This window comes from Cellulophaga algicola DSM 14237, from assembly GCF_000186265.1.
Lineage (GTDB): Bacteria > Bacteroidota > Bacteroidia > Flavobacteriales > Flavobacteriaceae > Cellulophaga > Cellulophaga algicola.
On record NC_014934.1, the window covers coordinates 1,903,157 to 2,018,499 of the forward strand.

General features: G+C 33.3%; 107 protein-coding genes and 1 pseudogene (2 of these 108 running past the window's edge). 73 read left to right on the forward strand and 35 right to left on the reverse strand.

Annotation, left to right across the window (positions count from 1 at the left end):
* The 4 genes in view from CELAL_RS08200 to CELAL_RS08215 are tightly spaced (at most 57 nt apart) and all read right to left on the reverse strand, a layout consistent with a single transcriptional unit that may run on beyond the window.
* Nucleotides 1-35: the 5' end (the start) of a hypothetical protein gene (locus CELAL_RS08200; protein WP_013550442.1), read on the reverse strand. Its footprint begins 466 nt before the window's first position; only the first 35 of its 501 coding nucleotides appear in the window; it begins with the start codon at nucleotides 33-35; its stop codon lies beyond the left edge, outside the window.
* Nucleotides 36-43: 8 nt separating this feature from the next.
* Nucleotides 44-1,528 (reverse strand): AAA family ATPase, encoded by a 1,485-nt coding sequence (locus tag CELAL_RS08205; RefSeq protein ID WP_207176037.1) that lies wholly within the window; start codon nucleotides 1,526-1,528, stop codon nucleotides 44-46.
* 52 nt (nucleotides 1,529-1,580) lie between these two features.
* Nucleotides 1,581-5,090, reverse strand: a complete 3,510-nt coding sequence (locus CELAL_RS08210) for a TraB/GumN family protein (RefSeq protein ID WP_013550444.1) — start codon at nucleotides 5,088-5,090, stop codon at nucleotides 1,581-1,583.
* A 57-nt stretch (nucleotides 5,091-5,147) separates the two neighbouring features.
* Nucleotides 5,148-6,218 carry a mechanosensitive ion channel family protein gene (locus CELAL_RS08215; protein ID WP_013550445.1) on the reverse strand — a complete coding sequence of 357 codons (1,071 nt, stop codon included), beginning with the start codon at nucleotides 6,216-6,218 and terminating at the stop codon, nucleotides 5,148-5,150.
* 178 nt (nucleotides 6,219-6,396) lie between these two features.
* On the opposite strand from CELAL_RS08215, the gene hemH reads away from it, so the two are divergent.
* Both hemH and CELAL_RS08225 read left to right on the forward strand, forming a co-directional pair.
* A complete protein-coding gene (gene hemH, locus CELAL_RS08220) occupies nucleotides 6,397-7,428 on the forward strand; it encodes a ferrochelatase (protein ID WP_013550446.1) in 1,032 nt (343 codons plus the stop codon).
* Nucleotides 7,428-8,804, forward strand: a complete 1,377-nt coding sequence (locus tag CELAL_RS08225; protein ID WP_013550447.1) for an MATE family efflux transporter — start codon at nucleotides 7,428-7,430, stop codon at nucleotides 8,802-8,804. Before hemH ends, CELAL_RS08225 begins: the two co-directional genes overlap by 1 nt.
* 3 nt (nucleotides 8,805-8,807) lie before the next feature.
* Here CELAL_RS08225 and CELAL_RS08230 read toward each other — a convergent pair whose 3' ends face one another.
* Nucleotides 8,808-9,626: an EcsC family protein gene (locus CELAL_RS08230; RefSeq protein ID WP_013550448.1), complete on the reverse strand. Its 819-nt coding sequence runs from the start codon at nucleotides 9,624-9,626 to the stop codon at nucleotides 8,808-8,810.
* A gap of 152 nt (nucleotides 9,627-9,778) precedes the next feature.
* On the opposite strand from CELAL_RS08230, the gene CELAL_RS08235 reads away from it, so the two are divergent.
* From CELAL_RS08235 to CELAL_RS08355, 24 genes are all read left to right on the forward strand, one after another.
* A complete protein-coding gene (locus CELAL_RS08235) occupies nucleotides 9,779-12,916 on the forward strand; it encodes a WD40/YVTN/BNR-like repeat-containing protein (protein ID WP_041557634.1) in 3,138 nt (1,045 codons plus the stop codon).
* Complete coding sequence (locus CELAL_RS08240; RefSeq protein WP_013550450.1) at nucleotides 12,916-13,467, forward strand: CopD family protein; 552 nt, start codon at nucleotides 12,916-12,918, stop codon at nucleotides 13,465-13,467. Before CELAL_RS08235 ends, CELAL_RS08240 begins: the two co-directional genes overlap by 1 nt.
* Before the next feature lie 106 nt (nucleotides 13,468-13,573).
* The gene (locus CELAL_RS08245) at nucleotides 13,574-14,989 is read left to right on the forward strand and encodes a sensor histidine kinase (protein ID WP_013550451.1); all 1,416 of its coding nucleotides are present in this window, start codon (nucleotides 13,574-13,576) and stop codon (nucleotides 14,987-14,989) included.
* A 361-nt stretch (nucleotides 14,990-15,350) separates the two neighbouring features.
* Nucleotides 15,351-16,067, forward strand: coding sequence for a hypothetical protein (locus CELAL_RS21435; protein ID WP_013550452.1), 717 nt, complete (start codon nucleotides 15,351-15,353; stop codon nucleotides 16,065-16,067).
* A 15-nt stretch (nucleotides 16,068-16,082) separates the two neighbouring features.
* A complete protein-coding gene (locus tag CELAL_RS21440; protein WP_013550453.1) occupies nucleotides 16,083-16,361 on the forward strand; it encodes a hypothetical protein in 279 nt (92 codons plus the stop codon).
* A gap of 55 nt (nucleotides 16,362-16,416) precedes the next feature.
* Nucleotides 16,417-16,797: a hypothetical protein gene (locus CELAL_RS08255; RefSeq protein WP_052303986.1), complete on the forward strand. Its 381-nt coding sequence runs from the start codon at nucleotides 16,417-16,419 to the stop codon at nucleotides 16,795-16,797.
* 83 nt (nucleotides 16,798-16,880) lie between these two features.
* Nucleotides 16,881-17,570, forward strand: a complete 690-nt coding sequence (locus CELAL_RS21445; RefSeq protein ID WP_013550454.1) for a PAAR domain-containing protein — start codon at nucleotides 16,881-16,883, stop codon at nucleotides 17,568-17,570.
* 16 nt (nucleotides 17,571-17,586) lie between these two features.
* On the forward strand, nucleotides 17,587-19,446 hold the full coding sequence (locus CELAL_RS08265) for a toxin VasX (protein WP_148229664.1): 1,860 nt from the start codon (nucleotides 17,587-17,589) through the stop codon (nucleotides 19,444-19,446).
* A gap of 18 nt (nucleotides 19,447-19,464) precedes the next feature.
* Nucleotides 19,465-21,012, forward strand: a complete 1,548-nt coding sequence (locus CELAL_RS08270) for a hypothetical protein (protein WP_013550456.1) — start codon at nucleotides 19,465-19,467, stop codon at nucleotides 21,010-21,012.
* Nucleotides 21,006-21,821: a hypothetical protein gene (locus tag CELAL_RS22500; RefSeq protein ID WP_013550457.1), complete on the forward strand. Its 816-nt coding sequence runs from the start codon at nucleotides 21,006-21,008 to the stop codon at nucleotides 21,819-21,821. Before CELAL_RS08270 ends, CELAL_RS22500 begins: the two co-directional genes overlap by 7 nt.
* A gap of 1,106 nt (nucleotides 21,822-22,927) precedes the next feature.
* Nucleotides 22,928-23,116, forward strand: coding sequence for a hypothetical protein (locus CELAL_RS08285; RefSeq protein WP_013550459.1), 189 nt, complete (start codon nucleotides 22,928-22,930; stop codon nucleotides 23,114-23,116).
* A gap of 14 nt (nucleotides 23,117-23,130) precedes the next feature.
* The gene (locus tag CELAL_RS08290) at nucleotides 23,131-23,625 is read left to right on the forward strand and encodes a hypothetical protein (protein WP_013550460.1); all 495 of its coding nucleotides are present in this window, start codon (nucleotides 23,131-23,133) and stop codon (nucleotides 23,623-23,625) included.
* Nucleotides 23,626-23,943: 318 nt separating this feature from the next.
* On the forward strand, nucleotides 23,944-24,135 hold the full coding sequence (locus CELAL_RS08295) for a hypothetical protein (protein WP_013550461.1): 192 nt from the start codon (nucleotides 23,944-23,946) through the stop codon (nucleotides 24,133-24,135).
* Nucleotides 24,136-24,413: 278 nt separating this feature from the next.
* The gene (locus tag CELAL_RS08300) at nucleotides 24,414-25,361 is read left to right on the forward strand and encodes a hypothetical protein (protein ID WP_013550462.1); all 948 of its coding nucleotides are present in this window, start codon (nucleotides 24,414-24,416) and stop codon (nucleotides 25,359-25,361) included.
* A 329-nt stretch (nucleotides 25,362-25,690) separates the two neighbouring features.
* Nucleotides 25,691-26,215 carry a hypothetical protein gene (locus tag CELAL_RS08305; RefSeq protein WP_013550464.1) on the forward strand — a complete coding sequence of 175 codons (525 nt, stop codon included), beginning with the start codon at nucleotides 25,691-25,693 and terminating at the stop codon, nucleotides 26,213-26,215.
* A complete protein-coding gene (locus CELAL_RS21455) occupies nucleotides 26,212-26,961 on the forward strand; it encodes a hypothetical protein (RefSeq protein WP_013550465.1) in 750 nt (249 codons plus the stop codon). The genes CELAL_RS08305 and CELAL_RS21455 overlap by 4 nt, the downstream gene beginning before the upstream one ends.
* Nucleotides 26,962-27,506: 545 nt before the next feature.
* Entirely contained in the window at nucleotides 27,507-29,480 is a 1,974-nt protein-coding gene (locus tag CELAL_RS08320; protein ID WP_013550466.1) for a CHAP domain-containing protein, read from the forward strand.
* Complete coding sequence (locus CELAL_RS08325) at nucleotides 29,480-30,262, forward strand: YARHG domain-containing protein (RefSeq protein WP_041557639.1); 783 nt, start codon at nucleotides 29,480-29,482, stop codon at nucleotides 30,260-30,262. Before CELAL_RS08320 ends, CELAL_RS08325 begins: the two co-directional genes overlap by 1 nt.
* A 196-nt stretch (nucleotides 30,263-30,458) precedes the next feature.
* Nucleotides 30,459-31,217: a YARHG domain-containing protein gene (locus CELAL_RS08330; protein WP_083807786.1), complete on the forward strand. Its 759-nt coding sequence runs from the start codon at nucleotides 30,459-30,461 to the stop codon at nucleotides 31,215-31,217.
* Between the two features lie 392 nt (nucleotides 31,218-31,609).
* Nucleotides 31,610-32,470 carry a hypothetical protein gene (locus tag CELAL_RS08335; RefSeq protein ID WP_013550467.1) on the forward strand — a complete coding sequence of 287 codons (861 nt, stop codon included), beginning with the start codon at nucleotides 31,610-31,612 and terminating at the stop codon, nucleotides 32,468-32,470.
* A gap of 225 nt (nucleotides 32,471-32,695) precedes the next feature.
* The gene (locus CELAL_RS08340) at nucleotides 32,696-32,965 is read left to right on the forward strand and encodes a hypothetical protein (RefSeq protein ID WP_052303987.1); all 270 of its coding nucleotides are present in this window, start codon (nucleotides 32,696-32,698) and stop codon (nucleotides 32,963-32,965) included.
* Nucleotides 32,956-34,188 carry a hypothetical protein gene (locus tag CELAL_RS08345; protein WP_013550469.1) on the forward strand — a complete coding sequence of 411 codons (1,233 nt, stop codon included), beginning with the start codon at nucleotides 32,956-32,958 and terminating at the stop codon, nucleotides 34,186-34,188. The genes CELAL_RS08340 and CELAL_RS08345 overlap by 10 nt, the downstream gene beginning before the upstream one ends.
* 234 nt (nucleotides 34,189-34,422) lie before the next feature.
* Nucleotides 34,423-34,734, forward strand: a complete 312-nt coding sequence (locus CELAL_RS22350; protein WP_041557643.1) for a hypothetical protein — start codon at nucleotides 34,423-34,425, stop codon at nucleotides 34,732-34,734.
* 91 nt (nucleotides 34,735-34,825) lie between these two features.
* Entirely contained in the window at nucleotides 34,826-35,686 is an 861-nt protein-coding gene (locus CELAL_RS08355; protein WP_013550471.1) for a hypothetical protein, read from the forward strand.
* 68 nt (nucleotides 35,687-35,754) lie between these two features.
* On the opposite strand, the gene CELAL_RS22715 is transcribed toward CELAL_RS08355, so the two are convergent.
* Complete coding sequence (locus tag CELAL_RS22715; protein WP_255535145.1) at nucleotides 35,755-35,880, reverse strand: hypothetical protein; 126 nt, start codon at nucleotides 35,878-35,880, stop codon at nucleotides 35,755-35,757.
* Nucleotides 35,881-36,152: 272 nt separating this feature from the next.
* Here CELAL_RS22715 and tnpA point away from each other — a divergent pair, with 272 nt between their 5' ends.
* The 6 genes from tnpA (at nucleotide 36,153) to CELAL_RS08385 (ending at nucleotide 40,650) form a co-directional block, all read left to right on the forward strand.
* A complete protein-coding gene (gene tnpA / locus CELAL_RS08360) occupies nucleotides 36,153-36,590 on the forward strand; it encodes an IS200/IS605 family transposase (protein ID WP_013549065.1) in 438 nt (145 codons plus the stop codon).
* Between the two features lie 470 nt (nucleotides 36,591-37,060).
* On the forward strand, nucleotides 37,061-37,954 hold the full coding sequence (locus CELAL_RS08365; protein WP_013550472.1) for an SH3 domain-containing protein: 894 nt from the start codon (nucleotides 37,061-37,063) through the stop codon (nucleotides 37,952-37,954).
* 177 nt (nucleotides 37,955-38,131) lie between these two features.
* Entirely contained in the window at nucleotides 38,132-38,500 is a 369-nt protein-coding gene (locus CELAL_RS08370) for a hypothetical protein (RefSeq protein ID WP_041557646.1), read from the forward strand.
* Complete coding sequence (locus CELAL_RS08375; protein ID WP_013550474.1) at nucleotides 38,493-38,921, forward strand: hypothetical protein; 429 nt, start codon at nucleotides 38,493-38,495, stop codon at nucleotides 38,919-38,921. The genes CELAL_RS08370 and CELAL_RS08375 overlap by 8 nt, the downstream gene beginning before the upstream one ends.
* An 87-nt stretch (nucleotides 38,922-39,008) precedes the next feature.
* Entirely contained in the window at nucleotides 39,009-39,704 is a 696-nt protein-coding gene (locus tag CELAL_RS21460) for a TIGR02594 family protein (protein WP_013550475.1), read from the forward strand.
* Complete coding sequence (locus tag CELAL_RS08385; RefSeq protein WP_041557648.1) at nucleotides 39,649-40,650, forward strand: hypothetical protein; 1,002 nt, start codon at nucleotides 39,649-39,651, stop codon at nucleotides 40,648-40,650. Before CELAL_RS21460 ends, CELAL_RS08385 begins: the two co-directional genes overlap by 56 nt.
* Nucleotides 40,651-41,051: 401 nt before the next feature.
* On the opposite strand, the gene CELAL_RS08390 is transcribed toward CELAL_RS08385, so the two are convergent.
* A protein-coding gene (locus CELAL_RS08390) for an IS3 family transposase (RefSeq protein ID WP_085951517.1) occupies nucleotides 41,052-42,181 on the reverse strand; the annotation gives its coding sequence in 2 pieces (ribosomal slippage) (nucleotides 41,052-41,920 and nucleotides 41,920-42,181; 1,131 coding nt in all).
* Between the two features lie 355 nt (nucleotides 42,182-42,536).
* Here CELAL_RS08390 and CELAL_RS08400 point away from each other — a divergent pair.
* From CELAL_RS08400 to CELAL_RS08430, 6 genes are all read left to right on the forward strand, one after another.
* On the forward strand, nucleotides 42,537-43,205 hold the full coding sequence (locus tag CELAL_RS08400) for a hypothetical protein (protein ID WP_013550479.1): 669 nt from the start codon (nucleotides 42,537-42,539) through the stop codon (nucleotides 43,203-43,205).
* Between the two features lie 273 nt (nucleotides 43,206-43,478).
* Entirely contained in the window at nucleotides 43,479-44,174 is a 696-nt protein-coding gene (locus tag CELAL_RS22505; protein WP_013550480.1) for a hypothetical protein, read from the forward strand.
* Between the two features lie 461 nt (nucleotides 44,175-44,635).
* Nucleotides 44,636-46,177, forward strand: a complete 1,542-nt coding sequence (locus CELAL_RS08410) for an SH3 domain-containing protein (RefSeq protein ID WP_013550481.1) — start codon at nucleotides 44,636-44,638, stop codon at nucleotides 46,175-46,177.
* 173 nt (nucleotides 46,178-46,350) lie between these two features.
* On the forward strand, nucleotides 46,351-47,280 hold the full coding sequence (locus tag CELAL_RS08415) for a leucine-rich repeat protein (protein WP_013550482.1): 930 nt from the start codon (nucleotides 46,351-46,353) through the stop codon (nucleotides 47,278-47,280).
* A gap of 225 nt (nucleotides 47,281-47,505) precedes the next feature.
* Nucleotides 47,506-48,060: a hypothetical protein gene (locus CELAL_RS08425; protein WP_013550483.1), complete on the forward strand. Its 555-nt coding sequence runs from the start codon at nucleotides 47,506-47,508 to the stop codon at nucleotides 48,058-48,060.
* Nucleotides 48,061-48,287: 227 nt separating this feature from the next.
* Entirely contained in the window at nucleotides 48,288-48,884 is a 597-nt protein-coding gene (locus CELAL_RS08430; protein ID WP_013550484.1) for a hypothetical protein, read from the forward strand.
* 171 nt (nucleotides 48,885-49,055) lie between these two features.
* Here CELAL_RS08430 and CELAL_RS08435 read toward each other — a convergent pair.
* Nucleotides 49,056-50,026: pseudogene (locus CELAL_RS08435) on the reverse strand (IS110 family RNA-guided transposase).
* 521 nt (nucleotides 50,027-50,547) lie between these two features.
* Here CELAL_RS08435 and CELAL_RS08440 point away from each other — a divergent pair.
* The 8 genes from CELAL_RS08440 (at nucleotide 50,548) to CELAL_RS08485 (ending at nucleotide 57,617) form a co-directional block, all read left to right on the forward strand.
* The gene (locus tag CELAL_RS08440) at nucleotides 50,548-51,213 is read left to right on the forward strand and encodes a hypothetical protein (protein WP_013550485.1); all 666 of its coding nucleotides are present in this window, start codon (nucleotides 50,548-50,550) and stop codon (nucleotides 51,211-51,213) included.
* 428 nt (nucleotides 51,214-51,641) lie between these two features.
* Nucleotides 51,642-52,771, forward strand: a protein-coding gene (locus CELAL_RS08450) for an IS3 family transposase (protein WP_085951517.1) whose coding sequence is annotated in 2 segments (ribosomal slippage) — nucleotides 51,642-51,903 and nucleotides 51,903-52,771 — 1,131 coding nt in all. Because the reading frame shifts where the segments join, the coding sequence is not laid out codon by codon here.
* 59 nt (nucleotides 52,772-52,830) lie between these two features.
* Complete coding sequence (locus tag CELAL_RS08455; RefSeq protein WP_013550486.1) at nucleotides 52,831-53,496, forward strand: hypothetical protein; 666 nt, start codon at nucleotides 52,831-52,833, stop codon at nucleotides 53,494-53,496.
* 158 nt (nucleotides 53,497-53,654) lie between these two features.
* Nucleotides 53,655-54,260 (forward strand): hypothetical protein, encoded by a 606-nt coding sequence (locus CELAL_RS08460; RefSeq protein WP_013550487.1) that lies wholly within the window; start codon nucleotides 53,655-53,657, stop codon nucleotides 54,258-54,260.
* Nucleotides 54,261-54,473: 213 nt separating this feature from the next.
* Nucleotides 54,474-54,923: a hypothetical protein gene (locus CELAL_RS08465; protein ID WP_041557658.1), complete on the forward strand. Its 450-nt coding sequence runs from the start codon at nucleotides 54,474-54,476 to the stop codon at nucleotides 54,921-54,923.
* A gap of 217 nt (nucleotides 54,924-55,140) precedes the next feature.
* Nucleotides 55,141-56,133 carry a hypothetical protein gene (locus tag CELAL_RS08470; RefSeq protein ID WP_013550489.1) on the forward strand — a complete coding sequence of 331 codons (993 nt, stop codon included), beginning with the start codon at nucleotides 55,141-55,143 and terminating at the stop codon, nucleotides 56,131-56,133.
* A 289-nt stretch (nucleotides 56,134-56,422) separates the two neighbouring features.
* Nucleotides 56,423-56,788, forward strand: a complete 366-nt coding sequence (locus tag CELAL_RS08480; protein ID WP_013550490.1) for a hypothetical protein — start codon at nucleotides 56,423-56,425, stop codon at nucleotides 56,786-56,788.
* A gap of 142 nt (nucleotides 56,789-56,930) precedes the next feature.
* Nucleotides 56,931-57,617 carry a GNAT family N-acetyltransferase gene (locus CELAL_RS08485; protein ID WP_013550491.1) on the forward strand — a complete coding sequence of 229 codons (687 nt, stop codon included), beginning with the start codon at nucleotides 56,931-56,933 and terminating at the stop codon, nucleotides 57,615-57,617.
* A 43-nt stretch (nucleotides 57,618-57,660) separates the two neighbouring features.
* Here the strand turns inward: CELAL_RS08485 and ablB are convergent, their stop codons facing one another.
* The 5 genes from ablB to CELAL_RS08510 are packed head-to-tail and all read right to left on the reverse strand — an operon-like array spanning nucleotide 57,661 to nucleotide 61,562.
* A complete protein-coding gene (gene ablB / locus CELAL_RS08490; RefSeq protein ID WP_013550492.1) occupies nucleotides 57,661-58,503 on the reverse strand; it encodes a putative beta-lysine N-acetyltransferase in 843 nt (280 codons plus the stop codon).
* A gap of 29 nt (nucleotides 58,504-58,532) precedes the next feature.
* The gene (locus CELAL_RS08495) at nucleotides 58,533-59,732 is read right to left on the reverse strand and encodes a glutamate-5-semialdehyde dehydrogenase (RefSeq protein WP_013550493.1); all 1,200 of its coding nucleotides are present in this window, start codon (nucleotides 59,730-59,732) and stop codon (nucleotides 58,533-58,535) included.
* Nucleotide 59,733: 1 nt separating this feature from the next.
* Nucleotides 59,734-60,522: a glutamate 5-kinase gene (gene proB, locus CELAL_RS08500; RefSeq protein ID WP_013550494.1), complete on the reverse strand. Its 789-nt coding sequence runs from the start codon at nucleotides 60,520-60,522 to the stop codon at nucleotides 59,734-59,736.
* Nucleotides 60,515-61,330, reverse strand: a complete 816-nt coding sequence (proC, locus tag CELAL_RS08505) for a pyrroline-5-carboxylate reductase (protein WP_013550495.1) — start codon at nucleotides 61,328-61,330, stop codon at nucleotides 60,515-60,517. The genes proB and proC overlap by 8 nt, the downstream gene beginning before the upstream one ends.
* Before the next feature lie 40 nt (nucleotides 61,331-61,370).
* Nucleotides 61,371-61,562, reverse strand: coding sequence for a hypothetical protein (locus tag CELAL_RS08510; protein WP_013550496.1), 192 nt, complete (start codon nucleotides 61,560-61,562; stop codon nucleotides 61,371-61,373).
* A gap of 265 nt (nucleotides 61,563-61,827) precedes the next feature.
* On the opposite strand from CELAL_RS08510, the gene CELAL_RS08515 reads away from it, so the two are divergent.
* From CELAL_RS08515 to CELAL_RS08530, 4 genes are all read left to right on the forward strand, one after another.
* Complete coding sequence (locus CELAL_RS08515) at nucleotides 61,828-62,604, forward strand: enoyl-CoA hydratase/isomerase family protein (RefSeq protein WP_013550497.1); 777 nt, start codon at nucleotides 61,828-61,830, stop codon at nucleotides 62,602-62,604.
* A gap of 35 nt (nucleotides 62,605-62,639) precedes the next feature.
* Nucleotides 62,640-64,190 (forward strand): hypothetical protein, encoded by a 1,551-nt coding sequence (locus CELAL_RS08520; RefSeq protein WP_013550498.1) that lies wholly within the window; start codon nucleotides 62,640-62,642, stop codon nucleotides 64,188-64,190.
* Nucleotides 64,191-64,234: 44 nt separating this feature from the next.
* A complete protein-coding gene (locus CELAL_RS08525) occupies nucleotides 64,235-64,801 on the forward strand; it encodes a radical SAM family protein (protein ID WP_013550499.1) in 567 nt (188 codons plus the stop codon).
* 77 nt (nucleotides 64,802-64,878) lie between these two features.
* Nucleotides 64,879-65,586, forward strand: coding sequence for a DsbA family oxidoreductase (locus CELAL_RS08530; RefSeq protein WP_013550500.1), 708 nt, complete (start codon nucleotides 64,879-64,881; stop codon nucleotides 65,584-65,586).
* A gap of 61 nt (nucleotides 65,587-65,647) precedes the next feature.
* On the opposite strand, the gene CELAL_RS08535 is transcribed toward CELAL_RS08530, so the two are convergent.
* The 4 genes from CELAL_RS08535 to CELAL_RS08550 all read right to left on the reverse strand — a co-directional run bounded on the left by CELAL_RS08535 (nucleotide 65,648) and on the right by CELAL_RS08550 (nucleotide 69,101).
* The gene (locus CELAL_RS08535; RefSeq protein WP_041558047.1) at nucleotides 65,648-67,072 is read right to left on the reverse strand and encodes a Gfo/Idh/MocA family protein; all 1,425 of its coding nucleotides are present in this window, start codon (nucleotides 67,070-67,072) and stop codon (nucleotides 65,648-65,650) included.
* 125 nt (nucleotides 67,073-67,197) lie between these two features.
* Nucleotides 67,198-67,863 (reverse strand): HD domain-containing protein, encoded by a 666-nt coding sequence (locus CELAL_RS08540; protein WP_013550502.1) that lies wholly within the window; start codon nucleotides 67,861-67,863, stop codon nucleotides 67,198-67,200.
* Entirely contained in the window at nucleotides 67,864-68,595 is a 732-nt protein-coding gene (locus tag CELAL_RS08545; protein WP_013550503.1) for a lysophospholipid acyltransferase family protein, read from the reverse strand.
* A 95-nt stretch (nucleotides 68,596-68,690) separates the two neighbouring features.
* Nucleotides 68,691-69,101 carry a BrxA/BrxB family bacilliredoxin gene (locus CELAL_RS08550; RefSeq protein WP_013550504.1) on the reverse strand — a complete coding sequence of 137 codons (411 nt, stop codon included), beginning with the start codon at nucleotides 69,099-69,101 and terminating at the stop codon, nucleotides 68,691-68,693.
* 135 nt (nucleotides 69,102-69,236) lie between these two features.
* Between CELAL_RS08550 and CELAL_RS08555 the strand changes: the two genes are divergently transcribed.
* The 4 genes from CELAL_RS08555 to CELAL_RS08570 all read left to right on the forward strand — a co-directional run bounded on the left by CELAL_RS08555 (nucleotide 69,237) and on the right by CELAL_RS08570 (nucleotide 72,692).
* Nucleotides 69,237-69,917 carry a tellurite resistance TerB family protein gene (locus tag CELAL_RS08555; RefSeq protein WP_013550505.1) on the forward strand — a complete coding sequence of 227 codons (681 nt, stop codon included), beginning with the start codon at nucleotides 69,237-69,239 and terminating at the stop codon, nucleotides 69,915-69,917.
* 12 nt (nucleotides 69,918-69,929) lie between these two features.
* Complete coding sequence (locus CELAL_RS08560) at nucleotides 69,930-70,514, forward strand: HupE/UreJ family protein (RefSeq protein ID WP_013550506.1); 585 nt, start codon at nucleotides 69,930-69,932, stop codon at nucleotides 70,512-70,514.
* Between the two features lie 88 nt (nucleotides 70,515-70,602).
* Nucleotides 70,603-71,043, forward strand: a complete 441-nt coding sequence (locus CELAL_RS08565) for a deoxycytidylate deaminase (RefSeq protein WP_013550507.1) — start codon at nucleotides 70,603-70,605, stop codon at nucleotides 71,041-71,043.
* Between the two features lie 14 nt (nucleotides 71,044-71,057).
* Nucleotides 71,058-72,692, forward strand: a complete 1,635-nt coding sequence (locus CELAL_RS08570; protein ID WP_013550508.1) for a S41 family peptidase — start codon at nucleotides 71,058-71,060, stop codon at nucleotides 72,690-72,692.
* Here the strand turns inward: CELAL_RS08570 and CELAL_RS08575 are convergent.
* Together CELAL_RS08575 and CELAL_RS08580 are read right to left on the reverse strand one after the other, a co-directional pair.
* On the reverse strand, nucleotides 72,689-72,892 hold the full coding sequence (locus CELAL_RS08575; RefSeq protein WP_013550509.1) for a hypothetical protein: 204 nt from the start codon (nucleotides 72,890-72,892) through the stop codon (nucleotides 72,689-72,691). The genes CELAL_RS08570 and CELAL_RS08575 overlap by 4 nt on opposite strands.
* A 22-nt stretch (nucleotides 72,893-72,914) precedes the next feature.
* Nucleotides 72,915-73,493, reverse strand: coding sequence for a MarC family protein (locus tag CELAL_RS08580; RefSeq protein WP_013550510.1), 579 nt, complete (start codon nucleotides 73,491-73,493; stop codon nucleotides 72,915-72,917).
* Nucleotides 73,494-73,594: 101 nt separating this feature from the next.
* On the opposite strand from CELAL_RS08580, the gene CELAL_RS08585 reads away from it, so the two are divergent.
* Nucleotides 73,595-74,164: a DUF3109 family protein gene (locus CELAL_RS08585; RefSeq protein ID WP_013550511.1), complete on the forward strand. Its 570-nt coding sequence runs from the start codon at nucleotides 73,595-73,597 to the stop codon at nucleotides 74,162-74,164.
* On the opposite strand, the gene CELAL_RS08590 is transcribed toward CELAL_RS08585, so the two are convergent.
* On the reverse strand, nucleotides 74,157-76,130 hold the full coding sequence (locus CELAL_RS08590) for a tetratricopeptide repeat protein (RefSeq protein ID WP_013550512.1): 1,974 nt from the start codon (nucleotides 76,128-76,130) through the stop codon (nucleotides 74,157-74,159). The genes CELAL_RS08585 and CELAL_RS08590 overlap by 8 nt on opposite strands.
* 9 nt (nucleotides 76,131-76,139) lie before the next feature.
* Nucleotides 76,140-76,880: a LytR/AlgR family response regulator transcription factor gene (locus CELAL_RS08595; protein ID WP_013550513.1), complete on the reverse strand. Its 741-nt coding sequence runs from the start codon at nucleotides 76,878-76,880 to the stop codon at nucleotides 76,140-76,142.
* Nucleotides 76,881-77,235: 355 nt separating this feature from the next.
* Between CELAL_RS08595 and CELAL_RS22720 the strand changes: the two genes are divergently transcribed.
* The 4 genes from CELAL_RS22720 (at nucleotide 77,236) to CELAL_RS08610 (ending at nucleotide 82,052) form a co-directional block, all read left to right on the forward strand.
* Entirely contained in the window at nucleotides 77,236-77,370 is a 135-nt protein-coding gene (locus tag CELAL_RS22720) for a hypothetical protein (RefSeq protein WP_013550514.1), read from the forward strand.
* A 12-nt stretch (nucleotides 77,371-77,382) separates the two neighbouring features.
* Complete coding sequence (locus tag CELAL_RS08600; RefSeq protein WP_013550515.1) at nucleotides 77,383-77,937, forward strand: hypothetical protein; 555 nt, start codon at nucleotides 77,383-77,385, stop codon at nucleotides 77,935-77,937.
* Nucleotides 77,938-78,464: 527 nt separating this feature from the next.
* Nucleotides 78,465-79,445, forward strand: a complete 981-nt coding sequence (locus CELAL_RS08605; RefSeq protein ID WP_013550516.1) for a ribonucleotide-diphosphate reductase subunit beta — start codon at nucleotides 78,465-78,467, stop codon at nucleotides 79,443-79,445.
* A gap of 129 nt (nucleotides 79,446-79,574) precedes the next feature.
* Nucleotides 79,575-82,052 carry a ribonucleoside-diphosphate reductase subunit alpha gene (locus CELAL_RS08610; RefSeq protein ID WP_013550517.1) on the forward strand — a complete coding sequence of 826 codons (2,478 nt, stop codon included), beginning with the start codon at nucleotides 79,575-79,577 and terminating at the stop codon, nucleotides 82,050-82,052.
* A 307-nt stretch (nucleotides 82,053-82,359) separates the two neighbouring features.
* Here CELAL_RS08610 and CELAL_RS08615 read toward each other — a convergent pair whose 3' ends face one another.
* Complete coding sequence (locus CELAL_RS08615) at nucleotides 82,360-83,007, reverse strand: gluconate 2-dehydrogenase subunit 3 family protein (RefSeq protein WP_013550518.1); 648 nt, start codon at nucleotides 83,005-83,007, stop codon at nucleotides 82,360-82,362.
* Nucleotides 83,007-84,719 (reverse strand): GMC oxidoreductase, encoded by a 1,713-nt coding sequence (locus CELAL_RS08620; RefSeq protein WP_013550519.1) that lies wholly within the window; start codon nucleotides 84,717-84,719, stop codon nucleotides 83,007-83,009. The genes CELAL_RS08615 and CELAL_RS08620 overlap by 1 nt, the downstream gene beginning before the upstream one ends.
* 135 nt (nucleotides 84,720-84,854) lie before the next feature.
* Between CELAL_RS08620 and CELAL_RS08625 the strand changes: the two genes are divergently transcribed.
* The 4 genes from CELAL_RS08625 (at nucleotide 84,855) to CELAL_RS08640 (ending at nucleotide 89,572) form a co-directional block, all read left to right on the forward strand.
* Nucleotides 84,855-85,853 (forward strand): sugar phosphate isomerase/epimerase family protein, encoded by a 999-nt coding sequence (locus CELAL_RS08625; protein WP_041558052.1) that lies wholly within the window; start codon nucleotides 84,855-84,857, stop codon nucleotides 85,851-85,853.
* 102 nt (nucleotides 85,854-85,955) lie between these two features.
* Nucleotides 85,956-87,185 (forward strand): MFS transporter, encoded by a 1,230-nt coding sequence (locus CELAL_RS08630; protein WP_013550521.1) that lies wholly within the window; start codon nucleotides 85,956-85,958, stop codon nucleotides 87,183-87,185.
* A gap of 11 nt (nucleotides 87,186-87,196) precedes the next feature.
* Entirely contained in the window at nucleotides 87,197-88,426 is a 1,230-nt protein-coding gene (locus CELAL_RS08635) for a nucleoside permease (RefSeq protein ID WP_013550522.1), read from the forward strand.
* 9 nt (nucleotides 88,427-88,435) lie between these two features.
* A complete protein-coding gene (locus tag CELAL_RS08640; RefSeq protein WP_013550523.1) occupies nucleotides 88,436-89,572 on the forward strand; it encodes a Gfo/Idh/MocA family protein in 1,137 nt (378 codons plus the stop codon).
* Nucleotides 89,573-89,618: 46 nt separating this feature from the next.
* Here CELAL_RS08640 and CELAL_RS08645 read toward each other — a convergent pair whose 3' ends face one another.
* Together CELAL_RS08645 and CELAL_RS08650 are read right to left on the reverse strand one after the other, a co-directional pair.
* Nucleotides 89,619-90,080, reverse strand: coding sequence for an ASCH domain-containing protein (locus tag CELAL_RS08645; RefSeq protein ID WP_013550524.1), 462 nt, complete (start codon nucleotides 90,078-90,080; stop codon nucleotides 89,619-89,621).
* 18 nt (nucleotides 90,081-90,098) lie between these two features.
* Nucleotides 90,099-91,802 (reverse strand): GMC oxidoreductase, encoded by a 1,704-nt coding sequence (locus CELAL_RS08650; protein ID WP_013550525.1) that lies wholly within the window; start codon nucleotides 91,800-91,802, stop codon nucleotides 90,099-90,101.
* A gap of 162 nt (nucleotides 91,803-91,964) precedes the next feature.
* On the opposite strand from CELAL_RS08650, the gene CELAL_RS08655 reads away from it, so the two are divergent.
* From CELAL_RS08655 to nadD, 6 genes are all read left to right on the forward strand, one after another.
* On the forward strand, nucleotides 91,965-93,017 hold the full coding sequence (locus CELAL_RS08655) for a sugar phosphate isomerase/epimerase family protein (RefSeq protein WP_013550526.1): 1,053 nt from the start codon (nucleotides 91,965-91,967) through the stop codon (nucleotides 93,015-93,017).
* A gap of 10 nt (nucleotides 93,018-93,027) precedes the next feature.
* Entirely contained in the window at nucleotides 93,028-93,783 is a 756-nt protein-coding gene (locus tag CELAL_RS08660) for a 3-keto-disaccharide hydrolase (protein ID WP_013550527.1), read from the forward strand.
* 26 nt (nucleotides 93,784-93,809) lie between these two features.
* Nucleotides 93,810-94,616 carry a 3-keto-disaccharide hydrolase gene (locus CELAL_RS08665; RefSeq protein WP_013550528.1) on the forward strand — a complete coding sequence of 269 codons (807 nt, stop codon included), beginning with the start codon at nucleotides 93,810-93,812 and terminating at the stop codon, nucleotides 94,614-94,616.
* Between the two features lie 91 nt (nucleotides 94,617-94,707).
* Complete coding sequence (locus CELAL_RS08670) at nucleotides 94,708-95,565, forward strand: YicC/YloC family endoribonuclease (protein ID WP_013550529.1); 858 nt, start codon at nucleotides 94,708-94,710, stop codon at nucleotides 95,563-95,565.
* Complete coding sequence (gene gmk, locus CELAL_RS08675; RefSeq protein ID WP_013550530.1) at nucleotides 95,565-96,149, forward strand: guanylate kinase; 585 nt, start codon at nucleotides 95,565-95,567, stop codon at nucleotides 96,147-96,149. The genes CELAL_RS08670 and gmk overlap by 1 nt, the downstream gene beginning before the upstream one ends.
* A 1-nt stretch (nucleotide 96,150) precedes the next feature.
* Entirely contained in the window at nucleotides 96,151-96,741 is a 591-nt protein-coding gene (gene nadD / locus CELAL_RS08680) for a nicotinate (nicotinamide) nucleotide adenylyltransferase (RefSeq protein WP_013550531.1), read from the forward strand.
* Nucleotide 96,742: 1 nt separating this feature from the next.
* Here nadD and CELAL_RS08685 read toward each other — a convergent pair whose 3' ends face one another.
* Nucleotides 96,743-97,144: a hypothetical protein gene (locus CELAL_RS08685; RefSeq protein ID WP_013550532.1), complete on the reverse strand. Its 402-nt coding sequence runs from the start codon at nucleotides 97,142-97,144 to the stop codon at nucleotides 96,743-96,745.
* A 222-nt stretch (nucleotides 97,145-97,366) separates the two neighbouring features.
* Between CELAL_RS08685 and CELAL_RS08690 the strand changes: the two genes are divergently transcribed.
* On the forward strand, nucleotides 97,367-99,862 hold the full coding sequence (locus CELAL_RS08690; protein WP_041557663.1) for a zinc-dependent metalloprotease: 2,496 nt from the start codon (nucleotides 97,367-97,369) through the stop codon (nucleotides 99,860-99,862).
* A gap of 66 nt (nucleotides 99,863-99,928) precedes the next feature.
* Here CELAL_RS08690 and CELAL_RS08695 read toward each other — a convergent pair whose 3' ends face one another.
* Entirely contained in the window at nucleotides 99,929-102,217 is a 2,289-nt protein-coding gene (locus CELAL_RS08695; protein ID WP_013550534.1) for an inorganic phosphate transporter, read from the reverse strand.
* A gap of 160 nt (nucleotides 102,218-102,377) precedes the next feature.
* On the reverse strand, nucleotides 102,378-102,779 hold the full coding sequence (locus CELAL_RS08700; RefSeq protein WP_013550535.1) for a carboxypeptidase-like regulatory domain-containing protein: 402 nt from the start codon (nucleotides 102,777-102,779) through the stop codon (nucleotides 102,378-102,380).
* A gap of 174 nt (nucleotides 102,780-102,953) precedes the next feature.
* On the opposite strand from CELAL_RS08700, the gene dgt reads away from it, so the two are divergent.
* Complete coding sequence (dgt, locus tag CELAL_RS08705) at nucleotides 102,954-104,297, forward strand: dGTP triphosphohydrolase (RefSeq protein WP_013550536.1); 1,344 nt, start codon at nucleotides 102,954-102,956, stop codon at nucleotides 104,295-104,297.
* A gap of 6 nt (nucleotides 104,298-104,303) precedes the next feature.
* Here dgt and CELAL_RS08710 read toward each other — a convergent pair whose 3' ends face one another.
* Both CELAL_RS08710 and CELAL_RS08715 read right to left on the reverse strand, forming a co-directional pair.
* Nucleotides 104,304-105,410, reverse strand: coding sequence for a DUF3078 domain-containing protein (locus tag CELAL_RS08710; protein WP_013550537.1), 1,107 nt, complete (start codon nucleotides 105,408-105,410; stop codon nucleotides 104,304-104,306).
* A complete protein-coding gene (locus tag CELAL_RS08715) occupies nucleotides 105,397-107,178 on the reverse strand; it encodes a 1-deoxy-D-xylulose-5-phosphate synthase (RefSeq protein WP_041557665.1) in 1,782 nt (593 codons plus the stop codon). Before CELAL_RS08715 ends, CELAL_RS08710 begins: the two co-directional genes overlap by 14 nt.
* 162 nt (nucleotides 107,179-107,340) lie before the next feature.
* Between CELAL_RS08715 and CELAL_RS08720 the strand changes: the two genes are divergently transcribed.
* Nucleotides 107,341-107,790 carry a nucleoside deaminase gene (locus CELAL_RS08720; protein WP_013550539.1) on the forward strand — a complete coding sequence of 150 codons (450 nt, stop codon included), beginning with the start codon at nucleotides 107,341-107,343 and terminating at the stop codon, nucleotides 107,788-107,790.
* Nucleotides 107,791-107,850: 60 nt separating this feature from the next.
* Here the strand turns inward: CELAL_RS08720 and CELAL_RS08725 are convergent, their stop codons facing one another.
* The 4 genes from CELAL_RS08725 to aspS all read right to left on the reverse strand — a co-directional run bounded on the left by CELAL_RS08725 (nucleotide 107,851) and on the right by aspS (nucleotide 111,983).
* Complete coding sequence (locus tag CELAL_RS08725; protein WP_013550540.1) at nucleotides 107,851-108,045, reverse strand: cold-shock protein; 195 nt, start codon at nucleotides 108,043-108,045, stop codon at nucleotides 107,851-107,853.
* 87 nt (nucleotides 108,046-108,132) lie between these two features.
* Nucleotides 108,133-108,390, reverse strand: a complete 258-nt coding sequence (locus tag CELAL_RS08730) for a hypothetical protein (protein ID WP_013550541.1) — start codon at nucleotides 108,388-108,390, stop codon at nucleotides 108,133-108,135.
* 8 nt (nucleotides 108,391-108,398) lie between these two features.
* Nucleotides 108,399-110,192 carry a chloride channel protein gene (locus CELAL_RS08735; protein ID WP_013550542.1) on the reverse strand — a complete coding sequence of 598 codons (1,794 nt, stop codon included), beginning with the start codon at nucleotides 110,190-110,192 and terminating at the stop codon, nucleotides 108,399-108,401.
* A gap of 36 nt (nucleotides 110,193-110,228) precedes the next feature.
* The gene (aspS, locus tag CELAL_RS08740; protein WP_013550543.1) at nucleotides 110,229-111,983 is read right to left on the reverse strand and encodes an aspartate--tRNA ligase; all 1,755 of its coding nucleotides are present in this window, start codon (nucleotides 111,981-111,983) and stop codon (nucleotides 110,229-110,231) included.
* A gap of 241 nt (nucleotides 111,984-112,224) precedes the next feature.
* Between aspS and CELAL_RS08745 the strand changes: the two genes are divergently transcribed.
* Nucleotides 112,225-112,575, forward strand: coding sequence for a toxin-antitoxin system YwqK family antitoxin (locus CELAL_RS08745; RefSeq protein WP_013550544.1), 351 nt, complete (start codon nucleotides 112,225-112,227; stop codon nucleotides 112,573-112,575).
* Nucleotides 112,576-112,848: 273 nt separating this feature from the next.
* Here CELAL_RS08745 and CELAL_RS08750 read toward each other — a convergent pair whose 3' ends face one another.
* Nucleotides 112,849-115,343 carry the 3' portion of an efflux RND transporter permease subunit gene (locus CELAL_RS08750; RefSeq protein ID WP_013550545.1) on the reverse strand. 1,015 nt of this gene lie beyond the right edge of the window, so the window shows 2,495 of its 3,510 coding nt (coding positions 1,016-3,510); its start codon lies off the right edge, out of view — the gene reads right to left on this strand; its stop codon occupies nucleotides 112,849-112,851.

A 115,343-nucleotide genomic window follows, 5' to 3' on the forward strand; every position in this document is an offset into this window, starting at 1 on the left:
CTGTTAAACCATGAAATAATATCTTGTATGCTCATAGGTTTTTTTAAGAATTTTCAGCGGTATCAAAAACGCTAATCTCTTTTACTGCGACAGCTATTTCAGGAATATCTTCTTCAGTAATGGTAATTAATATTTCTTCGCTAATAGGGGTTATATTGACAATTCTATTCGCTTGTCTTTGTATTATTTTTTCAAAAAGGTTTCTCATCGTTCTAGCGTTACCAAAACTTTTGTGCCTTTTATCATAAAGACTTAGGATGATTTCAGAAAGTTTATCTTCTGCATCTACCGTAAGATTAAAATCAGATTTTTTTGTAATCAGTTTAAAAATTTCTAATAGCGCATCGGGTTTGTAATGATCAAAATTTAAATAGCGATTAAAACGAGATTGTAATCCAGGGTTAGATTGGATAAAAATTTCCATTTCATCAGGATAACCTGCTACCACTACGACAAGACTATCTCGTAAATCTTCCATTCGTTTTAAAAGCACTTCAATAGCTTCAGATCCAAAATCATTAAAACCACCGGAAGTAAGCGAGTATGCTTCGTCAATAAAAAGTACACCATCACTGGCGGCACTAATAATTTCATCGGCTTTAAGTGCTGTCTGCCCTACATAGCCCGCGACCATTCCAGATCTATCTGTTTCTACTAAATGACCTCTTTTTAAATACCCTAAATGTTTAAAAATTCTACCAAGCATTCTAGCTACGGTAGTTTTACCCGTTCCAGGAGGTCCCATAAAAACAAAATGAAGAGATGTTTTATTAGCTTTTAAACCGTTCTCTTCTCGTATTTTCTGGACCTTTAAAAAATTAATAAGATCATTTACATTTTTTTTTATTTCCTCTAGTCCTACAAGTTCATTTAGCTCCTCTAATACCTTTTCTATAGTATCATCTTCCGGAACTTCAATGTAGTTAGAGTTTTCTGTACTCCTTTTTGGGTTGTTTATTTTTTTAGAGATAGATTTCAATAGTTCTTCTTCTGTTTCTGCAACCAAACCATCTGCTTGTGCCATTAATAACGCAATCCTATTTAAAAAGGAAGCAATAGCATCTAACTCGTTACTCTTTATTTTATCTAGAATTAGGGTAGCGCAGTATTCAGATTTTAATTCTTCTTTAGGTTGATAAAAAGAAGTGTCCTGGATAAGCTGAACATTGGCATCAAAATGTTTAGCTAAAGGTAATTTAGCTAATTTTTGAACATCAAAAGATTGTGCAAGATCTTTACCTTGGAGCTTTTCATAAAGGAAAATTAGGATAAATTTTATCTTGTTTGGTATTCTTGATTTTGCATTGTACGTTAAAGCAAAAGTATTATATAAGCTAACTACGTCTCGCAATAATAGATGTTCGGCTTTGTACTGTGTTCCTGAAAAACTCTCATCGGTAATTGTCTTTAAAGCGTTTTTATATTTGTGATCTGAATTTAAAGAAAGACAGATACTCCAGGCTTTATTCCCTTCTTTTCTTAAAACATCAATAAATTCAGGCGTTATAGTGTCGTGTTCTTGGTTCATTTTGTTGGTTATAAGCAATATATTGCTTTTAGAATTTTAAAGATAAGTATTTTTAATAATCATAGTACCCAAAGTTATTTCCTTGGTCTGGTCTGTACGCTTCAGCTCTTGGTCGTTCTCTTAATAAAAATTCCTCAATGACTAGAGCTGCCATTTCTTCATCAGTATCGGTGTCTTCAATACGGTACCCGCTATTATTATAAAAGGGCTTACCTTTTAATGTGTCAGTATCTTCGTATACCGATAAGTACATTTTAAAATTTTTATCATAGTCTTCACCGTCTCTGTGTTTAAAAACGTATCCAATGTATTTCTTGTTGCGGTAGATTATTTCTTTTTGTGAAATAAACACTATGGAATCTTTTTCTTCTAAAGTGTTTTTTCGTTCAAATAATTGTGATTCAGCTAGTTGTTTTTGTGTCTTGTATGTTTTTGGGAATAGGGATAATTTTCCTGCTTCTTTTAGTTTTAAAAATAAGAGATTTCTACTATTAATAGCTGCTGCCAATTTATTTAATTCTTCTGTTTTTATAGCATTGGGTGTAGACGCTAATAGTGCAGCTTTCGTAGTTTGTATGTCTGGATCTTCTAATAAATTTAATTTTTCAAAGAACAATTGCACTTCTTTTTCTTTTGCAAAAGGCTGTAGAAGCTGCACATAATCTTCTAGCACAGAATTTTGTTTGCCTAAATAGAAGTTATCGTAATGCTGACTGGTATTTTTGTTTTTACTTTTCCCTAAGGCTCGCTTTAATTGAATTTTGGCATCATTCAGCATTTGCTTGCGGTATTTTTTATAACTACTTGGTTTAACTAAGCCCTCTGCTTTTAGTTTTGCAAGAAGCGAAAATATAGATGATTTGTATTCTTCAATAGCGCTATAGTCTAGAATTTCAGGATATAATTTCTTGGCAAGCGGTAGGCTATCCATATAAGGTTTAAATATTTGAAAAATCTCATAGGAACTAGACGCTAGGGGAAGGTCTACTGACATTAAATTTAAAAGTTGCTTAGCAGATTCTGAAGTGCTTTTTTTAGCAATTGCCTGTAATACTTTCGTTTGTGAAGACGAATTGTTATAAGATTTTTGGTAGAAGTCATTGTAAAAATCTATAGCATCAGAATCATCAATAGCGGCCAATCGCTCAATTAAATAACTTTGTATATTTTTCTGACTTTCCTTAAAGTCAAATTCAGTGATGATATTCTTTAGTGAATCAATATGCTTTTTCTCAAATTGAATAAACTGGTATCCGTTTAATATGATGCTATCATTACTTCTTAGAGCTTTAAAAAACTGATTGGTTTTATCTGCTAAAATATCTTTACTAATAATCGTGTCTAAGGGTTGAAAATTATCAAAAAACTCTTGAACAAATTTGCTGGGTTTACTAACGGTATCAATCACCGCCTGTAATTCATACAAAGCGCCACCTTTGAGAATATTCTTAATTAAGATTCCTCGTGTGCTGGCTGTATCTGTTAGCGTTAATTGTAGTTCGCTATATCCTTTTGGGTTTTGTGAAATCTTTTCATGAGTTATGTTAAACCGCTTATAGGAATATAATTTCTTCCGTAAGGACCAAACCGAATCAATTGAGGTAAACATTAAGAAATCATGAGATTTATTTAATTGTACTGTTATGGCTTCATTATTCTTGTTTTGATAAACGGTTCTCTTACTATAAGCGTCATATGGTTTAATATCTTTTTTAGTATATCCATTACTATTCACTACAAATTTTGGCGGTTTCACGGGTGCTATTGTGGTAAAAAATAAAGCGGTGTCCTTTACCATGGAATACGTCTCATGATATTTTGGAGCTTTTAATGTAAATGAATTGAAATACGCCTTAGCTTCTTCAGTATCTGTAGTTGAAATGCCTAATAAATAATAATCTTCGCCCTTAATCTTCGTCATTAAATGGAGTTTTTTTCCACTTAAACTATCAGTTACTGCTGAGGACTTTAAACTATTGTGATTAAATTCCTTATAGACTCCCTTAAGTTCTAAATCTTGATAAAATCGATGTTGGATTTGCTTTAACTCAAACGTATCTTCTTCAATATAATTAAAATCATGAAGTGTAGCTTTCTTTAAAAACCGATAGGTATTATTTTTGCTATCAACACCTTGAATAAACCTATTTCCAGATCTGCTGGTATTGGTAAATGCATAATTAGAAGGCATTTCTACTTCAAAATCATCATAAATAGAATGTACCATTTTCAAAGTATTGTTCATCTCTTTAAATCGGATGCTATTAAAAATAGTATCAGAGTACTGAGTTACAAAAGTACCGTGCCCGCCCATTTTAAAGATGATAATTTCTAAAGGGGTTACAAAAATTTGATACCGTTGGTGCTCCCCATTTTTTAAAAGGTTTTTGACATCAATTCCCTCAAATCCATTTCTTACAATCTTATTTTTCGCTACAATTTTACCAGGTATGTTCTCAAATAATAATTTATCTATGTCTTCTATAGTGTATACTGCATCTTTTTTAAGAAAAGAATAGGTCGGAATTCTATTTACAGTAAAGAAACTACCATTTGCTAAATCAGGAGAAATATAAAATGTATTAGAGAACTCGGCTATTGGGTATAATTTATTGGGTAATGAGATAGAGAATAGGGAGTCATCTACCGTTTGGTAGCTATATTTATTTTCTTTAATTTTCTCTTCAAATACTTCTTTGAGCGTAGTGCCTTTTTCAGTAGTTTTAGAAGTAAGTGCTTTTACCGTGTATCCTTTTTTTCGAAGTAAGGCTATAACGCCACGTTCCCCTGGTAAATGTGCAGCACCTATTCCGGCAAATACTTTAGAACGTTTTATAGTAGAGTCTAATTTTATGGCCATGTTGTTATTCCTTGTATAGAGCATATTTTGTAAATAATATGGCGTATACATGCCCTTGTCAATAGAATCTAGAAGATTAATGTTTCGTTCTCGATACGCATCTTGTAACAACTGTAAAGGCTCTTGTTGTTGCATCTTTTTTTGCAGCCATTCTGCAGGCTTTTCTTTTAAGCTGTTAAAACTTGCACGGCCCACTAGGGCTGTAGATTCTTCAGTGTCCTCTAGCGCAATGACAGGTTTGCTAAATTTTTTTCCAGCTTGATAAATAAACATATCTAGATACGTATCTTCTTCAAAGTTTTGTGAACTTTCATCCGATCGGTATAAAATGCTATTAATCATTTGATCTTCAAAGCCTAAATAAGCAGAGAGTTCTTCTTTTTTTGGATTTTCAATTTTAAACGTATTGGTATAAAACCCCTTAGTCATAAAACTTTCTCCAAAAGTAAATCCCATACTGTCTTCATTATCTAGCCAAGTATTAGGATCAGACTCTAGCGCGATTACTTCGCTATTATTTAAAGCTTCATAAAAGACATCATCTAAGCGAAAAGCAATTTTTTTGCTCACGTGCATGGTGCCATAGAGGTAAGAGCTTTGTTTTAATCCATTTCCAGATATTTCCCAAAGAAGACTATTTTTTTCTTGAGCGTTACTCACAAAATAGGATAAAACAAAAAAGAAGCTTAATAATAATCGCATTGGCAATCTTGGTTTAATAATGGTTTGCGGGTGTTATAGTTACTATGTATAACGATACTATTTTGATTGTATTTTTAAATTGTCTAAATTTTTCACCAATACTCTAGTATGTGGTAAACTCTCTGGATAGTTTTTCTGTAAAAAGGAGATTAATTTTTCACGTACTAAAACACGTAAATCCCAAGCGGTAGGAGAATCTTTTGCACTCATAAGCGCTCTAATTTCTACACTGTTTTCTTTGGAGTCTGTTACTTGTAAGACATTCACTTCGCCATCCCACAATTCTGTACTGTTTAGTACTCTAGTTAATTCTGTTCTAATTTCATCAAAGGGTACGGTATAATCGGTATATAAAAATACAGTTCCTAAAATGTCTGATGAAGTTTTGGTCCAGTTTTCAAAAGGTTTTTCAATGAAGTAGGTCGTGGGAACAATCAGACGTCTTTTGTCCCAAATATTCACGACCACATAGGTGAGTGTAATTTCTTCTATTCGCCCCCATTCTCCTTCAACAATAACCACATCATCAATTTTAATGGGTTGGGCAATGGCAATTTGAATTCCAGCTAAAATACTACCCAGCATTTTTTGGGCAGAAAAACCAAGTATAATTCCTGCGACCCCGGCAGATGCAAAAATACTTACACCAATTTCACGAATACTATCAAAACTCATCAAGGCAATACCAATAGCAAAAATGATGAGTATAAAGATTACAATACGCTCTAAAATATTAAACTGGGTATATATTTTTCGAGCTCTTAAATTGTTGGAGGCATTAACGTCGTAATTTTCTATCACCTTTTGCTTAATAATTCTAATAATTGCAATTAGTAACCAGGTAATAGCGCAAATGATTAAAAGTGTACTAATTTTTTGAAGCGCATAGGTAACTTCACTAATTCCTAAATTATCATGGATGACTCTAATTCTAATTAGAATAGCGATAAAAAGGATAAATATGGGCTTTGTTAGTCTAGAAATGCTTTTTTTATCTATTAAATATTTAGGATTTTTTCCAAAATGCCGTAAAATTTTTACAGTAATGTATTGTAAAATAGCTAGGGCTAAAAGTGCGGCAACAATATAGACCAAGACATTTGGTTTTTGTAATAGATTTTTAAACATATTTTTTTAGGTTTAAATTACTGTAGTTGCAACATAAGAAAACAATACTTTTTCTATGTTAAATCGCTGTGAAAATTGAATTTAACTATAATATCATAAATAAACTAATTGGTGGTTTTAAAGGATTTAAAATTAGCATGTAGTATTTTTGTAGTCTGAAAAAGAAAATTTAAAGATTATGAAAGGAGTATTAATGGTTAATTTGGGTTCGCCAGAAAGTCCTACGGCTAAAGATGTTAAGCCGTATTTAGACGAATTTTTGATGGATGAAAGAGTAATTGACGTTCCAAATATTCTTAGAAATATCATTGTAAGAGGTATTATTCTTCAAACAAGACCTAAGAAATCTGCTGAAGCCTATGCTAAAATATGGTGGGATGAAGGTTCCCCATTGGTCGTTATTTCTGAAAGATTTGCTAAAAAAGTGAGCACCCAAATTCAGATGCCCGTGGCCTTAGGAATGCGTTATGGTAAAATGAGCATTAAAAAGGCAATGCAAGAGTTGAAAGACAAGGGTGTCGATGATGTTATTTTAGTGCCTCTTTATCCGCATTATGCCATGTCTTCCTTTGAAACTGTTGTGGTAAAAACCATGGAAGTAAAAGATGAGTTTTTTCCAGAGATGAAAATTACCACCTTGCCTGCTTTTTATAAAAATGAAGACTATATAAAAGTCCTTTCCGAAAGCATTGCAAAACATTTAGAAGGCTTTGAGTATGATCATATCTTGTTTTCATATCATGGAATTCCTGAACGCCACATCCGTAAATCAGACCCAACAAAATTTCATTGTAAAATAGACGGAAGCTGTTGTCAGACAAATTCTGTAGCACATAACACGTGTTACCGTCATCAATGTTATGACACTACGGAGCGTGTAAAGAAATATTTAGGTTTACCAGAAGATAAAGTAAGTGTGTCTTTTCAGTCAAGACTACCAAATGATCCCTGGTTGAAACCGTATACTGATTTTGAATTTGAGCGTTTCCCGAAAGAAGGAAAGAAACGTTTGGCTGTGATTACACCTGCGTTTGTTTCAGATTGCTTAGAAACGCTTGAGGAAATCGCTATGGAAGGTAAAGAGCAATTCCAAGAAGCAGGAGGCGACACCTATAAGCATATTCCTTGTTTAAATGATGATGATTCATGGGTTTCTGTGATGGCAGAATGGTTAAATAACTGGGAAAAAACTGAAAAACTGCCTGTATAATGGCAAAAGTCTCCGCTGATCAACTCGGATCTGAATCTATAGGTAAATTACTTGTAAAACAGGCTGTACCTGCATCCATTGGTATCTTAGTGATGTCTCTTAATGTGTTGGTAGATTCCATCTTTGTTGGAAATTGGATTGGTTCTATTGCTATTGCGGCAATAAATGTAGTATTACCTGTTTCTTTTTTTATTGCAGCATTGGGGATGTCCGTCGGGATTGGCGGGTCTAGTATTATCTCCCGTGCCCTAGGGGCAAATAACAGAGAAAAAGCATTAAAAACATTCGGGAATCAAATAGCGCTGACCCTTTTAATAACCATCATTATGGTTATTTTAGGGTTAACGTATGTTGATTCTATTATCCCTGCATTTGGGGGAAAGGGTAGAATATTTGATCCCGCAAAAGTCTACTATACTATTGTTTTATACGGAGTGCCTTTTCTAGCCCTTTGTATGATGGGCAATACGGTGATTAGAGCAGAAGGGAAACCTAAATTTGCGATGATTGCGATGATTATTCCTTCCATTGGAAATCTGGTGATGGATTATATCTTCATCTATATTTTTGATTGGGGAATGGCTGGAGCCGCATGGGCAACTACTATTGGGTATGTGTTATGTTTTTCCTATGTGCTCTATTTCTTCATCTCGAAAAACTCAGAACTTAAAATTGGGTGGCATCACTTAAAATTTCATCTTCCTATTTTAAAGGAAATAGGTTCCTTAGGGTTTGTAACCTTGGCAAGGCAGGCAACGACGAGTATTGTTTATTTATTGATGAACAATATACTGTTTGGTTTAGGAGGTGAAGCAATGGTCGCCGTTTACGCTATTGTAGGCAGGATGTTGATGTTTGCACTTTTTCCTGTATTTGGAGTAACACAAGGTTTTTTGCCTATTGCCGGTTTTAATTATGGAGCAGGAAAATACCAAAGGGTACGAGAAAGTATTTCTACAGCAATAAAATATGCAGCAATCATGGCAAGCGTTGTTTTTGTTGGATTAATGATTTTTCCTGCCGAAATAGCATCTTTGTTTTTAAGTTCTAAAGAAGGAATTTCTGCAAGTGAATTAGCTGTAAATGCTTATGTTTTAGAACATACACCCACAGCTATGCGCTTGGTATTTGCTGCAACGCCAATTATCGCCTTACAATTAATTGGTGCTGCGTATTTCCAAGCGATAGGGAAAGCTATTCCTGCACTTCTATTAACCCTCACAAGACAAGGATTCTTTTTTATACCGTTAATTATAATTTTACCAAATTATTTGGGAGAGCTAGGGGTGTGGTTAGCATTTCCTATTGCAGATGTACTCGCAACGATGATCACTGGGTATTATTTAAGAAAAGAGATGAAAAAAGAATTAAGCTAAACATTAGTTTAAAATAATACCTTCATAAGATTGCTTTATAAACGCTTCGCCATACGTGCGTTCTAACCTCCTGATTGCAAAATGTGCGTGCGCCATGCGTTGAAAATGGTGAATAAATGCCAAGTTTATAGCACCTCCACCGGCGGCACCCAAAATAGGAATGGCTTGCGCTACAAATTTTTCAGAAACTTGTATGCTGAATCTAGAGGCAATAGCGCCTAAAATTTGCAATAATGGATTAGAACTTCCCTTTAACATTCCGCCTACTAATTTACTCGCACCACTTGTTGCTCCTTTAACAGTAGTGTTTAGTGTAATTCGAGTCGCATAGTACAAAGTTTCTAGATGGTCATCGTGTTTGCTTTTTCCTCCTAGGGCAAAAACCTGTAAGCAGGCTAATTGTGTATCTAATTCCGTTAGGTCTTCCCCTTCACTACGGGCAATATCCATAATAGAACGCATCATAAATTTCGTGGCAACGGCCAAATCTGCAGAAAAAGCAATTACTCCAAAAGTACCCCCTAAAATACCCGAAGAAGTAACGAGTGCTTTATACGCATTGTTTAAAGGTGCTGTTACTGGCTTATTTGTTTTCATCGATAGCAAATTTGTTTTTACTACTTTTTGTAACGCATTGTAACTAGCTTCTTGCAACCATTTTTGTTGCTTTTGAGGAAGCAATTCCACTTTATTCTGAATAATATTTCCAACACTATTTAAACCTTTCATGGCCCAGCCAATTTCTTCCATCTGCTGTTTTGCATGGGTTAGAATTTTTAAATCGCTTTCCGTGAGTTTAGTATTTGAGATGAGTCTTGACATATGTTCAGAAATTTAATACTGTAGGCTATAAGTAGTGAAAAGTACACAATTGTTACTTCTTTTTAGAAACTTCATACCGATAAAGGAAATTATATTTTCAGTTACGTCCAAAACTCCTTAATTTAGAAACGACTAATTTCAATGAACATACAATGAAAACCAACTACCTCAAAAGTGGCATGATCATGCTATTACTTTGTGTTTTGCCGCTAACGGCTTTGGCACAAAAAAAGAAAAAATCAAAACAAATCACTACTCAAATTCCAGAGACGCTATATTCTAGTTTGGAATATAGGTTGTTAGGACCGTTTCGTGGGGGTCGTTCTGCTGCCGTAACCGGGGTTCCAGGGCAGCCAAATTTATTTTATTTTGGAGCAACCGGCGGTGGTGTATGGAAAACTACAACAGGTGGTAGGGAATGGGAGAATATTTCTGATGGTTTTTTTGGAGGTAGCATTGGGGCTATTGAGGTTTCTAAAAGCGACCCGAATGTGATTTATGTAGGGGGTGGTGAAAAAACACTTCGTGGTAATGTGTCTTCTGGATACGGCGTTTGGAAAACCGAAAATGCAGGAAAAACATGGACATCTGTGGGACTCGAGAAAAGTAGGCATGTGCCTAGACTCCGAGTGCATCCAACCAATTCTGATATTGTTTACGCAGCGGTTTTAGGTAATATTTATAAACCAACACAAGAACGTGGTATTTACAAAAGTATAGACGGTGGTAAAAATTGGAAAAAAACACTTTTTGTAAATGACCAAGCAGGAGCTGTAGATTTGGTGTTTGACCCTAATAATCCTAGGATTTTGTATGCTTCTACGTGGCGTGCAGAACGTACACCTTATAGTTTAAGTAGTGGTGGTGATGGCTCTGCTCTGTGGAAAAGTACAGATAGTGGGGAAACTTGGGCAGAGATTTCTAAAAATGAAGGCTTCCCAAAAGATACTTTAGGGATTATTGGGGTAACTGTTTCTCCGAAAAATTCTGATCGCGTATGGGCTATTGTAGAGAATAAAGAAAAAGGAGGCTTGTACCGCAGTGATGATGGAGGTAAAAAATGGACGCAAGTTAATGATGAGCGCAAATTACGCCAACGTGCTTGGTATTATACACGTCTGTATGCAGATACAGAAGATGAAGATGTAGTGTATGTGTTAAATGTAAATTACCATAAGTCTAGTGATGGTGGAAAATCGTTTTCTACGTTTAATGCGCCACATGGAGATCATCATGATCTTTGGATAGCTCCAGAAAATTCTAAACGAATGATTATTGGTGATGATGGTGGTGCGCAAATTTCTTATGATGGTGGCGAAACGTGGAGTACCTATTACAACCAGCCTACCGCACAATTTTATAGAGTGACTACAGACAACGCTTTTCCCTATCGGATTTATGCAGCGCAGCAAGATAATTCTACGCTTCGGATTAACCACAGGAGTGACGGGCGTAGTATAGATGATAATGATTGGGAAGAAACGGCAGGGGGAGAGTCTGCTTGGATTGCCGTGGACCCTAAAAATGATGATATTGTTTATGGTGGTAGTTATGATGGTTTTTTAACGCGCGTAAATCATAAAACAAAAACAGTAAGAGGTATAAATGTATGGCCAGACAACCCTATGGGTGCTGGTGCGGAGGCTATGAAGTATCGTTTTCAATGGAATTTCCCGATCATCTTCAGCAAGCATAATCCTAAAAAATTATATACTTTTTCTAACCATGTACATGTTTCAGAAAATGAGGGACAAAGCTGGACCCTTTTGAGTGATGATTTAACTAGAAATGATCCTACTAAACTAGGCTCTAGCGGTGGGCCCATAACACAAGATAATACGAGTGTAGAATATTACTGTACCATTTTTGCGGCTAATGAAAGTCCGCTTAAAGAAGGTTTGCTTTGGGTAGGTAGTGATGATGGTTTGGTGCATGTCACTAAAGATGGTGGTACTTCTTGGACTAATGTTACTCCTACAAATATGCCAGAATGGGCGATGATCAATAGTATTGAGCCTTCGGCCTTTGATGCTGGTACCTGTTATGTTGCCGCAACGCGGTATAAATTGGGCGACTTTGAACCTTACCTATATAAAACTACAGATTACGGAAAAACTTGGAGTACAATTACAAACGGAATTGCTAAAGAGCATTTCACCAGAGTAGTGCGCGAAGATCCTAAAAGAAAAGGACTGCTTTATGCGGGTACGGAAACAGGAATGTATATTTCTTTTGATGATGGTGCCAACTGGAATCCGTTTCAAATGAACCTTCCTATTGTGCCTATTACAGATCTAGCGATTAAGGATGATAATTTAATAGTAGCTACACAAGGAAGAAGCTTATGGATTATTGATGACTTAACGGTACTGCATCAACTTAATACTTCTGATAAAGATAAAGCGACTATTTTATTTCAACCTAAAGACGCTTATAGGACAAAAGGGGGTGCAAGTAAAAAGGCATCTAAAACAGCTGGTCAGAATCACCCTAATGGGGTAATTACACATTTCTATTTAAATAGTTTAAATGAAAAAGACAGTATCGCCCTAACGTATTTAAGCATGAAAGGAGATACCCTAGCATCTTTTTCAAATTCAACAAAAGATAAAGACAAGAAATTAGACCTTAAAAAAGGAGGGAATACCCACGTGTGGGATACACGCGGAAAAGGAGCTAAAGAATTAGATGGGATGATTTTATGGTGGGCTAATTTAGACGGAGCAAAAGCAGTTCCTGGAGCGTACCAAGTAAGCTTGTCTGTTAATGGAAAAAGTAGCACAGAAGCATTTAAAATTTTACCGGATCCTAGAGCAGAAGCTTCTGTAGCAGCTATGCAAAAGCAGTTTGATTTTATCACGGATATTAATACCACCATTGAGCGTGCGCATACCTCTATTGAAAAAATTAGAACAATTACCAAGCAGCTAGATGCTTTTTCAAAGCAATATGAAGGCAAGGAGCAAACAAAGGCTTTATTGGAGAAAGCCAAAGCAATGAAAGAGAAATTTGGCGAAGTAGAAAAGGCCTTGTATCAAACGCAAAACAGAAGCGGACAAGACCCGTTGAACTTTCCTATTAAGCTCACCAATAAATTAGGGCATTTAAATAGCTTGGTGGCTATTGATGATTTTCCGCCTACGGCACAAGATATTGTAGTTAAAAATGAATTGACTGCCGAAATAAAAGCACAATTAAGTACTTTTGATGCGCTGATAGGTAAGGAGATGAAACAGTTTAATGAAGAATTCAATCAGCTAAAACTTAACTATTTATTTGTAGAGGAATAATGACAGAACTATACGGTTATATAAAAGCATTGCATTTAATTTTTGTAATCACATGGTTTGCGGGGCTTTTTTATGTTCCTAGGCTATTTATAAACCATATAGAAGCTTCCTTAAGACCTTCTCCAGAAAAAGAAATATTAACAAAAGAGTTTAAATTAATGACCAAAAGGCTATGGTATATCATTACCTGGCCTTCGGCCATTTTAGCCGTGCTATTTGCAATTTGGTTGTTAGTACTCTTTCCGGGTTGGTTGCAACAACCGTGGATGCATGTAAAATTGACGTTTGTAGTACTGCTTATTTTATATCACCTTAAAAACCATCAAATATTTAAGCAATTACAGCGAGACGAAATTAAGTACACAGCTAACTTTATGCGTATTTGGAATGAGGGTGCTACCATTATTTTATTTGCTATTGTTTTTTTAGTGGTGTTAAAAAGTACCATTAGTTGGGTTTACGGCGTTGTAGGGATACTTACTTTAGGTATTTTACTAATGTTAGGCATAAAATTATACAAACGCATCCGTGATAAAAACCCCGATGCATAGCAGTAAGTGTGTTTCAGCATCTTTTGGTGTGATTCTTGTTACCTTTAAAATCAAATAACAAAGAGTGTTCAATAAAGTTTCCCTCAGGTCCCGTATATTTATTTCAATGATTGTTCTGGTGCTTTTAGCATCGGTATTAATTGCTGGGGTTACTATTTATCAATATGGAGAGCAGTCTAAAGATTACCATGAGGATCGTTTAGACCGTAAAGAGGAGCAGATAAAGGAAAACATACGCTACACATTACAACGAACCACGTACGTAGCGACAACTGAGAATTTAGATCTTATTTTTAAAGATGAAATTTATCAAATAGCCGATGTGCTAAATGTAAATTTTAATATATATGATTTAGAAGGTGGACTCATAAAAAGTTCTAGGCCAAAATCTAAATTTCAGAATGATTCTATTTCGATGTGTTTGACGCCAGAGGTTTTAAACAATCTAAAAAATAGTGCCGATTCTAGATATTTAGAAGAGAAATCTGCAGCAGGAGATAAATATCAAGCCTCTTATACTTACATTACGGATGGTAAATTTAAACCTATCGGAATTCTAAATTTGCCCTATTTTGAAGATAATTCTTTTAATGATCATGAGTTAAAAGAGTTTTTACTGCGCTTAGGGGGTGTATATCTTTTTATGCTACTTATTGCTATCCTCTTATCTTATATTATTTCCAAATATATTACCAGATCACTGCAGACCGTTTCTGATAAAATGAATACCACTTTTTTAACCAAACGGAATGAGAAAATTATCGTGGGCAATCCTTCTGAAGAAGTAGGGAAGTTAATTAATGCCTATAATGCGATGATAGATGAATTGGAAATTAGTGCTGTAAAATTGGCAAAAAGTGAGCGGGAGCAAGCATGGCGAGAAATGGCAAAGCAGGTAGCCCATGAAATTAAGAATCCGCTTACGCCAATGCGATTGACCGTACAGAGTTTTGAGCGAAAGTTTGATCCCGCAGATCCTGAGGTTAGAAATAAATTAAATGAATATTCAAAAACCTTAATTCAGCAAATAGATACCATGAGTAATATTGCGGGTGCATTTTCTAATTTTGCCGAAATGCCTGCGCAGCAGAATGAAACCCTTAATGTGGTAAAAATTGTGAAGTTAGGCTTAGATATATTTAATGAAAGCTACATTCATTTTATTGCAGATGAAGAAGAGATTATCGCTAAACTAGATCGTACACAATTAATTAGAGTGCTTACTAATTTGGTTAAAAATGCGATCCAAGCTATTCCAGATGTAGCAGCTCCAAGAATATTAGTTACTGTGTCTTCAGAAGGTAATTTTGTAAAAATTTCGGTTGCAGATAATGGTATTGGGATAGCAGATGAGTTTAAAGAAAAAATCTTTGAACCAAAATTTACGACTAAATCTAGCGGAATGGGGCTTGGTTTAGGCATGGTGAAAACAATTGTAGAAACCTATAACGGTACTATAGATTTAACCTCGCAACCGGGAAAAGGAACCGTGTTTACAGTAAGGTTCCCTAGGATAGTGTAATATATTCCTAGTTTATATGAAACTTCTTAACTTTTTTATCCATGACAACATACATTTTCAATTATTACAATTCCCCCTTTGAAGGGGGTGCCCAAAGGGTGGGGGACGTTAAAGTGGAACATCACTAATAAGTCCAAAACTTATAGTTGAGGTTAACAGCGGTAAAACACTCTAGCCTATAAGCTGTCTCCTGAAGGGGACAAGTATCTGTAGAAAGACTAAAATAGAGGGAAAGGAATTGTATTTTGTAGGCGATTATTGATGCAGAAAACAGCATGAGAACTTTTTTAGTATGAAAATGTACCTATAGTTAATTTTGATAATTTAGTACTATGGAGTAAAATATGTCAATAGATACAGTATGAAAATAAAAAAAAGATATGGTAAATATGGTGGCTATTTACCTCATTGTGTGGACAGGGATATTATTAGACGTATTAAAAAAGAAGAGGCAAATAATCCTGAATATTATATTCGAGTAGATGATAAGTTTTTCATATTAAATGAGGCACTCATAACTGATAGCTATAAACATATAGGATTTTTCATATATGGAATCTCATTACTTTATATAATAGGAAGATTCAGCATTAATAAAGAGATAAGTTTTGGATTTTCATTCTTACTTATTTTAGCCGGTAGTTTATCAATTCTTTATTATTACAAGCACCCAAAAAAAGAATTAATTTTAGATAGAATGAATGGAATGATCACGTTCCCAAATTATTTTTATTTCAAACCTTTCACTATGCCTTTTGAAGATTGCTTAGTGGCATGGTCAGTTAAAAATTCGGGTGCATCGCCTACGGCTCCAAGATTATCTTTATTGCATCCTAATGGCTTTACAAGTACAGATGTTATGGGTGCAGATATACTAGAAGATTGGTGTTTTATGAATTGGTATATGGATAAAAATAGGCCCTTACCACCTGGCACTGCTTTTGATGAATACAGGTTGCAAGATTTTGAACGTAGAAAGGCAGAAGGTTTTCCTAAACCACTATTTCCAGGTTCTTTTCACACCCCAGAGCGCACACCATCGCAACATAGACAACGTAAAGAAATTGGTGGGTGGTAGATTTTAACTCTAAAAATGTCAAAAATTAAAAAAAGATACGGTAAATACGGTGGCTATTTACCTCATTGTGTGGACAGGGATATTACTCGACGCATAAAAAAAGAAGAGGCCAATAATCCTGAATATTACATTCGAGTAGATGATCAGTTTTTCATATTAAATGAGGCACTCATAACTGATAGCTATAAACATATAGGATTTTTCATATATGGATTATTGTTATTTATTACTATTTTAAGGCTAGCTGCTGGTAAAGAAATAAATTTTTTTATATCTTTTATTTTTAATAGGTAGTTTATCAATTTTTTATTATCATAATCACCCAAAAAAAGAATTAATTTTAGATAGAATGAACGGGATGATTACGTTCCCAAATTATTTTTATTTTAAACCTTTCACCATGCCTTTTGAAGATTGCTTAGTAGCATGGTCAGTTAAAAATTCAGGGGCATCCCCTACGGCTCCAAGATTATCTTTATTACATCCTAATGGCTTTACAAGTACAGATGTTATGGGAGCAGATATTTTAGAAGATTGGTGTTTTATGAATTGGTATATGGATAAAAACAGACCCTTACCCCCAGGCACTGCTTTTGATGAATACCGCGAGCAAGATTTTGAACGTAGAAAGGCAGAAGGTTTTCCTAAACCACTATTTCCAGGTACTTTTCACACCCCAGAACGCACACCTTCTCAACATAGACAACGTAAAGAAATTGGTGGGTGGTAATTAGTTAGTTTAAAAATAGAAAATAGTAGTATCTTCAATTACTATAGTACTAAAATAGACAAACAAACAATTATCTATATACATTGGCAAAAGATTTAACAAGAGCGATAACACATGAAAATTATGGAAAGGCAGAAAGTGGCTTACAAAAATATTATCATAAGGTAGAAAAGATAATTTACCATACCCCCAGAGAATTCACCAAAGAATCTATTGAAAAAGGTGGAGTTTTTAATTTCGCTTCTGATGATTTTATGACTCAACCTGATACCTCTAATGGTGTGCCAGTGGCTTGCATAGGAGATATGACTGCACATGGCGGAGCCATTACTGTGGGAGAGCCTAATGTAATTATTGGTAGCGCAACTCCTACTCCATCTATTACTATGGCCGTTAATAAAATACCTTTCCCAGAGATAGCATCAAACGCGAGTAATAAAGAGGCTAGGGCAAATCAGCAATTATTGCGAGAAGCAGCGGAAGATATAGAGGGGGAACCACGTATTTATAATTTACAGTGGATAAAAGGAGATAAATTTATACGCGAGTCTAGGTTATTAAAAGAAGTAACTTTAAGAGCCTATGTGGAAAATATATCCGAAGGTGAAATTATAACCCTTAAAGTAAATAAAATTGTTGATTCAACCGATGAAAATCAAGAATTGAATGACGATTCTGAAGAGCTCATTGAAATAAAGGGCACTGTAAAAGATAAAATGGTGGAAGTTACTTGGACTGTTGAATTGCCAGATAGTAAATCAGAAAAGTCATAAAATTATAATGTTAAAGATGGCAAACGATACTCAAGATAAGAAGCAAGGAGAAAGTGATATATTGGCTAAACTTTTTTTTACTGCAGAAGGTGGTGGTGCTAAAAAAGCTAAAAGCGGGGAAAAATCAGTAATAGCACCAGAGGTGAGACTTTATTTTTTTCGATATGGATTATTTCCATATGAAACTGGATCTTTTGATACAGTACGAGTGACCGGTTCAATATATAATGAGGTTACTGAACTTCCTAAGTTAAAAGATTCCAAAAAAGAAACTGATAAAAATAAGAAAAAAGAAGAAGCTCCAACAATTCTGAATGACGTAGAAATATTAAAACTAAAAGAAGTACCAAAATTAGAAAACTTCTACATAGCACGTACCGCTCTCAACCCGGGGTATATATACATCATGAATGATGATGATGCTGATAATTATTTTGAACTTCAGATAAACGAAATTGGTCAAATACAACATATTAATTGGCAATATTCAAAAAATAAAAATTCTAATGGAGAAGTTTTAGACATAAGAATACCAGACGGAGATAAAAATGACTTTAAAATTATATATCCTAATAAAGATGGTAGCGCTAAAAAAATAAGAATAGCATACTCCCCAGTGCAATGGAGCAGAGCGTACCATAATGAGTTAAATACTAACAAAGATAAGCGTGAAAAACGTATGAAGCTTATTGATTGTAGTGGAATCAAAAAAGGGCAAGAATCTAGTGATCCAAAAGTGTGCTATTACAAAGATGTGAATGCTGTTTATCCAATAAGTCATTCATGCGCAACTGCTTTAAAAAAAGCTTTAGATCAAATACATATAGATGAGGAAGAACAAGATGAAAAGGAAATAGAAAATCCTGATGAAAAAAATCTATTTTATGAAGACATGTTTGTTACACTTCATGATCCAATGGGTGCTGCTCACGATATCAATAATCAAGTTTCGGAAAAGATATTATTACATAAAGCATTAATTGAAGCTATACATTCCGGAGAAAGTCATCAAGGGGCGTTCCAGAGATTGGCTAGAGGAGATTTTAACGCCCCTGCACCTAAACCAGAATACCAAGCAATGTTTTCTTTAGCGTTGACTTCTTACCATTACGTGTATAATTCTAACGAAAGTACTAGAAGTTATAACGGAAATGAAGAAGGCTCTATAAATGATCTTCGTTCTGTACATTATGAAGATGACGAGATGATTACCAAAACACTAACTTCTGGAGGTTATGATGGCCTTATGGCTGTATCTTACACAGACCCTACATATCAGGTGCCAAATTCACAATTTTGGGGAACTGGGCGTGGAACAAATCCTGATAAAATCATTGGTATACTAGGAAAAAAAGTTAGAGAAACTTCCAGAGAAATAGCAATGTCTTACAGAAACGATCTAGGAAATTTACTTTCTAGTGATTACATGAAAGAGAAAGGTTATCTAGATGATTTTCTGGGAAATATAGATGATAGAGTTTTAGATGGCAGGTGTGATCATTTAGATCTAATGAGTAATCTAATTTTAAATCCTATTGAGTTTGAAAAAACCCTAATATTAAAAAGACATCATAAAGGTCCTGATAAATGGACAAAATGGGCTTATAGAGTTAGTGATCCTGATAATATTGAAGAATACAAAAATGGCAGTATTACCTCACAGGTTAGTGGATATGAAAACCTAGATCCTTTTTTTGCAGTTATTGCTGTTACCATAAATGTGAGTAAAGTAGTGGATAAATCATCATCTACAGGGCTCAAGTTATTTAAAGCTTTTAGAAGTATACTAAAACAACTAGCAGGCCAAAATATCATAGTAAAAGAGGCTCACGCTAAAACCATTCAAGTATCAGAAAAACAGCGTTTTATATATTAACGTCTAAACAAATCAGCCATGTATGGCGGAAAACCTATTTTTGACCTTGTTGATAATGATATTATACTTAAAATTGATGGTGCTACTGCTGTAGAATTAGATATAAAAGAAAGTGATCTACATGCTACTTGGAGCAAACAACATCCAAATAACCCAAAATATAAACACTTAAGTTCAAGTGAAAAATTTAATCGTATCCTACAATCAGAGGTAGTTATTATTGAGAGTAGAAGAGGGCACCATGAATTAGAGATAGGTGTAAGAGGTGTAAAGGAAGAAAAGGTTGCTGAAGTAACAAGAGCTAAACATGAAAAAGCAGCTAAACTTTTTAATAGTAGAGGTTTTAAAGGTTTTTTTGTTTTTTTAGAATTTGTTAATTTTAATAATGCAGTTGCTACAGCAATAGATAAAGGAGATGTTAAAAGTATAACAAATGCAGCTGGATCAGCTTTTAAGATAAGCGAAGCCTTAATGGAGCTGCAAATTGCTGTAATCAAACACAGTAATGAAGGTAAACATATAGATATAATGACAAGAAACACCAAAATAGTAGGGGCTATCGGTGCTGTTTTTACAGCAGGTATGTGTATTTGGGAAGCAAATGAATTGTTCGGAAAACGAGACCCTGACTCCGCTTGGGCAATGGTAGGGGCTAGTGTCGCATTTACAGTTTCGGCAGGAGTTTCTATTACAGGAGCTGTAGCTGCGGCTTCCGGTTTATTAGCGGCAAGTACTGTCAGTTCAGCAGTTGCTTTGTTAGCATGGTTTGGACCATTAGGTTGGATTTCAGCTTTAGTTGGAGTTGGTTTTTTGGTGCTGTCGCAAATCTTAACAGATTCTCGACTCCAAACGTATTTTAAGTTCTATTTGTTCAGCGATTATAGAGTAGAAGGCTATATGATTGGTACTACTGAAAGCCCTATGGATTATAACCGTCGATTATATCAAAGTAAATCAAAGCTTGTAGATTCTGATGATGAAAACTCGGAATACTATAGTAATCCTCAAATTGCAATGGCATTGTTTTTAGACCTCATTGTTTGTAATCGGATGCATTTGAAAATAGATGGTTATGATCCTAGAGTGCTCTATACATCTAAAAAAGAAGGATTTTCTCAATTAGAATATAGAGCAAAAAAAATAATAGCAACTTTTAGTTATATCAAATTTTTCAACAAAAAAGAGCAGGTAAAATGTAAAATATTCTTTTTTCCTAATGGTTTAAATAGTAATGGTAGTAATGGAGAAGAGCTCGATGAAATTACTCCACATATAAAGGTTATAATAGACCCTGAAAAACATGATGCTATACAAGTTACTATAAATCTCTCAACTATTACGAATAGAATCGGTCGAGCATCTAAAATACTATTTACAACCCGATTAAATATTAATGAAAAAACAGGCAATAGCTTTCCGCAAAGCATTGAAGAGGGTAAAGAACGTTGGTTAGGTGCATTGTTGACTGTTTATGAGCAAAGCACCTACAAAGTACCCTTTGAGGATGATGTAATAGAATTTAAAGCAGGTACTCTCAACGAATTAAAAAAGGAAAATACATGGTAAAAGATTTTACAAGAGCTATTACACATGAAAATTATGGAAAGGCAGAAAGTGGCTTGCAAAAATATTATCATAAGGTAGAAAAGATAATTTACCATACACCAATGAAACTAACCAAAGAAGAAGTGGAAAAAGGTGGAATCTTTACTTTTTCATCGGATGAGTTTATGACTAAACCTGATACCTCTAATGGATTGCCTTTTATTTTAGGGGGAGGGTCTCTTTCCTATTTATTAGCATTGTTTTTTTTACTAAAAGAAGAGTTGGGTACTCCTGGAACTGTATGCGTTTGTATTGCTGTTACAGCATTGATTTTTTCTATTATTTACTATTTTACAAAGCCTCCAAAAGAGAATATTTTAAACCGCAGAGATGGTTTAATTACCATAGAAGGGGCATTGTACCAACCCAATATTACCATGCGGTTTAAGGATGTTATTTGTTGTTATAGTACTGGTGGTGAAAATGGTTTAGGAGCTTTTCGATTAGAAGTCATACGCCCCAATAATTATACTTTTGCAATGCTTAATGCGGGAGATAAAGATTGTTATCGAGATATTGCTTTTTTTACTTGGTATATGGACAAAAATAGACCCTTACCACCTGGCAGTGCTTTTGATCCTTTTAGACAAAAAGACTTTGAACGTAGAAAAGAAGAAGGTTTTCCAAGACCACTCTATATGAGCAATGTACCAACACCCGAAGCCATTCCAGAACAACAAAAAGAAAGAGAAAGATTCTGGAAAGAAGAATTTGTAGTGAAAGATGGCGTATTGATGAGGCATTTTACCTCTAGCGGTACTGACAAATAAAATAACGCAAGAAAATGTATATGCAATAATCCTACAAAAAAGGTAATTAACATCTCTGACATAAAGAATTTTATCCCCGCTAGTTCAACCGTCTCTCTTGTGCCTTTAGAGCTTTCATTATCATATGTTTAATCACTCATTTCTTTTACACTTTTGTATCTTACTCTCGCGGTTACAAGCGTCACGATCGCTCTAGCATAATGCTTTTTAATCAAGGAGTTTGGATAGGATATTTTAGATCCAGAAATTAGACAAAACAATTATTTGCAATTAATTAATAGAAAATATAACGCGTTACTATTATCTTAGGTACATAATACGGATATTCAATAGGTTTATACATTTATTACCATTAATTTTTAAAAAACCTTCTAATCAATAACTTAACGCAAGAAATTTAACAGATAATATGTCAAAAAAAACAAAAAATAATATTACAGATATTCTAATTTCTATACTTATAATAATGATATCTTCATTAATTATAATGAAATCAGTTGAAGCCTTTAACAAAAGGGATCCTGGGCCTGGCTTTTTATTAATGCTTGCAAGTATATTTTTAAATATCGCTTTTTCTTTCTGCTTTATAAATAAGAAAAGTATAAAATATTTTATCGTAGCAACTTTTTGTTTTTATAATTTTTATTTCTTTTGGGCTATTAGAAAAGAAATTTCATTTAACACCGGTTCCATATTATTAATACTAATATTCGAATTTTCTCTAATTTTAATCTATGGAATATACTATCTGATTCGTAAAAAAAAGCTAATGGCTAATTCGTCAAATGAATAGAAAAAATTATCTGTTATAAACAAAAAAATCGCCCGCTGGTGCGAGCGTCTTAGTAGGAGTATATTTTGTGTCTTTTACTAAAGTATGTTGGATAGCTGTATTTACAAGTAATAGCTAGGACGGCAATCGTTGCAAACGCTAGCTATCAGGGCGATATTGCAGTTTTTGAGGCTTTTCAGGGAATCAAAAAATTGCATGAATATGGTCACATACAAATGTTTAACGGTAGTAAATGGTTGTCAGATTTTGTGCAAAATGGTTTTTGGGCAGGAAGTGACTATGAAAAAGCGAAAACAAATCATAAATTTTATAGATGGGAATAATAAAAATATTAAGATCTACAATAATTTTTATTTTTACATTTTCAATTATTTCATGTAAGCAAAATGTTGAAAAAGACAAAGTTATTCAAACTTTAAATGTTATAAAGCAAGTTGAAAAGAAACAAGAGATAGTTAAAGTAGAAAATCAAGTTTCTCAAAAAAAGCTATTGATTTCTTAAAGAAGTTCTATGTCTTGTACTTAACAGATATAAATGAAGATACAAATAGATGTAAACTAGGGTATTACCTTACTGAAGATTTAATTGAATCTATAGATAAATCAGATGGTTATCCAATAATTGATTCTCAAGATTATGAAAAGATTGACTTAAATACTTTAAAGGTTTCGAAAACCAATATTGAAAATGTTTTTAAAGTTAGTTTTATTAATTATAAAGAAAGGGTTCTAAATGTGAAATTAGTACCTGTAGGTAATTCTTTTAAGATTGTAAGTATTACAATTTTTCGTAAAAATATAAATTTTACTTATCCATCAACAGTCACAAAACCGGGAACTATAGATGCGTATGATTTTGATTTGTTAAGTTATGTTACGGATTCTGCAGGTGATAGAACGCAAGTAAGCTTTTTTTTGGAAGATTTTTCTAACGGGTTTGTATTTACAAAAGGTTCTTATGACGAGAATTTTGAATACCGATGTATTAAGAAAAAACAGGAAAAGACTTAAAGTTATATTATCAAGAGGACTCTGATTATGATAAATATACTGGAGATACAAGTATACCATTAATTACTATTTACAAAAAAGGAGAAGATTTTTATGCTGTTAGTTCTCTTATAGAAAACGGAAAAGAAGTTAAGCTAAAAGAAGTTGAAAGTAGATATTAACCCCCCTCGCGCGACATATCCGCAACCCTGGCGCACTTCTGTGAAGTGTGTCTAATTTTCTTTAGTATTTGCCATGCAATTTATAATCTTTAAACAATGTCTCAGAGGTATAAAGTCATAGATAGTACCGTTCCAACATTTGCGACAATAATACTAATTGATTTGGGTAGATTTATTTATTAGACCAACCTATTTTAAAATATTAGATGATTCTCTAAATTATATACATTATAATCCTATGGCTTCAGAATTAGTTTATTATGAAAGAGATTGGAAAAACAGTAGCTATGCAATTTATGAAGAAGACAATCCAGAAACACCTTCGGTTAAAGTACATCCTCTATGCTAATTTGAAATAGAAAAACAATTAGTCACGCTTTACAAAAGCGCGCCAGCTTCTGCGATTATAGGTGTGGCACGAGTAGTGCAAGAGGCGGAAACAACAATCGTTATATGGCCTTAAAATAAAGCCTAATTCATATGAGCATATTTTTATTAATACTAAAGAAGAGGAAAATGTACGTAATTTACCTCTTAAAGAATTACTTAAATCAAAAACATGGGAAAATTAGATTTCAAATTCAAGAAAGAATAAAAATTATACATTAACACAAATAAGAAGAAATAATGTTTAATTCGAAGAGCAATTATGTAATAGCTATTTTTATAGTATTTGTTTATAGCTGCAAGAAGAGTATCGATAACACTCAAACAGCTAAAAACGAGAATATTGAAATTTCTGACGATACAAATATAAATCAGTCTGAACCTGATTTTAATTATGAAAATTTAGTCGGTAAAACTTTTTTACCTGTATATCAAAAAGAGGATGGAACTTATGAGTACGGTGGTGATATAACAAAAGAAGATGACATGGGGGAAGACAGAATACGTTTTAGAAAAAATACGATAAAACATCTAATTCCTATAGAATGGCAAAGTTACCCTATTATAGGTGTAGCCAGTAAAGAAGACTGGTTAGAGTTAAAATTAGGTGATATTGAAGATAAAAAAACTCATTTTTCTAATTATTTTAAGTACAGTAAAAATGATAATCTTCTAAAATATTGCGTTGTTCCGAATGAAGATATTGAGGTTTTTATGGATAGTGCTTTTATAGCAAAAAAAGAAAAACCTATTATAAAAAAAGAGAATTCCCTAGAGAAGTACATCGTTTATAAAAAACATCAGATTATTTTCAATAATAAAAAAATAGAAATTTCCATTCCTTTTATTGAGCCACATTTGAACGAAAATGGGGTTAAAATATTTAAAAAAGGGGATATTGCGAAACAGCTTGAAGTGAAGCTTCTAAAAAAGAATGAAAAGTCTTTATTATTTGTATTTGGAGAAGGTATGTGTGGTGCATGTCCTAATTTTTCTTCATTATATGATGAAAATGGTAATAATTTATCATATAGATATTCAATAAGAAAAGGACAAGAATCAATAAAATTAATATCTCATGGTAATGATGATGAGATATTTACTGACTATGGTTTTACAGATAGAGATGTAAATATTCAAATTAATCATAAGGATACACCTACTTATATAATAAAAGATTGGTATTAGATCACTACTCGCAACTAATGACTATGTGGTTAGTGAATTAAAATCCGCTTAAAGTTATTTGGAAGCACAAGATAAAAATATAAAAAACAGCTCCTCGCGTGACATATCCTCAACTCTGGCGCACTTCTGTGAAGTGTGTCTAATTTTCTTTAGTACTTGTAATGCAATTTATAATCTTTAAACAATGTCTCAGAGATATGAAGTCATAGATAGTACCGTTCCAACATTTGTGACAATAACACTAATTGATTGGGTAGATTTATTTATTCGACCAACCTATTTTAAAATATTAGATGATTCTCTAAATTATTGTACCCTATAAAAATGGCATGTACCACCCTTGGCGTTCTATTGCTGTTACGGTTCATTTTGGTGCTTTTTTAAGATCTACAGAAGACTTAGAATTTGAATTTTATTTTGTTATGCCAGAAGCATTCAATTCGAGGCGGTATTCAATACCTATTCCAAACAATCTGATTAGAGTTAGTGCTTATTTCGATCAAAAAACACATGTGTACACTGCTCATTTATGGTTGCAAATACCAAAGAAATTAACAGTTGAAGAAGAAGACCCATCACAACCAATTGTAGCCATGAATCGTAGTTTCCTCAAACAAAATATGCATTTAGATCTAGACCAAGGAGAAATTGCTGTTCTTTGCAAGTTAAATAATGTACAAGAACAAGGGTTACCTTTAACTAACAATAATGAACAGGGGTATTTATACAGTCAAATACCTATATTATACCGTGATAAGGCAACAGGTATTGTTATAACACGCTCTGGTTTTACTCAGGTACTTAGCAAAGAGCAATTTTTAAAATATTACAGACCTAAAACAATATTAGAATGACAAAAAAGAGTTGGTGGAAAGAAGCTCCTTTACCCTTTAAAATACTTACCTATCCAACAGATGAAAAGGTAACGAAATGGTTTGCAACACAAAGTGACCGTAAAGATGAGGCTTTGAATGATAAACAATTTAAAACTGCTTTAGCAACAAAAGGAGTAAGTATTGGTGCACTTTGCTTTTTTGTTTTAGGTGTTTTTGTTACTATAATTTTCACTCTTTTAGAACTAACTAATGAAGTTCTCAACTTTGATGAAAGTTACTTTTGGAGCTGTGCTACTTTTTTTATTTTTAGCGCTTTATTTTGGTTGTATAGCTTTGCAATACCTAATAAGATACTTACGTTAAACCGTTTTACGGGTATAATGACGTACCCTAGTTATGGTTTTTCTCCGCATTTTACAACGACTTTTACTAGAGCTACGGTTTACAGGGTAATTATGAGTGGTGCGGATGCCACATTAGCAGGTGCAAAACTAACAGCCCGTAACCCATATGATTCGGGAGTTGGCAGAGGTAATTATGATTTAGCAGATAGTGACCCAGAAGAATGGTGGAGTTTTTATGTGTGGTATATGGATAAAAATAGACCCTTACCACCCGCAAAAGCCTTTGATGAATACCGCGAGCAAGATTTTGAACGTAGAAAAGCAGAAGGTTTTCCCAAACCCTTATATCCAAGCAATATATCTACTCCTGAAGCTACAAAAGAACAACGAGCAGAACGCAAGAAAATTGGTGGGTGGTAAAAAGCAAATCTGATAGCGCTCGTTTGTAAAGATTAACGTATCGAGTAAGAAAACATCAATTAAAATTTTAAATGTTTTAGTCAGCTTTTGTACTTTCAAGCAATAAGTAGAAAGAATAACTTTCATAATCAAGTAGGCATATTTTATGTCTTTTGCTACAGTATATTGGATAGACGTATTTACAAGACAAATATATTATAATATATTTTTAGAAAGCATAGACTATGAAATAGATTGGGAATATAGCCTTGTTAAAATTTTAATCTACGGCACTAAAAACTGGTGCTATTGGTTTCCTAGAATAATAAATAATTGCGTGGGCACTCGTTATAAACGAGCGCTAGCAGATGAATAGTTAATCTATGTAATAATATTATATCTAGTTAAATCTCTCTCCTTTGTATTCACTTTTATTTACATAAATATGTTATCTTCAAACTAAAAAATAAAGATACGAGCTGAACCGTTGGTAGCAATTTAAAATAAAAGTCGAGAATAATGAATTTTATGACTAAATCAGAAATAAAGAACGAAGTTGGCAAAAAATGGTTTTTAGCGCCTATAACTGGGATCAATTTGGTTTTAAAACTTTTGATGCGGGTAGTGAATACATCTATGATATTCAGGGTCTGCATTATAGCGTTAGAACAGACAGTGTGTTTACCAAAACCCTTTGGGATAAACTAGATGTAAAAAAGAATAAAAACGAAGGTCTAATTGATATAGGTGAATTAAAATTGGCATACGCTACATTAGAGACGCAAGAAGCAATTTCAAAAATGGTATGCAAGCATACCCTAGAATGGGCATATACACCAAAACAAATAAGTGATGAGGTTAGTAAAATTTACGATTATTATATCAGTTTAGAAGACCCAAGTGTTGAAGGTGAATTAAAAGATTTAAAGAAACAAAAATTACAGGGCTTAGAAGAGCAGATAGAAAAAATGATGTTTTGGGAAGAATTAAAAACAAAAGTATACACACCGCCAGAACCAGAACCCGAAATTAAAGAGAGACCTGAACAAGTAGCTTTAGAATTGAAAGCCTTAGGTATAATAGATTATCCATACAAACTTACTACTGCCAATGATCCTATCTTGAAAGTAGTTGCTGTTGATCCTGTTGAAAATGACATTCATGCACCAACACCTGACCCAGTTGAAACACCAACAGAAACACCAATAGAAACAGCAGTAGAGGAGCAAGTAAAAGCACCAGAACGATTAATGCCAGATACCAATCATGTGTATCATTTCCACCCTATTGCTTTTATTAACCATATGAAATTGATGTTCGCTAAAGGTCCTACTGGCGAATGTTTTTGTAATAAAGATTTTACTGTAGAGGATTTGAAGAAAATTGTTTACCATGTTCGTTACAATACGTTTGATAAGACTTCTAAAAAATCAATGCATCATCATCACGGAGATAGGATCTTTTATGATGGGGAAGTTCCAAAATCAGACCAAACTTATACTAATTTTGCGGAAGTATTAAATACATCATTTAACAAGTATGGAATAAAAACGTGCATTCAAAAAATACATTTTCTTGCTAATATGTATATAGAAACTCAATATTTTACAAAATTAGAAGAAGGCGAAAATAAATGGATGGATAAATATAAACCATATATCGGACGGGGATTTATGCACCTTACACATGATTATCATTATAAAGAGTATTCAGAAATAACAGGTAATACTGATATATTTAGTGGTACTAATTACAAAAAAGTAGCTAGTGATATGAATATCGCGGCGGATACTGCAGCTTGGTATTGGAAGAAGAATAACCTAAATAAACATGCTGATAAGGATGACATAAGAGCTACCTGTAAAGTTATCAATCCCGCTTTATTAGAATATACTAAAGGTCGCCGTGTTGCATGGATAAAGCTAAAGGAAGCATTTGGTGGCTATCCCTATAATTGTTTAACAGATGCCAGTAAGCATGAAGCCCCGGTATATGAAGAAGGCGTATTAGAGGAAATGCGTAAATGGGCAGATCAGCACGTACAGTATACGATGGAAACTTCAACTCCTTTGAGAACTAAATTTGATGAGTCTGCATTAGGAAAACTTGACTGTTCTGAATTTGTGTGTAGATATTTGCACAAATTAGGGATAACAGATACTGTTAAGCATATTGCGACAGATGGTATGATTACTCAAGAGAAGTTTAGGACCTCTGTAGGTAATAATAACATAGATTTTTTAACAGGAAGTGACAGTGAAGATTACACACCACAAGCAGGAGATATATTCGTTTGGTCAAGAGCTCCTGGTGATGGTCATACAGGCGTTGTACACAGTGTAGATGGTGACAAAATAACTATTTTAGAAGCTATTGGTAAAAATGGTTCCTCAGATGAACCATATCATATAAATGAAGGAGGGTATGAAGGTATGCATTGTTCGCGCACATCATATTATAGAAAAGATAAGAAAGCTTTAGCGAAACATGGTGGTTGGAAAGGTTACTTTAGACCTAAAAATTATACAAAACAGTTATAATGAAGAAAATATTATTAGTAGTTCTATTAGGTTTATTTATTTCTTGTAAAGGGCAAATAGAACAAAAAAAAGAATCTTTTAAATTTTTAACGTATACCGAGTTAGAATCAAAATCTACGAAGGAACTAAGGTTAGTAAGAAATGAGGTTTTTGCAAGAAAAGGATATGTTTTTAACAATGCAACTCTTCAAAAATACTTTTCAGATAAGGATTGGTATACCCCAAATCCAAATTTAAAAATTACGTTTACAGATGAAGAGACTGCCTTTATCAATAAGATTAAAAAGCTTGAAAATCTTAGGCTAACCTTACAAAATTCTAAATCTAATCAATCGGTTAATTGTATTGACAAAATAGATGATGAAAATAACATATATCCTATAACTTTTGAAATGACAGAAGATTATAGGTTTTATGACAAAATAGAAAAAGCTGAGCTTGATATGTTTGACAATGATAAAATCAAAGATATAAGTTGTGAGGGAATAACTTATAAGATAAAGTGCTTTGATCAAATCGAATATTTGCTAATACCAACAGCTCTATGTGGTAATGATGAAACATTTTTGGTTTTAATAAAGGAAGGAAAAACAGAAATAAAGAATATATATGGCGCCCAATCTAGATATGAAAGGCTTGACTATGTTTTAACAAAAGACTTTTTAGAAATAATAAAAACGGATTATTATGAGTACGAAGCTGATCAAAAAAGAGATGAAGGAAAAATCAAAAAAACATCTATGAAATATAAGTTAACTGAGACAGGCTTGGTTAAGTTTTAATTGTTCCCCGCTAGCGCAAGCGTCTCGCTTGTGCCGTTACAGCTTTGAATAAAATAATTTTCATCACTTATTTCTTTTACTCTTTTGTATCTTACTCATTCGGTTAAGAGCGCGACAATCGCAGTAGCGTAATGCTTTTTAATCAGTGAGGTTGGCTAGGGTATTTTGGACCAAGAAATTCCTTAAAATAATTAGAATGAAGAGAATTATATTATTTACATTACTATGCAGCATTTTGTCTTGTAAAGGGCAAACAGAATCAAAAGAAGTAGTTTCGTCATTTGAGTATTTAACGGAAGAAGTATTAAAAACAAAATCTAAAAAAGAATTAGGTTTACTCCGCAACGAAGTTTATGCTAGAAAAGGTTATGTTTTTAAAAATGATGATTTAAATACTTATTTCGAAACTAAATCATGGTATAAACCTAATCCAAATATTTCTTTATCATTTACTGAAAAAGAAAGTAGTTATATTTCTAAAATAAAGACCTTAGAAGAGGTAGAAAATGATTCCTCAATAGTTAATTGTATTAATTATTATGATCATAATAAATCAAAGATATACCCCTTGTCGGGTTCTAAAATAGAAAATGAGGAACTTCCAAACGGACTAATTGATATTGAATTAAGTCATGACAGCCTTAAACCGGAAATAAAAGAAATTTTGTTTGATGGATCTATTTTTAATCTTGATTGTCTAAATCCTAACAAATATAGATTTATAATTACAGCATATCCAAATCAAAATCTACACTCATATTTAGTTATTGGTGACTTGATCGAAATCAAAAAACTTTATGGTAGTTTTGGTCCTTATGACAGTCATAAAGAATATGATTTTGTATTGGATCACGAGGATTTAGAAATCACTATTGAAGATTGGGAGCGAGATAAAAAAGTATCAACTATGGTTGAAAAGTACAAGCTTACAGATACAGGTTTAGTTAAGTTGTAAATTTTTACTCTCGAGCGCTTGTTTGTATCGGATGCCTTATAGAGTAGGAAAACATCAATTATAATTATTAATGTTTTAATTAACTTTCGCACTTTTAAGTAATGAGTAGAAAGCATACGTTTCATACTCCCGAAGGAGTATATTTTGTGTCTTTTGCTATTGTATGTTTGAGGGGCATATTTACAAGTAATAGCTAGGACGGCAATCGTTGCAAACGCTCGATATCAGGGCGATATTGCAGTGATTGAATCTTTTCAGGGAATCAAAAAGTTGCATGAATATGGTCACTTACAAGTGTTTAACGGTAGTAAATGGTTGTCAGATTTTGTACAAAATGGTTTTTGGGCAGGAAGTGACTATGAAAAAGCGAAAACAAATCATAAATTTTATAGATGGGAATAAATAGAATATCAAAAAAATTAATAATTTTTCTTTTTACATTTTCAATTATTTCATGTAAGCAAAATGTTGAAAAAGACAAAGTTATTCAAACAGCAACTGTTGTACATCAAATTGAAAAGAAACAAGAGATAGTTAAAGTAGAAAATCAAGTTTCTCAAAAAAAAGCTATTGATTTCTTAAGGAAGTTCTATGTCTTGTACTTAACAGATATAAATGAAGATACAAATAGATGTAAACTAGGGGATTACCTTACTGAAGATTTAATTGAATCCATAGATGCATCAGATGGGGATTTAATAATTGATTCTCAAGATTATGAAAAGATTGACTTAAATACTTTAAAGGTTTCGAAAACCAATATTGAAAATGTTTTTAAAGTTAGTTTTATTAATTATGATGAAAGGAAAATAAATATAAAATTATTACCTATAAAAGAATCTTTTAAAATTTCAGGTATTACAATTTTTCGTAAAAGTATAAATTTTACTTATCCATCAACAGTCACAAAACCGGGAACTATAGATGCGTATGATTTTAATTTGTTAAGTTATGTTACAGATTCTGCAGGTGATAGAACGCAAGTAAGCTTTTTTTTGGAAGATTTTTCTAACGGGTTTGTATTTACAAAAGATTCTTATGATGAGAATTTTGAATACCGATGTATTAAGAAAAAAACAGGAAAAGACTTAAAGTTATATTATCAAGAGGACTCTGATTATGATAAATATACTGGAGATACAAGTATACCATTAATTACTATTTATAAAAAAGGAGAAGATTTTTATGCCGTTAGTTCTCTTATAGAAAACGGAAAAGAAGTTAAGCTAAAAGAAGTTGAAAGTAGATATTAACCCCCTCGCGCGAAATATCCGCTACTCTGGCGCACTTCTGTGAAGTGTGTCTAATTTTCTTTAGTATTTGCAGTGCAATTTATAATCTTTAAACAATGTCTCAGAGATATAAAGTCATAGATAGTACCGTTCCAACATTTGCGACAATAACACTAATTGATTGGGTAGATTTATTTATTCAACCAACGTATTTTAAAATATTAGATGATTCTCTAAATTATTGTATTGCAAACCTATGCTGGGCTTAATGCTCATCAATACAATCCTTATCTTGTCAAACAAGGTTTTAAAGAAGTCGCTGTTGGGAATTATCAAATAGGAGATATAGCTGTTGTTGAGAAGTTTGAATGGAACGGTACCGAGCATAAATGGGGTCATGTACAGATGTATGCTGTTGACAATCAATGGTTTTCAGATTTTTTTCAAACAGGTTTTTGGACAGGTGGAGATTATAGAAAAGCAGAACCAAATTATAAAATTTACAGATGGGAATAAATACAATATCAAGGCTTTTAATAATTTTCACATTTCTTCTTCTTTCTTGTAAGCAGGAAGTAAAAAAAGAAAATAAGATCACAATAGAAAAAAACATACCAAAAATAGAAGTCTCCCAAGAAAAACAGGAAAAAAAAGATAAATCTGATTTAGAAATAATCTTAAAACAACAACTGGATATTGGCTATACACAATTGTATGATGATTCTTATGATATATCTGATTACAAATATTCAGAAAAGGATTTAGAGGTTATCCTTCCCCTTTTACAAAAAAACACACAAAATTTAAATAGTTTATCTAGTGAAGTATTTAATTCCAAAATTAAAAAAATATTTGGAAGAACTATCCTTCCAAAATCTAACAAAAAATACTTAACCATATTTTTTGAAAATCCTTGTAACCGGAATACTTCTTATTATAGAAACGATAATACTATAGAAGTACAACCACTCTCAATTCATATAATTAAGGGACTTAACTTTATAACAGAACTTTATGCTATCCCTGAAATAATCGGTTATCAGAAACAATTTTTAGATTTATCTAATAACGAGAAAACATCTAATAATGAAAGAACATCTAGCGATGGAACTCTTGTCGCGATTCATAAATGGAAAGATGTAAACGATTTAAATAATAAGAGACTCTTTAATTTAAAAAAGTTTGTTGCTAGAAATGAATATCTATTTAATGATAATAAGGATCATTTTGATTGGTTAATCAATAATGATGAATATTTTATGAAAAGTCTTATCTCTGAATTTGGATATTTAGAAGATAGTAAGCTTTTAATATGGTTTATCAAAAAATATAGATTTGAAACTATAAATGGAAAAACAAATGGTTTTGAATATGGAAAACTATTATGGCATAAAAACTGTAACAACAAATTTGTTTTCCACAATCTTGTTTTAGAAAAAATGAAAGATGATGAATCCTTTAGTGATGATTTAAATAGTTATATTAATTTTTTAATACAAAACAATCAAAATTTTGATAATCTTTCCTTTAAAAATCAAGCATATTTAATTGCTCAGATATACCATTCCATACAAAATGAAACCTATGAAATGTTTGCATATATGGGAGGTTTTGCAGAGTTCCAAGACAAAAACAACGTATATTCAGAAGAGTTTGAGAAAAACAATTACTATGATTTAGAAGGGTTTAAAGAAGAATGGCTACAAGCAAAAGTAGATGGAAATGGTGTTTCTCGCTAATAGCCCCGCTCGTGCTAGTTTGTAACTAGTACCGTTTTCGAGCAAGTTTAAATAATACGATAAAAGAATAATCCACAGCCCCCTCGCGCGACATATCCGCAACTCTGGCACACTTCTGTGAAGTGTGTCTAATTTTCTTTAGTATTTGCAATGCAATTTATAATGTTTAAACAAGGTCTCAGAGATATAAAGTTATAGATAGTACCGTTCCAACATTTGTGACAATAACAATAATTGATTTGGGTAGATTTATTTATTCGACCAACCTATTTTAAAATATTAGATGATTCTCTAAATTATATACATTATAATCCTATGGCTTCAGAATTAGTTTATTATGAAAGAGATTGGAAAAACAGTAGCTATGCAATTTATGAAGAAGACAATCCGGAGATCCCTTCGGTTAAAGTACATCCTCTATGGTATTTTAAAATAGAAAAACAATTAGTCACACCTTACAAAAGCGCGCCAGCTTCTGCAATTATAGATGTGGCACGAGTAGTGCAAGAGGCGGAAACAACAATCGTTATATGGGCGTTAAAATAAAGCCTAATTCATATGAGCATATTTTTATTAAAACTAATGAAGAGGGAAATGTACGTAATTTACCTCTTAAAGAATTACTTAAATCAAAAACATGGGAAAATTAGATATTAATTTTGAAAAAAAAAACACGCATTCTTCTTACCCAAAAAAACGTAAAAAGAACGAATTTTGGGCGGGTTATTTAGCTTTAAGCATCCAAGAATATCCACTACCTTCAAATGACATAAATAAAAATAAAAATTTTATAGCTACTGATGAGTTCATTCGTCGAAAAAATTCAAAATTAGCGGGACCGTTAATTTTTGGAATATCCTCTTTAATTTTTGTAATACGTTCTGTACTGATTTTTTTTTCTGATTTTGAATGGACTATTTATGAAAGTATAACATTTATTTTAAGTTTAAGCGTAATGATTTTATCAGCAGCTTATTATTTGACTGTTCCTGAAAAACAAATTATTTTAGATCGCAAAAATGGGTTAGTATCTTTCCCTGCATTCAGTTACGGGAAACCATACACTATGAAGATAATAAATATTAGAGTAGGATATGGTGGAGGAGCTAGTGGCTCTCCAAATCGAGATAAATTTATTATAATCAAACCTAACAAATTAGAAAATGGATATACACCTTCTTTAGGTGGAAATTACAATCAAGAACTTTCATTTATATTGTGGTATACAGATAAAAACAGACCCTTACCGCTAGGCGATGCATTTGATGATTACCGCAAAAAAGATTATAAACGCAGGAAAGAAGATGGTTTTCCTCCTCCGCTATTCCGGACCTATGTTCCTACAGATGAATTTAAAGACAAATGGCAAGAGGAACGTGAAAAACATTGGAAAGATATTATTTCAACGAACCAAAATGGAGATATTACACATCAATTATGGCAATCAGGCGAAAATATTGCTTTACATGGGGAGTGGAAAGAAGTTGTTCCTCAATAAACATCAATTTTGATATAGTTTTATTCTACCAATAAAACTATATCAAAATTTTGGACTATTATTATTTCTTAACGTAAAGTTAGAGGTAATGAATACATAAAGAGTATAGGCTTGTCTTCTTCATTTATTCCAGGACTTATAACCTCAAGATTATTAAATAATATTTTAAGATCGTGAGTCAATGACTTATTCATAGATTTTATTTCAATATTCTTAACCCCTCGCGCGACATATCCGCAACTCTGGCGCACTTCTTTGAAGTGTGGTCTAATTTTCTTTAGTACTTGTAATGCAATTTATAATCTTTAAATAAGGTCTCAGAGATATAAAGTCATAGATAGTACCGTTCCAACATTTGTGACAATAACACTAATTGATTGGGTAGATTTATTGGTCTCAAAAATAGTTAAAACTATGCACTTTAGTGCATTTCGCTTTAGCTTCTAAAAAGACCTACCTTTGATTTATGGCTGAACAAAGGACTAATGGACATAGCGTTTCGAGGTTGACTGCTCACTTAGTTTGGAGTACAAAATATCGTTATTCTGTTTTGGAAGGCGATATTCAGATTCGTTGTCGAACAATCTTATTACAAATATGTGATTCTGAAGATGTTCAGATATTGAAGGGAGTTGTTTCAAAAGACCACGTTCACATGCATATTGAATATCGACCATCAATGAGTCTAAGCTATTTGATGAAGAAGTTAAAGGGTAGAAGTTCTCGAAAGCTTCAACAAGAATTTCCTGCATTAAAGTCAAAATATTGGGGTCGTCACTTTTGGGGAATAGGTTATGGTTGTTGGAGTACAGGTAATATAACTGATCAAATGGTTAATGAGTATTTGGAGCATCATAGAAAGCCAGATGATGGAGAAAACACAAATTTCATATTGGAACGATGACTTTTGGGTGACTTTAAGTCACCAGCCAGAAACTATGGACTTTAAGTCCATAGTGGTTCATTTATTCGACCAACCTATTTTAAAATATTAGATGATTCTCTAAATTATATACATTATAATCCTGTGGCTTCAGAATTAGTTTATCATGAAAGAGATTGGAAAAACAGTAGCTATGTAATCTATGAAGAAGACAATCCAGAAATCCCTTCGGTTAAAGTACTTCCTCTATGCTAATTTGAAATAGAAAAACAATTAGTCACGCTTTACAAAAGCGCGCCAGGTTCTGCGATTATAGGTGTGGCACGAGTAGGGTACATATAGATTTGAATTACATTATGATGAACAAAGTATAAGTGAAAGAAAACTTCAAGAAGATGAATCTGCTAGAGGAACTATTAATGAAAAAAATGGAAAGATAAGGTTAACTCATTACAGTAATTCTTCCTTCCAAACAAAGTAAAACCTTATCTATGAAAATATTAAAAATTATAGTATTAATTCTCTGTATTTCGTTATTCTCCTGCAAAAAAAAAGCACAAGCGCAAAATAAAAATATTGAGACTGAAATAAACTCTAGTACTAAAAACCTTGTTGTAACAGAACAATTTTCTGAGATTAAATATACTCCTAAAGTTATTGGTCAAAAAGATAATTTAATCATTTTCAACCTAGCTGTAATTGACAATATACCAATAGTTTTATACACTTATACTTATGATTACTTGGCATATCTCGAAATTAATGAAAAGATAGTTCCTTTTTTTGATGGATATTTTATGGAATATGATAAAAGTAGCGGCACAAATGTATTCAAGCTACTTGATGGTATTAAACTTTTAAAAAAAAATAATGAATATATAATCATGTTTCCAATTTTCTCTAATGAATTTACAGTTTTTCAACTAATTGGTTTCGATGAAAATGCTTCTTATAAAGATTATGGAGAGCATACTTACGACGGAGAAACATTCGAAAAAATTATTGGATCTCCATATGAAGAAAGGATATTTCATCTTAAAATGTATGAAAATGAACCAAGGGTTTATGTCAATGTAGGAAACAAAGATTTAATTTTTAATGAGATATATTACAAGTCCCCAGATAATTATATAAATCTTTCAATAAAACAGGTTGATTCTTTAAAAAAACTAAAACAAAGTAAAAATTCATTTACAATAGGCTCAACGGTCTACGCACAAGTGGACACTTATTTAAATGTTAGGTCAACACCTAATTCTACTGGAGCTATTATAGAAAAAGCTTACCCAAAGGATGGCTTAAAAGTTTTAGAAATTTTGGAAGCGTGGGTTAAAATAGAATTGAACGGTAAGCAAGGATATGTTAGTAAAGACTTTGTGAGGTAAATAACTTTCCCCGCTAGCGCAAGTGTCTCTCTTATGCCGTTACTGCTTTGATTATAATATTTTTTATAACTCATTCCTTTTACTCTTTTGTATCTTATTCACTGGGCTACGAGTGAGACGCTCGCACTAGCGTAATGCTTTTTAATTAGTAAGGTTGTATAGGATATTTTAGAACCTATGCAAATAAACACCGCTGGTAGCGTACTGGAAGAATTTAAAAATATAGCCATGACCATACCGGGCGCCATGTTAGGGAATGACAAAGCTCCTAAGGTGGTAGAGAGCTACTGGATGGATGAGCATGGACAGGAGAAAATCCAAGAAATAATGTACGGAGAAAAGGCTAGTATTTTTGTTCTGACAGAACATATGGATCCAGGAGAAAGTCTGTCGATCTCTGTTAAAGAAAAAGATGATTTAACAATTGATGGAGAACAAAGTGTATTAAAATTTAGTGGTACTGTTAAAGCAGATGGTACTGCAGAGTTAAAACCTTTGGAAACAATTGAAGAATGGAATAAAGATAACACGGATACCCATGAGTAATACGGAAGGAAAAAAAGAAAGTAGAAAACGTATACTCACCTTAGAAATAGAAGGTGGTGGTAGAACATTCGATTTTAGTTCTCAAAAATTAGAATTAATCCCTGAAAATGAACCAATAATAAAGTTACATTTTTTAAAATTTGGTGTTTTTTCAAATGACGATAAATTAGTAAAAGCAAAAGCACAACCTCAAAATACAGAACCAATATTTGTAGGTGAAGATGGAGAACTTTACACAACTGAAAAAGGAGCTACTCTAGAAATTGATGAGTTTTTTATCTTAGAACCTCGTTTAGATAATTTCAAAGGAGTTCGTACAGGTTTAATAAAAGGTTATTTATATATATTAGATGAAGATAATCCAGAAACGCCAATAGAATACGAAATTAACGATTCAGGCAGGTTAAATTCTATTTCGTGAGAAGAGAGAGAAGATTTTCGTGAAGTTGATGGTAAATCTTTAAATGACACATCTCTGCTTATTAAAGAAGATTCTAAGTATTTTTGGTTGCAATCCAAGGTGATAAATGGATATGGAAGAGGTCAATATTTGAAGCCAGACCCAAATGGTTGGTCGAAAAGACTTAAAATATTTAATAAATTGAATCCTATTTTCAAATTTAATACAGCTTGTTTAAATAACCCTAACATTTATGAATTAAAGGAACGAGCATCTTGGATGCAGATAGCATATGGAGAATTATGGACAGAGGAAATTGCAGGTTCAAGACATAATCCTAGAGTTATTGAATATCATGAATCAGCAGGTCATAAAAATAAAACAGATGATAAAGATTGGCCTTGGTGTGCATCATTTGTTTGTTGGGTATACTCAAAATCTAAAGAGCATACAGGTAAAATAACAGCTAAAGCGACTGACTGGAAAAACTGGGGAAAAGAAGATTCAAAAGAAAACCCAATGTATGGGGCATTAGCAGTTATAGATTGGGATGAAAATGATAATGGAGCAGGACATGTTGGTTTTGTTGTTAATGTAGATGGAGACAATGTTTATTTATTAGGTGGTAATCAAACAGGTGGAGATAAAAGTACTAATGGTAAAGTATGTGTATCTCGTTATGATAAATCTGTAATTGATTATTTCAGAATACCCGATAACTATACTCCAGAACAAAAAGATTATGAATATGATGAATTTAAAAATACAAACCTTAGCTTTGAAACACTATCTAGTACTCGTTAAAATACTTATACTTACTTTTTCTATAATTTCATGTAAACAGGAGAAAAAAGAAAATCTAATTTCTTCTCAGAATAGTGTAAATGAAACAATTTATAAAGGGAAAAAAGTAGTCAAAGAAGTTGTTTTTAAAAATAATAAACAAAACTTTAAATCTATTTTTTTATTAGAAGATGAAGGTCAACTAGGCTCTAAAGGTTTTACTAAAGAGTTAGAAGTTTTAATTTTTAATAAAGATATTTTAGTAGATAGTTTTTCTTTTAAAAATAAAAGTATTCTTTGTGATCTAAAGATTATGACTGATGAAATTCAGGTTTTGGGTAAAGATGATAATCAAACTTTATTCTTTCCTATTATTCATAGCTGTGATGGAGAAGAGCCTAAATCGTTAATAATAAATATTTGGGATGGTAAGGAATCAAATTATGAAATAGATATTCCAGTCTATTTTGAAAATTCTGAAAGTAAAACTGAATTTAGAGAAAGTGTAGCTATTATTAATTTCACATCAAATCAAATTAGGCAAAATGTATATACCTTAATAAATAAAGAAACTAAAATTGATTTATCTGAGATTGAAAGTGAAAAATCAAATAAGGTAGATAAGGAAAATCCAAAATGTTTTACAAAATCTGATATATCAAAAATCAAAACTTTTTTAACAATAGCATCAGAAGAAAAATTTTCGACTTCTTTTGAAAAAAAAGAAAATATAAATTTAGAAATTTTAATTGATTTCTTGAATAACAAAAGTTGCTTAGGCAAAAATATTTCTTTTAATAAAAGTAATGATTGCAGTGATGAGTTAAAATTTGAAGTATCTTGTTCTTATGATGTAACTCAAGAAGATATAGATGATGGAGCCTTCAGTGAAGAAACTATGTATATTTATTTTAATAAAATTAATGGTAGAATTTATTTAAATAAGTTAGAAAGTGGAGGTAGGTAAAACCGGCGCTAGCGCTCGTTTAATGTCATTAAGTTAAGGAATTTTCAAATTGTATCTTTCTTATTTTTAGTTATTCTAGTTTTTATTCTTGATTGATGTTTTCCCCGCTAGTTTAACCGTCTCGCTTGTGCCGTTACGGCTTTGAATAAAATAATTTTCATCACTTATTTATTTTACACTTTTGTATCTTATTCATTCGGTTAAGAGCGTGACAATCGCAGTAGCGTAATGCTTTTTAATCAGGGAGTTTGGAAAGGATATTTTAGATCCAGAAATATAAAAGATTATAAACAAGTAGAGTGTATTCACTTATTAGGTAAAATACCATTTACTCAAAAAGGATGGATTAGGAAACCTTTAGATTTAGAAGAAAATTGTAGGCTTCCCCTAATTAGAACTGCCTAATTTTCTAATACTTCCGTAAAGTTATTGTTTTTAATTCTTCTGGGGCTAGCCCCAGAAGAATTAAGTTTCGCATATTTTATTGGCGGAATTTTACCTAGTGCATCATGTGGCCTGTGATGATTGTAATCGTTCATCCAGATTTGTGTTTGCTCTCTTACTTGGTCTATATCCTCAAATATATACTTATTGAGCACTCCTCTGCGATAACTCCCGTTGAATCTTTCCACAAATGCATTCTGAGTTGGTTTTCCGGGTTGGATATACTTGAACTCTATGTCATGCATCTGACTCCAATCGTTGGTTAAATGAGCTATAAATTCTGGACCGTTGTCCATTCGAATCTTCTTTGGTTTTCCTTTTTTATTGATCAGATGGTTGAGTACCCAAACAATGCGATTGCTAGGCAATGAAAAATCAACTTCTATATGAAGTACTTCTCGATTAAAATCATCGATGACATTAAATGATCTGAAGCGTCTTTTGTTTTCCAAGACATCAGTTACAAAATCCATGCTCCAAGTATGATTAATTTCGTTTGGAACCTCTAAGGGTTCTTTTACTCTTGATGGTAAGCGTTTCTTTCTTTTTCTTCTTAATGATAACCCAAGAGCTTTGTATACTCGGTAAACCCGTTTGTGGTTCCATAATCTTCCTTCATAACGTAAACGGTCATAAGCCTTCCAAAAACCTTCTTCTGAATGTTCTTTGGCTTTTTGCTGCAATGCCGCTTCTATCTCTGTATCGTCTTTTGGTAAAGGTGTATAATAATAAACACTCTTACTCATAGTTAATACACGGCACGCCCTGTTGATGCCGTAATGAATAAGTTCTCGCGATATACCACGTTTTAAGCAAGGCTTTAGAGCTTTTTTTCAATAATCTCCTTTGCCATCTGGTAGTCAAGTGCCAAAGTAGCATACATTTGTTTGAGTTTACGGTTCTCATCTTCAAGTTCTTTAAGACGTTTGAGTTCCTTGGAATTCATGCCCGCATACTTAGAACGCCATTTATAAAAACTAGCTGAACTAACGCCGTGTTCACGGCTAATATGCTCGACACTTTTACCATTGTCAAATTCTTTTAAAATCTTTGCAATCTGTGTGGGTGAAAATTTACTCTTTCTCATACTGTTTAAATTTAAGATATTTATTCTACTTTTAAACAGTTCGGTTTTAAGGGAAGCTTACAAGCGCAAGCGTCTCCCCATTAACGCAAGCATCTCGCTTGTGCCGTTACAGCTTTGAATAAAATAATTTTCATCACTTATTTCTTTTACTCTTTTGTATCTTACTCATTCGGTTAAGAGCGTGATGCTTGCGCAAGCGTAATGCTTTTTAATCAGCGAGTTTGAACAGAATATTCTGGACCAAGAAATTACACAGAACAGTTATTTAAAAGTAATTAATAGAAAATATAACGCATTAATGTTATCTTAGTAACTTAATACGTATATCCATTTGTTAGCTTTAATTTAAGACAAAATGAAAAAATACACTATCATTTTATTTCTACTAATCCTATTTTTAAGTTGCAAAAACCAAGTGAAACCTATTGGTGAGGGTATTTTGGATTTAGAAAATTTTGATTTTGATACAAAGGTTTCAGAATTGTATCCTGAAAGACTTAAAAGTAAAGAATATACTGATTCGTATATAGTAAAAGGTTATACAGAGGAATCCTTAGTTAGAGTAAGTGGTTCTGAGTACTTGCAAGGAAGCAAATTTTCACTTGATTCAATAGCTAAATTTGACAGGCATATATTTCAAGCTGTAAACTTGGTAGCTACATCTGACAATAAAATTAAACTAATAAATGGGGTTGCTCACTGGGTTAGTAGTTCTGAAATTAACGATTTATTTAAATTATTAAATGATAACTATGGACAACCTAAAAATTTAATATGTAGTTGGAAAAACGAATTAGTCTTATATGAATGGACTTTAGATGATAGGATTATAAGATTTGTATCAACAGTGGATAACGATTCTAATGCACTAAATTTAGACTTAATAATAAATAAAAGTTATACTGTCAGAGAGGAAGAGCCTGTTTTTTCATATTATTTTTATGTACTTAATTTAGAATACAAAAAGGATATTTTAGAAGACATATACCTTTCAGGTGATTTAGTTTATTTTAGAGAAGATTAATCTCAATAAAACTGCCGCTAACAAAAATCTGAGGTAAAAAATAAATTTTCCTTAATATGAGACAATACCATTCTAGGCTCAGAGATTCTAAAACAAGAATCTTTGAGTTTTTTTATTTAGTTTATTCCCCCACTAATACAATCGTCTCCCTTATGCCGTTACTCTTTTGTATCTTACCCCTTGGTTACAAGTGCTGCTTTTATTAACAATTACTAGGCACTAATACCTCCATTGGTACTATAGAAGAAATTAAAGCTTGGAAATAACACATTAATGGATCAATTAGCAAAACGTATAACAGCCATTCCTGAAAGAAATAGAATTGACCTCGTAGGCATCGATACAGGCGAATTTGCAATAAGAGCAGACGATATTGAATTTATAGAAGATAGAACTTATAAAGGAAAAGTAAAAGGATATAATGGACAATGGGTTTGGTTAGGCTTTATTTTGTTTTATTTTATCTTGTTTAGACCCTATCAAAGCTGGATAGGTTTTTTTGTTTTCTTAATATTTGGAGGAATATTTGGTTTTATTTTCATATACCACTATATAGCTCCCACCAAACATTTTATTGCCAATAGGCAAACAGGTAAACTACATATGCCCATTTCTAAAAAAAAACCACAGAAAATTGTAAATTTCAATGATGGTGATGGCATTATAAAAAGCTATTATATAGATAGTTTTTATACTTCTTTATTTTTTCAAACCAAAAAGGGAATAGAACCTAAAGCTGCTATGGGCTTAGTAGACTGGAATAGGGAAGATTATTGGAATTTTTTAGTTTGGTACATGGATAAAAACCGCCCTTTGCCACCAGGCGCTGCTTTTGATGAATATAGGTTACAAGATTTTGAACGAAGAAAAGCAGAGGGCTTTCCTAAACCTTTATACCCAAGTGATATTCCTACACCTGAAGCAACGCCAGAGCAACAAGCAGAACGCAGGAAAATTGGAGGTTGGTAGTCTTCTTTTAGGACATATCGTATAAGAAGCAAACCCCTTATAACTAAAAAAGAATACATTTTCAACGCCAACAATTCCCCCTTTGAAGGGGGTGCCCGGAGGGCGGGGGATGTAAAGTAGTAATAAAATTTACTATCTAATTCTAAGCAACAGCCGTAAAACTCCCCAGCCTATCTGCCTGCCCCCCATTAGCCCAAGCATCTCTCTTATGGCCTTACTGCTATACTTAGAATATGTTTCATCACTTATTTACTAGGCTACGAGCGTAGCGCTTGCGCAAGCGTAATGCTTTTTAATCAAGGAGTTTGTATAGGATATCTTAGATTCAGAAATTACACAGAACAGTTATTTACAAGTAATTAATAGAAAATATAACGCGTTAGTAGTATCTTAGGTACTTGATACGGATATACGCAATACGTATATCCAATTGTTGTACGTCATTAACAAAAATTAAAACAATGAAAATTTATATGTTTTTTTGTATGCTATTAGTTTTTTCTTGTAAAATCGATAATAAAACAAATCAAGAACAAAAAATTAAAAATATTGAAAGTGTAAAAAAACAAAGAGTTTGGGAAGGAATTTACACATATGCATCTTATTATGAACCTCAAGAAGAAACTAAATTAAGTTTATCTGCTGATTATATTTTAATTATTAATTCTGAATCTATAATGTATATTACAGGATTAAATGAAGAATATTATGGTGAAATCACGAAAAAAACAGAAGAAAAAATAATTTTAGAAATTGATTTTAAAGGGACAAAAGAAAAAATAGAAATACAATACAATGGAGGAAACTTTAAAATAATTGGAAATTTAGTAAAACAAGATATAGAAGAACATTATAACAGAACTGGAGAAGAACAATCTAACAACAAAGAACTTTTACTTCCATTAAATAAAATTTATAGTTTTTATGCAGAAGATGGAAGAGTAAATTCTGAAAATGGTTTAGTTATTAGAAAAAAACCTTCTTTAAATTCTCAAAAAATTGCCACGATACCTCATAATAAAAAAATAAAAATTTTTGCATCAACAAAAATATATGATTACATCACCCTTTCAAATAATAATAAAATAGTAGGTGAATGGAAACATATCTTTTATAAAAATTCAAAAGGAAAACAAGAAAATGGATATGTTTTTGATAGTTTTATTATATATGATTTTGAAAATTATGATTATTCATCATCTTATGAAAATAAGAAGGAAAATATTGATGTTTACAATGAAGAACAATTTTTTCAGAACATCAAAAATAATGTTACTCTGAATATAAAGTCTAAAAGATTGAATTTAGCTAAATACTTAGATGAAAATACAGAGATAGCAGATATTCCTACAGGTAAATTAAATAGTGATTTATACAATGGACTTCATATTCACTCTGAAGAAAATAAGCGTAAAACATTTCTTATAAAAGGGTATACAAACGTTGAGATTAAAAGTGATTATAAGACTGAAATTATTACGTATCCCATTCAATTATCAGGCTTAAAAAGTGTAACTTTTAATAATTTAGCATTCAAAAAAGTTACACTTAACGACGATGAAGCAATTCTTTATATCGACCAAAAATTTTTATTTGAAGAATTATCAGAATATTTATTTTTTATAAATATAAAATTTTTTAGCAAAATACAATTTAGCGATAAGAGTATAGCCTTTTATCCTTCATCTGAAAACAGCTATTTTTTCCAATATTGTGATTTTATAAAAAATGCATCGATTTCTTTATTATGGAACCACACAAATGTGAGTATTGACAAATGCAAATTTTATGAGCTTGAAGATTGGAAAGCAATTTATATGTATTATCCGTCAGATTCAGATAAAAATAGGTCTCGTTTTAAATTGACTAATTCATACATAGGCAACAACAAATATTTAGAAAATATAATTAAAACTGGAGAACAAGAACCATTAGATTTTATAATAGAAAATAATATATATAAAAATAATCCGAATTTTAAAAAAGTTTATACTGGAGAATAAAGTAGACTTTAGAAGTCAAAATAACGAACGTACAACATAGTATATAAGCTATAGCTTGGTCTGTCCTCACTTGGAAAATCCTGCGGATTTTCCAAAGCCAGTTTTTATTTGGAGAGGTTCTTGCTAAATCACGCCACAGCTCATATACAACAACGTTATATAGCATTACTAAAATGAAAATATTATTTATAATACTAGTTATAATTTTATCTACGAATTGTCAATTGGGAAATGAAAAAAAAACCATCGAACCTGAGCTAGAACAAGTGCAAAAAATTAGTCTCATCCCAACAAAGGATAACATTGTGTATTCTGGGGATTTATCCTTTACTACTCAAAAGCAAATTGATTCTTTTACTAAAAACAAAAAATATGATTTTATTGATGGTTCTCTAAAAATCATTAACACTGAAGATATCTTTAATTTAGATGGACTTAGCAGTATAGAGGTAATAAATGGAGAATTAATGATTTCTGTAGTAAAAAATTTAACGAGTGTTAAAGGACTAAGAAATATTGAAAAAGTAAATGGTGATTTTACTATTTCTGGTACTAGAAATTTAGAAAAGATTGATTCCTTTAATAATTTGGAATCAATAAATGGAATGATGATTTTTGGTAATGATTATGGGCTAACCGAGATAAGTTCTTTCAATGAATTACTCACTATAGAGGATTTATATTTTAGTGGTTGTAGTGATTTAGTTTCTTTACATGGATTTAATAAAATAGAAACTATTGACAAGATTTCAATATCAGGAGCTAGTGTACTTGATGAAATAACTAATTTTAAAAATTTAAAAAAAATAAAAAAAACAATTTCAATTGAACATAATTCATCTTTGAAGAAAATTTCTTTACAAAAAATAGATTCCATAAATGAATATATGGTTATTCATGAAAATCGTATTTTCAATGGAAACTTAAATATTGAAAATGTAAAATACATTAACAAATTATATATTTGGAGTAATAGCTCATTTTCGAATTACTGCGAAATCTCCAAATTAATAATTGAAAAAAAAATTGATTCAATTGATTTTCTAGATAACCGATACAACCCTACAAGAAATGATTTGACAGATAGTAATTGTAATAAATAACGCTATTTACAATGGCTATAATTAATACGGGTTTTGGTGCGTAAGCCAAAGTTTAGTCTCTCTTTACGAAGTCCGCCAAATCTTTTTAATTTGGCTTTGTAATAAAAAAGGAAAAAACAAAACCAAAAGATTTCGCTATGTGTGTGGAGGAAAGCAAACGCTAGTTTGCTCCCGTACTGTTCATAGCCAAAACGTTGTGCGTCAGCTGAAAAAAAAATTGTAGAAATGAAATTAAACAAATATTTTGGAGAAGTAAAAAAAGATTATAGTGGGTTTTCTGCCGAAAATAAATTTAAAATCCCCTATTTAAAAACATATAAAAATACTGAATCGGTTAAAATTTATCTAGGAGAGCAATTTGATTCTGATAATGATTGGAAAGAATTTGAAAATCCACCTTCAATATCTAAACTAGATGAATATGAAAGTACGCTAAAAAAATTTATAACAGAAATTGACAAGGTATTTATAAATGTTCAATTTGAAATTTTTGAACATTATAAAAGTTTTTATGCAACATATTATGAACAACCTTTCTTTCCTATGTTTGAAAATGTAAAAATTCAGAAAAATGAAAATGATAAATCAAACTCACCACTTTGTATTGATAATAAAGAAATACATTTTGACTATGTTGAGGGGATATTAGAATCTATCAGAATTCTAGATAATAACACAATAAAAATTCCTTTTTCTTACTACATAGATGAAGAACACGGACTTGAAATAAAAATTGTAAATAATATTGTTGAAAAAGTTGGAGGAATAGCAGAAACGTAAAAAGCCGAACGCACAACAAAGAACTGAGGTGAAAAACATAGCTAATTAGTGCTTTATCAAAAGTATGCGCTTGTTTACGAAGTCCGCCAAGTCTGCGATTTGGCTAAGTGCTAAACTTGAAATTTATTATATATTTAAACGCTACGTTTCATATACTAAACGTTAGCAATAATGAAAAAAAACACTGCTATACTCAGATAATTATTTGTTGAAAAATAGAATTTATTATGAAAAAATCTCTATATATTATAATTCTAACAATTTTCATTTTTTCGCTATATTCTTGTAAAAAAGAGAGTTCAAAAGAGCCTGAAAAAACACCAGAAAAGTCAATAAAAAAGGTAAGTTACAAAGTCTGTTTAGACGAAAAATTTTGTGACGGTATAAGATTAGGTAATTACTCCTATATATTAAAAATAACTCCTAATTTATCGAAACCTAAAAATAATATGGAATATAGATTACTATTAATTAGGAACAAAAAGATGTATAATAGCGGGAATTTAAAACTAAATGATTCAATAATTAATATTTTAATTAATAAAAACACGATCAAAGATTTATACAAAAGAAATAAAAAAGATAGTATAAATATCCAAAATTTTCATCTATTAGGAGCTAATTATAATTACAGTAGAGCGTCTGAAATTCATTTCGATGTTCCAATGTATTCGATAAAAGACTCTTTATTTTGTGAAATGTCTTATCACTTTAATTATTCAAATGGAAAATATAGATTTGGTATTAATGTAATAAAAGAAAAGAAAATAGAGGCTTTCGAAAAATATAAAAATTTCAGTTGTCGTACTTTTCAATGTGACTAGTTTTCTTTAATCCCTACCAATGAAAATGAACTACCCCGAGGCAGAGTTGTTAGGGAATTCTATTCATTAAAAAATTTAGGAATTTAATAAAATGACAAAGTGTAAAATTAGATTTATAAAAAAATCACTATTGCTAACAAAGAACTGTGGTAAAAAACAAGTGATATTCACTTAATCTATAACCAATACACTTCTATAAGAGTCGTCATATATTAATCCTGATTTTGCTATGGCAAATGCTTGCTTTAAGAGCTTATTACAAACCGCAATTAATGCTAGTTTTTACTCTTTCCCTTAGCTACGATTCGATCATAAATTGCTTTACATGCCTTGTTATATTTACAAGCATTGAAACTACACATAAATAATAAATTTCGAAGCTTCGCATTGCCTATTTTACTTATGCGTGCTCGCCCTCTTACACTACTACCACTTTGCCGAATCATTGGAGTTAAACCCGAATAACTACACAGTTCACTACCGCTGGTAAAACGTTTAAATCCATCCGTTAAAACAACCAACATCAAAGACGTTTTCTTGCCGATTCCAGGAATGGTTTCTAAACGAGTTAATAAATCTTGATGTTCTTTTTTGACCAAGATTAACAGCTTTCGTTCTATTGTTTCTATCTCTTTTTGAACGCTCTTTAAACTTCGCTTTATGGATCGTAAAACTGACATGCTCGGAATTCCTAAAACTTCTTCTCCATGAATTTTGTTCTTTAACATAGTCCTTTGCTTTGTATAAACACTAAGTAATCTAGTGATTTGAAGACTTTCTTGTTGCTCCTTTGAATCTCCATACCATAACTTTAATTCAACATGCTTGGCATATTCACATATCATTTTTGAATCACTCTTATCTGTCTTTATTTTTGATAATTTCATTTGAATGAAACGTTTTACTGACAAAGGATTTTCTACAGAGACTTGCACTGCATTTTCAACTAAATAATACGCTAACTGATAATGATAATAACCCGTAGCTTCCATTACACAATGACTTGTAGAATCCAGTGATTTTAAAAACTTTTTAAAGCCTGAAACCTTATTATCAAATTGGTAATAATTACCCTGAGAATCTGTAACATCAAAAACTGATTTACTGATATCAATACCAAAATATGTTATATCTTTATTCATAAGAACTGTTTTTTGAAAGGACAATCTACGCGAGTTTCTACTACTTAAAAACGAGGTCTTAAAAGCCTCTTAGAACTGTACGAAATCTGTGTAGAAAAGAACGGGGATTTTCAATGTTGACGAAGTCGTTGCTTCTCGGTATAAAATAACCTTAACCCGTTCTTTTGTGCTTTCTTGTTTATGTCTAATTTAAAACTATTACAAACTTAAGAGGTATAAAAAACATAGGGCATTTGTGGCTTAACCGAAAGGTCTGTGAATATTAACAAAGTCCGCCAAGTATAAAATTTGGCATTTATAGAAGAAAAGATAAAAGCAAAATATTTATATTTAGCTAAGTAATAAACCGAAACGAAAGTGCTTATCCTCTGCCCTACGTGTTTTATACTAAACATTGGGTGCAATTATAAAAATAAAAAACTCTCTTGATTCTTAGAAAAATATAAAAGATATATTGAACATATGTTCATTATACAATTGTTGGCTGTCATTAAAAAATCAGATACTAATTAAAATATTGAATGATAACAAAAGAAGAATTAGCTGATAACTATAAAAGATTTTCTGACTCGGAAATAATCAAACTACATAAAGAACAAAATAGTTTAACCCATATCGCGTTAGAGGTTTTATCTAATGAGATTGAACTTAGAAAATTAAATTTAACATCGATAAGTAAAAATAGCATTGTAAAAAATGAAAAGCTAAAACTCACTAATACAACTTCGAACAAAAGATATTATATAAGCTACAAAAAGATGAAAAATACTTCATATATATATTTCTTCTCTTGTTCATTAATGATTATTGGTAATCTTATTTCTTTCATTCCGACATTATTTATTTTTTCAATTATCACTTTTTTTTTAGGTATTTATTTCTACAATATGAACGAAGAATTTATCCAATTTGAAATTCGAGAAAAAGATGTTCTCTATTATAGAAAAAGAAATTATTATGGTAAATTCAAATTCAGAGATTTTTATACTCTATATCTGAACAAAAGTTTTGAAATTATAAAGTTAGCAGAAATAAAAAAAGTAGAAAAAAATGAATCTTTTATTGATGGGAATAATTTGTATTTAATAAATAATAATGATGAAAAAATTGATGTTTTGTTAAACATTAATAAAACACAATTAAATGAAATTTATCTCGACTTAAAAAAAGCTTTAAAACAAAAATAACGAACAGCCAACAAAGAACTGAGGTAAAAAACAAGCAAATTCTTCCTTAATCTGAAACAATACGATTCTAAGCTCAGAGATTTTAAAACAAGATTCTTTATGCTTTTTTTATTTAATTTATTCCTCTACTAACTAAAGCATCTCTCTTATGGCCTTACTGCTATAATTAGAATATGTCTCATCACTTATTCACTAGGCTACGAGCGCAACGCTCGCACAAACAAAATGTTTTTAATCATCGAGTTTGGCTAGGATATTCTAGACCAAGAAATTACACAGAACAGTTATTTGCAAATAATTAATAGAAAATATAACGCATTAGTAGTATCTTAGGTACTTGATACGGATATACGCAATACGTATAACTGTAAGCTTCCCTTAAAACCGAACTGTTTAAAAGTAGAATAAATATCTTAAATTTAAACAGTATGAGAAAGAGTAAATTTTCACCCACACAGATTGCAAAGATTTTAAAAGAATTTGACAATGGTAAAAGTGTCGAGCATATTAGCCGTGAACACGGCGTTAGTTCAGCTAGTTTTTATAAATGGCGTTCTAAGTATGCGGGCATGAATTCCAAGGAACTCAAACGTCTTAAAGAACTTGAAGATGAGAACCGTAAACTCAAACAAATGTATGCTACTTTGGCACTTGACTACCAGATGGCAAAGGAGATTATTGAAAAAAAGCTCTAAAGCCTTGCTTAAAACGTGGTATATCGCGAGAACTTATTCATTACGGCATCAACAGGGCGTGCCGTGTATTAACTATGAGTAAGAGTGTTTATTATTATACACCTTTACCAAAAGACGATACAGAGATAGAAGCGGCATTGCAGCAAAAAGCCAAAGAACATTCAGAAGAAGGTTTTTGGAAGGCTTATGACCGTTTACGTTATGAAGGAAGATTATGGAACCACAAACGGGTTTACCGAGTATACAAAGCTCTTGGGTTATCATTAAGAAGAAAAAGAAAGAAACGCTTACCATCAAGAGTAAAAGAACCCTTAGAGGTTCCAAACGAAATTAATCATACTTGGAGCATGGATTTTGTAACTGATGTCTTGGAAAACAAAAGACGCTTCAGATCATTTAATGTCATCGATGATTTTAATCGAGAAGTACTTCATATAGAAGTTGATTTTTCATTGCCTAGCAATCGCATTGTTTGGGTACTCAACCATCTGATCAATAAAAAAGGAAAACCAAAGAAGATTCGAATGGACAACGGTCCAGAATTTATAGCTCATTTAACCAACGATTGGAGTCAGATGCATGACATAGAGTTCAAGTATATCCAACCCGGAAAACCAACTCAGAATGCATTTGTGGAAAGATTCAACGGGAGTTATCGCAGAGGAGTGCTCAATAAGTATATATTTGAGGATATAGACCAAGTAAGAGAGCAAACACAAATCTGGATGAACGATTACAATCATCACAGGCCACATGATGCACTAGGTAAAATTCCGCCAATAAAATATGCGAAACTTAATTCTTCTGGGGCTAGCCCCAGAAGAATTAAAAACAATAACTTTACGGAAGTATTAGAAAATTAGGCAGTTCTAATTAGGGGAAGCCTACATAACCAATTGTTACCACACATTTGAGAAAACCAATGATTGAGGAATTAATTAAACGAACAAACACCACAGAATTCTATCAAAGTGGAAGATTACATTTGACTGACTTAAAAGGTCAAGTTGGACATTTTAATACTATGGAATTTAATTTCATTCTTGACGAACAAGACCTTTATGGGAAAATAATTAATGTTGAGCATTGGAAACTGATTTCTCATCAGACAATTGACTTTAACGGAATTTACGCTGATTTATATCTTCCTTATATAAAATTAAAAATTCTGACTGACCATCCACTACTTTGGACTTTTACAAAACCTAAATTGGAATGCGAACTGAAAAACTTTCCTAAAAACCCGAGTGAATTTATTGGAGATTTATTTTTTGAGTACGAAAAACTGACTGGAAATTGGATTCCTGTTCACAAAAATTTCTGGAGTCTTAACGAAAGCTATTACAAAACAAAAGGAAAAACAAATATTGGAATTCAAGAACCTTTAAAAGAACCAATTGAACGAATTTGTAAAAAACACGGAATTGAATTTAAAGTCGAAAACGTACAAGATGGACGCGATAAAGGTTACGCAAATAGACCAAATGCAAAGCTTCTGATTTTTGGAAACGAAGATGTTAGTCCAAACGATTTTAGTTTAGGTCAACCATATATAATTGCGGATGAATTTATTGCAAACCGAAAATAAAAACGTGTGGTAACACCGTGTATATTTAATTGCTAGGTTCCTGTCTTTTCGGAAAATCTTTGCAGATTTTCTATTCCGTTTTTATTTACTAAATTAGTTGTTTACACACGCAACTAAGCATACACAAACACGTTACAGGGCATTTTAAAAAGACGACAATGAAACAGATATTTTACATATTGATGTTGACGCTTCTGACCATAACAAACAGTTTCGGACAGACCGTATCTGACAGCATTTATAAAAGTTGGTGGACAAATAAGGACAATTCCATTTTTCAGTCAGTTAACAGCGGACGGTTTTCTGGGACAACGAACGGGTATTTGCAGCTAAAAAACGGCAAGAACACTCTTGTTCTTGACTTTCAAACGAGCAAGACTACATTGAATGTCCTTCACGACCCTGAAGAAATGTATGATAAAAGCACAAAAAAATATTCTACTCAGACAACAAGCGGTAAGACAACTTTAACGTATGAAATTTATGCACTTGCAAATATTTTAACTATTAATTTAAACGGCTTGACATATCGCATTGGGACTATTGATGGTGCTTCTGACACACCAGTTTTCGGACTTACATTTAATTACTGCTCAGACAAAACAACGGAGTTCTTAACTCTATTTGTGACAAAACCTTTAGAACTAACAACAACGAGAGAATTAATGAAACAGAAAAATATTAATTATACAGAAGCACAAAAATTGGCGAAGACAATAACACTACTTCCTGGTTCGACAATTATTTTAACATTAAATAAATGACGACAGAAGAAAGAAAAACGCCCTATAACAGCACCTACCCAAAAGACGGGGTCTCGTGTTCCAAAAAGAGTTTTGCGGTTAATGGAAGTGTAGTTTTTTAAATCAAGTTTTGTGATAGAAGTCCCGCCCTTCGGATAGTTGCAAACCGTTATAGCCAATAAATGAAATATGAAGCCAAGGTTAAGATTTATATTCGATTATGGATGTAATCCATTGTGGTCAGCAGACGATATTACCAATGAAAAGTTTGGATATCATATTGATGACTTGTCCAAACTTGGTTTGTCTAATAAAACTATAAAATTAGCCGAACACTGTTCTGACATGTTTTATAATTATTTGAATCCAGTATATCAAGGCTTTCCTTCATTTTGGTCAGGCAGAATGTATGCGTTTTTCCAATTCAGTATAAAACGACTTTTTGACCAAATAGGAAATGAAATTGGTATGGAATATGAAATTCAAAATGAAGAATTAGACCGATTCAATGAGATTATCGATAGTAATAAAATTGATTCTGATTTATCTTCATTTGTTAGTAACCCTGTAGATTTTGCTTTAAAGAACGGAGTTAATTTTCGTTCGGAAGAAGAACTAAAAAGGGAGATTAGGAATACATATAAAGAATGGGAAGAAAAAGAATATAAATATTACTCAACTTAAAAAGGCTATAATACGGTTTGTTGCAACTTGGGCATTCTGTTATTTAAGAAAGTTTAGTGCTATTTACCAAGACAGCCAAATCGTTGATTTGGTATTAAAAGAGAAAAATTAAAACAAAATAGGCGACTTGGCTCGGAGCTAACTTGAAAGTTTATTGCTTTCTATAGCTCTACTTGCCATGGACTAGCCTTTGCGTGTCATTAAAACTAATCTAAATTTGAAAAAAGCACTCATAGTAATATTATTAGCGATTTTAAGTTGTAAGACTGATAAAAATAATGTTGCTCAAAAAGAAATTGAGACTGAAATTGTTTCTAAAAAATCTATTGAAGAAATTAAATATGTTATTGCAAAATCAGGATTAATTTATCGTGACAAAGCAAAAGGAAAACCGCTAGGGAAATTTGAATTAAACAGCAAACTGAATGTAATAGAACATACTGCTATTTTTCAGGAAATCAAAGACAAAGACAAAATAGTAAAAGGCGAATGGGTTGGTGTAAAATTAGATAAGAACAGAGTAGTTTATGTTTTTGACGGATTTCTTTCTACAACTAAACAAGAATATTCTAATCAAATAAAAAAATATTTAGAAAACGGTATTTGGGTTTTGAAAGAATTTAAGAATAGTCTTTATAAAGACAATGATTGGAGTGATGTTACATTATCAAATTATGATTTTGTAAATATAATTTTCAAAGATGAAAGAATCGTAATATGGTCACCTTACGACACGGAGGAATATAGTTGTAGTTTAAACGATAAACTAATTGCATATTACTATGAACCTTTTGACAAAAGAACAGATACTATATTTGAAATTTCAAAAATAACCGCTTCATCATTAACTATTAAAATTAAAAATAAAAAATATGACTATTTTAAAGTCTCAAGAGAGATTACAGAAAATGATTTATATAATGTTGTTCAAGAAGGCTCTGATAATGTTCTAAATGAATGGTTTTCTGGAATTTATATTTTTAAAGATAATGACGGAAAATCTGAAATAAAATTTAACTCTGACAGTAAAAGCATATATATGCTATATCCATTCTCAGGTAGATTTTTAGCAATTGATTTAGGTGGTTATACGTATAAGATACATAGAAAAGAAGTAAATACTTATCATTTAGAAAGAGTATATTATAGTCCAGACGCTGATGGTTATGTTTTTACTGAAGAAAAATCAACCTTAACAAAGGTTAAATAATGCCACACAACACTGGTAACCATAGCACAACTCCATAACTTCTAAAATTGTAACCTGCATAACTGCTTTTAAGGCGGTTTCTCTTTTTAAATGGGTGAGTACTTTAGTTTTTTTTGTTACGCTTAAATACCATCCTTTAAAAGGGTTATAGCCTCTTTTCCTGAAGAACAAGTAATACAGATTAAAGTTATTTGGGCTACAGGCTTTTAAGTTAGTTTAAAACCCGATAGAGCAAGCACTGATTTCATCGTTTCGTAATTTTAAGCATTAAGAATTAAAATAGAATCAGATGATTACAGAAAATAAAAATCAGCATAAAGATAGACCTTACGGTGGCCTAGACAATACAGTGCAGCAAAACCATAGTTTAGCTCAAGAATTAGAGGACAAGGAACCTATCAATAATTTAGAGGAAGATGTGGCGCATCCTGTTAATAATGGAGGAGTAGAAGCTTCAATCCTAGATTTGGATTTAGAAGAACAATGGCTAGCAGTACGCGATGAGTATTTGGCGCATTATCCAGAGGTATTGGAAGCCGAAACCCAATATGAAAAAGGGAGTTTCAATACCATAATAGAAAACTTAGCAAAGCGAAGACAACGTACGCCAAAAGAAATCCATACAGAAATTAGGGATTGGAATGCGAAGAAATAATGCGCTCTCTTGTGGGAGTCCGCCAGCGTAATTACCGCAGTAAAATTTTGATAAGGTATTCATGCTTTTAAGAGAAGTATAGGTATAGACAGACCAAAGTATTTTCTGCTATACCTATATTTGTTTCTTATTTATTCTTATCATGAGTCACTTTAAAGAAACACTGAAGAATCCTGTATGGTTTGCGCTTAACGAAGCGCATGAGAAATTTTCAGTTACGTATAACGGAGCCAAGTTTTATGATCCAGAAATTTGTCCGTTTGGAGCTTTCGTAGATCCATCTACTATTCAGTTGGCCTTAGAAGCCTATGCGAAAACTTGTGAAAGCTTCTTTCTAGTGACCAATAAGGATCTCCCTCCCTATACCAGTAAACACTTTGTTTTAGATCGTAAAATTGAAGGCTGCCAAATGGTACTCAGTTCCTTAATTGAAACGCCAATTACTGAGAATATAGTGCGACTTACCCATCATGATATAGCCGATATCTATAATTTAGTATGGCTTGTGATGCCTGGGTATTATCGCCGGAGAACTTTTGAAATGGGAGAGTATTACGGAATATTCAAAGAGGGTAAATTAGTATCTGTTACAGGGCAACGCATGCAGACTAATGATTTTATTGAGATTAGTGCAGTAGTTACACACCCAGATTACGGGCGTAAAGGGCTGGCCAAGCAATTAGTCTACCATGTCACCCAACAAATCTTAAAGGCTAACAAGAAGCCCATTTTACATACTACAAAAGGGAATGCGGCGATACCCTTATATGAAAGACTAGGATATCAGTTAACTCGTGATATGAATTGGTGGCATTTTCATTGTAAATAAATCTAGCCTAGTAGACTTAAAATGAGTGGTTCATTAACCTAAATTAATTAGAGTACCATACATTCATACTTTCTAAACTATTTCTTATTACCGTGTTGTTGTATAGCGTTCCTCCAAAATGAAAGCCGTGTTTGCTAAAAGTAATGTTTAGGCCATAGGAGGTTGCTCTTACCAAAGAATAAATTGTCTTATAGCTTGCTTTATCACTCTTTTTTTTAATTTCTTGGAGAAGGTAATATGATAAGTTTTGTCCATTGTAATCAGGATGTGTAGCAAAATCTACAATCTCAATATTCAATTCTTTTTTATGAATATGAAGGATAGAGGAAACAATAAGTTCCTCTTTCTTAAAAAGACCGTAGAATTCATGATTTTGTTCTGCTAGCTCTAAAAGATAAGCTTCCTCATGGATAGGAAGTGAGTGTGACATAAATGCTTTTTTATGTAAAGTGGCCAATGTAGAAAAATCGGTTGTCGTGAGCTTCCGGACTTCAAAATTAGTAGGTAAACTCATGTAACCCTCTTCAGAAGAACTTTTGGCAGCCTGTGCAATAGCTTTTACGGACGCAATTGTCTTTAGCGCTTGTTTATCATTTTGGCAGCGATTTTCATTCAGGTATTCCGCTAAAAAGTACCCTGTGGTAATACCATTGTATAAACCTGGTATTTTTGCTTCAATATGAAATCCATTAGACTCAAAAATCTCAATTGCTTGTTCTGGAACTTTGCTTATAATTTTATCATACTTTTTTTCATGAGCAATATCCTTCATTTTTGGGATGAGTGAATCCCAATTGTTTTTGGTGGACTGGGTTAAATATAAACGGCTATGCGTTTTTCCATGACGTAATACAGCTCCTTCTATCTTTTCAATGGTATCGAACATTTTTAGTTTATATGGTTTTAATGATGCTTTTATTCCCGGATTTGACCGTCTCCAAAGAAATAATACTTATTGGTAACCAGTTCATTTAGTCCTAATGGGCCTCTATGGTGTAATTTATCGGTACTTATTGCTAGTTCTGCGCCAACACCCATTTGTCCGCCATCCGTAAAACGCGTAGACGCATTTTGATATACAGCAGCACAATCTACTTGCTCCATAAAAACCTGAGCTTTGCTAGGGTCCGTTGTCATTATGCTAGCAGAATGACCGCCAGAATTTTTATTGATTTTATGAATAGCTTCATCGACGGAATTTACAGCGCCAATACAGCACTTCATAGCTAAAAATTCTTCTTTCCAGACTTCTTCATTGGGTATTGGTGTGGCATCCTTTAAAACCTTTCTTATATCGGTATCTGCAAGTATAGAAACACCATTATTTTCTAAAATGTTTGCTAAATTCTTTAGTTTTTCTTGATAATCATCAATCGCGGTACTGATGAGAATTTTATCAAGGGCATTACAAGCAGATATTTTATCGGTTTTAGCATTTAAAATTACTTTAATGCTTTGTTCCCAATTTGCATTTTCATCAACAAACAAAAAATTATTACCCCGGCCACTTACCAATACCGCACATTTTGCATGCTCTTTTACAAAGGCAATTAATTTTTCTCCGCCTCTTGGAACAATTAAATCAAGTTTCTCAGTAGGATTTTTCAGAAATGCTTGAGTCTCCTCTCTATTCATTACCAATAACTGAATGTAGTCTGTTGGTAAATCATTTTCTATTAAAGCTTGATGCCAGAAATCAACAAGAATCTTATTGCTATAGAGGGCTTCTTTTCCTCCTTTTAATAAAATTTTATTATTCGCTTTAAAAGCAAGAACTGCCGCTTCTACAGTAACATCAGGTCGTGATTCATAAATAATCATGATGGTACCGAAAGGAGCTGTTTTATTGATAATTGTTAAACCATTATCCAATTCCTTTTTTGATATTTCTTTGTGAACGGGATCATTTTGAGATTTAACTTTAGTGACCGCCAGAATCATTTCATCAATCTTTTTATCAGTTAACACCAATCGATCATACATGGCTTGATCTTCTTTAGTAAATAATTCAAGATCTTTTTTGTTAGCATTAAGTAACTCCTTTCGATTCTCATTTAAAATTTGAATCATGGAACTTAATACATTGTTTTTAATTTCTGTTGGTATCAACTTCATACTAAACTTCTATTTCTTTTTTAAGGGCAACTCGTGTACCCACTTTTTTTCCGTCGATAATATCTATAATGGTATGGTCTTTTTTTCCGTTGGCAATAAACGTAGGGATGTTATTTGCGGCGGACTGTTGTGCATATTCTAATTTAGAACCCATGCCACCACGCCCCTCGGCTTCTCCTTTGGTGTTGTCTTGAATGTATTTGTTTAGATTTTCATCCGGACTTACGTGATCAACAAGGGAACTGCTTTTTTCGTCTGGATGACCGCTATAAAGCCCATCAATATCAGTTAAAATAATGAGTTTATCTGCCTTAACTAATTGCGCGATAAGACTAGCAAGCTCATCGTTATCAGAGAACATAGACATGGTTAGCGATACTGCATCATCTTCATTAGCAATAGGGATAACACCTTCCGCAAGTAATCCTTCATAACAATTTATCATGTTTTGACGGTGTTCACCAGGACTAAAATCTCTTTTGGTAGGTAAAACCTGTGCACATTTCATACCATAATCACGAAATATATTATAGTACAAACGCATCATTCTAGGCTGCCCAATAGCCGAGTAAACCTGTCTTTTTTGTGTTTTATCTTCGATACTAGATTTACCTAAGACCTCCATTCCAGCAATTACAGACCCAGAAGAAACCAAAATAGTAATGATTCCCCTTTCATATAATTGTGCAATTTGTTTCACCAATTTCTTGAGTACAGGCCTTACAATTCTATTATCTTTATTCGTCATCACATTAGTTCCGACTTTTATGACAATCTTTTGTTTATACATGTTGTTTTTCTTTTCCAAGTTCAACGGCTCGGTCAAAAGCAGCAAAAGCAGCCTCTTTAATTAATTCTCCTACATTATTGTCTTCCATAGAATTTAATGCGGCGCGTGTAGTACCTCCTTTACTTGCCACTTTTTCCATCCATGAATTTGGAGACAAGGTATTTTGATTGAACAGTTCTATAGCTCCTGTAAATGTTTGTGCAACTAATACCTTAGAAACATTTGGCGAAAACCCCATTTGCAATGCGGCTTCCATCATACTCTGCATAAAATAAAATACATACGCAGGACCACTACCAGAAATTCCGGTAGAGGCATCTATGAAATTCTCGTCTTTAACTAAAATAGATTTACCAGTGGTGTCTAATAAACTTTCTATGGCGAGTAATTCTATTCTAGAAACTTCAGGAGACGCAACATACGAGGTAAGTCCTTTGCCAACTTGTGCTGGTAAATTAGGCATTGCGCGTATTATTTTAGTTAAGCCTGTGGTGTCTTTGATAGTTTTAATGGTAATACCAGCCATTATGGAAATCAAGAGCTGATCTCCGGTTACTAATTTATTTATTTTTCTAAATAAATCTTCTGCATGATAGGGTTTTACAGCGATAAAAATAATATCTGCCTGTGGTACACAGTCTTCTAAATTACGATAGGCATCAAAATCTGACATTTGATCTACTTCATCTAGTTTTTCTTCAGAAGTGTCAAGAACCATAATGTTCTCCTTTTTTAAGAGTTTAGATTTTGACATGCCTTTTGCGTAGGTAAGACCCATGTTTCCGGCTCCTATTACAAGTACTTTCATTCTTTATTTTTTATGTGGATTGATGGATACTATAATGTTATTAAATAAAGAGCATGCAGTCTTCACAGCTTTTTACCTCACCATAATAGGTCTCTCTATATTTGTGTAAGGTCTTTACGGGAAAGCCTAAAAAGTACTTTTTAATATAGGTTACTTTAGTTTGTAAACTCCCCATTTTTGTAGTGTGTCTTTGTTCTGTTTTTGTTTCTCTTTTAATGTGTATTAACTTCATAAAATTGTAATGATTAAGGGTAGAGTATAGCATAAACTAAGAGGATTCCTAAAATAGAATGTTAAGATTTTGTTAGTGCTTCTGTAGTGGTTACGCGAGGCTTTTTAGCAGCTTACATAAATTTACAATACGTAGGTATGGCATATATATTAGTGTTGTTAGTTGCCTTTTAACCACGACTCACATCTATTACAGAATTGTCGCTTTAAATTTGCATCATATGCGCTATAGCAACTATCTTTAAATAGATTTTAAAATAACACCTATGAAATTTGATAATATACTGGTAAATCATCAGGAAGATATAGCGACGGTGACTATTAACCGTCCGAATAAATTAAACGCCCTAAACCGTGATACTATTCAAGAATTGCATGATGCATTTAAAGCGTTAAATAAAGACAAGAACGTTAAGGTAATTATTGTAACGGGTAGTGGCGAAAAGGCATTCGTAGCTGGTGCAGATATTGCAGAATTTTCTGATTTTTCTGAAAAGGAAGGTGCTAAGCTCTCGGCAAAAGGTCAAAAATTATTGTTTGACTATGTAGAGAATTTAGCAACCCCTGTGATTGCTGCTGTAAATGGTTTTGCATTGGGTGGCGGATTAGAACTTGCAATGGCTTGCCATTTTAGAGTGGCTAGTGATAATGCTAAAATGGGACTTCCAGAAGTATCTCTTGGAGTTATTCCTGGTTATGGAGGTACGCAACGTTTACCGCAATTGGTAGGAAAAGGGCGTGCTAATGAAATGATTATGACTGCAGGAATGATAGATGCCCAAAAGGCACTTGCTTATGGTTTGGTAAATTATGTGGTCACACCAGAAGAATTATTGCCACTTTGTAACAAGCTAGCAGGTAAGATAACGAATAACTCGTCTGTTGCGATCGCTTATGCAATAAAAGCAGTAAATGCTGGTTTTAGTACTGATACCGATGGCTTCGAGAAAGAAATAAAAGCTTTTGGAGAATGTTTTGGAACCGATGATTTTAAAGAAGGAACTACAGCATTTTTAGAAAAACGGAAAGCAAATTTTGAGTAAAAAGCCGCGTATCAAATAACTTAATTATATATAGTATGCCTACTAAGAATATATTTTTATTGCTCTTTTTTGCTTTCTTTAGTTTTCTGAATGCTCAAGAAATGCCTGTTAAATACACCTTCGGGGAAAAGTACCACGACCGGTACAAGTACTCTAACTTATTAACTATTGCCCCAGATGGTAATGGTGGTAGTATTTTGGTGCGTTCTTATTATACAGGAATAATTTTAAAACCAAGAGGTTATTTTATAGAGCATTACAATGCCAATTTAGAGCTTGTTTCAGATTTTAATTATAAACTTAAAGATGTAAGTTATGTAGATGCATTTGTGAAAAATGGGCAGGTTTATCTGTTGTTTCTAGATTATAATTACGGGAAGAAGACCTATGATTATGTGATTCATCAGAGTTCGTACGATAACTTTAATTTTAAAATTCAGAAAATTCTAGAGATCGAATCAGATCCTGTAGAAGAGCCTTTAGATCGTAATTATTACAATAGAAATTTTGGTTCAGGTTTTACAACAACGGTTCTTTTTGATAAAGGAAAATCGGCTTTTGCAATTAGCGCCCATCATAAGAAAGGAAAAGATAATAAGCATAATATTTATGTATTTAATACCGATTTGAAGGAGTTGATGCATTATGATTTTTCTAATGAAATAGAAGAGAAAAACTATGCCTTTGAAAATTTAGTAATTTCAAAAGATAAGCAAGAAGTATATCTAACAGCCAAAGCGTATTTTAAAAAGAAACGTTTTGCAGCAAACGAACGTAAGTTTCAATATGAATTATTGCAGGTAACTAATGAGGGCGGTAAAATTCAGAATTTTGCAGATCCAGGAAAGTTTCCAGAAGCATTAACGCCATTGCTTGTGGCCGATAAAGTGGTGTGTGTAGGTTTTTATTCTAATAGAAGAGACAACCGCTATAACGGAATCGCGTATTTCGATATCAATCCTGCTACCATGGAAATCAGTACCAATAAATACCATGAGTTTTCAGAACAATTTATGTTAGATAAATTTGGTAGAGATGAAGATAAAGACATTAAAAACTTAGTATTTAAAGGTGTTGAAGTAACTAAAGAGAATGATATTTTGTTTAATGCAGAAGAGTATTTTGTAACCTCTAGCATACAAAGAGATCCTACAGGTTCTAGTGTTAAAATTAGCAGGTACCATTATAATGATATTGTCAGTGTAAAATTGGCAGCAGATGGTGCTATGTTATGGGCTAGAAACATCAATAAGACCGAAGTAACCCAAGGAGATGCAGCATACACTTCCTATTGTTCGTATACGAAAGACGGAGATACTTTTTTCTTTATAAGTACCGCTAGTGAAAATCCACAATTATTAAGTGATGAGCGTATCATGTTTAAGCAAGGTTTGGGAAGAAACAGAAATATCTTTCTGATAAAATTAGATGCCGCAGGTAAAATGAGTTACGAAAAAGTAATTGATAACCAAGAAGCGCGTTTGCCTCTTATGGTCTCTATGCCATTGATTAACGAAGCGCAAGAAAATGTATTGTTCTATGCCAAACGAGGTACAAAGAAGCAGTTGGTTAAGGTTAATTTCTAAAACGAATAACCATGGCTTATTTTAACAACAATTAAAATTATATATTGGATTTATTCTATAATTTTTGGGATAAATCCAATTCATTGAGCCCAAAAAACTACATCACAGGCAGAGGTGCTCAGCACAATAACACCAACAAATTTTCTGAGTTCACGTATGAAACACGTGATGATTTCCTCGAATTTTGCCGCATAGAAGGGGAGGACGCAGATAAAAATAAAACGCAATACCTTCCAATTTTCCCTAAATCAATAATAAATAAGATGACCAGTCCTGATATTGGTATGGAATACAGCATGAATCCCTATCAAGGGTGTGAACATGGCTGTATCTATTGCTATGCGCGTAATACGCATGAATTTTGGGGGTTAGCGCAGCGCTTGATTTTGAACAGGGCGGCGAAAGTGCTACATCAAATTAAGGAATGTCACGGTGGGACTTTAAATGATAGTCGTTTTGGAATACGCAGTAAAGGAGATGGGGTTATAGCAACTCAAATTCATGATCTAATGCGTTTAGCGAAAAGAACCTATTTTAAGAATAGCGAGAGGCAATCATTACATACAAGTTTGCACAAATTACATAAAGTCGGGCAGTTAAAATTATTTTAAGATAAAATTGGCATGAGGCCATAGAAAGGTTTTAAAGTTCTTCACGTCCAATACAATAGCACTAAAAAATAAGGGAAATGGAAATAAATATATGGTCAGATATTAGATGTCCTTTTTGCTATATCGGCAAAAGAAAATTTGAAGCCGCTTTGGTAAATTTTCCACATAAAGATCAAATTACAGTAAACTGGAAATGTTTTGAACTAGATCCTAGTATAGAAACGAAGCCAGAAGTAGATTATACCGAATATTTTATGGAGCACAAGAATGTAGATCAAGAGGGTGCTTCCGGTATGTTTAATCATGTAACGGCTATGGCTCGTGAGGTAGGGCTAGCTTTTAATATAAAAGATGGTGTCATTGCTAATTCTTTAAATGCACATAGATTGTTGCATTATGCTAAAAAAGAAGGGTATGCAGAGACTACAAAAGAAGCCTTGTTAAAAGCGCAGCTTGTAGACGCAGAAAATATAGACGATAAGGAACACCTTATTGTTTTGGCAAAAGCTATTGGAATGAATGGTGATGCGGTTAGGGAAATGCTTAATTCTGAGGACTACACCTATGAAGTGAGACAGGATGAACTGGAGGCTAGAAATCTAGGGATTAATGGAGTACCGTTTTTTGTTTTAGATCATAAATACGGTATTTCAGGAGCACAACCTACAGAGGTTTTTGCTGAGGCTTTAGACCAAGCATGGAAAAAACACAATGAAGAGAAACTTACCATTTTGCCTGTTGGTGAAACTGGTGGTTCTTGTGATGTAGAAGGTAATTGTTGTTAAGTGTTTTTTATGTTTAGGTGAAAAAGGCTTGGAGTAAACTCCAAGCCTTTTTTTTATGCTATTATTTTAACTCCCAACCTTTACGATACGTCCCTTTAACCCATTCATTGGCTTTTTCATAATTAGTGACCCGCATGTTTTCTCCATCCCATAAGATTTTACGCCTTCCAGGATAAGCAAATGGTTCCCAATCTCCAATTTTTTTACCGGGAATTAATTCTTTGTATTGGTAAGCTTTAATGGCTAAGTTACCCATTAGAACAGCTTCTGTTAAGGGTCCTGATTTTGAAAAATCTGATGAGGTGGGTGTGCCTTCTATACATCCATTAACAAAATTCATCGCATGGCCTGCAGTATCACCTTCAATTCTACTTAGTGTTGGTTTTGGTGGATTAAACATACCCATAGTTTCAGACGGTAATAACCTAGCATTTCTAGAATAGGTATCTGTTACCAAAATTCCTTTAGTACCATAAAAAATGCTTCCGCCTCCATTGTCACCAATAGTTTCCCCAGTTTTTAATTCGTCTGGTAGGTCTGGCTTTAGTCCGCCATCATACCAATTCAATGCAATATCACCGTGGGCTTCTGTGTTAAACTTTAAGCGCACAATAGAAGATGCGGGGCAAGACTGGTGGTAATCTGCTTCTATAAAATCGCCTACCCAATTGGTGGTACAACTGGCTTCTGCTTCTGTGGGGTAGCCTAGGCCTAAGGTGCTAAATGGGGTTTCCATAATATGACAGCCCATATCTCCTAAAGCTCCCGTGCCAAAATCCCACCAACCGCGCCATTTGAAAGGCAAGTATCCGGAATAAAAAGGTCTGTCTGCGGCAGGTCCTAACCATAAATCCCAATCTAATTCTTTGGGAATGGGGTCTCCACCTTTTGGGAGCGGAATTCCTTGCGGCCAAACAGGTCTGTTGGTCCAACAATCTACTTTTTGTATTTTGCCAATAAAACCAGAATCTATCCATTCTTTTGCTTGTCTACTGCCATCACTAGAGGCTCCTTGGTTGCCCATTTGAGTAACAATCCCGTTTTCCTTAGCAATTTTGGTCATCAAACGCGCTTCATGAATATTGTGTGTTAATGGCTTTTCTACATAAGCATGCTTTTTTGCACGCATAAAAGGTAAGGCTATTGTAGCATGGGTATGATCTGGTGTGGCTACCATGATCGCATCAATATCATTTAGATGTTTGTCATAAACAGTTCTAAAATCTTTATATAATTTTGCTTTCGGATGTAGTTTTTGGCTGTCTTTAACTTGGCGGTAATCTACATCGGCATAAGCAACGAATTTTACTTTTTTAGTATTGGTAAGGTCGTTAATTACTCCACCACCTCGACCTCCAATTCCAAAACCAGCCATGTAAAGGGTATCACTTGGGGGAACGTGATTCTTGCCTAAAACAAAACTAGGTACAATAGAAAATACAGCCGAGGCTGCAGCTGCATTTTTAATAAATTTTCTTCTTTGCATCATAAGTTAGTTTGAGTATGAGTATTAAAAATACACGATATTTTACTAATTATGCAATTTGTAAATGCGAGATATAGATAAAAATTAGATTTTAGGTCTATTTTTTAATAAGATTGTATTTGAGCTTAAAGCGATTGTGGATTCCATTCATGCGAAAATTGCGCTAAATAGTCTAGCATAAATTGATGCCGTTGTTCCGCTAGGATCTTCCCATTTTTAGTGTTCATCTTATCCTTTAAAAGCAATAATTTTTCGTAAAAATGATTTATGGTAGGCGCGCTAGATTTTTTATACGCTTCTTTGGTCATATGTAAATTAGGTGCAATATCAGGATTGTAGAGTTCTCTGTTTTTAAAACCACCATAATTAAACGCACGTGCTATACCAATGGCTCCAATAGCATCTAAACGATCTGCGTCTTGAATAATGTCTAATTCTTTTGAGGTGAATTTTGCGCCTCCTACTTCTAAGGTCTTTTTAAAGGAGATATTATCAATGATCAGGACAACATGCTCAATAATTTTTTTATCAACCTTTAAAGAATTTAAAAATTCCTGCGCAAGCTTAGGACCCACTGTTTCATCGCCATCATGAAATTTTGCATCGGCTATATCATGGAGTAAAGCACCAAGACTTACTACAAGAGTATCTATATCTTTTTCGTCTTTAGCAATTAATAAGGAGGTTCTAAATACGCGCTGAATATGAAACCAGTCATGACCGCCTTCTGCTCCTTGCAAAGTTTCTTTTACAAAGGCTATTGTTTCTTCTATGATAGTGGTGTTGGTCATTTAAATATGTACTCCAGTAGTTATTACTTTTTCTATTTGTGCTGTTAACGTATCAAGGTCACCTGTATTTTCTATAGGTTGATGTACATCTAAAGTAATATGACTTCCTAATCCATTAGGAAATTTTCCATACCGAAGCGTTTTCCATGAGTTGTTAATGCTAATGGGAACAATTAAGGCGGAAGGTGCATTCTTTATCAATAATTTTAAACCTGTAGTTTGGAAAGGCTTAGGATGCCCTGTTCGGCTTCTTGTTCCTTCAGGAAAAATTATAGCACTTCTATGATGTTCTTCAATGTACTTACCTAATTTTATAATCTGACTTAGTGCCTGCTTGCTATCTTTTCTGTCGATTAAAACAGAACCACCATGAACAAGATTATAGGATACACTAGGGATTCCTTTTCCGAGCTCTATTTTGCTCACAAATTTTGGGTGGTTTTTTCGCAGATACCAAATTAAAGGCGGAATATCGAGCATACTTTGGTGATTTGCTACAATTATCAAAGGTCTATCTGTAGGTAAGGTATAAGGGTTTTTAAAACGATAGGTTGTTCCTATGATAAGTGAACATCGCATTAAAGATAAGTTAAGCAGGCTCACGACTCTTTTAAGACCTGAATAGCCAAAAAGGTTGTGTGCTAGCCACTGTAGAGGGTGAAAAACTAAAAGTGTTAACCCAAAACAAACCAGGTATAATGCACTAAGCGGATATGCGATAATTTTTTGCATGGTACAAAAATAAAAAACCGCTCTATATAGAACGGTTTTTAAAATAAAAATTTTATTTTTTCATTTAAAACGCACGAATGTACTAGGTTTTAAAATTAACAGAATTCGTCGTAAGCAGCCATTAAATTGTCTGCAATAACTTCTGCTGGTCTACCTTCAATGTGGTGACGCTCAATCATATGAACCAATTCTCCGTTTTTAAACAAAGCCATACTTGGCGATGAAGGAGGAAATGGTACCATTAAGCTTCTAGCTTTATCAACAGCGTCAAAATCTACACCAGCAAAAACAGTAACAATATGATCTGGTTTTTTGCCGTTGGTTAAACTAAATTTTGCTGCTGGTCTTGCATTTGCTGCGGCACAGCCACAAACAGAATTTACAACTACTAGTGTTGTTCCTTCTGCATTAACAGCTTTTTCTACTGCTTCAGCGGTATGTAATTCTTCAAACCCAGCAGATGCTAGGTCTTCTCTCATCGGTTTTACTAATTCTGCAGGATACATAGTCTTTTTTTTTAATCTATTTATATAAGTTATCAAAGATAACTAATTTGTCGTAGTTCCTCTCTACTCCTTAACTTTTCATTAGAGCATTTTTTGTAATTGAAAATTATATCTTTGGCCTAAATTTTTTAAAGCATGAAATGGATTTTACTTATCGTTATATTTTATATCCTCCAAAAAGTATTTAGTAAAGCAAAAAAATCAAATTTTTCGCAAAACGCTAAATCTGTAAGTCCGGAAGATTTTGAATTAAATTTACTTTCGCTCTGCTCTATTGTTATTAAGGCAGATGGGAAAGTGAGCCAGAGTGAGATGGAATATGTACAACGTTATTTTGTGGCTACGTATGGCAAGGATAAAGCCAATGCTATATTTAGAACTTTTAATGATGTTATAAAAAAGAGAGAAGTATCTGCGCAACGTATTTGTGATTATATGAATCAACGCACGCGGGTAGAGGTGCGTTTACAGCTTATTCACTTCTTATTTGCAATAGCGCAAGCAGATGGTTCTGTTAGCGGTGCAGAAATAAATAAAATACAGGAGATTGCAGGCTATCTAAGAATTGGACACAATGAATTTGAAAGCATTAAAGCCATGTTCATTAAATCTGCAGATAATGCATATAAAATCTTAGAGATAGAAAAATCTGCTACAGATGATGAGGTTAAAAAAGCCTATAGAACAATGGCTAAAAAATACCATCCAGATCGTGTTATTACAGATAATGAAGCGATTAAGAAAGGCGCAGAGGAAAAATTTAAAGAAGTGCAAATCGCTTATGAAACCATCCAAAAAGAACGCGGGGTAAATTAAATATTTTTTTTTATGGAAGATTTTTGGTTTTACACTAAAATGGGTTTAGATCACGTGTTAGATCTCTCTGCCTACGATCATATTTTGTTTTTAGCAGCTTTAGCAATTCCGTTTACCTTTAAAAGTTGGAAGAAAGTATTGGTTTTGGCCTCTATTTTTACGTTTACCCATTGCTTATCTTTGGCCTTGTCTACGTTTGATATCATAGTGGTTGATGTAAATTTTATTGAATTTTTAATTCCAGTGACCATATTTCTTACGGCAATTTTTAATTTAATCTATGTAAGAACAGACATTCATCACAAAAGTATTCTATTGCATGCAGTGGCAACGGCTTGTTTTGGTTTAATACATGGCTTCGGTTTTTCAAATTATTTTAAAATGTTGATGGCGGAAGAAGAGGATAAGGTAACGCCTTTATTAGGCTTTGCTTTAGGGATAGAACTTTCGCAATTAATTATTGTGATAGCTGTTTTAGTTTTAGCTTGGATACTGCAAAATAGGTTCAAGTTGAAACAATCAATATATATTATAATCGCTTCTATAGTGGTACTTTTAATCACAATTCCAATGTTGGTGAATACTTTTCCTTTTTGATTTTCACTTAAAATTAACCCATTGTGGTTGTGGAGATAGCTGAAAGCAGGTATCTTAGTACTTTATTTAAATAGCCTTTGCCGCTTTTATGAAAGATAGTAAACAAAAAAAATACGATAAGGCCTATCTAAGGATGGCTAGTGAATGGGGAAAATTATCGTTCTGTAAAAGAAAACAAGTTGGGGCTATTATTGTAAAAGATAGGATGATTATTTCCGATGGCTATAATGGTACACCAACGGGTTTTGAAAACCAATGTGAAGATGGAGACGGTTATACAAAATGGTATGTTTTACATGCAGAAGCCAATGCAATATCTAAAGTAGCAGCATCAACACAATCTTGTAATGGAGCTACATTATACATTACTTTATCGCCTTGTAAGGAGTGCAGTAAATTAATACATCAATCTGGCATAAAACGTGTTGTATATCAAAACGGGTATAAAGATGATTCTGGGCTTCAATTTTTACAAAAAGCAGGAGTAGAATTGGTTCATCTACCTGAAATTAAAGAAAATATATCGTAGTAATAATCCGTTAAATGAAGAAGAGACAACAGTATTTATGGCCAATTATAGTAGCCGGATCACTTGCAATAGGTGTTTTTGTTGGAGGTAAACTTCATTTTAACGATTCTCCTGAAAAGCTTTTTTCTACCAATTCAAAAAAAGATAAGTTAAGTAGATTGATTGATTATATTGATTATGAATATGTCGATGATATAAATACGGATAGTATTGTAGATGTTGCTGTAAATAATATTTTAGATAAGCTAGATCCTCATTCTGTATATATTCCTAAAAAGGATATGGCAAAAGTATCTGAGAATATGAAAGGTGATTTCGTAGGTATTGGAATTAGTTTTTTCATGGAAAAAGATACAATTTCTGTAGTGAGAACTATTGAAGATGGACCTAGTTATAATAAAGGAATTAAACCTGGAGATCGTATCTTGATGGCAGATAATGATACCTTGTTTGGTCAAGATATTCCGAATGAAGTAATTATTGAAAAGTTAAAAGGAAAAAGAGGTACTGCAGTAAAACTTAAAATTTACCGCAAACAAGAAGATAAAACGTTTACAATTACTATTAAGCGAGACAATATTCCTTTAAAAAGCGTAGAGGCAGCCTATATGCTTACCAGTGACATTGGATATATAAAAGTAAATAGATTTGCGGAATCTACTTTTAAAGAATTTAAAACAGCCTTAGCCAACTTGCAGAAACAAGGTGCAAAAAAATTAGCTTTAGATTTACGTGATAACCCTGGTGGTTACCTTGGTATTGCCGAACAAATGGCAGATGAGTTTTTGGTGGACGGGAAGTTAATTCTGTTTACTAAAAATAAAAAAGGAGAAATTGATAAAGCTTTTGCAACAGATAAAGGAACCTTTGAAAATAAACCAATTTACGTACTCATCAATGAGCGTTCTGCGTCTGCAAGTGAAATTATTGCTGGAGCATTGCAGGATAATGATGTAGGTACTATTGTAGGCAGACGATCTTTTGGAAAAGGTTTGGTGCAACGAGAAATGGAATTAGGGGATGGTTCTGCTATACGTTTGACCATATCTAGATATTATACGCCTACTGGGCGGTCTATTCAAAAAGATTATACCAAAGGACATAAAGATTATTATCAGAAATTTACAGACCGTTATTCAAGTGGGGAATTAGTTTCAGTAGATAGTATAAAAGTAGCCGATTCTTTAAAATTTACGACGCCTAAAGGTAAAGTGGTTTACGGAGGAGGAGGTATAATACCAGATGTTTTTGTTCCTATTGGAGATTACAATGAAGAAACAATCTCTTCATTAGAAAGTGTGGGTATCTTATCAAGATTTGCATTCAACCATTTAGAAGAAGATAGAACACGATATAAAGATTACACGGAAGCTCAATTCATCAAAAATTTTAAAGTAGATGATATTCTTTTTCAGAAATTTATTGACTACATGGTTCAGTTTGGAGCACAAGGGTATAATACCTTTAGTTACTCCGACTTTGAGCATAAAATAAAACTATACATTAAGGCCTCTATTGCGGAGCAAATATTTAATCCTAATGCATATGCAATTATAAAAGGACAAGATGATAGTATGCTTCTTGAGGTGTTAGAATTAGATAATCCTAGTAAAAACAGCGATCAAGAAACTGAAGAAAACGAAGACTAGTTGCGTTCTATTTTTTCCTGAATTTTTTTAGACATCATAAAGATTACAATTAAAACAATTGCACATAATGATGCTACAATACCTATAAGAGCAATAACACTATCGCCTTGCATAGGGTTACTGTAGTCTATTACGGTTGCATTATAAACTATTAAGGCAACTGCAATAACGATTAATACAATACTTACAATTTTACTCATATCTCAGAATTTTGAACTTTAATTAAAAAAGTTGATTAATGTTCGCTGCAAATAATTTTACAGCGATGGCTAATAGGATAACACCAAAAACTTTTCTGATGACACTTAATCCTGTCTGCCCTAACAACTTTTCTATTTTTTTAGAAGATTTTAAAACAAGGTATACAAAGATGATGTTGATTATAATGGCGACTATGATGTTTTCTACGTAATATTCTGCTCGTAAGGATAGAATTGAAGTCATTGTACCCGCTCCAGCAATTAGTGGAAAAGCGATAGGGACTATTGAAGCACTTTCGGGGGCGTCATCACGATACAAGGTAATGCCTAAAATCATTTCTATTGCAAGGAAAAAGATAATAAAAGAACCTGCAACGGCAAATGAATTGACATCAATGCCGATTAAGCTCAAAATTTCATCACCAATAAAGAGGAAAGCTATCATGATAACTGCGGCAACAATAGATGCTTTTTCAGATTGAATATGACCAACTTTGTTGCGTAAACCAACAATAATGGGGATACTTCCTAAAATATCTATTACAGCAAATAAGACCATTGTTGCTGTAGCAATTTCTTTAAAATCGAAATGAAATTCCATAACTTGAAAATATGTGCAAATTTACAGTTTAAATCAAGTATTAGCGGTTTTAATCAGAAATAAATATAGATAAGGGTATCTTTGAATTTTTAAATATAGATATGTTTCAAATAGGAAAAACTTTAGTCTCTGAAGAAATAATAGAAAATGATTTTGTGTGTAATCTAACAGCTTGCAAAGGTGCTTGTTGTGTTGATGGTGATGCAGGAGCTCCGTTAGAGGAGAAGGAAACCGAAATACTTGTTGATATTTATCAAAAAGTGAAACCTTTTTTAAGAGCAGAAGGAATTGCTGTAATAGAAGACGAAGGGGCTTTTGTTAAAGGTGAAGATGGTGAATGGGAAACGCCATTGGTAAATGGCAGTGAATGTGCTTATGTTGTTTTTGCGGATAATGGAACTGCAAAATGTGGTCTAGAAGAAGCATACAATGCGGGCGCTACGAAGTGGAAAAAACCTGTTTCATGTCACATGTATCCAGTACGTATTCGTGAGTATTCAGAATTTACGGCAGTGAACTATCATAAATGGCATATTTGTGATCCTGCATGTTCATTAGGAGAAGAATTAAAAGTGCCCGTTTATAAGTTTCTAAAAGAAGCTTTGATAAGAAAATTTGGTGCTAAATGGTATGATGAATTGGAAGTTGCAGCAGCAGAATATCTTAAATAGTTGGGATTGATACAATAACTGTGGTTCCGCAGGGTTTTTTATTTTCATCATATAAATCTATAATCTGGACCTCATATGTATTCTGAAAGTCTTTAGAAAAATTTGCTAATCGTTCTTTAGTGATATCGATACCGATAGATTTTCTTTTGAGAACTTTATTTTCTTTTATAACTTCGGCAGCGGCTCTTCCTATACCGTTGTCCGTGATAGCTATGGTTGTAAAATAATCGTTTTCTTGCTTAATGTCTATATGAATACTTTTGCCGTCTTCTCTTGTAGATAAACCGTGCCAAATAGCATTTTCTAAAAACGGCTGTAATATTAACGAAGGTATTTTTATAGCGTTAGGGTCAATGCCATTTTCTATATTTATTTGAAAATCTATTTCATTTGAAAACCGAATGTTTTCAATATTCATGTATAACTCAATAGTTTCTAGTTCTTCTGCAAGAGAAATTTCTTTTAATGAAGAGGCTTCGAGTATTTTGCGGACTAATTTTGAAAATTTATTAAGATAGTATACCGCATTTTTCTTTTCATTATTGATAATGTAAAGTTTAATTGAGTTCAAGGAATTAAATAAGAAATGTGGATTCATTTGGCTTCGCAACATACTTTGTTCTAAAGTCAATAATTTTTTTTCGTTTTTAAGTTGAAACTGGCGGTATAGGATATACAGTATTAAGGATGAAAGTGCTAGTAAGAGCGTGCTAATAAGAAGTGTATTTTCGTTTTTCCTTAATTTAAGACGTACGAGTTCATTTTCTCTTGCAAGCGCTTCAATTTGGCTGTTCTTCTTTTCGGTGTCATATCTAAATAAAACATCATTTACATACCTTACGTTTGTTTCATTGGTAATGTCATCTTCAATTTCTTTAGAGCGTTTGTAAAAAAGCAATGATTTCTCATAGTCATTTTTTTTGATGAATAGATTAGAGAGGTGATTGTAGCCGATAGCTTGAGAGCGAGGTAAATCATACTTTACGGAAAGTCGGATGCCTTCTATTAAATTTTCTTCAGAAGCCTCCAATTCTCCTAACTCCATTTGGGCCCACCCTAAATTAATAAATACAGAAGAACTTATAAAATGATCTCCTAATGCAATAGACTTAGATAAGGTAGTTTTAAGTATTTCTTTAGCTTTTAAGGTTTTTTTCTGTTTTATAAATACCTGGGCGATGCTATTATTGCAAATAACACGTCCCATATCATTATTCATTTCCTCGTTAAATGCTAGTGATTTTCTATAGTAATTTAATGCGGTTCTTAAGTCGCCAAGTTCTTCATAGCACTCTCCAATATTTTGGTTGTTAATTGCTTGTCCTAATTTATTGTGTAGTTCTTCTTCTAAAACTAAAGATTTTTCAAATATTTCTATCGCAACTTTGTATTGTTTTAGGTTTTGATAAATATTTCCTATCCCATTTAAGGATACATTTTTGCTCCGCTTTAACCCTTCGGTAAGTACAGGTACAGATTCTGCTAATTCTATGGCTTCTTGTGCATAGTCTAAAGCAGTTTTTACGGCATCTATACGTCTGTAGGCTACACTAAGCATGTTTAGGCTGTACACTTTTAGTTCTAGGTTGTTTGCTTTATCAGCAGCTTCTAGCGCTTTCTTGTGCAATTCTATGGCAACACTAAACTTAGAGATGTTGCGGTATTTTGTGCCTAATTGGTTTAGAGCGTATGCTTCTCCATCTAGGTATTTTTTTTTTGCTGCGCTACTTGCAAAATAACGCATTAGTAGCGTATCTCTTCTGTTTGTTCTTAGAGCTTTATCTATTTCTGTATAAGCAGAAGGAGCTTTAAAAATTAAGCTGTCTGATGTTTTGATAAACTCTTTTGGGATGTCTTGGCTGTGTAAAGAAAATGGTAAGCATGTAAAAAGGAAACATGCTAGTTTGGCTATTGGCCAATAGAAATAACGTAAAGGATTACTAGAATTTTTTTTTGTCCCCTGCATAAAACCATCTTATATTAAATCTAAAAAGTCTGATTTTTTTTGTCTTGAGACAGGTATTTTGTGATTAGACTCTAGTATGATGTAGCCATCTGTTTTAATAAATTCTTTAATTTTATTTAAGTTAATTATGTACGAATTATGAATGCGGTAAAAGCAATCACTGGGGAGAATTTCATTAACTTCTTTTAGTTTTTTGGTAAGGACAATTTTATGACCATCTGTAAGGTAGATAGTGCTATAATTACCATCAGATTCAACATATAAAATTTCATCACTCTGTAGAAAAACTAACTTTCCGTCCGTGTTAATTGTAATTTTTTTTTGGAGGGATGTGGCGTTAAAATTCAATAAAATTTTTTCTAATTTCTCACTTGTAATCGTTCTAGAATTAAACTTTTTAATTTTAGCAATCGTATCACTTAAATCATCAGAATCTATTGGTTTCAGTAAGTAGTCTATAGCTTCATGTTTCAATGCCTTGATGGCATATTGGTTGTATGCGGTTGTAATAACTACAGGGAAGTCTTTGTTTTTTAATTTTTGAATAAATTGAAAGCCATCCATAGTGGGCATTTCAATGTCTAAAAATAGACAATCAGGGGTGTTTTCTTTTTTTTCAAGATATTCTAATGCCTGTAATGGGTTGGTGAATGAGGCAACTACCTCAATTTCATCGCTAAAATTAGTCAACTCCCAAGTTAAACTTTGGAGGGCTTTAGCTTCATCATCAACAAGTACGGCTTCGAGCATAGATTTTTAAATGTAAACAAAAATACAAGTAAATACTTTTTTATGCACCCTTAATGTATCAATGGTTCGTTTTTAAGTACATATGGATTAAAACGAGTCTAAATAAGAAACCTTATAAATCATCGAGTTATATGAGGTATTTGGATGTTTTTTATGGAAGAATTAGTTAAAACATTAAATATACCATTTATACAGTTTTCTTCACCATTGGTACATTACCCTTTAGTAGGGCTTCTAATTGTTATAATTTAGACCTGTTGTTTGATAAAACGAAGACCCCCGTAAGGTTTTAAAAGACCCTTATTCGGTTCATTGAATTTAAAATTTAGTACCGTTAAATTAAAAAACAGAAGTTATGCAAAAATCATTTATTCTATTCGTTGTTTTAATTATAGTTATAACTATAGCAGCATTAATAGAACGCCAAATTGATTATGATAGTGAGGACGATTATACTGCGTTTAACAGTTCGCAATTAAAAACCATCTAAACCGTGTCAACAATGAAAATTCTAGGGCATAAATTATTTAATTTAAAATACATCATAGGTTCGGTGTTTGCATTGCTATTGCTTACCTCGTATTTACCCAATAACGCTTTTGAAACGGAATATGACAAAAGTGATTTGGAATATGTATTCAAAACTAGTGGTAGTTATACAGATGATGTCTCTGGAGAAATGATTTTTAAAACGACATCAAAAAAAAATAGCCTTGGAGAAAATTTTATTACAGTAACAGCAGAGATTAAAAATGTTGAACAGAGTGTTTTTTCATTTTTGATTTCTAAGAAGGTAGAAAGTGACACTATTGAAGCGGGAGTTTATAAGATTACCTACAATAATGAGGAATCTGTTTATAGGCAAGAAGGTGCTCTAGGTTTTTTTAATATTATAGATTCTAATGACCTTCCTTATTATGCTACGGATGGAAAAATAATTATTTCCAAAATAAATGGAAATAACATCAAAGGTTTTGTACATTTAACCTTAGAAAATTTTCGAAATAAAAAAATTAAGATTTCAGGTAATTTTAATGCTGATTTTGTGAAAGAATAATAATAAACTGTCAAGCCAAGGCGCTACTCTATTAATGCATGTTGCTAGTTAGAATATGTGTTGCTGTTCATCAGCGTAATGGTATTATATATGACGACAATAAATTAAAAGGCAGAGTTTTTAATTCCGTTTTTAAGTAGGTTTTTAGGTTTCGGGGGGAACTTCCTAAACCAACGAGTAGTTTTTTGTTGTAAAATAATGTCTTAGGAGTAGCTGGGTTGGGCAGGATTTATTTGAAACCTTAGGGTTTTAAAAATAGACCAAAGAGTATGTTTTTTAAATACTTTTCGGTCTTTTTTTATTGTATATATTCTTGTGTAATTATTGGTGTTTTTTTAAGAAAAGCCAAAGCCTGCCTAAGCTCAGCAAACATCACTTCTAAAGGTACATTTCAACAATTTGTGTTAAAAACTTTGTGCTAGAAAAGAATAAACATCCTTTCTTTACAACTGATTATTTCCAATCTTTGTTAACCTATCTTGTAAGTTTTTTACTTGCGTAAGGTTTAATGAAAAATTTAAAAATATATGTCAGTAATAGAGCCCATCTTACAAGAGAATAAAGATAGATTTGTGATTTTTCCAATTCAACATAATGATTTGTGGGAGTGGTATAAGAAACAAGAGGCTTGTATTTGGACAGCAGAAGAAATTGACTTAAGTGAAGATGCTAACGATTGGAATAATAAGTTAAATGATGATGAGCGTTACTTTATAAAACATATTTTGGCATTCTTTGCTGCATCTGATGGGATTGTAAATGAGAATTTAGCAGAGAATTTCGTAAATGAAGTTCAGTATTCAGAGGCTAAGTTTTTCTACGGGTTTCAAATTATGATGGAGAACATCCATTCTGAAACCTATTCTTTATTGATTGATACTTATGTTAAAGATGAAAAAGAAAAAACGGTTCTTTTTCAAGCAATAGAAAACTTTCCTGCTATTAAGAAAAAAGCAGATTGGGCTTTAAAGTGGATTGATTCACCAAGTTTTGCAGAGCGTCTTATTGCATTTGCAGCAGTAGAAGGCATTTTCTTTTCCGGATCATTCTGCTCTATTTTCTGGCTGAAGAAAAGAGGTTTGATGCCTGGGTTAACATTCTCTAATGAATTAATTTCTCGTGATGAAGGAATGCATTGTGATTTTGCTGTGCATCTTCATAACAAGCATATCATAAATCAAGTTCCAAAAGAACGTATCACAGAAATACTTGTAGACGCATTAAATATTGAAAGAGAATTTATCACAGAATCATTACCAGCAAGTTTGATAGGTATGAATTCTAAATTAATGACACAATATCTTGAGTTTGTAACCGATAGATTATTGGTTGAATTAGAATGTGATAAGGTTTACAATTCAACAAATCCATTTGATTTTATGGATATGATTGGAATGGAAGGAAAAACTAATTTCTTTGAAAAAAGAGTTTCAGAATATCAAAAAGCGGGAGTTTTAAATTCTGATAAGGAAGGAGATTCTAAGATTAGCTTCGACGCAGACTTCTAAAACTACACGATAAAACACTATTATTTCTATAGGCTTTCCTAATAGAAATAATGAACTATAAACGCAACTTGTTGTGCTTTGAAAAAGGCATGACCAAGGCCATTGTATCACTAAAAATATTTGTAGCCCATGTATGTACTAAAGAGAGACGGAAGAAAAGAACCAATGATGTTTGATAAGATTACGGCAAGAGTTCGTAAACTTTGTTACGGACTAAATGAGCTAGTAGATCCTATAAAAGTTTCTATGAGAGTGATCGAAGGGTTGTATGATGGTGTTACAACTTCAGAGCTAGATAACCTAGCGGCTGAAATTTCGGCAACAATGACAACAACGCATCCAGATTTTGCAAAATTAGCGGCAAGGATATCAGTATCTAATTTACATAAGAACACAAAGAAATCTTTCGCAGATACGATGAAAGATCTTTATGAATATGTAAACCCTAGAAATGGTAAGAAGTCTCCCTTGTTGTCTGATGAGGTATTTAAAGTGATTTCAGAAAATGCCGCGTTTTTAGATTCTACTATTATTTATAACCGAGATTTTGGCTACGATTATTTTGGTTTTAAAACATTAGAGCGTTCATACCTTTTAAAAATTAATGGTCAAATAGCAGAACGTCCTCAACATATGTTAATGCGGGTGTCTGTGGGGATACATTTAGATGATTTAGAAGCGGTTGTAGAGACTTACGAGCTAATGTCTAAAAAGTTCTTTACACACGCTACACCAACATTATTTAACTCAGGGACTCCAAAACCACAAATGTCTTCTTGCTTTCTTTTGGCAATGAAAGATGATAGTATTGACGGTATATATGATACTTTAAAACAAACTGCTCAGATTTCTCAATCTGCAGGAGGTATAGGTTTGTCTATACATAATGTACGTGCAACAGGATCCTATATTGCAGGGACTAATGGTACTTCAAATGGTATTGTTCCAATGTTGCAAGTATTTAATGATACGGCACGCTACGTAGATCAAGGAGGAGGAAAACGTAAAGGTAGTTTTGCAATCTATGTGGAGCCATGGCATGCTGATATTTATGAGTTTTTAGATCTTAAAAAGAATCATGGGAAAGAAGAAATGCGTGCTAGAGATTTATTCTATGCCATGTGGATTCCAGATTTATTCATGAGAAGAGTAGAGGCTAATGAAGAGTGGACGCTAATGTGTCCTAATGAATGTCCAGATTTATTTAAGCACCATAGTGAGGTTTTTGAAACTATGTACTTAAAATATGAAGCTGAAAATAAAGGCCGTAAAACAGTAAAAGCAAGAGACCTTTGGGAAAAAATACTTGAATCTCAAATTGAAACAGGTACGCCTTACATGTTGTATAAAGATGCAGCAAACCGTAAGAGTAATCAAAAGAATCTAGGGACTATTCGTTCTTCAAACTTGTGTACGGAGATTATGGAGTATACCTCTCCTGATGAGGTTGCAGTATGTAATTTGGCATCGATTGCCTTGCCAATGTTTATAAAGAATGGTGAGTTTGATCATAAAGAATTGTTTAGAGTTACCAAGCGTGTAACAAGAAACTTAAACAAGGTTATAGATAGAAATTATTACCCAGTTAAAGAGGCTGAAAATTCTAACATGCGTCATAGGCCAATAGGTTTAGGGGTGCAAGGGTTGGCCGATGCTTTTATAATGTTACGTTTGCCATTTACAAGCGACGCAGCTAAAGCATTAAACCAAGAGATTTTTGAAACGCTTTATTTTGCAGCGGTAACCGCTTCAATGGAAATGGCGAAAGAAGAAGGGCCTTATTCTAGTTATGAGGGTTCTCCAATTTCAGAAGGGGAATTTCAATACAATCTTTGGGGAATAAAAGATGAGGAATTATCTGGCCGTTGGGATTGGGATAAACTTCGTAAAGAGGTGAAGAAAAACGGGGTGCGGAACTCTTTATTAGTAGCGCCAATGCCAACAGCATCTACCTCTCAAATTTTAGGGAATAATGAATGTTTTGAGCCTTATACGTCTAACATTTATACGAGAAGAGTACTGTCTGGTGAGTTCATTGTTGTAAATAAGCATTTGTTAGAAGATTTAGTACATCTTGGATTATGGAATGAGAGTCTAAAACAGGAGCTAATGAGAGCCAATGGTTCTATTCAACATATAGATATCATTCCTCAAGATATTAAAGAGTTATACAAAACTGTTTGGGAATTAAGCATGAAAGACATTATAGATATGTCTAGACAAAGAGGGTATTTTATTGATCAAAGTCAGTCTCTTAACTTATTCATGGAGGGCGCTAACTTTTCTAAATTAACTTCAATGCATTTTTATGCTTGGAAGAGTGGTTTAAAAACAGGAATGTATTATCTAAGAACTAAATCTGCAGTAGATGCCATTAAGTTTACACTAGATAATACAAAGAAAAAAGAGGTTCCTGTTAGTGTTGCTGCGGATGCAGAAATAGTAGCGGCGACACCAGTTCTTAAGCCTGAGGTTAAAATAGCCGCTACCCCTGTTATACAGCAAGAGGTAGCTATAGAGCCCATGACGCCTCAAGAGATGAAAGAAATGATTGCGAGAGCAAAAGAAGGTCAGGCAGATGATGATTGTTTAATGTGTGGTTCTTAAATAATATTTACAAGTACAGAAAAGCCCTTAGAAGTAATTCTAAGGGCTTTTTTGTACACAAGGTTTATAAGACTACTTCTTTATGTAAGGCTTTAGTACTGCTAATGATATGAAGGCAATAATGTAAAGCGCTAAAATTATATAATGATTTTCCATAGGTGTACTTCTTTAAACATTCTCAACAGATATACGTATTTATTATACTAAACAGATGTTGATAAATTGTTAAAAATGAACACGTTGCAAAAACCCCCTTAATTTTTGAAACTTTAAAAATTAAGGGGGTTTATTTTAGATTATAGGTTTACTAGATAGACCAGGCTTTTCCGCCAGTTAATTCTTGTAAATCTCCACAACCAATATATTCACCAGGTACAGGTAAGTAAGCTAAAACTTCTTCACCTATGTATTCAGATGTTTTATAACTCCAGATAACTAAACCTCTTAGGTTATTTGCAAACGCAAATCTTGAAACAGTATCATCTAATTCCGTAGCTTCTCCATTTTTGATAGCTTCATTGTAAGAATTAATCATTTTGAAGTTTTTAGCTTCATCATCTTTTGATACTTTAAATGCACTTGCTAAAACAGGTTCTAAATCTTCTGGGCTTAAATCTGCAATACTTTCCTTTCCAGAATCTGCTACTGCTTTATTTAAAAATTTACCCATAGACATTTTAAAGAAATTTTGCGCTTCTACTTCCATGATTTCGTTAGCGAACTTATCTATAAAAATATGAACGTTTACTTCTGATGCAGAGGGTGTATCTGTCTTAGGTAAAATAATGTCTACTAGTTTATGTAGTGCAGAACCTTCTTCTTTAGATAAAAAGTCTGGTGTCCATTCCACAACATTTTGCTCATTACAACTTTGTACTAAGCTAATTAATGTTGGGGTAGCTACCACATAACCAAGTGATAATCCTATATTCTTGAGGGCGATTCTTCTATCCATTATACGTTTCCTTTTTTAAGTTGTTCTGCGGCATGGTTTGCAGCTCTTGCAGTAAATGCCATATATGTTAATGAAGGGTTTACACAGCTAGCTGAGGTCATGAAAGCACCATCAGTAACATAAACATTGGGTACTGCATGTACTTGGTTGTTACCGTTTAATACCGATGTTTTTGGATCTCTACCCATACGTGCAGTTCCCATTTCATGAATTCCTAAACCTAAAGCGCCTGGGTTATCAAATGATTTAACATCGCGGAATCCTGCTTTTTCAAGCATTTCAACAGCTTGTTGTTTAATATCTTCACGCATTTTCCATTCGTTTTCTTTAAACTCAGCATCAAAAGTAACGGTTGGTAATCCCCAGCTATCTAATTTGTCATAGTCAAGAGTCATTCTATTATCCTCGTAAGGTAAAACCTCTCCAAAGCCCATGATGCCCATGTTCCATCCACCAGGCTTTAAGATACTGTTTTTTAATTCTTTTCCAAATGATAATTCAGCAATTGATTCTTCCCAATTACCTCTGCTGGCACCTCCTTGGTATCCAAAACCTCGAATGTAATCTTTACGGTCGGTATCGCCACCTATATTTCTAAAACGAGGAATGTACACTCCATTTGGTTTGCGACCTTTATAATATTTATCTTCAAAACCATCAAATTTACCATTTGCACCTACGCCTAATTGGTGGTCCATAATGTTTCTACCTAATTGGTCAGAATCATTTCCTAATCCATTCGGGAAACGATCAGATTTTGATTGCAATAAAATTTGAGTAGAAGCTATAGATGATGCACATAAGAAAATCACTTTTGCTTTAAAAACAAATTCTTCTTTTGTTAAACGATCTATTACTTTAACACCTATTGCCTTTTTTGTAGCATCGTCATAAATAACTTCTGATACAATAGAATCGGGTCTTAGTGTTAAGTTACCTGTGCTTTCTGCTGCAGGTAAGGTAGAAGAGTTAGAGCTAAAATAAGCTCCAAAAGGACACCCTCTTATACAACGGTTTCTAAATTGACATTTACTTCTACCATCAAATTTCTTTTCCCCTGTAATGTGTGCTACACGACCAGCAGTTACAACTCTACCATCAAAATTTTCAGAAACTTTATCTCTAAGTGTTTGTTCTACACAATTTAATTCCATCATAGGTCCAAATTGACCATCAGGTAACTGTTCTAATCCTAAATTTTCACCACTAACACCTATATAAGATTCTATTTTGTCATACCAAGGGGCAATATCTTTATAACGAACTGGCCAATCTACAGCAATACCATCTTTTTTATTAGCTCCAAAATCAATATCACTCCAGCGGTAGCTATGACGCCCCCACATGATAGATCTACCACCAACGTGATAACCACGAATCCAGTCAAATCTTTTAGTTTCGTTATAGGGGTGCTCTAAATCATTTACAAACCAGAAATTATGTGGTGCTTTAACAGTATACCCAGTTCTTCCTTGCTTAAGTTGTTTGTCTATATCTTCTTTTGGTAATTCACCATTATTCGGAAAATCCCAATCATCCATATTTGCAGTAGGGTAATCCTTAATATGGGTTACCATTTTTCCGCGTTCTAGAATTAAAGTTTTAAGACCGTTTTCGCATAGTTCTTTAGCAGCCCATCCACCACTTATACCTGTACCTACAACAATCGCATCATACGACTCTTGTTCTTCGTTGTAAAAAAAATTGCTCATGCAGTAAAATTGTTTATTTCGTAAATTTATTAAATATAAAATAAATTTTTTACATTTAAACGCTAAGAATACAAGGATATCTCACTATAACGTTGTAGTGGGCTGATAATTTAACAAATGACTAATTTAGAGATTATGAAAGATTCGATTTTCAACAAACGGGGTTTGCTTTTTGCCTTTTTTGCAGTTTTTTTATTCTTTTTTTCATGTAAGGATGAAAAGAAAAAAGAAGATACTATTTTAAAGGTGGAGGATACAGCTGTTGTAGCTCCTTTTTTTAAATTATCATTGGCACAATGGTCAATGCATAAGATGATTTTTGATGATAATGTAAGTCCATATACATTTGCGGGAAAAGCTAAGAGTTGGGGTTTTTCTGGATTGGAATATGTAAGCGGATTGTATTATGAGGAATTGGAGAAAGAAAATTTTTCTGATGAGGCTATGGCGGCTTTCGTAGAAAAATGTAATGCGGAAAGTAAGAAACACGGAATGACAAATCTTCTAATCATGATTGATGGGCAAGGAGATCTTGCTACAGAAAAACCAGAAGAACGTAAAGCAGCTGTTGAAAATCATTACAAGTGGGTAGATGCAGCAGAAGCAATGGGTTGTCATTCTATACGTGTAAATCTTGCGGGAGGAACTACTAAAGAAAAATGGCTAGAGAATGCTGTAGATGGCTTAACACAGTTGGCTACCTACGCTAAAGACAAAAATATTAATGTAATTGTAGAAAATCATGGAGGTTTTTCTTCTAATGCGGAAGATTTAGCAACAGTAATGAGTACCGTTAACATGCCAAACTGTGGTACGCTTCCAGATTTTGGAAATTTTTGCATCAAAAGAAAAGATGGTTCAGTGTATAATGGGGAGTGTGCCGAAGAATATGACATGTATAAAGGGGTACAAGAATTAATGCCGTTTGCAAAGGGTGTAAGTGCAAAATCTTACAATTTTGATGCAGAAGGAAACGAAACTAAAATCGATTTTTCTAAAATGATGAAAATCGTGAAAGAGGCAGGTTATGAAGGTTTTGTGGGTGTAGAGTATGAGGGAGATGTTTTGACGGAAGAAGAAGGGATTATTGCGACTAAAGATTTATTGCTTAAGGTAGCTAAGAATTTAAAATAGAGAATTTATGGGGAGATGGTCGTATTTTTAACCCATTAGTCAATTAACAGATAGGTTACATACCTTGTAAACGATAAAACAAACAACCAAATATAATAGCACATGGAACAAATGAATAAGCGTAAAGTTTTCTTAGCCGCTTGTATGGCATTAATTGTAACCTCTATGACCTTTGCAATTAGGGCAGGAATTTTAACCCAACTAGGGAAAGATTTTGGTATAAGCAATCAAGAATTAGGGTGGATCAATAGTATGGCATTTCTTGGATTTCCATTGGCAATGCTACTTGGAGGTCTTATGTATAATACCTTGGGTGCTAAAAAATTATTGATGGTTGCCTTTGTTTGTCACTTGCTTGGGCTGGTGTTGACTATCTATGCAGGTGGTTTTTGGACTTTAATTATCTCCACGTTCTTTATAGGTTTTGCAAATGGCTCTGTAGAGGCAGCTTGTAATCCTATGATTGCAGATATGTATACCAACAATAGAACTGCTATGTTGAACAAATTTCATGTGTGGTTTCCTGGTGGTCTTGTAATTGGGGCCTTAGTGTCTAAATTTATGACAGACGGAGGTATAAACTGGCAAATGCAAATTGCTACGATGTTAATTCCAACAGCAATTTATGGCTTTTTGGTATTTACTCAGAAATTTCCTCAAAGTGAAAATATTGAATCTAATACATCAGCTAACATTAAAGCACTAGCAAATCCGTTATTCTTATTCATGATGGTATGTATGACGCTAACAGCAACTTCAGAATTTATACCACAACAATGGATAGAATCTATCTTAGGGAGTTCAGGAGCAAGCCCTATGCTTGTTTTAGCTTTAGTAACAGGTATAATGGCTTTAGGTCGCTTTTTTGCAGGGCCAATTATCCATAAGTTAAACCCAATAGGGGTGCTGCTTATGTCTGCAATTATAACCGCTACAGCAATTTATTTTATGAGTGTTGCAGATGGTGCTATGATTTATGTAGCCGCAGCGTTATTTGCATTAGGAGTGTGTTATTTTTGGCCTACTATGATTGGGTTTGTATCAGAATATACTTCTAAAACTGGGGCGCTTGGAATGTCTTTAGTAGGTGGTGCAGGAATGTTTGCAACCTCTATATGGAATCCAATTATTGGGTCAAGACTAGATACTGAAAAAGAAAGTGCACTTGCTGCAGGATTAATAGGAGAAGTAGCTGAAGTTGCAGCAGGGAAAGCAGTATTAGGTTTTATGGTATACTTTCCACTTGCGTTAGTGGTATTGTTTGGTATTCTATTTGTTATCCGTAAAAAAATTGAAGCACAAAGAATTGCGCAATCGGCATATAAATTATAATATAATATAAAATGAAATTAAAAGTAAAGATTCAGTTGTCCTTGATGATGTTTTTGGAGTTTTTCATTTGGGGAGGGTGGTTTGTTACCTTAGGTACTTTTTTAGGCAATAACCTTAATGCAAGTGGCGCTGAAATAGGGATGGCTTTTTCTACGCAGTCATGGGGCGCTATTATCGCACCGTTTATTATAGGGCTTATTGCCGATAGGTATTTTAATGCAGAGCGAATATTAGGGGTGTTGCATTTAGCGGGTGCTTTTTTAATGTACCAAATGTATGGCGCTGAAGATTTCGCTACATTTTATCCTTATATATTAGGGTATATGATTTTATATATGCCAACATTGGCATTGGTTAATTCTATATCTTTTAAGCAAATGAAAGATCCTGCAAAAGAATTTTCTTTGGTTCGAGTTTTTGGGACTATAGGTTGGATACTTGCGGGCTTACTAATTAGTTTTGTATTTTTCTGGGATTCACCAGAATCGCGGGAGGTTGGAATGCTTAAAAACACCTTTTTAATGGTAGCTATAGCCTCCGTAGTATTAGGCTTGTTTAGCTTTACGCTTCCTAAAACTCCTCCGGGAGTAGCAAAAGGAGAAAAGGTTAAAATAGCAGACATATTAGGACTTGATGCATTACGATTGTTAAAGGATAAAAATTTTTTAATTTTCTTTATCTCTTCCATATTTATTTGCATCCCTTTAGCGTTTTATTACCAAAATGCGAATCCATTTTTGTCAGAAATAGGAGTTAATAATCCAACTGGGAAAATGACAATAGGACAGGCTTCTGAGGTGTTCTTTATGCTGCTGTTGCCTTATTTCTTTAAGAAATTTGGGTTTAAGAAAACAATCTTAGCAGGAATGGTTGCTTGGACATTGCGTTACATGCTTTTTGCATACGGTAATGCAGGAGAATTTGCATTTATGTTAATCATAGGTATTGGTCTTCATGGTATTTGTTATGATTTCTTTTTTGTTTCTGGTCAAATATATACCGATTCTAAGGCAGGGGAAAAATATAAAAGCGCTGCTCAAGGACTAATAACCCTAGCCACTTATGGTATTGGTATGTTAATTGGTTTCTGGGTAGCGGGTAAAATTACGGATACTTATTTAGTTGCAGAGAATTTACATGATTGGAAAACTATTTGGACCTATCCGGCAATTTTTGCTTTGGGAGTCTTAGCGCTTTTTATGGTATTTTTTAAAAATGAAAAAATTGAATATAAAGATTAAAATATAAAAATGGCAAAGAAAATTAGATTAGGAATTTTAGGAGGAGGAGGGGACTCTCTTATTGGAATATTGCATAGAGTTGCTTCGCAGATAAATGATAATTACGAAATAGTTGGTGCAGTTTTCAATCCCAAATTCGAGGATAATATTTCATTCGCTGAAGAAATAGACATTCCAACAAATCGTATTTATAAGGATTTTGATACCTTAGTAGAAGAAGAGATGAAACTTCCGGAATCAGAGCGTATTCAAGTATGTTCAGTACTCACACCAAATTTTTTACATTTTCCAATGGCGAAGAAATTGTTGGAAAACGGATTTAGTGTTATCTGTGAAAAGCCAATGACGACCACCTATGAGGAAGCTAAAATTCTACAGGCTACCTTAGAAAAGGCAGGGACAATTTTTGCAGTAACCCATACGTATACTGGGTATCCTATGGTGCGTCAAATGCGTGAGATGGTTAAACAAGGCGCTTTAGGTAAGATCCAAAAGGTAGATGTGCGTTATTACCAGGGGTGGCTAAACCCAGTAATTCATGATAAAGAAAAGAGGTCTTCTACTTGGCGATTAGATCCTGAGAAAGCAGGAATTAGCTGCTGCATGGGAGATATAGGAGTGCATGCTTTTAATATGATTGAATATACAACTGGTATGCAAGTAAAATCTATTCTAGCCGATTTAAATTACTTGTATGACGACAATCAAATGGATATTGATGGTACAGTATTGGTTCGTTTTGATGGAAATGCAAAAGGTGTGCTACGTTCAAGCCAAATTGCAACAGGGGAAGAAAACGGATTAGCGATTGCTATTTATGGCGATAAAGGTGGTTTAAGATGGGAGCAAGAAAATCCTAACTACCTATACGTTATGAGTGATGATAAGCCATTACAGGTTTACAAACCAGGTCATGCCTATAACTCTAAGTTGTCTTTAGATGGCACAAAGTTGCCTCCAGGGCATCCAGAAGGTATTTTTGATTCTATGGCTAATATATACTTAGGAGTATCAAAAGCAATTAGAGGTCAAGAATATAACGACGGTGAGTTTCCAACCATAATGGATGGTGTAAGAGGTTTAAATTTTATAGAAAGTACAGTGGCTTCTCATAAAAATGGGAATACATGGGTAGTTTTAGATTAATATATAATCATAAAAAGAAAAAAAGCCGCACTATGCGGCTTTTTTTTTATTTAAATACTTTTTCAAATTCTTGACATACTACAATCATACTGTCTCTAGGTTCTCTTTTAAAAGGCGCTAGTTCTCGTGTGTAATACTCCCAATGGCTTTTTTTCCAATGTATTAAGCTTTTGTCACCTTCACCTTCTAGTCGTGCATAATCTTCATTTATGCTAAAAAAAGGCTTTAGTTTTACGGCCGTAGTTTTTACAATGCACTTTGCCTTACCACTCCAATCTGTTACTACTAGAAAATCGCCAATTTTAGGTAAAGGCTCATTTTGTAATTGCAGCCCTAAGAGGGAAGGGGAAGTAGCCTTTTTTATGTTTTTTAAAACTAATTCTACACATTCATTCGCATCATTTTCATTATCGCAAAAATGAATGCTCTTTGGGGCTGTAACGAAAGCATCTTCTAAATGTTTGTCTAAATAATCGCCCCACATATTTCGGGCTGAAGCATTGTCCATATTTTTTTTGTCTATTACTTATACAAATTTACCTAATTTGAATTGTTCTGCTGCATGGTTTGCTGCTCTTGCAGTAAAGGCCATATAGGTTAAGGATGGGTTTACACAACTAGAGGATGACATAAAAGCACCGTCTGTAACATATACATTAGGTACACTATGTATTTGATTGTATTTATTTACAATAGATGTTTTTGCATCGTGTCCCATTCTAGCACCACCCATTTCATGAATACCAAGACCTGGCCCTGTTTCTCTATCGTATACATTTACATCTTTGAAGCCCGCTTCTGTTAATATAGTAGCAATCTGTGTTTTAATATCTTTACGCATGTTGTATTCGTTCTCTTTGAATTCAACATCAAAATTTAACTGAGGCAATCCCCATTTATCTTTTTTGTTAACGCTTAAGGTTACGCGGTTTTCATCATACGGCAAAAACTCTCCAAAACCAGTAGCGCCAATTTGCCATTCTCCAGGTTTTAAAATATTTTCTTTTAAACTCGCTCCGTATCCCATCTCTGCAACAGATTCTGTCCAACTACCCCGGCTTGCGCTACCTTGATATCCAAAGCCTCTTATGTAATCTTTCTTTTCAGATGATTCATCTAAGTTTACAAATCGTGGAATATAAAACCCATTAGGTCTTCGGCCTTTGTAATATTTATCTAAATAGCCTTCTACCTTTGCATTGGCACCAAGTTGATAATGGTGATCCATAATACCTCTTCCTAGTGCGTCAGAATCATTCCCTAATCCGTTTGGAAAACGTTCAGATTTTGATTGTAGTAAGATACCAACGGAGGCCATTGAAGAAGCGCATAAGAAAATCACATCTGCATTAAATGTTATTTTTTCATTGGTTTCTGCATCTATAATTTTTACCCCTGTAGCTTTCTTGGTAGTGTCGTCATAAATAACTTCATATGCAATAGAATTAGGTCTTAGGGTCATGTTTCCTGTGCGTTCTGCTGCAGGTAATGTAGAAGAGTTACTGCTAAAATATCCTCCAAAAGGGCAGCCTCTCCAACATCTATTTCTGTATTGGCAGGGTTGTCTGCCCTCCATAGGTTTTTCTTTATCTGTAATATGAGCAACACGTCCAATAGTTAGCAAACGTCCATCATCAAACTTTTCAGCCATAGATTTTTGTAAATCTATTTCCACACAGTTCAAATCCATCGGAGGTTGAAATTTTCCATCAGGCAATTGCTTTAAGCCTAGGTTCTGTCCGCTTACGCCAATATATTCTTCTACTTTATCATACCATGGAGAAATGTCTGTGTAGCGTACCGGCCAATCAACACCATGGCCGTCTTTTTTATTGGCTTCAAAATCTAAATCGCTCCAACGGTACGTTTGTTTTCCCCAAGTTAATGATCTTCCACCTACATGATACCCTCTAATCCAATCAAATCGTTTAGTTTCTTCATAAGGATGCTCTAAATCGTTTACAAAAAAATGTTTGGAGTCTTCTTTTGGAGCCCAGCCTACTCTATTTTGAACATGATATTTTTTCTTATCTTCCCTAGAAAGTTCCCCTTTCAAACCATAATCCCAAGTGTCATCATTCATGGTTTTATAATCTTTAATATGTTCTACCATAGGTCCTCTTTCTAGAACTAATGTTTTTAATCCGTTTTCGCAGAGTTCTTTTGCTGCCCATCCTCCTGTAATTCCTGTTCCTACAACGATTGCGTCATATTCCTCGTGTTGATTCATGGCTGTATATGTGTTATTATTCTATTGTAATTAGTATATTTAGTCATTGCCAATTTTAAAATGGACTTTGAATACAAACATTAAATATAAGAGATTAATTCTTAATTTTTTAGTAATCAAATCATTCGAAACGTAATTTTTTAAATATTTAATAAAATAAAGATGAAAACAATAAAAGGACCTGCAGTTTTTTTAGCACAATTTGTAGACAGTAAAGCACCATTCAATTCTCTAGACGGAATGTGTAAATGGGCTTCAGATTTAGGATATAAAGGAATTCAAATTCCTACTTGGGTAGATTTTTTAATAGATTTAGATAAGGCTGCAGAAAGTCAAACCTATTGTGATGAACTTAAAGGTAAAGTTAATTCGTACGGATTAGAGATCACCGAGCTTTCAACGCATTTACAAGGGCAGTTGGTTGCTGTAAATCCAGCTTATGATTTAATGTTTGATAATTTTGCACCAGATAAAGTAAAAAACAACCCTAAAGCACGTACGGAATGGGCTGTAGAAACAGTAAAAAAAGCAGCTACGGCAAGTAGACGCTTAGGTTTAAATACCCATGCTACTTTTTCTGGAGCTTTGCTTTGGCATACAATGCACCCATGGCCGCAACGACCTGCTGGTTTAGTAGAAATGGGTTTTGAAGAATTAGCAAAGCGTTGGATGCCAATTTTAAATCATTTTGATGAACAAGGGGTTGATGTGTGTTATGAAATACACCCTGGAGAAGATTTGCATGATGGCGATACTTTTGAACGTTTCTTAAAAGCAACGAATAATCATAAGCGCGTAAATATCCTTTATGATCCTAGTCATTTTGTTTTGCAACAGTTAGACTATATCACTTATATAGATCATTACCATGAATTTATTAAATCATTCCACGTAAAAGATTCTGAGTTTAACCCAACAGGAAAAAAAGGTGCTTTTGGGGGCTATAATGATTGGGGAGATAGAGCAGGGCGTTATAGATCTTTAGGAGATGGCCAGATAGATTTTAAAACAATTTTTTCTAAACTAACACAGTACGGTTGTGATGTTTGGGCAGTTATGGAATGGGAATGTTGCATAAAAAGTCCGGAACAAGGTGCAAGAGAAGGGGTTAAATTTATTCAAGATCATATTATTGAGGCTACAGAGAAAACATTTGATGATTTTGCTGGGTCAAAGATTGATAAAGAGGTGTTAAAGAAAATTTTAGGAATTTAATTTTTAAATGATGAACAAAATTATACTAATTGCCTTTCTGGCATTTTTTATCAGTTGTAAAGATGAGGGTAAAAAAACACCTGATTTAAATGAAGAAACAACAGAAAATCCTACCGCAAAAGAAATGGAGTTAGCCAATGAATGGGTAGTGCTTTTTGATGGAGCTAATTTTAACCAATGGAAAGAATACGCAAAAGATGGGGTTTCTAGCCAATGGAAAATAGAAGATGGTGCCATGGTATTTTATCCCCCAGAAGAAAGAAATTCTGGCGATGCTTACAACTTAGTGACCAAAGAGGAATACACAGATTTTGTACTATCCTTAGAATGGAAAATAGCAGAAGCAGGTAATAGTGGTATTTTTTGGGGTGTAAAAGAAGATTCTACACTTACAGAAGCCTACCAAACAGGGCCAGAAATACAAGTTTTAGATAATACAAAACATCCTGATGCTAAAGCAGGAACAACACATCAAGCAGGTGCATTGTATGATATGATTGCACCGTCAGAAGATGTTACAAATCCAGTTGGAGAATGGAATACGTGTGAAATTACTATTAATCATAAAACCAATACAGGTAGTGTAATGCTTAACGGCACCATGGTTGTAGAATTTCCTGTAAATGATCCGGAGTGGAGTAAGATGGTCGCAACATCGAAATTTGCAGATTGGGAACATTTTGGTAAGTATACCACAGGTAAAATTGGTTTGCAAGATCATGGAGATGGCGTGTCTTATCGAAATATAAAAATCAAACAACTTTAAAAACACTCAACTTAATGTCAGTACCAATGAAATATTTTTATATGGTTACGTTGCTTACTTTCTTTTCTTGTAATGCACAAACTAAAGAAGTTAAAACAACAGAAGAGCCTACTGTGATTACGTATGATGAATATTCAGGGGAGGAACCAACTACGCCGGAACAGACTGAATTTTATGCACCTGTTCCTCCTGTGGTAAAACCTGCGCAAAATAATGGTGTGCCTAGTGATGCTATTGTATTGTTTAATAACAATAGCCTTAATGAATGGGTTAGTGTTAACAACGAGAATAAACCAGCAGATTGGATTATTAATACCGATGGTAGTTTTACCGTAAAAAATAAGGCAGGAGATATTAGGACTGTCCAAGAGTTCGGAGATATTCAATTGCATTTAGAATGGAAATCTCCTGCAGTGGTGAAAGGAGACAACCAAAGTAGAGCTAATAGTGGTATTTTTCTTCAAGGCCGTTACGAGGTTCAAATTTTAGATAATAATGATAATGATACCTATGTAAATGGTCAAGTAGCATCAATTTACAAGCAACATATTCCTTTAGCAAAAGCTTCTGTGCCTAGTGGGGAATGGAATACGTATGATATTATTTATCATGCACCAGAATTTAATAAAAAAGGGCAAAAGACTACTGCTGCTACTATTACGGTTTTGCATAATGGTATTTTAGTGCAGGACCATGTAGCGATAAAAGGTACCACACCTTATATTGGTTGGCCTAAAAATGAAGCGCATGGTAAAGCTCCTATAATTCTTCAAGATCATGGGGATGATAGTGGTGTTAGCTTTAGAAACATATGGGTAAGAGCGTTAAAATAACACCTTTTATTTGCAGATTCTAAGTTTGCGATGAAGTGAAAATAAGTAAAGGTGATTTTTTAATTACCTTTGCCTAAATTAATAGCTATTTATGATTCAGTCTATGACGGGTTTTGGGAAGCATGTGATACAGCTTCCTAGTAAAAAAATAACCATCGAAATTAAATCTTTAAACAGTAAGAGTTTAGATTTAAATGCGAGAATACCATCTTCTTATAAAGAAAAAGAACTACAATTAAGAAAAACGATAGCTACTGCTTTAGTTAGAGGTAAGATTGATTTTAGCTTGTATATTGAAAATACGGGCGATGAAACTTCATCCGTAATTAACGAAGTTGTGTTACGTCAATATATGAAGCAACTTAGCGCTATTGCTAATGTGGAAGATGCTCGCTTATTAGAGATGGCAATTAGAATGCCGGATGCAATGAAGACGGAGCGTGAAGATATTGACGCAAAAGAATTTGTTGCCATAGAAGAAACTTTAGTTGTTGCGCTAGAAGAGATCAACAAATTTAGATCGGAAGAAGGTCAGGTTTTAGATGATGATTTTGTAAGTAGAGTTACAACGATAAAAAATTTACTTACCGAAGTAGAAAAATTAGATATTGATCGTTTAAGTACTATTCGTGAGCGTTTAGAAAAAGCAGTTGCAGACCTTTCCGTAAACTTAGATAAGAATAGGTTTGAGCAAGAATTGATCTATTATCTAGAGAAATACGATATAACAGAAGAAAAAGTACGTTTAAATAATCATTTAGATTATTTCTTGACGACCTTGAAGTCAGTAGATTCTAATGGAAGAAAATTAGGATTTATTTGCCAAGAAATAGGAAGAGAAGTAAATACTATTGGTTCTAAAGCCAATTTTGCTCCATTGCAGCAAGTTGTAGTGCAAATGAAAGATGAGTTAGAAAAGATTAAAGAACAAATGTTAAACGTATTATAATGAAAGGTGGAAAGCTTATTATATTTTCTGCACCTTCTGGAAGTGGGAAAACAACAATCGTCAGGCATTTGTTAGAGAAAAACGATTTAAACCTCGCTTTTTCAATTTCTGCAACGTCTAGACCAAGAAGAGGAAAAGAAAAAAACGGAGAGCATTATTATTTTATTTCACTTTCAGAATTTAAGAGACATATTAAAAATGATGACTTTTTAGAATGGGAAGAGGTATACAGGGATAATTTTTATGGAACGCTTAAGACGGAAGTAGAACGTTTATGGGCAGAAGGTAAAAATGTAATTTTTGATATTGATGTTGTTGGAGGTTTAAGAATAAAAAAGAAGTTCCCGGAGCAAACTTTAGCGGTATTTGTAAAACCGCCGAGTGTAGATGAACTTAAAATAAGATTAAAAAAACGCAGTACAGAAAGTGATGATAAAATAAACATGCGTATAGCTAAAGCTTCTGTAGAATTAGCAACTGCACCACAGTTTGATAGAATCATTAAAAATTACGATTTAGATACTGCTTTAGATGAATCCTATAAATTGGTACAAGAATTTTTAGCATCTAAAAAGGAATCGTAATTTGAAAAAAGTTGGTTTATATTTCGGGACATTCAATCCAATACATAGTGGCCATTTAATCATAGGTAATCATATGGTAGAGTTTTCAGATCTTGATGAGGTTTGGTTTGTTATAACACCACAAAGTCCATTTAAGACAAAGAAATCACTATTAGATAATCAACATAGATATCAAATGGTTTTAGAAGCTACAGAGGCTTATGATAAATTAAAACCAAGTAGGATTGAGTTTAATCTTCCGCAACCAAATTATACAGTAACCACCTTAGCCTATCTTTCGGAAAAATATCCTAATGGATATGATTTTTCTCTGATTATGGGAGAAGATAACCTTAAAAGTTTTCACAAGTGGAAGAATTACGAGGTTATACTTGAAAATTATTCTATTCATGTATATCCTCGAATTTCGGACGGAAAAATAGCGCATCAGTTTTTGAGCCATCCTAAAATATTTAGGGTTGATGATGCACCAATTATGGAAATTTCATCTACATTTATTCGCAAGAAACATAAGGAAGGCAAAAATATTAAGCCAATGTTACCTCCGGAAGTTTGGAAATATATGGATGAAATGAATTTTTATAGGAACTAACCTAATCTGAAACTATTAACTTTTCTACCCAAATTATAGCTTCGTCTAAATTATCAAAAATATTTACAGGTTTGTTCACGAAGGACTGTTCCATTTCTGCAATTTCTTTATTCATACTATCATAAACTACAACGGCAAAACCTTTTAGATTAGGGAATACAGGTATTGTTTTAAAATGCGATGTGGGATTAAAAGAATAAGAATTTTTTCGATTGGATATAAAGACAAACGGAGTATGTTTTCCATAATGAGCCTTTCCTAGCTCTAATAACTCTTTGGCGTTCTCATAGGAGAGCGCAATGCCTTCATTGATCTCAGAGATTGCATAGTTTTCATAAATATATACCACCCCAACAGAAAGTTGGTATCTCTTTATAAGTTTTCTATTTAAATGAGATGTCATAGGTAGTATATTAACTCATTTTAAGTTAATGAAAATGTATCTATAAGGCTAGTTAAATTGTATGTTCTAGACAAAATGCTGTATAGTATGCATTATTTGCAGTGAATTTAGCTTTAGTCTACTCTTGAGTTATTTAAGGTGAAAAAATGTTAAGGTTTTTTAAAAAGCTTTACTATTGCTCTTTGTTTTTCTACTTTAGGAAGTTATAATCTAAGCCTTTACATGAAAAAACTACTACTACTATTTATGTGCCTTTCCATTGTTTCTATTGAAAGTGTACAAGCGCAAAAGAAGAAAAATAAAAAATCTAAAGCAGCTGCTGCAGTACTAGCCACTCCAAAAGACAAAGATGCAATCAAAGCGTATACTGCTGTAATCACTAAAGATGCAACAACAGATGATGGTTTGTTTAAAACACATCACGTAAAAAAGGAGTACTTCTATGAAATACCATTTAAGGTCTTAAATAAAGATATGCTTTGGGTAAGTAGAGTTGCTCAAATTCAAGAGGGCTTGGGAGGTGGTTATATGAATGCAGGTTCTAAAACCAATGAGCAAGTAGTACATTGGGTGCGTTTTCAAGATAAAATACTTCTAAAAATCAGGTCTTTTTCTAATACAGCTCCGAGTACAAAAGCAATTGCTAAGTCTGTTGAGGTTAATAATTTTGAACCAACCTTATATGCTTTCGATATTAAAGCCTTTAATGCGGACTCAACTGCTGTAGTGATTAATGTGACGAAGTTTTTTTCTGAAGATGTGCCTGCGATAAGTGGGTTGTCAAGTAGGTTACGAAAAGAATATAAAGTAAAAAAGTTAGATGCTACTAGGAGTTTTGTGAATAGTATAAAGAGTTTTCCTGAAAACATAGAAGTTAAGCAAGACTTTACCTATGTTGCTTCAGAGCCGCCAACACAATCTAAATCAGAATCTATTAGTCTGCAAATGAATCAATCTATGATTCTTTTGCCAGAAATTCCTATGCAGCCAAGGTTGTATGATCCTAGAGTGGGCTTTTTTACGGTAAGTCAGAATGACTATGGTAGTATGGCGTTAAAGGCAGATAAGAAAACATATATCAGACGTTGGAGGTTAGTGCCAAAAGATCTTGAAGCTTATGCTCGTGGGGAATTGGTGGAGCCCATTAAGCCAATTGTTTATTATTTAGATCCTGGTACTCCCGAGAATTTAAAGGCTTATATGAAACAAGGTATAGAGGACTGGCAAAAACCCTTCGAGGCAGCAGGATTTAAAAATGCTATTATAGCGAAAGATGCACCTACACCAGAAGAAGATCCTGAATTTAGTCCTGAAGATATTCGGTATTCTGTAGTGCGTTATGTCGCTAGTACGACTCGGAATGCGGTTGGCCCTAGTGTGTCCGATCCAAGAAGTGGAGAAATTATAGAGAGTGATATTATTTGGTATCACAATCACTTAAGAAGTTATAGAAACCGTTATTTATTAGAAACAGGAGCGGCTAATCCATCAGCACGTACTTTAGATACTCCAGCTGAAGAAATAGGAGAAATGATGCGTATGGTTATTGCACATGAGGTTGGTCATGCCTTAGGTTTTCCTCATAATATGGCGGCTAGTTATGCCTATCCTGTAGCTTCTTTAAGAGATGGTGCGTTTACGCAAGAGTTTGGGTTGGCGGCAAGTTTAATGGATTATACGCGGTATAACTATGTTGCTCAACCAGGTGATAAAAATGTTCGCTTTATTCGCCAAATGGGGCCTTATGATCACTATGCTACGAATTGGGGTTATCGTTATATTGCTGCAGCCAACACTGCAGAAGAAGAGGTGCCTACATTAAATAAGTGGATTTTAGAAAAAGCGAATGATCCTAAATACAAATTTGGAAGGCAGTCAAGTACTTTTGATCCGCAATCACAAACCGAAGGGGTGGGTGATGATCCTATTGCAGCGAGCACTTATGGTTTAAAAAATTTAAAATATGTAGCCGCTAATTTGCCAGCATGGACCTCTGATAAAACTAATAATTATGACGATTTAGAAGAGTTGTATGGAGAATTATTAGGTGTTTATAGCCGTTATGTTGGTCATGTGGTGACCAATATCGGTGGTGTTTTTGAAGATTTAAAAACACCAGAACAAGGCGGATTTATTTATACACATCTTGACGAAAAATCTCAAAAAGCATCCATGCAATGGTTGCAAAAGAATATTTTTGATACTCCAGAATGGTTAATCGATAAAAATATTCTTCAGAATATTGATCATGCTGGATATTTTGAAAAAGTAAGAAAATTGCAAGAAAGACACCTAAATTCACTATTGAGTTTTGAGCGAATAGGTAGGCTAATTGATGCAGAAACTACAGATACAAATTATTACAGTGCTTTAGAAATGTTGAAAGATTTACGCTCGGGTATTTGGAGCGAAGCGAATAGAGCTAAAAACGTAGCTATCTATAGAAGAAACTTACAACGCTCTTATATAGATAGAATGGGGTATTTACTTAAAGAAGAAGCCGCGGAAAGACGCCCTGGTAGCTCAGGGTTTGAAGGTGCTATAAGCTATGATGTTGCGCTGTCAGATGTAAGACCTTTAGTGAGAGGAGAGCTAGCTAGTTTGCGCTCTCGACTTAAAAAAGCCAGAAACTCTGGCGTAAATACAGTAACACAGTATCATTATGATGATGCTATTGCGCGTATAGATGAGTTCTTAAATACAACAGCTGGAAAGTAAATAGAAAGGGAGAAATTATAATTAATTTCTCCCTTTTTTTAAGCCTTCTAAAAATCCAGATGATTCTTATTTGTTATTTTGATGTGATAAATCAACCTTAGCAGGTTCTACAGAGCTATCATGTTCGTTATAGTACAGCTCTAAAAGATTCATTAAAGCCGTTAGTAAGTCTTTGGTCTCTTGTAATAATGAAAAGTATAACGTAGTGTTTTTAGGACTAGATTCTTCTGTTCTAGTTCTTTCAACTTGTTTCTCTATTTTTTGAGATACTAAATCAAAGGCTTCATTCTTATTTTTTATAATGTTTCCTATCTTTTCAAAAGATCTGGTTTCAAAGGCAATTTTTGTAGCGTTAAAAACACTTTCTAATTTTGAATCAATCTCTTTTAATTCTTTAATTTGATTGTATTTAAGCTTCTTATGATTGTTGTGAATGTGTTTGTGACTTACTTTACTTATATATTCTAAAGACTGCCCCATATCTTGTAGATACCCTAGTATGCTAATGTAAAAATTACTAGCCCCAACACTGGCCTCATCTAGGTTTTTAATGAAATAAAAGATATTATCCCGTAATTCGTCAATCTCTGCAGATAGTTTATTTACTTGTTTTTTATTCTTTTTTAAAGAGTCTAAGTCTTGACGTGCTAATCCATCAATGGCTATAGTGTATATTTTGTTGCTTCGTCTAACAACATTGGATATGTTATTTGCACTTTCTTCAATAACACCTTGTATGGAGCTACTTTCAGATTTTCTAAGCGTATCTTCTGCTTTTATTTCTTGTGCTTTTTTACTTTGCTTAAAGTAATTTCTAAAAATCATTAGAAAAGCTAAGGTTAAGAAAACGCCTATAGCGAATATACCACCGTAGTTAATACATATGGCAATGATTGCAGAAGCTACAAAAGCAATGATAGCAGTAAAGAACCATCCGCCAATAACATTTAAAACACCTGCTACTCTATATACAGCACTTTCTGCACCCCATGCTTTATCTGCTAAAGAAGAGCCCATAGCAACCATGAAAGTTACATACGTAGTAGATAGTGGTAATTTCATTGATGTGGCAAGAGATATTAATATACTCGCAACCATAAGGTTTACAGCTGCTCTTACTAAATCAAAAGCAGGTTTGTCTTGCTCTTTTACCTTTAAAACAGATGGCGCTAATTTCTCAAAACGAGAATTTATGCGTTCCTGTAGGCTATTTGGTAACAAAGAAGAAGAAGATTCAGAGGCTTTTACAGCAAAACGTACAATTTGTCGCGATAAAAAATTAGGTTCAAAACGTTCTTCACCCTCATCCTGTCTAGATAAATCTACACTTGTTTTAACTACATTTTTAGCTTTAGAAGAAAACCAAATGGTTAAAACCATAATTACGCCGGATAGCAATAGAAGTAAAATAGGCATTTTTACTGCATTGGTTAAGCCAGACATATTATATTGAGTTGCTTCAATGCCTGAAGTACTCCAATCTAAATAGGATTGTAATGCTGCAATAGGTACACCAATAAAATTTACTAAGTCATTACCAGCAAAAGCCATTGCTAAGGCAAAAGTTCCTAGAAGAATGATTAATTTATAGATATTGGTTTTAAAAACGCTTGTAAGTAAAAGGGATAGTAAACTCCAAAAGATAAAATTTAAGAGAATAAATAAATTGGTCTGTGTTGCAATAAATTCAGATACAGGGCCTTCTAGTATAGAAGCGCTCTTTAATCCTTTCACAATAATGAAATAAATGATTGCAGTAATTGCAAATCCTCCGAAAATTGCGCTTACCCATTTTGCTTGTTTTTCAAATTTAAAAGTAATCAACAAGCGAGAGAAAAACTGAACAATAGCTCCTATTGTAAATGCAATGACTACAGATAATAAGATCCCTATAATTATTTCAGTAGCTTTATCTGTGTTGATATATTCTCCTAAAGTAGAGAGACTACCATCAGAGTCAAGTATTTTTAAAATAGAAATAGCAACTGCAGCACCTAATAACTCAAAAACAATGGAAACCGTTGTTGAGGTAGGCATGCCTAGCGTGTTGAAAAAATCTAAAAGTAAAATATCTGTAATCATGACCGCCATGAAAATGATCATGACTTCTGAGAAAACAAAGTTATTTGGGTTAAAGATACCTGTTTTTGCAATATCCATCATACCACTTGATGATACCGCTCCGAGAGCAATACCAACACTGGCAACAATCATAATTGTTCTAAAAGAGACTGCTTTTGAACCAATTGCTGAATTCAAAAAATTAACAGCATCATTACTAACGCCAACTACTAAATCCGTGATTGCTAATACCGCTAGGGCAACAATCATGAATAAATATATATTTTCACCCATTAATTCGTGTATCTAACGGCAAAAATGCCATTAATATCTGGTATTAAAGTTAATATAAGGTTATGATATAAGACCTACCTTATTTAGAGCTAAATTATGCAAATTCGATTTGTAATGCCCTAAATGTCGTCCAAAATTCAGAAACTAATCGTTTAGGGGCTTATTTTAAAGAAGAACTTCTTCTAGAAATTGTGCTTTTTGGTTTTTCCGTGGTCACAATGCTTTCATCAGAAAGTAAATCTATTGCTATAGTTCTGGATTTTAATGCACCATTAATTTTGGTAATTTCATTGTCCTTTACGGTAACGGCTATTTCTTTGGTTTCATACCCAAGAAAACTAAAAACTAAAATATAATCTCCAGGAGTAATGTTTTCAAATTCATAATTTCCATGAAAATTTGTTTGAGCGACACTAGGAGTGTCCTTAATTTGGACAGCAGCAAATAATAATGACTCATTTTCTAATTCAATATCAGAAACAGTACCCATAATTGTTCCCGTATTCTGTGAAAAGGTAACTACCGTAAAAAAGAAAAGTATAATACTAACTGCTTTATTCATCGCTGATTAAATGCTTTTAAATTGCAATGCAAATTAAAAGACAGAATGTAAACTTAAAGTTATCTTCAGGTTAAAAATATATTTCCAGTAGGTTATGTTTCTGGTTCGAAACCATACGATTTGTAAGCTTGCTTACTTTTAAAAAAATGTATCTTGCACAAAATTATGATGCTTATGAACTGGGAGCAGTTACTTTCATTGAAACGACAAGGGGATAATCATAAAAGATTACGAAAAGAACAAGATGAAACACGATTAGGGTTTGAGGTAGATTATGATAGAATCATATTTTCTTCTGCCTTTAGGTCGCTACAAGATAAAACCCAAGTAATACCTCTTTCTAAAACAGACTTTGTGCACACAAGACTTACCCATAGTCTAGAAGTTTCTGTTGTTGGTAGAAGTTTGGGGCGTATAGCCGGAAAAAAAATTCTTGAAAAGCATCCTTATTTAAGTGAAGTTCATGGATATCAAATGAATGATTTTGGTGCTATAGTTGCTGCTGCGGCATTATCTCATGATATTGGAAACCCACCTTTTGGTCATAGCGGAGAAAAAGCAATCGGAGAGTTTTTTAAAACAGGTGGCGGTTTGCATTATAAAGACAAGCTTTCTGATAAAGAATATCAAGATATAATAGATTTTGAAGGAAACGCTAATGGATTTCGATTGTTAACTGCTTCTAGGCAAGGAGTAGAAGGCGGACTCCGGTTAAGTTATAGTACGTTAGGCGCTTTTATGAAATATCCTAAAGAATCACTTCCCAAAAGTCCAACAAAGCATATTGCCGATAAGAAATTTGGTTTTTTTCAATCTGATAAAAAGGAGTTTATCCAAGTTGCACAAGAGTTAGGGTTAGTTCAAACAAGTGCAGGAGCGTCAGTTAGTTATTCAAGACATCCTTTAACTTTTTTAGTAGAAGCTGCAGATGATATTTGTTATACCATAATAGATTTTGAAGACGGAATTAATTTAGGCTTAATTTCTGAAGAATTTGCTTTAGAGTATTTAATAAAGCTGGTCAAAAATAGCATTAATACCAAGAAGTATACTTCTATGGCACATAGGGAAGACCGCTTAAGTTATTTAAGAGCCCTGGCGATTAACACCCTTATTACCGATGCGGTGCGGATCTTTGTTGAAAATGAAACTGCTATTTTGGCTGGGGAGTTTCATGTGGCTTTGTTAGATAAAAGTGATTATAAAGCGCAAATTGATGATATTATAAAAATTAGTATTGATAAAATTTATCAATCTCAAGAGGTTGTTGAAAAAGAGATAGCGGGATATAAAATTATCTCAGATATACTCAACGTATACACTAAGGCTTTAATGAATAAAAAGGAAGGTATAGCTTCTAATTATGACAAGCTTTTAATAAAAACGCTACCAGGAAATTATAAAATTACGGATGGCTCTGCATATGACATTTTATTAAACACATGTTGTTATGTAGCGAGTCTATCGGACAGCGCGGCAGTCCATATTCACAATAAAATTATGGGGAAACAATTATAAAACACTTTAAAAGTCATAGGAAAGACCTACACCCAAAATTTGTTTAAACTGAATTTTGGGTACTCCTTTTTGAGTAATATTACCATCGTCATCCGTAACTTCATCAAATAAGATATCATCATCAAAAATTACTTGAGTACCTATAGTACTCGTAATATATTTGTTAACTTTCAGGTTAAAATTAAGTTCCCAATCTACATCAATATTTCCAAGACTATTCAGGTAATCGGTGTATAAACTTATTCTGTGGTTCATAAATACATTGGTCATAATCTCTTTTTCCCAAGTGTTGGTGATTAAAAAACCAAGTTCCATGTATACATTTTGACCTTTCTCGAGAATATTGCCTTCTGCATCTTTAACTGCTTTTTTTACACCAAATGATCCATTATTTGCTAGGGCTTGATCTAGAACAAAAGTAGCTTTTTGAGTAACGGGAGATATGTAGAGGTTAAATTTTTTGCCTTCAGGAATGTATGAGGTACCAGCACCTAGAAATAGATAGCCTGGTGCCATAAAAGTTGAAATAGGGCTTTCCGTATCGGGGTATTTGTACCCGTTGGAAAATTGGGTGTTAAAATTCATTTTCACGGAGTAATACCAATTGGTAATGGTATCTTTTCTATAGCCAAAGGTAGAGCTGAAACGAATAACATCTTCTGTTTTTCTTAATTCCCGATCTTCTTGTGCATTTAAACCATAGCGCACTTCCAAGTCATTATTCCATTGTATGTACCTAAATTTATAGTTTCTAACAAATTTTGCATTTGCAGCCCCAGAAATAGAATTATTTCCACCGGCATTCCAATTTACAAAAGCCACCTCACTAAAATTCATACCAATCTTATTTTCAATATCCCAAAAGGATGGAATTTTGAATCTTTGGTATTTGTTTTTTAGCGGTTTTGTCTTTTTAAATGATATTACGGGATTGGTTAAATTAGCACCTCTAGGGATATTTTTAATTTGGTTTTGAAATGAACGTATAACAATTGTGTCTATAGCAATAGAATCTATTTCTTGAGGCTCAGGGATGCTGTCCTGAGCACTAATTTTAGATACACACAAGAATAGGAATAAGAAAGCGGTTAATTTCAGACTATTTAGTTGCATTAAGTATGGTGTTGATTTTCAATTTAAAGGATAAAGCATCAATCTTAGTAATTTGATGAAGCTCTTTGGTTGTTCCGTGTTCTATAATTTTATCATCAATACCTAAAACTGTTATTGGTTTATGGTAGGATAATTCATTAGCAAATTCTACAATAGCACTTCCAAAACCTCCAATTTTACAACCATCTTCTATAGTTATAATATGATCGTAAGAATCAAATATATGCTTTAATGCTGTGCTGTCTAAAGGTTTTATAAATCGCATGTTGTAATGGCCTATCTTCTCATTAGGTTCAATATCATGGAGCACATCTGTTACCATGTTGCCTATATGACCTATAGAAAGTACCACAATTTTCGTTCCATTTTTGAGTTTTTTGGCTTTTCCTATTTCTATTTTTTCAAAAGGAACTTTCCACTCTTTTAATACACCGCGTCCTCTAGGGTATCTTATAACTATGGGGTGATTTAAACCTAACTGTGCAGTATACATCATATTTCTTAATTCTAGTTCATTCATAGGAACGGCAAGAATTAAATTAGGAATGCACCTTAAATAGGCAATATCATATAATCCATGGTGTGTGGCGCCATCTTGGCCTACTAGACCAGCTCTGTCTAGACAAAAGATTACGGGTAAGTTTTGTATGGCTACATCATGTATAACTTGGTCATAAGCTCGTTGCAGGAACGTAGAATATATCGTGCAAAAAGGCATGTAACCTTCCGTAGTCATCCCTGCTGCTAAGGTAACTGCATGTTGTTCTGCAATACCAACATCAAAGGCTCTTTCAGGAAATTCTTGCATCATAAATTTTAAGGAACTTCCTGTAGGCATTGCTGGAGTTATGCCTATAATTTTTTTATTATGTCTAGCTAATTCAACAATGGTGTGTCCAAATACATCTTGATACTTAGCAGGTTGAAATTCTTTTGACTTAGGAAGTAAATCTCCTGTTTCTTTATTAAATTTTCCAGGAGCATGATAGATTACTTGGTTTTCTTCTGCTTGTTTTAGGCCTTTTCCTTTGGTGGTAATGAGGTGTAATAATTTTGGGCCTTTTTTAGTTTTTAATTTTTCTAAAGTTGAAATAACCAATTCTATATCATGACCGTCTATTGGTCCTGTATAATCAAAATTTAAACATTCAAAAATGTTTTCATCTTTTGCTGTTCCCTTTTTTACGTTAGTCAGGTATTTTTTTAGCGCTCCAACACTAGGATCAATTCCTATAGCATTATCATTTAGAATAATTAAAATATTAGCATCTGTTGCTCCAGCATGGTTTAGTGCTTCAAAAGCCATTCCGCTGGCAATAGAAGCATCGCCTATAACGGCGATATGGTTTTTTTCTGAGGCACCATCTAATTTTGCAGCAAGTGCCATTCCAAGAATAGCAGAGATAGAGGTAGAGCTATGACCTGTGCCAAAGGTGTCATACTTACTTTCACTTCGTTTAGGAAAACCACTGATACCATTTAATTGTCTGTTGGTTTCAAAAATTTCTTTTCTACCTGTTAGTATTTTATGACCGTATGCTTGGTGGCCTACATCCCAAATAAGGTTATCTATTGGTGTATTAAAAACATAATGTAAGGCAATCGTTAGTTCCACTACACCTAGACTAGCTCCTAAATGACCTTCTTTTGTAGCGACGATGGCAATAATAAATTCTCTTAATTCTTGCGCAAGTTTAGGTAGCTGTTCAAGAGACAGTTTTCTTAATTCTTCAGGAGAATTAATATGTTGTAAAATGGAGCTATTCATATGAAATCTAAAATCAAGCAAAAGTACTTATTTTGAAATATTCTTACCGTTAGATTTTCATTCAATTATGCACTATATGTTCAAAATTGACATCTTTCTCTTTTTTTTAAGGTTTTAATTTCAAATTAGTCAAGAACAATTAACTTTTAATACTTTTGGTATATGATATTACCTTTTGATGATACTTATTATATGAAAAAAGCCTTGCAAGAAGCAGCTATGGCTTTTGAAAAAGGAGAGGTTCCAGTAGGGGCTATAATTGTTATCCAAGATAGGATAATTGCAAGAGCACATAATTTAACAGAGCAATTAAATGATGTTACTGCGCATGCAGAGATGCAAGCAATTACGGCAGCTGCTAATTTTTTAGGAGGTAAATACCTTAAAGATTGTACTTTATATGTAACGCTAGAGCCTTGTCAAATGTGTGCTGGTGCCTTGTATTGGAGTCAGATATCAAAAATTGTTTACGCAGCAAAAGATGTAGAGCGTGGTTGTGGTGCTATGGGTACAACTTTACATCCCAAAACTAAAATAGTAGGAGGCGTGTTAGCAGCAGAGGCATCGGCTATGTTAAAACGTTTCTTTAGTCAAAAACGAAATCTCAATTAAATAAAATAAGCTCTAAATTTTTAATTTAGAGCTTATTAATTTTTTAAAGAATACTGAGAATTAGCCTATTACTTGCACTTGCGCAGCAACTATACCTTTTTCTCCATCCTCTTCTTCGTATTCTACTTGATCTCCTTCGTTAAGTTCCGCACCATTTAAAGAGGTTGCATGAACAAAAATGTCTTTTCCTGTGTTGTCGTTGGTAATGAATCCGTAGCCTTTAGATCCATTGTAAAATTTTACTGTTCCAGTCATTTGAATAAAATTAAAATAATATTATATGCAAATGTATACTATTTTACGAATTTTATATACTTCAGAGCAAAAAAATAGAACCACAGGTTACTGGTTATCAGTCTTTTTGGGTTTTTTCCCTTGCATTTTAAGAATATTTTCTTCTGTAAGCATATAGTCTTTTACTTTTTTTCCTTTGCTTTCTTTAATAAGAAATAAAGGCATGACTATTAAAAAAATTCCCACAGTGCCTAAGCCAATACATTTATGCGCAAAGGCTACTTGCTCCTCTTTTATGATAAAACCATAGATGATGGATGCTAAGGAAACTATTAAAACTAGCGTGGTAATATATTTTAATTTCATAGCTACTTTTACTTAGTGAAATTTATTAATTTTCGACGGTATGCGGTTAGTAGTTTAGATTTTGAAATAAACCCGATATAAGATCCATTTTTGATAACGGGTAGGTTCCAAGCGCCACTATCTTGAAATTTACGCATTATTTCTGTCATTTTATCTTTCTCTAACTCAATGATTTCTGGCGGCGTATGCATTACATCTGTTGCAAAAACTTCATTATATAATTTCTGATTAAACATAATAGCCCTGATGTCGTCTAATAATATCACGCCTAATAAGGTATTATCATCTTTGTCAACTACAGGGAAAATATTTCGGTTAGATTTTACTACCGCATTATGAACCATGTCTCCTAAAGACATTTCTGGGTGGATAATGGCAAAATTGTCTTCAATTACTTTGTCAATATCCATTAAGGTTAATACTGCATGGTCTTTGTCGTGGGTAATTAAATCTCCTCGTCTTCCTAATTCCATATTATAAACAGAATGAGGCTGTACATATTTGGTTATAGAGTACGATATTGCGGCAGTTATCATTAAAGGAATAAATAAGTCATAACCACCAGTAACTTCTGCGATCAAGAATATTGCTGTTAGAGGTGCATGTAACACACCGGCCATAAGACCAGCCATACCTACTAAAGTAAAATTACTTTCAGAAACTTTAGTCCCAAAAATTCCGATATTGTTAATTATTTTTGCAAAGCAATTTCCCATAATACTGCCCATAAAAAGAACGGGAGCAAAAATACCACCCACACCACCGGCTCCAAAAGTTAGCGCACTAGCAATAATTTTAAAGAGGACCAATCCTATCAAAAGAATCACTACCATCCAGACATTGGTCAAATCCAGTTCAAAAATATTATTTCTTAATACTTTCTCTGGGTTTCCTTGTACTAGACTGTTGATGACATCAAAACCCTCTCCGTATAATGGCGGTATAAAATAAACGAGTATTCCAATACCGATACCTCCAATAAATAAGCGTTTTATAGGAGATCCTATTTTGTCAAAAAACTTTTGTATTCTATCGTATACTTCAGTAAAGTATATAGAAGTAAGTCCAGCAATAATGCCTAGAAGTATGAAAAAAGGTACATCGCCCAATTTAAAGGTGTCTTCAATTTTAAAAGGTAGTAAAACATCATCTCCAAAGAAAAAATATGACGTAATTATCGCTGAAATTGATGCTAAAAGTAATGGCAACATGGATGCTATGGTTAGATCTAAGCTAAATACTTCTATGGCAAATATTATGGCAGCAATAGGGGCTTTAAATATGGACGATAAGGCACCTGCAGCAGCACAACCAATTAAAAGATTGCGGTTGGTTTGGTTCATGTGAAACATCCTCGCAATATTAGAGCTTATGGCTGCACCCGTAGCTACTGTTGGGCCCTCAAGACCTACTGAGCCTCCAAAACCTACGGTAAGTGGCGCTGTAAGGAGGGAGCCAAACATTTGATATTTACGGATAATTCCTTTATGTTGTGATATAGCATGAAGGGTAGAAGGGATACCGTGATTAACTTTGTGCCTAATAACAAATTTAATCACTAGGTAGACCAGTATGAGGCCTATTAATGGAAAAATAAACAAAAAGGCTTGATGGTAATCATTAACCAGCTTTCCTTCTAATAGGTGTTGGTAAAAATGCGTAAGGTTTTTAAGTATGACAGCCCCAACACCCGAGGTGAAACCCACTAAAATACTTAGAATATAAATAAACTGGCGTTCCGAGATATGCTTAACTCTCCATATTAAAAATTTGGTAAACCAAGTTCTTTTAAGTTTTTCCATTATATAAAGAATCCCGAAATAGTTCGGGATTATGTTTTACGCTTTTAAATCTAATTTTAGATGTAATTCTTTTAGTTGAACTTCATCAATTTTTGCAGGCGCATCTATCATAACGTCGCGTCCACTATTATTTTTTGGGAATGCAATAAAATCTCTAATGGTTTCTTGCCCTCCTAGAATAGCGACTAATCTATCTAGGCCAAAGGCTAAGCCTCCGTGTGGTGGTGCCCCGTATTGAAAGGCATCCATTAAGAAGCCAAATTGAGCTTTTGCTTCTTCTGGTGTAAAGCCTAAATGCTTAAACATGGTAGCTTGCATATCTTTATCATGAATACGAATAGATCCGCCACCAATTTCATTTCCATTCAAAACTAAATCATAAGCATTTGCTTTTACAGCTCCTGGGTCAGTATCTAACAATTCTAGTTGACCTGGTTTTGGAGAGGTAAAAGGGTGGTGCATGGCATGGTAATGCCCTGTTTCTTCATCTAGCTCTAATAAAGGAAAATCAATTACCCATAACGGTGCAAATTCTTCAGGATTTCTTAAGCCTAAACGTTCTGCAAGTTCCATACGTAACGCACTTAATTGCGTTCTTGTTTTGTTGGCATCACCAGAGAGTACGCAAATTAAATCACCAGGTTTAGCATTGGTAACTTCTGCCCATTTTGCTAAATCTTCCTGATCATAAAATTTGTCTACAGATGATTTAAAGCTGCCATCTTCATTGTATTTGGCATAAACCATTCCTTTTGCTCCAACCTGTGGTCTTCTTACCCAATCAATTAAGGCATCAATTTCTTTTCTAGTATAAGTCGCTGCGCCTGGTACCGCAATCCCAACCACTAATTCGGCATCATTAAAAATACCAAACTCTTTATGTTGTGCTACGTTGTTTAACTCACCGAACTTCATGTCAAAACGAATGTCTGGTTTGTCATTACCATAAGTACGCATGGCATCATCATACGTCATTCTAGGAAAACTGTCTATTTCAAAACCTTTAACCTCTTTTAAAAGATATTTTGTTAAGTTTTCAAATATATTTAAAATATCTTCTTGCTCAACAAACGCCATTTCACAATCAATTTGTGTAAATTCTGGTTGTCTGTCTGCTCTTAAATCTTCGTCTCTAAAACATTTTACAATCTGGAAATACTTATCCATTCCTCCTACCATAAGCAATTGCTTAAAGGTTTGTGGCGATTGTGGTAAAGCATAAAATTGCCCCTCATTCATTCTACTTGGAACTACAAAATCACGCGCACCTTCTGGAGTAGATTTTATTAAATACGGAGTTTCTACTTCGATAAAACCTTCATCTGATAAAAATTTGCGTACCTCCATAGCAACCTTATGTCTAAAAATAAGGTTGTTTTTAACAGGATTTCTTCTAATGTCTAAGTAGCGATATTTCATGCGGATATCTTCACCGCCATCGGTCTTATCTTCTATGGTAAAAGGAGGAACTAAGGCTTTGTTTAAAACGGTTAATTCCTTTACTAAAATTTCAATATCTCCTGTAGGGATATTTGAGTTCTTTGAAGCACGTTCTATTACCGTTCCTTTTATTTGTATGACAAATTCTCTTCCAAGAGATCTTGCTTGTTCTAATAAAGCTTTTGAAGTACGTTCTTCGTCAAAAATTAATTGCGTAATACCGTAGCGATCTCGTAAATCTGCCCAGATTACAAATCCTTTATCTCGTACTTTTTGTACCCAACCAGATAAAATAACTTCTTGATTATTGTTTGTAGCTCTTAATTCACCACAACTATGACTCCTGTACATGCTTAATTATTTTGATGGCAAATTTAGTAAGTATCTTCTATTTAATGCTAATTAATTAGCACTGATTTATAAGAATTTTATGTGAAAAGAGGAAAGTAATACTCGTTTATTGATTGATTCACAGTTGTTTATGACTCTAATGTAAAGTTAATGTAAATTAAACGATCATTTAAGGTAAAATATTTGTATATTTGATACGTTACCATACCTAAAGGAATAATAATATTAAAATATATATACCATGAAAACTATCACATTTTTTTTAGCACTGTTTTTAACAGTTGCAATAACTGCCCAAGAAACTAAGCCAACATTTACTAAAGATGGTAATAAAGTTATCGCCACTTATTTCCATGATAATGGAGAAATTGCTCAAACTGGAGAATTTTTAAAAGGTAAACTACATGGTGAGTGGACTATGTTTGATCAAGTGGGTGAAAAAGTAGCTAGTGGTGAATACTTAAATGGAAAGAAAACTGGAACTTGGTTTTTCTGGAAAGGTGAGGAATTACAACAAGTAGATTTTGAAGATAGTAGAATAGTTGGTGTTACTACCCTTGACTCAAAAGGAGCCGTTGTAAGTAATAAATAAAGTATTTAAAATATAGCAAAAAGCCCTGATAATTATATCAGGGCTTTTTTTGTTTTATAGGGTACTAGCGAGATCGTTAGAATAAACAGGGTAACATTGATAGTACTATGGTAAGCGCTCCACCAAGATTTGTGGTGGTAACGGATAGTCGTATTTAAATGATAACGACCTGTAGCAGGAGTTAATGCTTTTGAAGCTATCACTGGTATAAAACTAAATACCCCCACAAAAGCTTTGCTCTTGAGGGGGTATCGTTTTTAAGTGTTAGTACTACTATGAGATATTCTTTTCTATCATAGGAGTTTCTTCTTTGCTAGAAAACTTAATGCGTAACCACATTTTAAACTTCATGATTAGGAAAAATAAGACGGGTACAAGTATTAATGTTAAAAAGGTTGCTATTAGCAAACCGTATATTACAGTCCAAGCTAAAGGCCCCCAGAATACAACATTGTCACCACCCATATAAATGTTAGGGTTAAAATCTGCAAAAAGGGTAAAGAAATTAATATTTAGACCAATGGCTAAAGGTATAAGTCCTAAAATTGTAGTGATTGCAGTTAGTAAAACAGGGCGTAAACGCGCTTTACCAGCTTTTACAATACTTTCAAATAAATCATTTTCTGATAAATAGTCCTCCTCTTCTAAATCAAGATCATTTTTCTTTCTATCGATAAGTAGTTGTGCATAATCAAGTAATACCACGCCATTATTTACTACAATTCCGGCGAGTGATATAATACCTACCATGGTCATCATAATAACGAATGCACTACCAGAAATAACAATACCACCAAATACACCAATGAAGCTTAAGAATATAGCAATCATGATTATAGCAGGTTTAGAAATAGAGTTAAATTGGAAGATTAATATGAAAAATATTAATCCCAAACCGGTAAAAAATGCACCCACTAAAAAGGTCATTTGTTTATTTTGTTCTTCTATTTGTCCCGTGTAATCAATCTCAACCCCGTTTGGTGTGTCTTCAAAACTTCTCATTTCATTTTGAATTTTAGCAACAATTGCTCCAGCATCTGTATGTCCAGGAGACATGGCTGAATATACCGTTACAACACGCTTGGTGTCTTTATGTTTAATGGCACTATAACCAGAGTTGTTACTTTTCTTTGCTACAGCAGATAAAGGAACACTGATCATTTGGCCTTTCGTATTTCTAAACGTTATGTTTTGATTGAATAATGCACTGGTATTGTAGCGATCCTCTTTATTAAAGCGCACATAAATGTCATAATCATCGCCGTCTTCTTTATAGATACCCGCTTTAGAGCCAAAAATAGAGTTGCGCAATTGCGTACCAACTTGAGCGGCGCTGATGCCTAATTCTCCAGCTTTTTCTCGGTCAATAACCACACGCATGGTAGGTTTATCTTTATTAACATCTATTTTTAGCTCGTCAATACCTGCAATATTTTTGGTATTGATAAATTCGCGCATTTTTTCAGCTGTAGAAATTAATTCAAGATAGTCATCTCCTTGAATTTCAATGTTAATAGGAGAGCCTGCAGGTGGGCCAGCAACATCTTTCTCAACCGATATTAATACTCCTGGATAGATACCAACTAAAGCTTTTTGTACTTTTTGACGTAATAGTTCGCTATCTTCTCCACGACGGAATTTATATTCCCGCATCGAGGCTGTGATTTTTGCTTTGTGTGGCATTTCAGCCGAAGAGCCACCATCAGTGTTAGGGTTTCCAGCCCCTTCGCCTACTTGTGATACAGCACTTTCAACTAAAAAGTTATAGTCTCCATCTCTGTAATCTTTAGAATTTACTACGTCATAAACACGTTTTTCAATTTCTTTTGTTATTGTGTTTGTTTTGGTGATATCAGTACCTTGTGGGTATTCTATATATACAATAATCTGATTCGGCTTATTGTCTGGAAAAAACTCAACTTTAGTACGTTGCGTACTTAAGGATGCTCCAAAAGCAATAAAAGAAAGTATCAATAAAGCAAAAGTTCCAATGGTTAATAAAATTGGTTTTTTACCAGAAAGCGCATTTCGCAATCGGCCTTCATACCAGTTTTCTAATTTTACTAATGCTTTTGTTTGAAAGCTATTGGCCCACTTACGTAAAAATAAACGGTATGCCCAAAGCATAATCGCAGTAAATATCATAAGAGTACCTAAACCTCTATATGTACCACCAAATATTAAAATGAGTATACCTATACCAGCCATAATAGCTGTTGTTTTTATTATTTGCTTTAAGGGCATGTCCTTATCATCAATACTCATAAATTGAGAAACTAATACCGAGTTAAAGAAAATAGCAACAAATAAGGAAGATCCAAGAACAACCGATAGGGTTATGGGTAATATTACCATGAATTCTCCCATAATACCGGGCCATAATCCTAAAGGTATAAAGGCAGCAACGGTGGTAGCTGTAGATATAATAATCGGGAAGGCAATTTCCCCAATACCTTTTTTAGCCGCTTCAAGCCTACTCATGCCTTCTTCATCCATAAGTCTATAAACGTTTTCTACAACAACAATACCGTTGTCTACTAACATCCCAAGTCCCATAATAAGACCAAACAACACCATGGTATTTAAACTTTGACCCAAAAGTTCAAGGATCATTAAGGACATAAACATAGACATTGGAATAGCGAATCCAACAAAAATGGCATTCTTAAACCCTAAGAAGAACATTAATACCGTTACCACTAAAATAACACCAAAAATGATGTTGTTTACCAAATCATCTACTTGACCAATAGTCACTGAAGATTGAT

Coding starts and splice junctions, on each gene's coding strand:
- CELAL_RS08205 (WP_207176037.1), bottom strand. CDS start 1,528: ATGAACCAAGAACACGACACTATAACGCCTGAATTTATTGATGTTTTA.
- CELAL_RS08210 (WP_013550444.1), bottom strand. CDS start 5,090: ATGCGATTATTATTAAGCTTCTTTTTTGTTTTATCCTATTTTGTGAGT.
- CELAL_RS08215 (WP_013550445.1), bottom strand. CDS start 6,218: ATGTTTAAAAATCTATTACAAAAACCAAATGTCTTGGTCTATATTGTT.
- hemH (WP_013550446.1), top strand. CDS start 6,397: ATGAAAGGAGTATTAATGGTTAATTTGGGTTCGCCAGAAAGTCCTACG.
- CELAL_RS08225 (WP_013550447.1), top strand. CDS start 7,428: ATGGCAAAAGTCTCCGCTGATCAACTCGGATCTGAATCTATAGGTAAA.
- CELAL_RS08230 (WP_013550448.1), bottom strand. CDS start 9,626: ATGTCAAGACTCATCTCAAATACTAAACTCACGGAAAGCGATTTAAAA.
- CELAL_RS08235 (WP_041557634.1), top strand. CDS start 9,779: ATGAAAACCAACTACCTCAAAAGTGGCATGATCATGCTATTACTTTGT.
- CELAL_RS08240 (WP_013550450.1), top strand. CDS start 12,916: ATGACAGAACTATACGGTTATATAAAAGCATTGCATTTAATTTTTGTA.
- CELAL_RS08245 (WP_013550451.1), top strand. CDS start 13,574: ATGATTGTTCTGGTGCTTTTAGCATCGGTATTAATTGCTGGGGTTACT.
- CELAL_RS21435 (WP_013550452.1), top strand. CDS start 15,351: ATGAAAATAAAAAAAAGATATGGTAAATATGGTGGCTATTTACCTCAT.
- CELAL_RS21440 (WP_013550453.1), top strand. CDS start 16,083: ATGTCAAAAATTAAAAAAAGATACGGTAAATACGGTGGCTATTTACCT.
- CELAL_RS08255 (WP_052303986.1), top strand. CDS start 16,417: ATGAACGGGATGATTACGTTCCCAAATTATTTTTATTTTAAACCTTTC.
- CELAL_RS08265 (WP_148229664.1), top strand. CDS start 17,587: ATGGCAAACGATACTCAAGATAAGAAGCAAGGAGAAAGTGATATATTG.
- CELAL_RS08270 (WP_013550456.1), top strand. CDS start 19,465: ATGTATGGCGGAAAACCTATTTTTGACCTTGTTGATAATGATATTATA.
- CELAL_RS22500 (WP_013550457.1), top strand. CDS start 21,006: ATGGTAAAAGATTTTACAAGAGCTATTACACATGAAAATTATGGAAAG.
- CELAL_RS08285 (WP_013550459.1), top strand. CDS start 22,928: ATGGGAATAATAAAAATATTAAGATCTACAATAATTTTTATTTTTACA.
- CELAL_RS08300 (WP_013550462.1), top strand. CDS start 24,414: ATGTTTAATTCGAAGAGCAATTATGTAATAGCTATTTTTATAGTATTT.
- CELAL_RS08305 (WP_013550464.1), top strand. CDS start 25,691: ATGTACCACCCTTGGCGTTCTATTGCTGTTACGGTTCATTTTGGTGCT.
- CELAL_RS21455 (WP_013550465.1), top strand. CDS start 26,212: ATGACAAAAAAGAGTTGGTGGAAAGAAGCTCCTTTACCCTTTAAAATA.
- CELAL_RS08320 (WP_013550466.1), top strand. CDS start 27,507: ATGGTTTTTAGCGCCTATAACTGGGATCAATTTGGTTTTAAAACTTTT.
- CELAL_RS08325 (WP_041557639.1), top strand. CDS start 29,480: ATGAAGAAAATATTATTAGTAGTTCTATTAGGTTTATTTATTTCTTGT.
- CELAL_RS08330 (WP_083807786.1), top strand. CDS start 30,459: ATGAAGAGAATTATATTATTTACATTACTATGCAGCATTTTGTCTTGT.
- CELAL_RS08335 (WP_013550467.1), top strand. CDS start 31,610: ATGGGAATAAATAGAATATCAAAAAAATTAATAATTTTTCTTTTTACA.
- CELAL_RS08345 (WP_013550469.1), top strand. CDS start 32,956: ATGGGAATAAATACAATATCAAGGCTTTTAATAATTTTCACATTTCTT.
- CELAL_RS08355 (WP_013550471.1), top strand. CDS start 34,826: ATGGGAAAATTAGATATTAATTTTGAAAAAAAAAACACGCATTCTTCT.
- CELAL_RS22715 (WP_255535145.1), bottom strand. CDS start 35,880: ATGAATAAGTCATTGACTCACGATCTTAAAATATTATTTAATAATCTT.
- tnpA (WP_013549065.1), top strand. CDS start 36,153: ATGGCTGAACAAAGGACTAATGGACATAGCGTTTCGAGGTTGACTGCT.
- CELAL_RS08365 (WP_013550472.1), top strand. CDS start 37,061: ATGAAAATATTAAAAATTATAGTATTAATTCTCTGTATTTCGTTATTC.
- CELAL_RS08370 (WP_041557646.1), top strand. CDS start 38,132: ATGCAAATAAACACCGCTGGTAGCGTACTGGAAGAATTTAAAAATATA.
- CELAL_RS08375 (WP_013550474.1), top strand. CDS start 38,493: ATGAGTAATACGGAAGGAAAAAAAGAAAGTAGAAAACGTATACTCACC.
- CELAL_RS08385 (WP_041557648.1), top strand. CDS start 39,649: ATGATGAATTTAAAAATACAAACCTTAGCTTTGAAACACTATCTAGTA.
- CELAL_RS08400 (WP_013550479.1), top strand. CDS start 42,537: ATGAAAAAATACACTATCATTTTATTTCTACTAATCCTATTTTTAAGT.
- CELAL_RS22505 (WP_013550480.1), top strand. CDS start 43,479: ATGGATCAATTAGCAAAACGTATAACAGCCATTCCTGAAAGAAATAGA.
- CELAL_RS08410 (WP_013550481.1), top strand. CDS start 44,636: ATGAAAATTTATATGTTTTTTTGTATGCTATTAGTTTTTTCTTGTAAA.
- CELAL_RS08415 (WP_013550482.1), top strand. CDS start 46,351: ATGAAAATATTATTTATAATACTAGTTATAATTTTATCTACGAATTGT.
- CELAL_RS08425 (WP_013550483.1), top strand. CDS start 47,506: ATGAAATTAAACAAATATTTTGGAGAAGTAAAAAAAGATTATAGTGGG.
- CELAL_RS08430 (WP_013550484.1), top strand. CDS start 48,288: ATGAAAAAATCTCTATATATTATAATTCTAACAATTTTCATTTTTTCG.
- CELAL_RS08440 (WP_013550485.1), top strand. CDS start 50,548: ATGATAACAAAAGAAGAATTAGCTGATAACTATAAAAGATTTTCTGAC.
- CELAL_RS08455 (WP_013550486.1), top strand. CDS start 52,831: ATGATTGAGGAATTAATTAAACGAACAAACACCACAGAATTCTATCAA.
- CELAL_RS08460 (WP_013550487.1), top strand. CDS start 53,655: ATGAAACAGATATTTTACATATTGATGTTGACGCTTCTGACCATAACA.
- CELAL_RS08480 (WP_013550490.1), top strand. CDS start 56,423: ATGATTACAGAAAATAAAAATCAGCATAAAGATAGACCTTACGGTGGC.
- CELAL_RS08485 (WP_013550491.1), top strand. CDS start 56,931: ATGAGTCACTTTAAAGAAACACTGAAGAATCCTGTATGGTTTGCGCTT.
- ablB (WP_013550492.1), bottom strand. CDS start 58,503: ATGTTCGATACCATTGAAAAGATAGAAGGAGCTGTATTACGTCATGGA.
- CELAL_RS08495 (WP_013550493.1), bottom strand. CDS start 59,732: ATGAAGTTGATACCAACAGAAATTAAAAACAATGTATTAAGTTCCATG.
- proB (WP_013550494.1), bottom strand. CDS start 60,522: ATGTATAAACAAAAGATTGTCATAAAAGTCGGAACTAATGTGATGACG.
- proC (WP_013550495.1), bottom strand. CDS start 61,330: ATGAAAGTACTTGTAATAGGAGCCGGAAACATGGGTCTTACCTACGCA.
- CELAL_RS08510 (WP_013550496.1), bottom strand. CDS start 61,562: ATGAAGTTAATACACATTAAAAGAGAAACAAAAACAGAACAAAGACAC.
- CELAL_RS08515 (WP_013550497.1), top strand. CDS start 61,828: ATGAAATTTGATAATATACTGGTAAATCATCAGGAAGATATAGCGACG.
- CELAL_RS08520 (WP_013550498.1), top strand. CDS start 62,640: ATGCCTACTAAGAATATATTTTTATTGCTCTTTTTTGCTTTCTTTAGT.
- CELAL_RS08530 (WP_013550500.1), top strand. CDS start 64,879: ATGGAAATAAATATATGGTCAGATATTAGATGTCCTTTTTGCTATATC.
- CELAL_RS08535 (WP_041558047.1), bottom strand. CDS start 67,072: ATGCAAAGAAGAAAATTTATTAAAAATGCAGCTGCAGCCTCGGCTGTA.
- CELAL_RS08540 (WP_013550502.1), bottom strand. CDS start 67,863: ATGACCAACACCACTATCATAGAAGAAACAATAGCCTTTGTAAAAGAA.
- CELAL_RS08545 (WP_013550503.1), bottom strand. CDS start 68,595: ATGCAAAAAATTATCGCATATCCGCTTAGTGCATTATACCTGGTTTGT.
- CELAL_RS08550 (WP_013550504.1), bottom strand. CDS start 69,101: ATGTATCCTGCAGAATTAGTAAAACCGATGAGAGAAGACCTAGCATCT.
- CELAL_RS08555 (WP_013550505.1), top strand. CDS start 69,237: ATGAAATGGATTTTACTTATCGTTATATTTTATATCCTCCAAAAAGTA.
- CELAL_RS08560 (WP_013550506.1), top strand. CDS start 69,930: ATGGAAGATTTTTGGTTTTACACTAAAATGGGTTTAGATCACGTGTTA.
- CELAL_RS08565 (WP_013550507.1), top strand. CDS start 70,603: ATGAAAGATAGTAAACAAAAAAAATACGATAAGGCCTATCTAAGGATG.
- CELAL_RS08570 (WP_013550508.1), top strand. CDS start 71,058: ATGAAGAAGAGACAACAGTATTTATGGCCAATTATAGTAGCCGGATCA.
- CELAL_RS08575 (WP_013550509.1), bottom strand. CDS start 72,892: ATGAGTAAAATTGTAAGTATTGTATTAATCGTTATTGCAGTTGCCTTA.
- CELAL_RS08580 (WP_013550510.1), bottom strand. CDS start 73,493: ATGGAATTTCATTTCGATTTTAAAGAAATTGCTACAGCAACAATGGTC.
- CELAL_RS08585 (WP_013550511.1), top strand. CDS start 73,595: ATGTTTCAAATAGGAAAAACTTTAGTCTCTGAAGAAATAATAGAAAAT.
- CELAL_RS08590 (WP_013550512.1), bottom strand. CDS start 76,130: ATGCAGGGGACAAAAAAAAATTCTAGTAATCCTTTACGTTATTTCTAT.
- CELAL_RS08595 (WP_013550513.1), bottom strand. CDS start 76,880: ATGCTCGAAGCCGTACTTGTTGATGATGAAGCTAAAGCCCTCCAAAGT.
- CELAL_RS22720 (WP_013550514.1), top strand. CDS start 77,236: ATGCAAAAATCATTTATTCTATTCGTTGTTTTAATTATAGTTATAACT.
- CELAL_RS08600 (WP_013550515.1), top strand. CDS start 77,383: ATGAAAATTCTAGGGCATAAATTATTTAATTTAAAATACATCATAGGT.
- CELAL_RS08605 (WP_013550516.1), top strand. CDS start 78,465: ATGTCAGTAATAGAGCCCATCTTACAAGAGAATAAAGATAGATTTGTG.
- CELAL_RS08610 (WP_013550517.1), top strand. CDS start 79,575: ATGTATGTACTAAAGAGAGACGGAAGAAAAGAACCAATGATGTTTGAT.
- CELAL_RS08615 (WP_013550518.1), bottom strand. CDS start 83,007: ATGGATAGAAGAATCGCCCTCAAGAATATAGGATTATCACTTGGTTAT.
- CELAL_RS08620 (WP_013550519.1), bottom strand. CDS start 84,719: ATGAGCAATTTTTTTTACAACGAAGAACAAGAGTCGTATGATGCGATT.
- CELAL_RS08625 (WP_041558052.1), top strand. CDS start 84,855: ATGAAAGATTCGATTTTCAACAAACGGGGTTTGCTTTTTGCCTTTTTT.
- CELAL_RS08630 (WP_013550521.1), top strand. CDS start 85,956: ATGGAACAAATGAATAAGCGTAAAGTTTTCTTAGCCGCTTGTATGGCA.
- CELAL_RS08635 (WP_013550522.1), top strand. CDS start 87,197: ATGAAATTAAAAGTAAAGATTCAGTTGTCCTTGATGATGTTTTTGGAG.
- CELAL_RS08640 (WP_013550523.1), top strand. CDS start 88,436: ATGGCAAAGAAAATTAGATTAGGAATTTTAGGAGGAGGAGGGGACTCT.
- CELAL_RS08645 (WP_013550524.1), bottom strand. CDS start 90,080: ATGGACAATGCTTCAGCCCGAAATATGTGGGGCGATTATTTAGACAAA.
- CELAL_RS08650 (WP_013550525.1), bottom strand. CDS start 91,802: ATGAATCAACACGAGGAATATGACGCAATCGTTGTAGGAACAGGAATT.
- CELAL_RS08655 (WP_013550526.1), top strand. CDS start 91,965: ATGAAAACAATAAAAGGACCTGCAGTTTTTTTAGCACAATTTGTAGAC.
- CELAL_RS08660 (WP_013550527.1), top strand. CDS start 93,028: ATGAACAAAATTATACTAATTGCCTTTCTGGCATTTTTTATCAGTTGT.
- CELAL_RS08665 (WP_013550528.1), top strand. CDS start 93,810: ATGAAATATTTTTATATGGTTACGTTGCTTACTTTCTTTTCTTGTAAT.
- CELAL_RS08670 (WP_013550529.1), top strand. CDS start 94,708: ATGATTCAGTCTATGACGGGTTTTGGGAAGCATGTGATACAGCTTCCT.
- gmk (WP_013550530.1), top strand. CDS start 95,565: ATGAAAGGTGGAAAGCTTATTATATTTTCTGCACCTTCTGGAAGTGGG.
- CELAL_RS08685 (WP_013550532.1), bottom strand. CDS start 97,144: ATGACATCTCATTTAAATAGAAAACTTATAAAGAGATACCAACTTTCT.
- CELAL_RS08690 (WP_041557663.1), top strand. CDS start 97,367: ATGAAAAAACTACTACTACTATTTATGTGCCTTTCCATTGTTTCTATT.
- CELAL_RS08695 (WP_013550534.1), bottom strand. CDS start 102,217: ATGGGTGAAAATATATATTTATTCATGATTGTTGCCCTAGCGGTATTA.
- CELAL_RS08700 (WP_013550535.1), bottom strand. CDS start 102,779: ATGAATAAAGCAGTTAGTATTATACTTTTCTTTTTTACGGTAGTTACC.
- dgt (WP_013550536.1), top strand. CDS start 102,954: ATGAACTGGGAGCAGTTACTTTCATTGAAACGACAAGGGGATAATCAT.
- CELAL_RS08710 (WP_013550537.1), bottom strand. CDS start 105,410: ATGCAACTAAATAGTCTGAAATTAACCGCTTTCTTATTCCTATTCTTG.
- CELAL_RS08715 (WP_041557665.1), bottom strand. CDS start 107,178: ATGAATAGCTCCATTTTACAACATATTAATTCTCCTGAAGAATTAAGA.
- CELAL_RS08720 (WP_013550539.1), top strand. CDS start 107,341: ATGATATTACCTTTTGATGATACTTATTATATGAAAAAAGCCTTGCAA.
- CELAL_RS08725 (WP_013550540.1), bottom strand. CDS start 108,045: ATGACTGGAACAGTAAAATTTTACAATGGATCTAAAGGCTACGGATTC.
- CELAL_RS08730 (WP_013550541.1), bottom strand. CDS start 108,390: ATGAAATTAAAATATATTACCACGCTAGTTTTAATAGTTTCCTTAGCA.
- CELAL_RS08735 (WP_013550542.1), bottom strand. CDS start 110,192: ATGGAAAAACTTAAAAGAACTTGGTTTACCAAATTTTTAATATGGAGA.
- aspS (WP_013550543.1), bottom strand. CDS start 111,983: ATGTACAGGAGTCATAGTTGTGGTGAATTAAGAGCTACAAACAATAAT.
- CELAL_RS08745 (WP_013550544.1), top strand. CDS start 112,225: ATGAAAACTATCACATTTTTTTTAGCACTGTTTTTAACAGTTGCAATA.